Here is a 110877-nt window from a genome sequence, read left to right on the forward strand (position 1 = left end):
CGGCCACAGCCCGCGTGATGCGGGGACGTGACCTGCCGATCCTGCTGCCCATTCCCAGCCTGCGTGACGCGTTTTCCACCGAGACGGTGGACGCCAAGGCCTACATGGGCAAACTGGTGCGCGACACCATCGGCTTCGACATCAAACTTTGAGTCTACAGGGCTCTGGGCTCAGGAATCCTCAGAAAAACGACGACGTCCCACATATGTCGCCTGGGTCTTGACCTAGACTCTGAGTTCCTGAGCCCCAGAGACCTTTTTCAACCTCTCCAAAGGAGAACAAATGACGCAGAAGACACAGGGCGTCGTGCAGAGCATCGCCGGACCCGCCGTCATCGCCGACGGCATGTACGGCGCCAAAATGTACGACATCGTGCGCGTGGGCACCGAGCGGCTGGTCGGCGAGATCATCCGTCTGGACGGCAACACCGCATTCGTGCAGGTTTATGAAGACACCGCCGGTCTGACCGTGGGCGAGCCCGTGGAAACCACCGGACTGCCGCTGTCGGTCGAACTCGGGCCGGGCATGCTCAACGGCATCTACGACGGCATTCAGCGTCCGCTGGACAAGATCCGCGAGGCCTCGGGCGACTTTATCGCGCGCGGCATCGAGGTCTCCTCGCTGGACCGCACCAAGAAGTGGGCCTTTACCCCCAGCGTGAAAGTGGGCGACGAGGTCGGCGGCAGCGACATTCTGGGCACCGTGCCGGAATTCTCGTTCACCCACAAGATCCTGACGCCGCCCGACAAGATGGGCCGCATCCGCAGCATCGTGGAAGCGGGCGAGTACAACATCGACGACACCATCGCCGAACTGGAAGACGGCACCAAGCTGCGCCTGGCCCACTCCTGGCCGGTGCGTGCGCCGCGTCCGGTGGCCAAGAAGCTCGACCCCAGCCTGCCGTTCCTGACCGGGATGCGCATTCTGGACGTGCTGTTCCCGCTGGTGATGGGCGGTGCGGCGGCGATTCCCGGTCCCTTCGGCTCGGGCAAGACCGTGACCCAGCAGTCGGTGGCCAAGTACGGCAACGCCGACATCGTGGTGTACGTGGGCTGCGGCGAGCGCGGCAACGAGATGACCGACGTGCTCGTGGAATTCCCGGAACTGGAAGACCCCAAGACCGGCAATCCCCTGATGCAGCGCACCATCCTGATCGCCAACACCTCCAACATGCCGGTGGCGGCGCGTGAGGCCTCGGTGTACACCGGCATCACGCTGGCCGAGTACTTCCGTGACCAGGGCTACTCCGTGTCCCTGATGGCCGACAGCACCTCCCGCTGGGCCGAGGCGCTGCGCGAGATCTCCTCGCGTCTTGAAGAAATGCCCGCCGAAGAAGGCTACCCGCCGTACCTGGGCGCCAAGCTCGCGGCCTTCTACGAGCGTGCCGGGGCCGTCAAGACCCTGGCCGGCGAGGACGGAGCCGTCAGCGTGATCGGGGCCGTGTCCCCGGCCGGCGGCGACATGTCCGAGCCCGTTACCCAGGCCACGCTGCGTATCACCGGCGCGTTCTGGCGTCTGGACGCAGGTCTGGCCCGCCGCCGTCACTTCCCGGCCATCAACTGGAACGGCTCGTACAGCCTGTTCACGCCGATCCTGGACGGCTGGTACCGCCAGAACGTCGGTCCCGACTTCCCCGAACTGCGTCAGCGCATCAGCAACCTGCTGCAGCAGGAAGCGGCGCTGCAGGAAGTGGTGCAGCTCGTCGGCCCCGACGCCCTGCAGGACAACGAGCGCCTGATCATTGAGGCGGGCCGCATGCTGCGTCAGGACTTCTTGCAGCAAAACGGCTTTGACGCCGTGGACGCCTCGTCCTCGATGCCCAAGAACTACGGCCTGATGAAGATGTTCCTGAAGTTCTATGAGGAAGCCGACTCGGCCCTCAAGGGCGGCGCCACCATCGACGACATCATCCAGAACCCGGTGATCGAGAAGCTGGCCCGCGCCCGCTACGTCGCCGAGGATGAATTCATGAGCTACGGCGAGGGCGTCATGGACGAACTCGACCGGACCTTCAAGGGAGTAACTGCATGACCCTTCTCCAGAAGGAATACAACGACGTCTCCTACATCTCGGGCCCGCTGCTGTTCGTGAACGCAGCCTCGGACCTGGCATACGGCGCGATCGTCAACATCAAGGACGCCACCGGCAAACTGCGCGGCGGACAGGTCATCTCGGTGACCGACCAGAACGCCGTGATTCAGGTGTTCGAGGAAACGCGCGGCCTGGACCTCGCGACCGCCTCGGTCAGCCTGGTGGAAGACGTGGCCCGCCTGGGCGTGAGCAAGGAAATGATCGGCCGCCGCTTTGACGGCCTGGGCCGTCCCATCGACGGACTGCCCGCCGTGGTGGCTGAGAAGCGCCTGAGCATCAACGGTCAGGCGATGAACCCGGCCGCACGTCAGAAGCCCGAGGAGTTCATCCAGACCGGGATCTCCACCATCGACGTGAACACCTCGCTGATCCGCGGCCAGAAGCTGCCGATCTTCAGCGGCAGCGGTCTGCCCCACAACGAGCTGGCCGCCCAGATCGCGCGTCAGGCCAAGGTGCCCGGCCACGAGGGTGACTTCGCGGTGGTCTTCGCGGCGATGGGCCTGACCCAGCGCGAAGTCTCCTTCTTCACGCAGGAGTTCGAGCGCACCGGCGCACTGGCCCGGTCGGTCCTGTTCCTGAACAAGGCCGACGATCCCGCGGTCGAGCGTCTGCTCACCCCGCGCATGGCGCTCACCACCGCCGAGTATCTGGCCTTCGAGCACGGCTACCACGTTCTCGTGATTCTGACCGACCTCACGAACTACTGTGAGGCGCTGCGCGAGATCGGCGGGGCCCGTGAGGAAATCCCCGGTCGCCGTGGATTCCCCGGCTACATGTACACGGATCTTGCGTCGCTGTACGAGCGCGCCGGCGTGGTGCAGGGCAAGCCCGGCTCGGTCACGCAGATTCCGATTCTGTCGATGCCCGACGACGACATCACCCACCCCATCCCCGATCTGACCGGCTACATCACCGAGGGCCAGATCGTGGTGGACCGCACCCTGAACTCCAAGGGCGTGTTCCCGCCGATCAACCCACTGCCCTCGCTGTCGCGTCTGCAGGGCAACGGCATTGGCAAGGGCAAGACCCGCGCCGACCACAAGAACGTCTCCGACCAGCTGTTCGCGGCCTACGCCAACGGACTGGACCTGCGCAAGCTCGTGGCGATCACGGGTGAAGACGCCCTGACCGACACCGACAAGCTGTACCTGCGCTTCGCCGATGACTTTGAGAACTACTTCATCGGCCAGGGCGACCAGGACCGCAGCATCGACGAGAGCCTGACGGTGGCCTGGGGCATTCTGTCCAAGCTGCCCCAGAGCCAGCTGACTCGTCTGAGCAAGGACTCCATCGACAAGTTCTACGGCGAGAAGATGGACGAGATGTGGCGCGGCAGCCGCAGCATGGGCCTGTAAACTTGTGAGAGGGGGCCGCCGGACCCGCGTGAGTTTTCTGGTCCGCGTTCGGTGGCCCACCCACCTCACCGACAAAGGAGGTGAACACTTATGGCAGGACAGATCAGCCCCACCCGCAGCGCGATGCTCGCGAGCAAGGCCAGCCTCAAGACCGCCCAGAGCGGCGCGGACCTGCTCAAGCGCAAGCGTGACGCCTTGATCGGCGAATTCTTCGCCCTGGTCAAGGAGGCGCTCGCGGCGCGCGAGGAGTTGTCGGGCGTCAGCAAGGGTGCGTACACCAGCCTGTTCGGCGCGAAGGCCTGGGACAGCCCCGAGGCCGTCGAGAGCCTGAGCCTGGCGGGCAGCAGCGACTACGCCATCGACATGCAGATCGAGAACCTGTACGGCGTGAAGGTGCCCAAGATCGCCATTCCCGAGCGCTCGCAGGCCACCACCTTCAGTCCCATCAACGTGGGGGCACGCACCATCCAGGCCGCCACCGATTTCGGCGGCGTGATGGACGGCATCGTGAAGGTCGCGGCGACCGAGACCAAGCTGCGCCGCATCGGCGAGGAGATCAAGAAGACCTCCCGCCGCGTGAACGCACTGGAACAGGTTCTGATTCCCGGCATTCAGGACGACATCCGCTTTATCCGCTCGGTGCTCGACCAGCGGGAGCGCGAGGCCAGCTTTACCCTGAAGAAGATCAAGGCCAAGCTGGAAGCCGATGCCAAGAAGGAACGGGCCAATATGCAGGCCGGCAACCACGGCTCGGCTGCGGACTGAACCCCGTGCCTAAGAGAACCGCCTTCCACCGGAGGCGGTTTTTTTGTGACGTCTCCGTGTGCTGTGACGCCTGTGAACTACTGCAGGAGCCCGCGTTCAGGCGCAAAGAACAGGCAGCGGCAGGGCTCCAGCCCCACCACCGTGACAGGCACCCGCACACGGGCGGCCCAGTCCTCACGGGTCAGCCGCAACCGGTCCGAGACGACAGGCTGGCCGTCCAGCACATCCCGCGAGATGCCGTCGGGCCGGTAGCCGAGTTTGCGCGACACGCCCTGTGAGGCGGCGTTGTCCTGAAAGACCTCGCTCAGGGCCGCCACGGCGCCGAGTTCCTCAAAGGCCAGCTGCAGCAGTGCGGCGCGGGCCTCGGTGCCGAAGCCCTGCCCCTGAGCGCTCCGGCCAAGCCAGGAACTGGTCCTGACCTCCCGCAGGATGGGGAACTCGCGCCCCCGCAGCGCCACCATGCCGAGGGGCTGAACGCCGTGGAAGACGCCGAATTCCAGGGTCCAGGCGTCCGGGCGCCACTGGGCGCGGGTCAGCCAGTGCTGCTGAACTACGTACAGGGCGCGTTGCTGGGGAGGCAAATGGGTCCACGGTGTCAGAAAGGGCCGTTCACCGGATGGGTGCAGGTCCCCCGCCGCGACCCCGGCGAGGGCGGCGAGCTGTCCATCGTCCGGCGGCCGCAACTCCAGCCGTGGAGTCTGCAGCCGGAGACCGAGCAGCGGCCAGTGGTCGGTCAGCGCCGGTTCAGGAGGGATGCGGGGCCTCGGTGCGGCCCGGCGGATGGCCGGCCTGCTGATCGCGCTGTTGCATCAACTGCCAGACGTGTTCGGCCGTGGCGGGCAGCTGCGTCACCCGCACGCCCGCCGCGGCCCGGATTGCGTTGGCGATGGCGGCGGCCCCAGCCGTGATGGGCGGCTCGCCGACGATGCGCGCTCCGAAGGGCCCGTGCTCGGAGGGCCGCTCGACGATCACCGCGTCGATGGGCGGCAGGTCGCTGGAGGTGGGAAAGACATATTCCAGAAAGTTCGGATTGGTCAGCGTGCCGCCCTCGAAGTGCATGCCCTCATACAGCCCCATGCTCAGGCCCTGCGCCGCGCCGCCGTGCATCTGGCCCTCCACAAGCAGCGGATTCAGGGCGTAGCCGACGTCCTGAATGCACACGGCATCCAGCGGCGTGACGTGGCCGGTGTCGGGGTCCACACGGACCCGCATCAGCTGGGCGGTGAAGCCGGGAGCCCCACCCTTGATGGCGGCCCGTCCCTCGGCGACGACCGGGCCGGGACCGCCCGGCAGGCGTTGCCCCCGCTGGGCAAGCTCCCCCAGGTTGACCGACTGCCCGGCCACGCCGCGCACGCGGGCCTGGCCCTCGCTCAATTCAATATCTTCGCGGTGCGCCTCGAAATGTGAGGCCGCGAGGTCCAGCAACTGCTCGCGGACCTGCTGGCTGGCTCCCAGCACCGCCCCCGAGAGGCTGATGGTGACCTGTGAGCCGCCCGAGGCCGGGGCGTACGGACCGCTGTCGGTGGTGCCCTGAACGATCTCGACCGCTTCCGGGTCAATGCCCAGCGTCTCGGCGACGATCAGGACCATCGAGCTGTGGACCCCGCTGATGTCCACACTGCCGACGTGCAGCCGCACAGTGCCGTCGGTATCCACACGGCACACCGCGCCGGCCGGCGAGAAGCCCCCCGGCCAGCCGCCCACGGCCAGCCCCACGCCTTCATGGGGTACGGTGCCGCGCGATTGCCACAGCGGATGCTCGCGCGCACGCTCCAGGCAGGCCTTCAGACCGATGTCGGGCCACGGACGCCCGGTGCCGGTGGAGTCGCCGCCCTGGACAGCGTTTTGCAGCCGCAGTTCCAGCGGATCATGGCCCAGGGTATGGGCCAGCTCGTCCACGCTCGATTCCAGGGCGAACAGGGCCTGCGGCACGCCGGGCGCCCGGTAGGCCCCAACCGGCGGGCGGTGGGTAAGCACCTCCAGCGTCTCGATGCGTACGTGGTCGCAGCGGTACATGCCCCCGACCACGGTGGCGATGATGCCGGCGTGTCCGAAGCGAAACAGGCCGTTCTCGATCACGGCCTGCACGTCCAGACCGACGATCTGACCGTGTTCATCGGCCCCCAGGCGCACACGGATGGAGGTGCTGGGAGCGGGCATGGTGGTGAGCATGTCCTCGCTGCGCGAGAGCACCATCCGCACCGGGCGGTCCACATGCAGCGCCACCGCCGTCACCAGGGCGTCCACAATGCCGTACTTGGCGCCAAAGCCCCCACCAACGGTCATGGGTTCGATACGCACGTCCCCCGTACGCAGCCCCAGCGCACCGGCCACCTCGCTGCGGACCGCGTACTGGCCCTGCGTGCTGGTATACACCGTGACCTGACCGGGGCGCACTCCCGGCTGGGCGACCACGGCATGCGGCTCCAGATAGGACTGGTGAACCCGGGCGTTCGTGTAGGTCCGCTCGATCACGATGTGGGCGGCGGCCAGCGCAGACTCCACGTCGCCGCGCTCAAAGACCCGGCGCTCGTCAATGTTCGAGCGGGTCTCGTCCCCCTGCACACTCGCCTCTCCGCCGTGCAGGCCCGCCAGACTGCTGTCCGCCTGGGGCACCCCCTGGGGCCACACCAGCTGCGTGTCGGTCATGGCCTGCTCGGCGTCATCCACGCTATCCAGCACCTCGTAGTCGATGTCCAGCACGGCGGCGGCGTCCGCGGCCTGGGCCTCGGTGGCGGCCACCACCACCGCGACCGGCTGACCGGCAAAGCGGACCTCGTCCTGCGCGAGCAGCATGCTCGGACGCGAGTGGGCGGTGCGCCCAGCGTTCAGGTCCTGTCCGGTCAATACGGCCACCACACCGGGCAGGGCCAGGGCGGCGGCGGTGTCGATGGCCCGGATGTGGGCGTGGGGATATGGAGAGAGCACGGGCCGGGCGTGCAGCATGCCCGCCAGGGAGAGATCGGCCGTGTAGCGCGCCTTGCCCCGGACCTTTTCGAGACCGTCGATGATCCTGCGCCGTTTGCCGAGGTGTTTCGTGTCCTTCACGCGGACCTCCAGAGGGTGTGTATCCAGGATTCTACGGCGTGGCTGTTCCCGCCACCACTGCGCCCGCAGCCGCCTGGGGGGGGCGCTGGGCTAGACTCCGGCGAAATCCATTCTGTTCCCACCATTTCTCCTGGAGGTTCTCCCGCCATGCCCTGTTTTGCCCTGCACCCATGACCACGCCGCCTACCGCCTCTGCTGGCCTGCCCCTGTCGGGCGTGCGCGTGGTCGACCTGACCCGCGTGCTGACCGGCCCCTTCTGCACCATGCTGCTCGGCGATCTGGGCGCGGACGTGATCAAGGTGGAGCCGCCCGGCGGCGACGACACGCGCGGCTGGGGACCACCGTTTCAGGAGGGTCCCGGTGAGGAAGGTCGGCGGGGGCGCGAGTCCAGCTACTTTCTGAGCGTCAACCGCAACAAGCGCAGCGTCGTGCTGGACCTCAAGTCTGAAGACGGTCTGGCCGCTGCCCGCCGCCTGATCGCCGGAAGCGACATCCTGGTCGAGAATTTCCGTCCCGGCACGCTGGAGCGGCTGGGCCTGGGCTGGAACGCGCTGCACGCCGAGCACCCCCGGCTGATCTACGCGAGCATCTCGGGCTTCGGGCAGTCCGGGCCATACCGCGACCGCGCCGGATACGACGTGATCGCGCAGGGCATGGGCGGCATGATGAGCTACAACGGCGAGGTGGGCGGGCCGCCGCTGCGGGTGGGGGTGGCCGTGGCCGATGTGTTCTCCGGATCGCTGATCACGCAGGCGATTCTGGCGGCGCTGTATGCCCGCGAGCGCACCGGCCAGGGCGAGCGGGTAGACGTCAACCTGCTCGAAAGCGTGATTGCGCTGGGATCGTCGCAGGTGGGACGCTATCTCGCCACCGGAGAGATTCCCGTGCCGGTGGGGAACGACCACCGCTCCATCGTGCCGTACGGAACGGTGGCCTGCGGCGACGGCTTCGTGAACATCGCCGTGGGCAACGACACGCTGTGGCGGCGCTTCTGCGCGGCGCTGGACTTAAGCGAACTGGGGGCCGAGGCCCGCTTCGCCACCAACGAGGGCCGCGTGAACAGCCGCGCCGAGCTGGATACGCTGATGCTGCGCGGACTGGCCCGCTTTACCCGCCAGGAGGTGATGAATCGGTTGGAGGTGGCGGGCGTGCCCTGCGGCCCGGTCTACGACATGGCCGAGGTCTTTGCTGACCCGCACGTGCAGGCGCGGGGCGTGGCGGTGGAGGTGGCGCACCCGACCCTGGGGACCACCACCGTCACCGCGCCGCCGTGGACTATCGGGGGGCAGACCCCGCCGGTGCGCCGCGCCCCGCCCACGCTGGGGCAGCACACGGCGGAGGTTCTGGGCGAACTGGATTAGGGGTGGGGGCTGTTTCTCAGCCGTGCCGCGCGGCCAGGGCCGCACCGATCACGCCCGCGTCGGGGCCGAGCTGGGCGCGGCGGATGGTCACGGGCGCAAAGCCCTGCGCGTACTCGTCGGCGGCGGCCTGCACGCCGTGGAAGAAGTAATCCCCGACACTGGCGACCCCGCCGCCGATCACGAACACTTCCGGGTCGATCACCTTCTGCAGGTCGGCGAGGGCCACGCCGATATGCTTCATGGCCTGTGCGACCACCCGCCGCACTCCGGGGTGGCCCTGCTGCGCCAGACTGAAGGCCTCGGCGGTGCTGACCTCGCGGTTGAGGGCGTAGCTGGCGTCACGGGCGATGGCGGTGCCGCTCGCGATGGCTTCCAGCGCACCGTCCAGGCCCGCGCCGCTCACCGGGCCGCCGGGCATCACGGTGATGTGGCCCAGCTCGCCGGCCACTCCGTGCCGCCCGCGCCAGATGCGGCCGTTCAGCACGATGCCCGCACCGATGCCGGTGCTGACGGTCACGTAGATGCTGCTCTCGGTGCCGCGCGCCGCGCCCAGGTGGGCCTCGGCCAGCGCGGCGGCCTTGGCGTCGTTTTCCAGCACGATGCGCTGGGCGAGCCGTTCGCGCAGGCCGTCCACCATCGGCACGTCCACAAAGCCGTAGATGTTGGGCGCAAACTTGACCCGGGTGCGGTCGCTGTTCAGCGGCCCCGGAATGCCCACGCCGATCAGGCGGGCGTCGGGGTGCCGGGCCTGCAGGTCCATGATCTGCGCGGCGATGGCATCCAGAACGGCCTCCCAGCCGGTTTCGGGGGTGGGCTGAACGTGGCGGTCTTGCAGCTCGTCACCGCGCAGCACGCCGGTGGCGATCTTGGTTCCGCCCACATCGACGCCGATGCTGACCTGTTCGGGAAGGGGGAGGTTGGTCATGAAAACTCCTGCAGGATGGGAGAGAGGGGCCAGGGCAAAGTGAGGTCCGGGCCAGGTGAGAACCGGGCAAAGGGCCGCCCTGCCCCCGGGACTTGTGTTCGGAGCGTCCTGCTTAGGCCGTACTGTACCGTGCCCGGCTTCGTCCACGGGCGGCGCGTGCCCTAGGCACCCGGACCGTCCTGGGGGTCGAAGCCCAGCAGCGCGAGCGCCTCGTCCAGCTGCACCTGCGGCACGTATAGGCCCACATCCCCCATGTAGCCGCCGGTCTCGATCTCGATGACCGGAGAGCCCATCGCCCACTGAAAGGGCGTGCGGACCACGCTGACCACGCCGCCCGCCGACAGCGTGCGCCGCCAGCCCTCGGCAAGCAGGCGCGGCAGGGTGTCCACCCTGACCCAGGGATCGCCCTGGTACAGCACGCGGTCGTCGTAGGCGGCGCCGCTCATGGCTGGGGCTGGGCGGCGGGGCGGGCGAGCAGCGGCTGCACCCGCGTGAGAAAGCCTTCGGGCAGCGCCTCGGGCGTGCGGGCGGCGTTCACGCGCACCTGCACCGAACGGGCGAAGGCGCACGGCCGGCCATCGGCGACAAAGCGCGCCGCGACCGTCCAGCTGCTGCGGCCCACGCGCTCCACCAGCGACTCGACCACCACCGCCTGTCCCAGCCGGATCTCCTGCACGTAGTCGATTTCCAGCCGCGCCAGGACCGAGTGGTCCTCCTCGCCGTCGATGCCCAGGGCCACCGACATGTCCATGCGGGCGACTTCCAGAAACTCGGCGTAGCGGGCGTTGTTGATGTGGCCCATGGCGTCCACATCGGCAAAACGCAGCTGGATCGCCGTTCGGTGGGCGTCGGCCCAGTTGTGGGCGGGAATCCGTGTGGCGGGGGAGGGCAGCGGGGGGGTCGGAGAGGCCATGTCCCCAGTGTAAGGGCCGCCCCAGGCCTGCCAGCGCAGCGTGTTCCGGGCGCTATGCTGAAGGTTATGACCGACGCCCCCCCGCCCCCGCCCCCGCCGCGCCGCGCGGTGTGGTGGAGACGGCTGAGCCTGCGCCGCCTGGGACGGCTGCCCCTGAGCATGATGCTGACCAGTCTGCTGGCTGCCCTGGGCATCGTGCAGCTCAGCTTCCAGCTGGGCAACACCGTGTACCGCAGCGTGACGTGGACCCAGCAGACCCGTGAGGCCCGGGCCAGCATCCGCCAGCTGGAACGTGACGTGAAGATCCTGCAAGACGCCCGCAGCGCGACCCTGACGCCCGACTACCTGCGCGACTTGGCCCGCTGCCAGGGCTTTGTAGGCGAGCGGGAAACCGTGGTCGTCAGTCCCAACGCCCCCAACAACCCCGGGGAGAACTGCAAGGCGTTGCGGCTGCCGTAACCCCACGCCGCGCGTTCAGTTCACGCGGTCCAGAATCAGCTTCTCGGGAGCGGGGGCCGTGTCCACGATGCTCAGCCCGTCTTCCAGCAGGCGGCGGGCGGTGTCCAGGCCGCGGCCGTCCCGGTGGTACAGCCGCAGCACGGCCTCTCCGCGGTCCACCGCCTCGCCGGGTTTTTTAAGCAGTTCCACACCGACCCCGTGGTCGATGGCCTCGCCCTTGCGCTCGCGCCCGCCGCCCAGGGCGAGCACCGCGCGGCCCACCCCCAGGGCGTCAATGCGGCCCACAAATCCTGCAGCCGGCGCGGTGATGTCGGAGCGTCCGGGGGCCACGTCCAGGTGGCCCGGCTCGTCCACCAGCGCGGGGTCGCCGCCCTGGGCCGCCACGAAGGCGCGGAACTTCTCCAGCGCCGAGCCGTCGTGCAGGGTGGCGCGGGCGCGGGCGGCGGCCTCGCCCTCATCTTCTCCGGCGGCGGCGAGCACTTCCACGGCCAGGGCCACGCACAACTCGGTCAGGTCCTCAGGTCCCGTGCCGCGCAGGGTGTCCAGGGCCTCCTGCACCTCCAGACTGTTGCCCGCCATGTGTCCCAGCGGAGCGTCCATGTCGGTGAGTACCGCGCGCACCTGCCGCCCGGCCCGCGTGCCGATGTCCACCATCGCGCGGGCCAGCGCCCGCCCGTCCTCCAGTGTCTGCATGAAGGCCCCGGCCCCGACCTTCACGTCCAGCACTACCGTGTGTGCTCCCGAGGCCAGTTTCTTGCTCATGATCGAGCTGGCGATCAGCGGCAGGCAGTCCACCGTGGCCGTCACGTCGCGCAGCGCGTACAGTTTGCCGTCGGCGGGCGCGAGGTCCCGGCTTTGGCCGACCAGCGCGAGGCCGATCTCGCGGGCCTGGGCCAGAAAGCGCTCCTCGGACAGCTCCGGCGTCCAGCCGGGAAAGCTCTCGAGCTTGTCGATGGTGCCGCCGGTATGGGCCAGCCCGCGCCCGCTCATCTTGGCGACCGTGAGTCCCAGCGCCGAGAGCATGGGGGTCAGGATCAGGCTGGTCTTGTCGCCCACGCCGCCGGTGGAATGCTTGTCCACCGTGCGCGGCAGGTCTCCCAGATCCAGCTGATCGCCGCTGCCGGCCATCACCAGCGTCAGGTCTGCCGTTTCCTGGGGCGTCATGCCGCGCAGGTACACCGCCATCAGCCACGCGCTGATCTGGTAGTCCGGCACCTCGCCGCGCGTGTAGCCCAGGATCAGGCCCTCCAGTTCGGCGTGGGAATGCTCACCGCCGTCACGCTTCTTTCGGATCAGGTCGGGAACGTTGAAGGGGGAAGAGGAGGCCATGCGGCAGTGTACCCGCCGCCCGCCGGGGACCGTTACGGGAACATGCGGGCGGCGATCAGGTTGGAAAACCCGCTTCTGCGCCCGCCGGTGCCCAGCCCCAGCAGCCGGCCGTTCTTGAGCACAGCCACGGCGCTGAACTCGGCCAGGCCGTTGGTGGCGGTACACGGCGGGCACAGGGCCACATGCGACAGACCGCTCGAGCCGAAGCTGGGGTCCAGCGTACCGTTGGGGCGAAAGCGCGCCAGGTTGCCCTGCAGGGTTGGCGCAAAGCGTTCGGAGGTCAGCACGCTCGCGGTCAGCCGGTTCTGTTGATCCTGCACCAGGCCGCTGATGACAAAGTCACCGCCGTCCGCGGCCTCCAAGGTGGCGTGGCCCGCCGTGCCGAAGGTAGAGTCGGGAGCGCCGCCCGGCAGCAGGCGCCACAGGCCGCCCGTTCCGCCGACCACCACCCGGCCGGTGTTGAGCACGAGCAGGGTCTGGCCGGTCCCGGAGGGTCCAAAATCCAGTGTGGTCTGCCCCCCGGTGCCGTAGCCGGGGTCGGGCTGCCCGGTCTGGGTCAGGCGCTGGACCTGCGTGCGGGCGGCCGTTCCGTCGGCGGCGTTGGTCAGCACCAGAAAGCGCTCGGCCGGGTCCATCACGACGTCCTGAATCCAGCCGCTCACTGCCAGCGCAGCGAAACCGTTCGTACCGAAGGTGGGATCTGCCTCACCGCCCCGCCGGAACCGGGCCAGACCGCCCGAGCCAACCACCACCACCTTGCCGTCCGACTGGATCAGCACGGCCAGCACCTCGCCCACCGAGAGGCCGGGCGCCACCTGGCCCCGCACGCCGAACGAGGGGTCCGGCTGGCCCGATGGCAGCAGGCGCGACAGCGTGAGGCCGTCGTTGTCGGCGCTGGAGCGGGCGACCACGATGCGCTGGGGATCCTGACACTCGGCCCCCCAGTCGTTGTAGCGGTTGGCGCCCTGGGGACACTGCAGGGCCGCCATCGCCGTGGTGCCCAGGAAGGTGGTCGCCCCGGAGTCGTTAAACGCCATGTCCGGCTGGCCACCGGCCGTGAGGCGCCGCAGGAAGGACGTGAGCTGACCTCCCTTCGCGCCGTGGCCCACCATCACCACCTGACCGTCGCTCTGGACCAGCGCCCTGGCCAGCCAGGTTCGGTGGCCCTCCAGACTGGCCACCCCCCGTTCCCCGTAGGCCGGGTCCAGCGTGCCGGAGGACCCCACGGCCAGCGACGACAGGGCCGCCGTGCCCCCCGCTTCGGTGCTGCCGGTGACCGGAGCGGTGCCGCAGCCCACCAGCACAAGACCCAGAACGAACATCCACCGTCCACGTCCTCGCTTCATACCGTCTCCTCGTCTTGTCGGGCTTGAGACCTCCACTGTGGGCTTTCTCACCATAAGGAACTGTAAAAAACCTACTTAACCCTTGGCGGATCAAGGGGGAAACAGGACGCAGGTGGAGAAGGGCAATATGCAGGTGAAGAGAACGCGACCGTTCAGTCGGCGCTGCGCCAGCCCACCCGGGCGTGGGTGCCGTCACAGAAGGGTTTGTTCGCGCTGTGACCGCAGCGGCACAGCGTGACACGGACGTCGCGGACCTCGCCGGCTGGGGTCTGAATGCTCAGGTTACCCGTCACGGTGAGGGGGCCGTCAGGAATGGGCAACACCGTCGTGGGATCAGCGGGGGCCTCCGCGGGACCGTCGTCAAGGCGGTAATGCAGCGCCCCGGTGGGACAGGTGCGGACCACGGCGGCCACGCGCCCGGCGGGGGCCTGGCCCGGCTGAATCCACGGGCGCTGCGCGGTATCAAAGACGTCGGGCAGGCCGCGCACGCAATTGGCGACATGCACGCAGCGCCGCGCGTCGTAGTACACCGTGATGCCGGGGGCCGGGTAGGCCTTGCCCTGCGCCAGCTCCTCAGGGGTGGGGGGGAGGGTCATGGTTCAGTGTAGGGGCAGCCAGCGCCGCGCACCGTGCCGAGAACGCGGCAAACACCCGGCGCAGTTCCGGGGGTTCATCCACCCGCACCCCGCAGTCCAGCCCGAGCAGCAGCGCGGCGAAGTCTTCAAGCCGCTCGCGCTGACAGCGCACCCGGGTGCCTCCGGCCTCGGCCACCAGATCGGTGAACCACACGGACAGGCGGCCGCGCAACTCTCCGGGCGGCGCGGCCAGCCACACACTGATGTGGTGGGTCCGGGGCGGGTCCGGCAGACTGGCCTGCAGGAAGGCCAGGGCATCAAAGTCGGGCGGCGCCTCAAAGCCGCTGCTCAGCACATGCAGGTCGTCCATGCGGTCGAGTCGGAAGGACCGGAGCGCCTGACGCAGGTGGCAGCGGCCCACCACATACCACCGGCCGTCCAAGTGCAGGGCGCGGTACACGTCCATCTGCCGGCGCGTTGGGCGGCCATGCAGGTCGGTGTAGCCGAATTCCACCGTCCGGGCCGCGCGGACCGCCGCGAGCACCTCTGCGAGCAGCGCCGCGTCCGCCTGCACCACCCACGGCGAGGAGTCCAGCTGCACCGCCGCCGAGAGCGCCTGCACCGTCTCGCGCAGGGCCTGCGGCAGCGTGCGGGCCAGCTTGGCGCCCGCCGCATGGGCCGCCGGGACCAGCGCCCCCAGCCCCAGGTGCCGCAGCGACAGCAGCCCCAGCGCCAGACTCAGCGCCTCCTCGTCCGTGAACATCAGCGGGGGCAGCCGGAAGCCGGGCCTCAGGTGATACGCCCCGCCCACGCCGCGCCGCCCCTCCACCGGAATCCCCAGGTCCTGCAGGCGGGCCACGTAGCGCTGCACCGTGCGCGGGCTGACCTCCAGCAGCGCGGCGAGTTCCGCGCCGGTCACGCTTTCGCGGGACTGCAGAACTTCCAGCACCGTGAGCACCCGCATGGAGGGGTCGTACATGGGCGTATCCTGGCATACAAAAACGACAGGACCTGACGGGAATACCCGTTACGCTGTGGGCGGAGGTCAAGATGACAAATACGTCCGTTGTTGAAGTGTCTCCCGCCGTGGGTTCCGGGTCCCCCAGGGTTCTTTCGGTCGCCGATGTCCTGGCGCACTGGCAGGGCCACCGCTGCCTGACCCGCCGGGTGATCGAGGCCTTTCCCGAAGACCGGCTGTTCAGCTTTACCGCCGCTCCGCCGATGCGGACCTTCGGCGAACTGACGCTGGAACTGTGGGGGTTGACCGGCTACCACCTGAGGGGCCTGACCACCGACGACTGGAGCTGGCAGCCCCCCGAATCCTCCGATCTGAACACCCGCGCCGCCGTGCTGGACGCCTGGGATGCGCAGACCCCACAGCTGGAATCCGCCTTCGCCGGGGTGGAGCCCGGGTGGTTCACCACCGCGCAGGACATGGCCTGGGGCCGCTTCTCTCCGCAGCAGAGCGTGGCCTTCGCGGTGGACAACGAGATTCACCACCGGGGGCAGGGGTACGTGTACCTGCGGGCACTGGGTATCGAGCCGCCCGCCTTCTATGACTACATGGGGCCGTGAGCAATGTTGCCACCGGCTCCTTCACCGTGCCGCCACGCGCCGGGGCCCGCGCACAGGCCATGTCCGGGACCGGGCACCGGCTGCTGGGCAGACAGTGGAACGGTCGGCTGAGCGGTGGGCTGATGCTGGAGACCGTGGACCGGGTCCACCAGGACACCCTCGAAGACACACTGCCTGAAGCCTGAGCCGACGCGGCTTCAGCTCCTACGACACACGCTGCGGTGAATGATGTCCATGACCCTTAAATTCAGCGGTCCCGTCTGGTACTGGAAAGGCCCAGCCCCGCACTATTTTGTGACGGTCCCCGCCGAACAGGCCCAGGCCATCAGGGCGGCGGCCCGGTTCGTCACCTACGGCTGGGGCATGATTCCGGTCAGGGCCAGGGTGAGCGGCACCGAATGGAAAACGTCACTGTTTCCCAAAGATGGGTTGTACATTCTGCCGGTCAAGCTGGCGGTTCGAAAGGCCGAAAAGATCGGGGAAGGCGACCAAGTGACTGTGCACATGCAGGTGGGCGGATGACGCCGGCCAAAGGAGAATTCATGACCGATCTGAGCCTGCTCCACGAATCATTTGCCCGCAACGGGCGCGTCAATGCCTTCTTGCTGAACGCCCTGACCGACGCCGACTTTGCCCTGTCCGGTGGACGGGGTGGGTGGACCGTGGAGCAACACCTGCGGCATATGGCCCGCTTCCGGGTGGGCTGGCTGTGGAATCTGTCGCGCGCCCATGCCGGGCCACTGCTGGACCCGGCACGCAAGGATGCGGACGGAGATCCCGAGTGGCGCTGGCAGGACAGCCCGCCGCACGAGCTGGCGGCCGCCTTTGCCGCTGGGGACACGGCGGCACTGAAGGCAGTTCAGGACGCGCTGGACGGGAACCGTGCCTTCGACGATCCCTGGGGGGAAGGCGCGTACCAGACGAATCCCGCCCACTTTCTGCAACACACCATCGTCCACGACAGCCACCACCGGGGGCAGGTGCTGGCCCTGCTGCGGATGGGCGGGCGCACGGCACAGGACATGGACGCCCTGGACGCACACTGGGCCATCTGGAGGGCGTAGTGAAGATTCCTGAACTGTATGACTACCTGAGGCGCGCCCGCCGTGACCTGTGGTCCACGCTGGAAGCTGTGCCGGATGAGGTGCTGTCCCGCCCCGTGCTGGACGGAGAACGGTTCCACAGCATCAAGGATCTGGTGGCGCATACGGCCAGCGTGGAGGACGGCTGGCTTCACTACACCATCTTGCGGGACCCGCCCGTGAAGGATTGCTTTCCCGTGCTGAAGGAGACCAGGGACGGTCCTGTCTTCGGCGCCTTTCCGCTCTCAGATCTGCTGGATTACTGGCGAGCAGTGGAGGCCAGTACCGTGGTCTACCTGTCCACACTGACCGACGCCGATCTGGACCGGGTGGTGGAGGACACGCCCGAAGAACACTTCAAACTGGACGGTCTGCTGTGGCACGTCATGTTGCACGAGGTCCGGCACACCGCACAGATCGCCGCACTGTTGCGGACACAGGGCGTCCGGCCGCCGTCAATGGACCTGCTGTTTTACCTGCCGAACCTCAAGTCATAGGTCACCGGCAGGGCGCAGGAGAAACAGACACGAAAAAACCCCCGCATCTCGGCGGGGGCTTTTCATTGAAGTGAAGGTTTATGCCGTGGTCTGCGGCATGGGCATCTGCGGGTTGCCCACTTTCGCCACGGCGTCGCGCACCACGTCACCGGTGATCAGTTCCTGGCTCAGCAGGGCGTCGGCAACCTCGTGCATGGCAGCCTTGTACTCGCTGACGATCTCACGGGCACGCTCGAAGGCGCGGGTCAGGATGCGCTTGACATCCTCGTCCACCAGCTGGCTGGTGTGCTCGCTGAAGGCCTTGGGCCGGGCCATGTCCTCGCCTAGGAACACCGGGCCGGAGTCGCTGGACAGGGCCATGTTCTTGAAGTTCTCGCCCATGCCCCACTCCAGCACCATCTTGCGGGCGATGTTGGTCGCCTTGCGGAAGTCGTCGGCGGCGCCCGAGGTCACGCTGCCCATGAACACTTCCTCGGCAGCGCGTCCGCCCAGGGCCACGACCAGCTGGTTCTCCAGGCGCTCCTTGCTCATCAGCACCTGCTCTTCGGGCAGGTAGAACGCCGCGCCCAGCGCCCGTCCACGCGGAATAATGCTGACCTTCTGCAGCTTGTCGCTGCCCGGAATCACGGCGGCCGTGATGGCGTGCCCGGCCTCGTGGTACGCGATGGCCTTCTTTTCCTCGGGACTGATGGTCAGCGAGCTGTTTTCCAGGCCCAGCGTGATCTTGTCCAGCGCGCGGTAGAAATCGCTCATGTCGATCTGGGTCTTGCTCAGGCGGGCGGCTTCCAGCGCGGCCTCGTTGGTGATGTTCTTGAGGTCCGCCCCCGAGAAGTACGGCGTGCTCTTGGCAACCTCATTCACGTCCACGCCTTCGGCCAGCGGCTTGTTGCGCAGGTGGACCTTGAGGATGGCCTCGCGCTCTTTCATGTTGGGCAGGTCAATGGTGACCTGACGGTCGAAGCGGCCGGGGCGCAGCAGCGCCGGGTCCAGCACGTCGGGGCGGTTGGTCGCGCCCAGCACAATCACGTTGCTGGACTTGTCGAAGCCGTCCATCTCCGAGAGGATCTGGTTGAGGGTCTGCTCACGCTCGTCGTGTCCGCCGCCGATGCCCGCACCGCGCTTGCGGCCAATCGAGTCGATCTCGTCGATGAACATGATGGCGGGCGCACTCTTGCGGGCGTCCTCGAACAGGGCGCGCACGCGGCTGGCGCCGACGCCCACGAACATCTCCATGAACTCCGAGGCGCTCACCGAGAAGAACGGAACGTCCGCCTCGCCGGCAATCGCGCGGGCCAGCAGCGTCTTACCGGTGCCGGGAGGGCCGACGAGCAGCACGCCCTTGGGGATCTCGGCACCGATCTGGTGGTACTTGCCGGGATTTTTCAGGAAATCCACGACCTCGATCAGTTCCTTCTTGGCTTCCTCGTGTCCGGCCACGTCCGTGAACTTGGTCTGGACGCGGTTTTCCTTGCCGTACTTCTTGGCCTTGCTCTGCCCGAACTGCATGACGCCGCTCTGGCCGCCCTGGGCGCGCATGAAGAAGAAGTACATCAGACCAATCAGCAGGATGATGGGCAGGAAGTTCAGCAGGATGCCCAGCCACTGGCTGGGAGCCTCGAAGCGGTAGTCCACGCCCCGGGTTTCCAGCTGGTTGATCAGGCTGCTGTCGGGGGTGGCGAGGCTGCTGGGCAGCCGCACCGTGAAGGCGCTGAGGTCGGTGGTGCGGGCCGGCTGGTTGCCCTGGGTGGGCAGGTCAACCTGCGTGGGCCCCTTGAGGGTCACGGTGGCATTGCTTTCACGGACAATGACCTGCTGCACGCGGTCTTGCTCCAGCAGCGATTTGAATTCGTTATAGTTGACATTGACGCGTCCGGTAGACGGCATCTGCGAGAACATCAAAAACAGTGCCAGGACGAATAACACGATCAGCCAGGGATTGAGCCGCCTCAAGAACGTTCCTCCAGGGGGAAAAGTAGGGGTGGGGCGGACTTCGCCCCTTCTAGACTTGAGTGTACCAGACTCAAGGTGCATGAAATTGTCCCGATTTCACACCTGCGCTTTAACGTTCCGAAACTCAGGTGGTGGGGGGCCGGTGGTGGGGGCAGGTGAGTCAGGGCCATGCAACACAGTCCTCCGCCCTGCGCTTCTTCTGCGCCGGTTCTGCGCTGGCCCATGCGGCGTGCGGTCCACCCGGAAGGGATGGACTATCCTGACGGAGAATGATTGACGCGGACACCACCTGGCAACAGGCTTGCACGGCCCTGGCCGGAGGAGATTACGAGGCGGCCTTTGTCGTGCTGGACGCTGCCCTGTCCGAGGCGGCCCGGCCCGAACGTGCCCGCATCTGGCTGTACCTGGCGAGCGTGCATGCGCTGTACGGCGACCCGGCCACCACACAGGTGGCCGAGGCGCTGCGCCAGGCGCGCACCCTGGACGCCGGGGTGAGAACGGCCCCCCTGTATCTGGCCCTCAGCGCCGAACTCGATGCCCGCACCCGTGGGCCAGACGCCGCCCTGCCCGGCCCGGAGGTGCGGGAAGCCGCCGACCCGGTGGCGCGCTTTCATGCGGTGTGTGCCCTGGCCCTGGCCGAGCAGCCTCAGGGGGCCCTGGACCTGCATCTGGCGAGCAGCGAACTGCCCATCCACCTGCGCTGGCGTCTGCGGTCGTGGCAGGCCGATGCCCAGGAGGGACTGGGCCATACCGTGGACGCCATTCACCTGTATGGCGAGGCGGCCCATCTGGCCGGCGGCATGGACCGCGCGGTGATGTTGCAGGAACAGGCCGCCCTGCTGCTGCAAAACGGCCAGCCTGCCGAGGCCAAGGGCGCGCTGGACAGTGCCCGGTTGCTGTACGGCTCCCCGGCGGGCGCACAGCCCGACGATGAAGGGCTGAATCTGGCGACCTGGCACTACCTGCGGGCCCAGGCGCTGCTGCATCTGGAGCAGCCCGAGGCCGCCTTCGAGATGATTCGTGAGGCGGGCCGTCTGGAACAGCAGCACGGAGACCCGAGCTACGGCGTGGCGCTGGTCCGGGGGCAGGTGCTGAGCCATCTGGGCCGTCCCGAGGAGGCCATCGCTGCCTTCGAGGCCGCGCTGGCCCTGGCCGAGGAAGGCGACCGCCCGTATGCCCACCACGAGCTGGGCGTGGTCCTGCTGGACCTGGACCGCCCGCTGGAAGCCCGCGAGCGGCTGGAAGCGGCCCTGAGCATCCCCGATTATCCGTACCAGCCCGAGGTTCTGGCCGACATTGCCGAGTGCGACTACCGTCTGGGACGCATGCCCGAGGCGCAGATGGCCGCCGAGCAGGCGCTGGCGCAGGGCGCGGTGGTGCCGGCCAGCCTGGTGCTGGGCAGCGTGGCCCTGGATTACTTTCAGCTGGACGACGCCCTGGAGCATTACGAACGCGTGATCCGTGAGGCCGCCCCGGACAGCCGCGACTGGATCACTGGACACCAGATGGCCGCCGACGTGATGGCGCAGCAGGGTTTTCCCGATCCGGCGGCGGCCTATGCCCACGCCCAGCAGGCCCTGAAGCATACCCCCGAGAGCGACGACTGGTTCGTGACCCTGCGCGACCACCTGGGCAAGGCGCAGGCCCTGATGGGCCAGCAGGACGGACGCATGCTGAACTGAGCGAACCGCCGGTATACATGACGGGCCGGCGCATAAGGCCGGCCCGTTCGCGTGTTGGGCCGTCGCTCAGCGTGCGGACGGTGCCAGGGCCTCGCCCAGCACCTGCGCGACCCGGCCCGGCTCGGCCTTGCCGCGGGTCGCGCGCATCACCTGACCGGTGAAGAAGCCCAGCAGGGCGGTCTTGCCGTCCCGGTAGGCCTGCACCTCGGCCGGATGCCGCTCCAGCACCTCGCGGACGGTGCGGGTCAGCTCAGTGTCGTCCAGCCCCGCGGCCAGCCCCTCACGCTCGATGATGGCGGCGGGGGCTTCGCCAGAGGCGACGGCGCGGGCCAGGGCGTCGCGGGCCACGCGGGAGGTCACGGTGCCCGAGGCGAGCAACTGTGCCAGTGGGGCCAGGTCGGCGGCCAGCACCCGGGCCGTGCCTGCCCGCAGCGCGGCCGCCAGGTCATTGACCGTCCACGAGGCCGCCTGCGCGAAGGTCTCGCCGGGCTGGGCGCCGTCCAGAAAGGCCAGCAGCGCCGGGTCGCGCGCCACCGTCCGCGCGTCGGCCTCGGCCGCGCCCCGTGCGGTCAGCCGCGCCATGTCCGCTTCCTGTTCGGGCGTCAGGGCAGGCTGGGTGCTGGGGGCAGCTTCTGCCCCGGCCTTCGGCCTGGGGTCCGCGGCGCGGGGGCGGCGTTCCTCGGCCTTCGGGGCTTTCTGGCCGCCCCCCGCCCAGGCATCTTTCAGGGTGATGATCCGGCCGAACACCAAGGCATCCTCGCGGCTGTCCACAGGGTCGCGCCAGAAGTAGCCCTGCCGCTCGAACTGGTAGCGGGTCTCGGGCGGGTCATGGGCCACGCTCGCCTCCACATAGCCGCGCGTGACGCGCAGGCTGTCGGGGTTGAGGTGGCGCAGGAAGCCGGTGTCGGGCGGGCCGCTGTCATGGCCCGGTTGCTCGGGATCAAAGTCGGGGGTGGGGGAGTCGCCCTGTTCACCGTCTGGATTGGAAACACGGAACAGGCGGTCGTACAGCCGGAATTCGGCGGGAACGGCCTGTTCGGCACTGACCCAGTGAATCACGCCGCCCGCCCTGGCATCCTCGTCCAGCAGGGTGGCCCGGATGTGGGTGACCTGCCCCGTGCCGTCGGTTTCAAAGCTGTCCGCGCGGATGATGCCCGCGCCGCGCAGCCGGACCGTGCCGCCGGGCGTCAGGCGCCGGAACCCCTTGGGCGGATCAGCGCTGAAGTCCTCGCGCTCGATGTACAGCTCACGGCTCAGGGGCACGTCCCGAACCGCCCGCTCCGGGGATACGCGCTCGCCCGTGGGCAGCGCCACCAGCCCGTCGGGGGAGGCTGCCACCACGTCATGTGGCCAGTACGGCACGCTCAGGCGGCGCTCTGCGTCCAGTCCCTGCAAGGTCACGCGCACCGGGTCCAGCACCGCCATCACGCGCGGCGCCCGGTGGTTCAGGTCGTCGCGCACCGCGTTCTCGTAGACGGCAATGTCCACGGTGCGGTTGGTGCGGCTGACCCCGATCGCGCTGGCAAAGGCCTTGACCGCCTCCGGCGTGACCCCCAGGCGCCGCTGGGCGCGCAGGGTGGGCATGCGGGGATCATCCCAGCCGCTGACCACGCCGCTCTGGACCAGCTGGCGCAGCTTGCGTTTGGACACCACGGTGTATTCCAGGCTGCGCCGCCCGAACTCGTACTGGTGGGGGCGCGGCGAGAACGCCAGACGTTCCATCAGCCAGTCGTAGATGGCGCGGTTGTCCACGAATTCCAGGCTGCACATGCTGTGTGTAACGCCCTCGATGGCGTCCTGCAGCGGGTGCTGGAAGTCGTACATGGGATAGATGCACCACGCGTCGCCCGCGCGGTAATGCCACGCCCGCAGGATGCGGTACAGCACCGGGTCGCGCAGCTTCATGTTGGGGCTGCTCAGGTCAATCCTGGCCCGCAGCACGTGGGCGCCGTCCTCGAACTCTCCGGCCCGCATGCGGCGGAACAGATCCAGGTTCTCGGCCACGCTTCGGTCCCGGTAGGCACTCGGGGTGCCGGGCGTGCGGGGGTCGCCGCGCAAGCGCGCCATCTCGTCGCCGCTCACGCTGTCCACGTACGCGTCGCCCTGGGTGATCAGCTGCTCGGCGTAGGCGTAGTAGCGCTCGAAGTTGTCCGAGGCGTAGTACAGGTGTTCGCCCCAGTCCCAGCCCAGCCAGCGCAGATCGTCGATGATGGCGTCGGCAAACTCCTGGGACTCGCCTTCCGGATTGGTGTCGTCCAGCCGCAGGTGGTAGCGGCCTCCGTACTGCACAGCGGTCTGGAAATCCAGAAACGAGGCGAAGGTGTGGCCCAGGTGCGCGTAGCCGTTGGGCTCGGGCGGAAAGCGGGTCACGATCTGCGCGTACCGGCCTTCTTGCAGGTCACGCTCAATGATCTCGGTGATGAAGTTGGAGGCCACCCGCGTGGGCGCAGCGGTGGAGTGGGGCGAGGTGTCCGGCGCGGTCATAACCTTCAGCATACCCGCGCTGTGGCGGGCAAAGTGGAGGGCGGTCCGCAGTGGGGGGCAGTGGGCGCGGGCGCGGTCGGGCGTGGGGAGGTCAGGACCAGTTCGCCTCCCCGCGCTTTCTGTGGCCGCCGTGCCCCGGTGGGATCAGGCCGCCGGCTGTTCCGGGCCGCCGCCCTCGCCCTCTGCCGCGCGCCGGCCCCGGGAGGAACGTTCGGCGGGCGCCTCGGTCGGGGCAGCCGGAGACGTCCCGGCGGGGGCCACGGCAATGCGGGCCAGGGTGTCCGCAAAGGCCTTCAGGGCGTCGCCGCCCTCCAGGTCGGCCACCGCGCGGGCATTCAGCGCGCCGAGTTCCTCGCGGGTCACGGCGTATTCAGGGGCGTCGTGGCCCTTGAGGCCCTGCAGCACCCGGTACGCGGTGGCGGCCTCGATCCGAGCACCCTTGGTGGTCGTCAGGCCCGAATCGCTGAGCATGTCCGCGCCGATCAGGGTGATCTGATTGGGGCTGATCAGGGTCACGCGGTCGCCGCGTTCCTCCATGTGGGCGGCCAGCTGCAACAACCCCCGCAGGTCGAGCATCTGGTGGAAGAGGTCGAGGTGGGCCAGCATCGCACCTGCTTTCTTGAGGGTGTCCATGCCTGCATTATTCTGTTTTCAGCGTAAATGTCAAGGGGTGTTCTTGAAAATCGCCGGGTGGTCCCGGTTCCGGCAGCGTGGGTGCCCGGAAACGCGGCGGGAGAGGTTCGTTCCCGCCGCGTTTCCGGGGCCGTTCTCAGTTGCCGATCTCGCTGCTGCCGGTCAGGGTCACCTTGACCTGCAGGGTGCGCTCGTCGCGCCGCACGGTCAGGATGATGGTGTCGCCCGGCGCGTACGCCCGCACGGCGTACTGGAACTCGCTGAAGTTCAGGATGCGTTTGCCGTTCACGGCGGTCACGATGTCTCCCGAGACGCGCTGCGACTGGTCGTTGAGGACCAGGGGCTTGAGGCCGGCCTTCTCGGCGGGCCCTCCCGGCGACAGCGAGGTGAAGAACGCTCCGGGAGTGTCGCCCAGTTTGAGCAGTCCGCTGAGCCGTTTGAAGTTCTCGGCGTCCAGAGCGAACAGCGCGTCAAAGGGCTGACTCAGGTAGATGCCGATGACCGGGGCATCCTTCTTGACCCCCTGGCGCAGCTCGGCCAGGCGGGTGTCGCTGGCTGTGACCGGCACGGCGAACGACGCCGAGTCGCCCGCCCGGCTCAGGCTGATGTAGCTGACCACCCCGGTGACCTCGCCCCGGGTGTTGAGGACCGGGCCACCGCTGTCGCCGGGAACGAGCGGGGCGTTCATCTGCAGGGTACCGGGGGGAAAGTCGGCGCGTCCGGCGTCGGCGTTCACGCCAGTCAGGCGGCCGGATTTGTCCAGCAGAAAGGCTCCCCCGCCGTTGCCGACGGCGAGCAGCGCGTCGCCCACGCTGGGCCCCGAGGCGGCCAGCGGCAGAAAGGGCGTGCCCCGCGGGACCGCCACCCGCAGCAGCGCCAGATCGTCCTGATCGCTGTAGCCCACGACCTCCACCGGGTAGCGCTTTTTGTCCAGCGTCTGGGCGCTGAGCGTCCGGGCCCGGGCCACCACGTGGTAGGCCGTCAGGGCCAGTCCATCGGCCGAGATCAGGACCGCCGAGCCGATGCCGTCAGGCTCGACGCAGTTGGTGGGCACACACTGCTCGATGCGCAGCGTGGCGGGCCGCACCTTGGTGAACAGGGCCTTGAGCATCTGCCGTTCCATGTCCGTGAGCGGCTTGGCCGTGTTGCTCTGGCTGTCCGTGACCGCACCGTTCTGGGTGCGCCGCTGGCCCAGCTCGGTTCCCTGAACAGGCGGAACCTTTGCCTGCGGGGCTGTTTGCGCCTGAACCAGTCCGGCGGGCCCACCCAGGCCGCCCAGCAGCGTGCCGGACAGCAGCAGGAGGCGAAGGTGGAACATCCGGCCCTGGCGGTGCTGGCGCGGAAGGCGGCCTGGTGTGGCGTTCATGATTCATTGTGCGTGGTGAAGGCAGAGGGGGTCTGTGGCAGGACTTTCCATTGTTGTTTACCGCGAGTCCACAGTGTTTGCCCGCCTGCTTTTTGCCTGTAGCAGGAGATACAGACGCCCTCCGGCCCTCCCTCAGGATGGACCGCGCCCGCTGTCCTCCGGCGGCTCCGGGGCGAACAGGGAGGGGGTGGGGGTCAGGCCCAGCCGGCGCTCGATCAGCGTGCCCAGCCGCGCCAGGATGCCGGGGCCGCTCCAGCCGGTCACGCAGGCGGCGGCGAGCAGCAGCGCCGGATCCACGCCGTGGGGTATGGCGGCCGTGAGCAGCGCAACCACTGTCAGGGCAGCGATGCCGGCAGCCACCCCCAGCGCCGCCGCCATGCGCACGTGCGGCGGCGCGTTCTGGGCAAGCAGCCGCGCGAGCTGGGTGACACCACCCGCCGCGAACGCCGCTCCCAGCAGCGGCGCAAGACCCAACAGCGAGGCGAGGACGGGAGGGGAAGCGGACATAGGAACCTCCGGAAAAGAACCCGATTCGAGCAGAATCCGAGTCCGTTCTCTGCCGCATACGTAATCGGGGCTTTACAGTAATATGTCTATAGACATAAAGCAAGGAGCTGGAACTCAATCCGGTCTTCACGGTTCCGCTAGAGTCGGGGCATGGAGTATGCCGCCTCGACCGTTCCTCAGGGGTCCGCCCAGCCGGCTGCCCTTCCGCCGGCGGAAGCCACGCTGGGCCGCTGGCTGCTGGAGCGGCGGCTGGCGCTGGGACTGCAGCAGGGGCAGGTCAGTGCCCGCACGCTGCAACACGGCGGGGAGCCGGGCCGGGTCACGCAGCCGTACCTCAGCCGCCTGGAACGCGGCGCCCGGCCGCTGGGCGCGCTGACTGCCCCCCGCCAGGACGCCCTGCGGCGGGCGCTGGAGATTCCGGCGGGCGAGTGGGTGGCCCGTACCGGTCTGCCGCTGCTCGCGCCGGTGCCCGGCGAGGACGTGCTCGGAACGCTGGAACTGGTGCGCGTGCCGGTGCGGGCGCTGGCGAGCGCGGGCCTGCCGTTCGCCGAGGACGCGGCCAGCGTCATTGACCACGAACTCGTGCCGCTGCGCGACCACCGCCCCGGCATGCTCGTGCTGGAAGTCCAGGGCGAGTCCATGACCACCGACACGGGGGGCCTGCGCCCCGGCGACCGCATCTATGTGGATCCCGGCGACCTGGACCTGCGCGAGGGCCGCATCTATGTCCTGCACGTGCCGGGACTGGGGCTGACCGTCAAGCGGCTGCGCAGCTACGGCGGCCCGGTGTGGTTGACCAGCGACAACCCTGACCACCCTCCGGTCAAGCCTGAGGAAGTCACGGTGGTGGGCCGGGTGTACTACCACCAGCCGCGCGGCCACCGGCTGTAGACCGGCGCTACAGTACCCCCGTGTCCGAGCCCGCGATCCCGCCTGCCGCCTGCACCACCGTCTTTGTCTACGGCACCCTGATGCCCGGCGAGCGCAACGCCCACATCGCCGCGCTGGGGGGAAGCTTCAGCGCCCAGCGCGCGGTCCTGTCGGGCCACCGGTTGCTGCACCTGCATCCCGAGGCCTACCCCGCGGTGGTTCCCGGGGAACCGGGAGACACGGTGCAGGGGCACGCCCTGACCTACCCGCCCACCGACTGGGCGGTCGCCCTGCCGTTTCTGGATGAACTGGAGGGCGTGGAGGAGGCGCCGCCCCTGTACCTGCGGCGGCAGGTCCCCCTGACCCTGGAGGACGGTTCCCCCGGGTCCGCGTGGGTCTATCTGTACGCCCTGGAGGACCGGCTGACCCGGCCCGGCGTGTGGCCGGTGCCCGGCGGCGACTGGCGCAGCGTGCCCGACCGGACGCGCACGGCGGAGAGCGACCGCTGAGCACACAGCAACAGGCCGCCTCCCTACTGGGAGGCGGCCTGCGACCAGAAAGGGACTTTAGCGAACGATGCGCTGGCCGCGGCGGATCTTGAGCTGATCCGTCAGGGCGATGTACTCGTCGTAGCTGGTGCGCTCAAGGTACTTCAGCAGGCGGCGGCGCTGGCCGTTGAGCAGCTGCAGGCCGCGCTGGCCGTGCTTGTCCTTCTTGTTGGCGGTCAGGTGAACACTCAGGTTGCTGATGCGCTCGGTGAGCAGCGCGATCTGCACGGCGGTGCTGCCGGTGTCCTTGTCGCTCTTGGCGTGGGCCTGGATGGTCTTTTTCTTGTCGATCATAGTAGAACCTCTCTTGCTTTATGAAAGTCCCGCGCGCGTCAGCCCGGAGAAAATCCACCGTTGTCCCTGCAGGGTGCCCTGGCAAGGGTCCGGCGGCTCCAACCGTTCGCGGCGGCAAACGCGAAGATACCACACCCGTCTGTCCGCGCAAGACCCCACGTCTTGACACAGTGGGGAGAGCACCCCTACTATTGCTGTCGCCCTCGTTGGACGTGTGCTCGGGTGGCGGAATTGGTAGACGCGCACGCTTGAGGGGCGTGTAGCTTAGCTGTGTGGGTTCAAGTCCCATCCCGAGCACCAGAACATAAGATCAGCGCCGGACTCTCCTGGGGGTTCGGCGCTGACCATTTGCCGGAGCCGCGCGGCTCCGTATCTCCGGGGCTTTGCCCCAGCTGCGGGAGCGTGCTATCGTTTGCGGCGCATTGCTGGCGCAACGCAGCGCGAACGCTCGAACCTGGTCAGGGCCGGAAGGCAGCAGCCATAAGGGATGATTCGTGGGTGCCGTTGCTCACCGGCAATGCTTTTTTGTTGCCCTGATGTGTTGCCCCGCAACGAAACCCAGGCCAACTTCAGCACCCAGGCCGTCTCCCCAGGCCGCCTCAGCGCGTCTTGGGCTGCAGCACCAGCGCCTGCGTTTCGCGGACCACCGCCAGCTCGCGCAGCCGCCCGGCGTCCAGATCGCCCGCCCCGGCCAGCGCCTCGGCCTTGCGGCGGTCCACGCTCGCTACCTCCAGCGTGGCGGCGTCCCCGAACACCTCGCGAAAGCGCTCCAGCGGATACTCCACCCGGCGCGAGACCTTCAGGACCGCGCGGTACAGGTCGGTCTCGGCGTGCTCCCCGCCGGCCAGCGTCGCCTTGAGCTGCGCCGCCAGCGCCTCGCGTTCGGCTTCCAGGCCCTGAATGGTGTCGCGGAGCGTGGCATAGCGTTCCAGCAGTTCCTGCGGGCTCAGCTCCTCGCCCGCCGCCTCGTCCTGAACATTGCCGTGGATGTCGGTCATGGTCCGAGGATAGGACGGCGGCGCGCCGCAGCGGATAAGATTGATCGCGATGACCGACCACGAACCGGCCCAGCCCACCACCGTCCTGAAGGCCACCGAGCTGGAGCGCCGCATCCTGGATGCCGTGCGCCGGGGGGCGAGCATGGAGGACATTGCGGCCCTGCGGCACCACACCGATGTCCAGACCCCCGAGGGCGCCATCGAGGCCCTCAAGGACGGCAACGCCCGCTTTTTCGGTGGCCGCAGTGCGCGTCCGGAACTGGGTGTCAATGAACGCCGCGCGCAGATCATGGGCCAGTCGCCCTACGCCGCGGTGCTCGCCTGCAGCGACAGCCGCGTGCCGGTGGAACTGGTGTTCGACGTGGGCTTGGGCGACCTGTTCGTGGTGCGCGTGGCGGGCAACGTGGTGGGCGAGGCGGGACTGGGCACGCTGGAGTACGCCATCGAGCATCTGAACGTGCATCTGGTGATGGTGATGGGTCACGAGGCCTGCGGCGCGGTGGCCGCCGCCCTGCTGCCCCCCGAGAAGATCGCGCAGGAGCCCGAGAACCTCCAGAGCCTGATCCACAAGATCACGCCGAGCATCGAGCACCTGCCGCCCATCCGCGACAAGAAGGCCCGGATGCGCGAGGCGGTTCTGAACAACGTCCGCCATCAGGTGCATGTGCTGCGCCAGCAGAGCGTGATTCAGGCGGCCGAGGCGCGGGGCCAGATCCGCGTGATCGGCGGCTTCTACGAGATCGGCAGCGGCGCGGTGGACTTCCTGACCGACGAGGCCGACCTGCAGCCCTGAGGCCCGGCGGCCCCAGGGCACACAGGGCGCGGGGCGTGGACCGGGAGATCCCCGAATCACGCCCCGATGCTCCGGCCGGCGTCAGATCACAAACTCGCCCGCGCGCATCACCGGCTCGCGGGTGCCGTCTTGGGTGATGCCCGTCACGTCCATCTCGCCGCTGCCGATCATCCAGTCCACGTGGGTCAGGCTATCGTTGCCGCCCTTGGCCATGAACTGTTCGGTGGTCAGATCCACGCCCCCCTTTACATTGAAGCGGTACGCGTTGCCGATGGCGATGTGCGAGGCCGCGTTCTCGTCATACAGGGTGTTGAAAAAGAACATTCCGGAGCGGGAAATCGGGCTGCTGTGCGGCACCAGGGCCACCTCGCCCAGACGGTGGCTGCCCTCGTCGGTGTCGATCATCTTGTCCAGGGCGGCCTGACCGTTGCGGGCAGTGGCGCGGGTGATGCGCCCGTCCTTGAATTCGATGCGGATGCCGTCGAGCAGCGTGCCGTTGTACGACAGCGGCTTGGTGCTGACCACCACGCCGTCCACCCGTTCCCGGTGCGGAGCGGTCCAGACCTCCTCGGTGGGAATGTTGGCGGTGAAGGTGATGCCGCCGGGGGTATCGGCCGCGCCGCCACCCCAGACGTGGTCCTCGGCCAGCCCCACGGTCAGGTCGGTCTCGCCCCCCTGAAAGTGCAGCGCGGCGTACTGCTTTTCGGTGAGCAGTTCGCGGCGGCGCTGCAGGTTCGCGAGGTGCTCCTGCCACGCGGTCACCGGATCGGGCTGGTCGGCGCGGGTCGCGGCGAAGATGGCGTCCCACTGCTGGCTTATGGCCTCCTCGGCACTGGCGTCGGGGAACATCAACGCCGCCCAGCCGGGAATGGGCGCGCTGATCAGGTTCCAGTTCAGGCGGTTGGTCATGACCTGTTCGGTGTAGGGCCGGCGGTAGGCCGCCAGCGCGCGCTGGTGCGTCGCCACGCGCCCGGCGTCCACGCCGCCCAGGAGGTTGGGGTTGGTGGCGCGAATGGCGATCACGGCCCCGCCCGCCTGGGCGGTTTCGATCTCGGCGTCCACCCGCCACTTGCTGAGGGTCTCGAAGCTGCCGTCCGGGGCGAGCTCGAAGCGGGCGAGCTGCACGTCGTCATCGTCCCAGCGCACGTCTACAAAGGACGCGCCCGCCGCGTAGGCCTCGCGCACCACGGCGCGGGCAAGCTGGGCAGTGTCCACCGGGGCCTGCACGAGCACGCGCTGGCCCTTGCGCACCCCCAGGCCCACCCGCACGGCCAGCCGCGCATAGTTGTTCAGTTTCTCCTCAAAGGTCAGGGTCATGGCCACGAGGATAACGCGGGCAACGCGCAAGGCGGATGGCACAAAGCTCAGCGGGACCCAAAGAAAAAAGCTCCCGCATGGGGAGCTTTTCCGGGATGGAACCTGCTTAGACGGCCAGCACCTGACGGCCATCGTAATAGCCGCAGCTGGGGCAGATGTGGTGCGAGAGCTTCTTGCTGTGGCAGTGGGGGCACTCGGTCAGGTTGGGGGCGGTCAGCGCGTGGTGGCTGCGGCGCATGTCGCGCTTGCTCTTGCTGGTCTTCTTTTTGGGAACGGGATGCTTAGCCATGTTCTTTTCTCCTGGGCCGCACGGCGTCTCCCGCCGGGGCGCGGTTCTCGCTCACCCGAAAGGGGGGGAGAAGCGAGACAACAGCGGGGAGTATAGCACGCAGCCCTCCGTCTTTTGAACCGCTGTTGGGCTACAGTGCGCGCGTGCACGAATTGCTGCCGCCCATCACCCTGGAAACCGGGTTGCACTGGCTCGACCTGATCGGCGTGCTGGCCTTCGCGCTGTCCGGAGCGCTGCTGGGGGTCCGCAAGCGCTTTGACCTGTTCGGGGTGCTGGTGCTGGGGTGCGTCACGGCGGTGGGGGGCGGGGCCATCCGCGACACCCTGACCGGTCAGACGCCACCGCTGTTCCTGCGCGACGAGACCTACTTGTACGCGGCGCTGCTCGGGGCGGCGCTGGCCTTTGCCTTCGGCGAGCGGCTGGCCCGCTTCGAGCGCACCCTCAGCGTGTTCGACTCGGCGGGTCTGGCGCTGTTCGCCGCGAGCGGAGCGCTGGGGGCCATCAATTTCGGGCTGGGGCCGCTGGGCGTGGTGTTCACCGGGGCCATCAGCGGCGTGGGCGGCGGCATCATCCGTGACCTGATTGCCAATGAGGTGCCGGAGGTGATGTACCGCCGCGACCAGCTGTATGCCACGGCGGCGGCGGCCGGCGCGTTCACGGTGTGGGCGCTGCACCCGCACGTCACGCCGTTTCAATCCCAGCTGGGCGGGGTGGTGGTGGTGATCGCCCTGCGCTGGATCTCACGCCGGGGCTGGGCGAGGCTGCCGGTGCGGCGGCTGTCGGGCGAGTAGGGAAGGAGCAGGCCACCGAACGGTGTGCTTCTGCGTTCCGGCCCACCATCCCGCCCGCCGCCACACGCTAGAACCCGCCCATGATCCATGATTCGCGCGTTCAGCCGCTGCGGCCCGGAACGCCCGCACGGGGGGGCTTCGTGTTGCTGTGGGTGCAAGCGGGCGTACGCACGCGCGACAACCACGCGCTGGAATACGCCGTGCGGCAGGCCAATGAACGGAAGGTACCGCTGGTGGCCGTCTTTGGCCTGACCCCCGATTACCCGGAGGCCAACGCCCGTCACTTTCAGTACCTGCTTGAGGGCCTGCGGGATCTGCGCGTCAATCTGGCGGCGCGTGGCATCCTGCTGTCCATCCGCACCGGCAAGCCGCCCGAGGTCGCGCTCACGGCGGCGCGGGAGGGCGCGGCCCTGGTCGTCACCGATGTGGGCTACCTCAACCTTCAGCGGGCATGGCGCGACTGGTTAAAGGCCCACCTGAATGTTCCCTTCGTGCAGGTCGAGTCCGAGGCCGTGATTCCGGTGCATACGGTCAGCCGCCGGCTGGAATACGCGGCGCGGACCATCCGACCAAAAGTGCAGCGGCTGTGGCACGAGTATCTGGTGCCGCTGGAGGAACACGAGTTGCAGGTGCAGACGGACGACTGGGCGGCGGGCCTGGACGTGGGTGATCCGGCGGCCCTGGTCAAGACCCTGCCCGTTGACCACAGCGTGCCCCCCGGCACCGAGCGGGGCGGCGAGGACGCGGCGCTGGAACGGGTGGAGGAATTCATCAGTATGGATCTGGCCCGGTACGACGGGCGGCGCAATGACCCCAACGAGGAGGGCGGCAGCCGCCTGAGCGCGTTCCTGCACTACGGGCACCTGTCGCCGCTGACCGCCGCGCTGGTGGCCCGTGAACACGGCGGCCCTGGCGCGGACGCCTTTATCGAGGAGCTGATCGTGCGCCGCGAACTGAGCTTCAACCTCTGTACCTTCAACCCGCTGTACGACCAGTACGACGGACTGCCCGAATGGTCCCGCAAAACACTGGAGGAACACGCCGGCGACCGCCGCGAGCACCTGTACACCCGCGAACAGTTCGATGCGGCGCAGACCCATGATCCGTACTGGAACGCCGCCCAGCGCCAGATGGTGCAGACCGGGCGCATGCACAACTACATGCGCATGTACTGGGGCAAGAAGATTCTGGAATGGACCCCCGACCCGCGCACCGCCTACGCGGACATGTTGTGGCTGAACAACCGCCATGAGCAGGACGGCCGCGATCCCAACAGCTACGCGGGCCTGGGCTGGGTGCTGGGGCTGCATGACCGTCCGTGGGCCCGCCGCCCGGTTTTCGGCACGGTTCGCTACATGAATGCGGGCGGCCTGAAGCGCAAGTTCGATGCCGACCGCTACGCCCGCACCTGGGCCTGAGCATCCCGCCGACCGGTGCGGCAAGGACCGCGTGGACCGGCACACGCTAGGGTGCGGCCATGAGTGCGCCCACCCCTCCCGCCGCCGTTCCGGTTCGCCACGTCACGTCCGGCGGCACGCGGGTCTACACCCTGAGTGTGCCTGCCTTTCCGCATTTTGCCGCCAATATCTTTCTGGTCGTGCGGGGAGAACGCGCCGCACCCACCTACACGGCACTGGTGGACACCGGCGGCAGCCATGAGGCGAGCACGGCGGCTCTGGAAACCGGTCTGGACACCATCCGCGCCGAATACGGCGAGGCGTGGTCATGGGACACGCTGAACCGTGTAGTGATCACCCATCCGCATCCGGACCACGTGGCGGGGCTGCCGCATGTTCGCCGCCGGACGACGGCGCCGGTCGCCGCGCACGCCGGGGCGGTGCCCACCATCGAGAACCCGGCCGGTGACCCGGTGGCCCGGCAGGCCGAGATGGAAGAGCACATCCGCTGGCTGGGATTGACCGGGGACGGCACGGAAGCGGAATACGCCGAACGTCTGCGCCGCCGCGCCCGCAACACCATGCTCCCGGAAGCGATTCAGGTCCACACTTCCCTGAACGATGAGGACGTGCTGGACGGCGTGTTCGCCGTGATCCACACCCCCGGCCATGAGGGATCGCAGATCTGTCTGCGTGTGGATGACCTGCTCCTCAGTGCCGACCACCTGCTGCCGCGCAACTCGCCGCCGCTGATGCCGGAGCGGTTTCAGCGCGGAGCCGGGCTGCGGCACTACCTTGCCTCGCTGGACCGCATCGAGGCGCTGGAGGGTGTGGGCGTGGCTCTGGGTGGACACGACGGCCCCATGGTCCACTGGCAAGGGCGCATCCAGCAACTTCGCGACCGCTACGCCGACAAGCTCGCGGCGGTGTTGGAGGCGGCCACGACGCCCATCACCCTTCATGACCTGACCCACGCCCTACACTCCCGGCTGCGGCCCCTTCAGGCCATCTTGCTGCTGGACCAGACGGCGGCGCTGGCTGAATACCTGACGGCGCACGGTGGCCTGAGCGAGACCCGGCGGGAGGACGGAGCGGCGCTGTTCCAGCGGACCCTGCTGTAAAGGCCCGGTTCCGCGGCGCGAACACGGCGGCGCCCGGCCTGCGCTACTCTGCGGCGTTATGACGCCCGAGCGCTACGCCAAGATCCTGCGGGTGCTGAGCAAGCGCCAGCCCACCCTGAGTGTCCTGATGGACCAGGTGAACAAGCCCCACAACCTCTCGGCCATCATCCGTACCTGCGACGCGGTGGGCGTGCTGCGTGCCCACGCCGTGCCGCCCGGCAACGGCAAGGCGCTGGACTTTGAGGGCCATACCTTCGAGGCGACCTCCGGCAGCGCTCACAAGTGGGTGCGGGTGCAGACGCACGCGGACACCCTGGAAGCGGTGCGCGGCCTGCAGGCCCAGGGCGTGCAGGTGCTTGCCACCCACCTCTCGCAGCGCAGCGTGGACTACCGTGAGGCCGACTACACCCGCCCGACCTGCGTGCTGCTGGGCGCGGAAAAATGGGGCGTTTCGGACGCGGCGGCAGACGCAGCGGACCACAACATCGTCATTCCCATGTTCGGCATGGTCCAGAGCCTGAACGTCTCGGTGGCGGCGGCGACCATCCTGTTCGAGGCGCAGCGCCAGCGGCTCGCGGCCGGGATGTACGACACGCCGCAGCTCTCGCCCGAGGACCTCGCCCGGCACGCCTTCGAGTGGGGCTATTCGGACCTTGCGCCCGGCTACCGCGAACGCGGCGAGCCATATCCCGCGCTCGATGAACAAGGCCAGCTGGTGATGGGCTGAGGTGATCTAACTCCCCCCAGTATCCCGGACGCTTTCCAGTTAGTGTCCGGCGTACACTGAACCGCATGAGCGATCTTTTGCAGACGGTCCGGGGGCTGGCCAAGAAAACCGACAGCAAGATTCTGATGGTGGTGCTGGACGGCGTGGGCGGCCTGCCCATGACCGTGAACGGCGAAACCGAACTGGCGACGGCCAAGACGCCGAACCTGGACGCGCTGGCCCGGGAGTCGCAGCTTGGTCAGGTGGAGCTGATCGGAGCAGGAATCACGCCCGGCAGCGGGCCCGGCCACCTGAGCCTGTTCGGCTATGACCCGCTGCACTACCTGGTCGGGCGTGGAGCGCTCTCGGCGGTGGGCATCGGCGTCAAGCTGAACAAGGGCGACGTGGCCGTGCGCGGCAACTTCGCCACGCTGGGCGCCGACCGCATCGTGGAGGACCGCCGCGCCGGACGCCCCAGCGACGAGAAGAACGCCGAGGTCGTGGCCCGGCTGAAGACCGCGATTCCCGAGATTGACGGCGTGCCGGTGGAGATCTACACCGAGTCCGAGCACCGCTTCGTGGTGGTGTTCCGGGCCGGAAACGGCGGGGACCTGGGAGCCAACCTCAGCGACGTGGACCCGCAGACCACCGGCGTGCAGCCCATGACCGCCACCGCGCACGACGCGCCGAGCGAGAAGACGGCGGCGCTGGTCAACGCCTTCGTCCAGCGGGCCGAGGAGGCCCTCGGGGACGACCCGCAGGTCAACGGCGTGTTGTTCCGGGGCTACAGCGACGTACCGCACTTTCCCAGCTTCGAGGACGCCTATCAGCTGAACGCCGCGTGCATCGCCTCATACCCGATGTACAAGGGCCTCGCCAGTCTGGTCGGCATGGAAGTGCTGGACGTGGAGGGCGAGGAGGACGCACTCGACGGCAAGGTGCAGGCGCTGACCCGGCACTGGGCCGAGTACGACTTCTTCTTCCTGCACATCAAGAAGACCGACAGCACCGGTGAGGACGGCGATTTTGCCGCCAAGGTCAAGAAGATCGAACTGTTCGACGCCCTGCTGCCACGGCTGCTTGCCCTCCAGCCCGACGTGTTCTGTGTGGTGGGCGACCACAGCACCCCCAGCAAGCTCTCGGCGCACTCGTGGCACCCGGTTCCGGTGCTGATCCACAGCGAGTACGGCCGCAAGGACGCTGCGGTGCGCTACACCGAGGAGGAGGCCGCCCGGGGCAGCCTGGGCCTGCGCCGGGGCACCGACCTGATGCCCCTGCTGATGGCGAACGCCCTGAAGCTCAACAAGTACGGCGCCTGAGGAGAAAGTACGCCGGAGACTGCGGAACATGGGCCCACCCGGATCAATGTGAAGTAAAGGAGAAAGACGCCGGGCATTGGGGCGCACACGGACAACAGGAATCCCTCTCCTGTTGTCCTTTTTGCGTTTTGCTGCCCGGGAGGACCGGCTCAGGCGAGGGCCGGGCGCTTGAGAAACGTGACAATTCATCCCAGCAGAACATAAAGGGTTGAGCAGGACGACCTTTACTCGTCCGCCATTTTTGCGCCGGTGCCTCGGGGCAGCATGAGGACACGACCGAAGCGGGACCGTTGCGGGGTGCCAGAACTTCCCGGCAGCTTTCCTCGGGTCCTTAGTCCACCTCATGCTCTCCGGCCCGGCTGGAGGCACCTGAAAGGAGACCCATATGGCACGTTTGATTCCCCTGTCCGACATTACCGCCCAGCACTCCGACGTTCTCGGCAACGACTACTACGATCCCACCGGCCAGACCGCCTACGGCATGAACGGCGAGAAGATCGGCACGGTACGCGGCGCCCTCGCCGAGGCAGAAACCGGCAAGATCCGCTCCCTGATTGTGGATGTGGGCGGCTGGTTCTCCAGCAAAGACGTGGTGGTGCCCGTCGGCATGGCCCAGTTCCAGGGCGAAGAGGTGCATTTCACCAACCTGACCAAAGATCAGGTGGGGGACATGCGCGAGTACCGCATGGGCGAGGACTACGACACCGACGCCCAGTACTCCGATGAGCGCGTGCTGCGCTCGGCCCACAAGGATTACGAGGCCGACGAGAGCCAGTACGCCGCCCGCACCGGCTACCGCGACAACGACGCCCTGTACCAGACCCCCGACAAGCTCAAGCTGCTCGAGGAGCGTCTGGTGGTCAATAAGGACCGCTTCGTGGCGGGCAGCGTCGAGGTCGGCAAGCGCGTCGAGACCCATCAGGAAAACGTGAACGTGGACCTCGGGCGCGAGGAAGTCGTTATCGAGCGTCACGCTGTCACCGACGCGCAGCCCGTCGAGGGTGCGGTGCTGGGTGCCGACAGCCAGACCATGCATGTTGACTTGGAGGCCGAACGTGCCAACGTCACCAAGCAGGCCTTCGTAACCGAGGAAGTCACCGTGGGCAAGCGCGAGGTCACCGACGCGCAGACTGTGACCGAAACCGTGGGACGTGAAGTGCTGGAGGTCAACAAGTCCGGCGACGTCCGCCTGGACAGCGACGGTCAGGCCATGTCAGACCGCAACGACACCCGCAAGGGCTGAGCAGCTGGACCCGCAGCGGGGCGGCCCTGAGAGGGGTCGTCCTGCTTTTTCTCCATATATCTGGCAAAAGACCACCAGATAGAAAGACCGGCAGACAGGAGGTTCCATGACCGACCCAAGAAACGATGACGCCAAGGCAACAGAGCCGCAGCCTGCAGACGCTGTGCTGGAATCCAACGACCTGAAACTCGAGGGCACTCTGGAACTGCGTGAGGAGCGCCCAGTGGTCCAGAAGGAGCGCGAGGTGGTGGGCGCCGTGAACGTTTCGCGCGAGGTACGGCGTGAAACCGTGCAGGTGCCCGTTGAACTCGTGACCGAGGTTCTCGTCATCGAACACACGGCGGGGAACCATGCGGTGACGCTGGACGGTACGCCCCTGGCCCCCGGAGAGCGGCGCGAGATGCTGATCTACCGCGAGGAGGCCCAGGTCCACAAGCAGGTGGTGGTCAGCGAGCAGGTAAGCGTCAGCAAGCGCCAGGCGGTGGAGACCCGCACCTTCGACACCACCCTGGCCCGCGAGGAACTGGTGGTGCAGGAGGAGGGCGAGATCAAATTTTCCGGGGACCTGCGCGGCACCCGGCACGGCTCGGAACGCTGAGCCCCCGGATTCACTGTTCTACGGAGCCCCACAGATGGGCAGGCGGAGTTCAGGTCCCCCAGGACTGGATAGGCCCGAACGCTCCATCTCTTGCTCAGCCGGATGGGGGAGTGAGGGCGTCAGTCCGGGACCGTCACCGCCCGCCGGGGCAGCCCCATGCCTGGAACGGGTGGGGGCAGGCAGACCCGGTTGCGGCCTTCGCGCTTGGCGAGGTACAGCGCGCGGTCGGCGGCGAGCAGAACCTGCTCGGTCCCGGGGCCATGCTGAGCTGAGGTGGCCACCCCGAAGGACGCTGTGATCCGCAGGCGGTGTTCCCCGTGCAGGATGTCGAGCCGCTCGATCTCGTGCCGGAGGGACTCGGCCACCGCCTGGGCCTCGGCCGCCGGGGGGCCGGTCAGCACTAGGACGAACTCCTCGCCTCCGTAGCGGCACAGCGTGTGCTCTTCCTGAAAGTGACCCTGCAGCAGGGCGGACACCGCCTGAAGCGCCCGGTCCCCGCCGCCATGCCCGTGGGTGTCATTGGTGAGCTTGAAGTGGTCAATGTCGAAGATCAGGACGCTGTATGCCGTCCCGACGCTGGCTTCCAGCAGGGCCAGTTGTTTCTGGAGATACCGGCGGTTGTGCAGCCCGGTCAGCGGATCGCGCAGACTCTGCTCCCGCAACTGAACCTGCAGGCGCTCGATTTCCAGAAAGCGCTGCTGCAGTTCCTCGTGGGCAGCCTGCACCTGCGCCTCGGCCCGCTGCTGCTCGGTGATGTCGCGCCACACCACCATGTGGCCCTGCACCACCCGCTGGCTGTCCCTCAGGCTCGAGACCCGCACCTCCAGGTGGCGGCCATCGGGCAGAGCCAGGCGGACGTTCTGATCCCCCAGGTCACGCAGGTCGTGCAGCGCCGCGTCCCAGTGGGCGAATACCTCGGTGGCCGGCAGGCCCAGCGGAGACTGGATGCCCGCCCCGACCATCTGGCGGGCCGCGTGGTTGAGGTCCAGCACGCGCCGCCGCCGGTCCAACACAACCACGCCGTCGGGCAGCTGCTCGATCAGCAGGTGCCGCGCCACCGGTACCAGATCGAACAGGCGCAGCCCCAGCACGGCGTACATGAAGACCGCACCGGTCATCAGAAACGACATGGGCGTGATGTCCAGCCCAGGAAACACCGGTCCCCAGACCACCCCGACGAAGCTTCCGGCCCACGGCACCGCCAGTCCCAGCAACAGCCAGCTCACCTGCCGGCGGTACAGTCCCACCGACTCCTGCCGGGCCCGGATCAGGCGAAGGACGCTGAGGAGAATCAGCACATACCCGTGTACCACTGCCACCGTGAACCACGGGCCACCGTGCAGCAGGGTATGGGCCGAGAGGTCAGCCAGCGGCCCGAACAGCAGTTTCCACGGATCATTCGTGAGCATCAGGAGAACCGTGATCACGCTGACCGCCAGCACAGCCGTCCATTCCGGCCACCTCACCGTGCGGCCCGGTTCCGTGAGCAGGCGGGTCAGCAGCCACACGCATACCGGGCTGGAGATCGCCCCCGCAAAGCTGGCCAGCAGCCACACCTGCGGCCACAACGGTCCTGAACTGGCCCAGTGCGCGGCATAGGTCAGCGTCCAGACCGCCACCATCACGAGGTACGCGAACAGGCCCAGGGCTCCCGGAACCTCACGGCGCCGCCACGCCACGGCAGCGGTCATGACGGCCAGCGCGCCGGCGCAGCTCAGCCACAGGGTGTATGTCTGTGCCAGCATGGACATTGTCCCTGACAGCCTAACCCGGAAGCCATGAACGGCTTCTGTCATGTGTGGTAACCCCAGTGGGGGCAGGGCAGGCCACGGCGCAGCAGACGAAGGATGGGGAGGCCCGCTGCCCGGTCACGCCCGAATGGAGTATGGGTCTTGACAGAGAGCGTTGCGGGTGATAGATTCAAGCTTCTGATCCAAGCGATCATGCAGTGCAGTTCACGATGTACATACGCACTTGAGGGCGGCGTCCACCTCCCGGAACTAAAAAACGGACGCGCGAGCAGAGGCGCGGGAAAAGCCCGCAGACTTTGATTCCCACAGAGGGCCCGAGCGGCTCTCTTTTTTGTTGTCGGCCTTGCTGGCTGACCGGCCAGAAACGGTGGCCGGTCATATGAAGGGGCCCCCGAATCAACAGAATCGGGGGCCCCTTCATATGGCGCTGTGAATGGAGGCGGCTCCGTGCCGGATCACTGCACGGCCAGCAACGTTACCGGACTTTCTGCAGGAAAGCCTGGGCGTTCAGCAGACCGTTGCCCAGGACGTCGCCGTCGCTCTTGCCCTGGGTCAGCGCGCTGTTGGCCGCGTTGATGTTGGTGGCGGTCGCACCCAGCTGAAGGGCAAGTTGACCCACGTAGCTCTGCTTGTACGGCTCGCCGAGCGCCAGGGCCAGGGCGCCGCTCAGGACCGGGGTGGCAAACGAGGTGCCGCTTACCAGGGCGTAGTCGCCGCCAGGAATGGCCGAGGCGAGGGCGACTCCCGGCGCCGTGAGCTCCAGGGCATTGCCGTAGTTGGACCAGCTGGCCAGGGTCGCGTCGCTGTTCACGGCCCCGGCATTGATGGCGTACTGGCCGAGCGTGTTTTTCTTGGTGCTGTTGCGGGCCGGGAAGGCGACCTTGTCGTCTCCTGCATTGCCCGCTGCGAGCGTCACATACACCCCGCGGTCGGCGGCGCGCGCAATCGCCTTGGTCAGATCGTTGTCCTTGTCGGAGGTGGCCGAGACGTTGATGATCTGGGCACCGTGCTCGACGGCCCAGTCAATGCCGGCGGCCAGGCTGGCCACGGTTCCTTCTCCGTCGGCATTCAGCGCGCGCACCGGCATGATCCTGGCTTCCGGAGCCACCTGCACGATCAGGCCGGCCACGGCCGTACCGTGTCCGTACAGGCCGCTGGTGGCGGTGGGTTCATCGCTGGGGTTGGTGTCCTGGGACAGAGCGTCGTACCACGTGGCCGGATCGGTCAGGTGACCGGTCAGTGCGGGATGGTTCAGGTCTACGCCCGTATCCACCACGGCCACGACAACGTTCCGGCCCAGGTTGGGGGCCAGGGCCTGGGCTTCGGTCAGGCGGATGAGGTTCCACGCGGCCGCGTTCTCGCTGAACGTATTCGGGGTGCCGCCGGGCGCGGTGCTGGTATTCAGACCAGTGGCCCACGCGCCGATCCGGCCAGTGGCCCACGCGCCGATGCGGCCGTCTGCCCACGCCCCAATCCGGCCGCTGGCCTCCGCCAGTTTCATGCTGCTGTCATTGCCCAGCGCCTGCAGGCTGGCACCGCTTCCCTGCGCTTCCGGAGCGCTGAGCGGCGCAGTGCCGCAGGAGGCGAGAAGAGCTGCGGTCATCAGGGGAAGAAGAAGGGCTGGGTGCTTCATGGTGGGCTCCTGGCAATGGTTTCGGCGAAAGGCGGGGGCGTTTGCGGCACCGCGGCACGGACCCGGAGCACAGAAACGTTCCCGGGGAGGCACGGCTTTGTTGAGATACATTAAATATAACTGAAAACTTACAGGACGTGTCCATACCTGTTCCTGAGACAGAAACAGCCCTGCCGTCCAGAGGATTTGAGAAGGCAAGGGAAGGGGTCAGCCGGGCGCTCCTAGCCCTGAGGACAGGGAAACCGTGCTGTGCAGCACGGCTTCGACCTCCACAGGGGTTCGACGGCCTCAGCACAGGAGATTTGGTTTCTCTGCCTACTCAGTGGCCTGTCTGGGGTCCGGTCAGGGCCAGCGGGGGTAAAGAAAATGCAGGAAGAACGTGAGTCCTTACATTAAGACCGAATGAAATAATTAGGGCCTTCCCCGGGGCTGGCCGGGTCAGTGGAGGCGCAGCCCGCGGCACGGGAGAGCCAGTCAGATGTATCAGGTTCCGGAAAGGTCACCGGAACACCGGGAAGCGTGCGGGTCCGGTCTGAACAATCCGGCGGGTTCGGGTCCAGGAGCAGAGGACCGTTTCAGAACGCGACGCAGTTGCGGGTGCGCTTGGCTTCGTACAGTTTTGCGTCTGCCAGCGAGACCAGCCGTTCAAAATCAGGCAGGCCCTCGTTGGTCGCGACCCCCAGCGAGAGGGTCACCGAGAGGCCGGGCGCGACCGCCGCCCAGTCCGCGTGCGCGACGGCCGCGCACAGTCGCTGGGCCACCACGATCGCCTGGATCAGGGTGGTGTTCGGCAATACCACGATGAATTCCTCGCCGCCGTAGCGGCCCGGCACGTCCGAGGAGCGGCAGAGGCTCCGCAGCAGGGCGCCCAGACGACGCAGCACCTCATCCCCGACCGGGTGGGAGAACAGGTCATTGACCCGTTTGAAGTGGTCCACGTCCAGCATGATCAGGGACATGACGCGCTCCTCGGCGCGGTGCTGCTTGAACTCGCGTGCCAGGGTCTCCTCGATGTGGTGCCGGTTGAAGATTCCACACAGGCTGTCCTCGCGCAGCTGGCGCTCCATCAGCACCGACTGTTCCTGCAGGGCTGCCACCAGCGCGCTCTTTTCCCGGTTGGCCTGTTCCAGCGCCACGTTGGCGCTTGCCAGTTCGACCGAGCGCAGCTTGTACAGCTTCGTCTCGGATTCGGCCCAGTCCACCTCATGCTGCAGCAGCGCGTGGCTTTTCAGAGCCAGCTCCTCTTCCAGCAGCCGACGCTGCGCCGCCTGTCCCCTTTCCAGATGATCCATGGCACGTTCCATGTCGCCGCGGCGCTTGTACAGCAGCGTCAGCTTGTGGTGGGCCAGCACGGCCAGCTCTGTCCAGTCGGAACGCTCGCTGTCGGCCAACACCTGGAGGTACACGTTGCAGGCATCCGGAACGCCGCCGCGGGTTTCCAGATTGGACGCAGAATACAGCCGGGTCCAGGCCAGAGGCTCGGGCAGGTTCACAAGTGGGGACTGAAGCAGGGTCAGCGCCTGCCTGTGCAGCGCGGCAGCCTGTTCGGGGTGGTCCTGTGCATCGAGCGCCCGGGCGACCACCGAGAGGGCCAGCGCGTGATGCACTGTGTCGCCGGCCGCGCTGCTGGTCTGGGCCGCCCGCTCTCCGTGGGTCCGGGCCTGTGCAAATTGACCCAGTTCCTGATGGGCGTCGGCCATGCGGTACAGGCAGGCGCCCTGGCCGGAGGTGTTGCCGGTCTTCTCGAGGACGGCGAGGGCCTGTCCGTAGTATGCGAGGGCCGCGGTCCGGTCCTTCATGCATGAGGCCGCCACCGCGCCCAGATCCATCAGGGCGCCGGCCTCGCCGGGCAGGTCGCTCAGTTGCCTGGAGAGTTCCGCGGCTTCCAGCAGGCATTCGGTGGCCCGTTCCGTGTGGTAAAGGCGGCTGTAGACGTTGCCCAGCAGGTGCCTGCAGTCGCGTTCCAGCGTCAGGTCCCCGCTGTCCTGCGCGGTGGCCACGGCCTGGGTCAGCCGGGTCAGGCCAGACTTGAACTCGGAGGCGGAGATGTCGTGGAAGCCCAGGGTGTACAGGGCGTGGGCCAGGCCCTGCGGGTGGTCGTGCTGTTCCGAGATCAGCTGGGCCTCGCGCGCCTTCTGCAGGCTTTCAGCCGGGGTGGTATGCCGCAGCTGCCAGGCGGCCGCATTCAGGGCGTTCACGTGCTGAATCACATGCACCGGAAGGGTGGGGGGTGCGAGTGAAAGGTCCGAAGGGGTAGGGCGCCCCGAAAGCGCCGGATCGTGTGGGTCTCCACCCGCCGGGGCCTCGGCGTGAAAGGAGCCGGCGATCATGCCGAGGAACACCTCGATCAGGTAGGGGTCGAAGTGTCTGCCCGATTGCGCGGCCATTTCCCGCCACGCCTCCTCCCGCGACCACGCCGCCTTGTAGGAGCGTTCGGTCGTCAGGGCGTCCCACACGTCCACAATGGCCACGATTCTGCCGGTCAGGGGAATGCGGTCTCCCTGCAGACCCTGGGGATAGCCGCTGCCGTCCCAGCGTTCATGATGTGTCAGCGCGATTTCCTCGGCCATGCGCGTCAGGTCCGACTGACCGCCTTCGAGCACGCGCGCTCCGATGGTCGTGTGGTGCTTCATGATCGTGAATTCCTCGGCCGTCAGCTTGCCCGTCTTGAGCAAAATGACGTCGGGAACGCCGATCTTGCCGATGTCGTGCAGCCGTGCGGCGAGCCGGATCAGTTCCACCTCGGCCGGGGGCAGCCCGATGGCCTGGGCCAGGGCAGCCGCCAGCTGAGAGACGCGCTGGGTGTGGCTGCCGGTCTTGTCGTCGCGGTACTCGCCCACCAGGCCCAGACGCGTGATGATCTCGCGCTGGGCCTGTTCGAGGTCGGCCGTCCGCTTCTGCACCTGCTGTTCGGCCTCGCTGCGGGCCTGCTGCGAGGTCTGGTTCATCAGGCGGTAGGTTTCGGCCTGGTGCTTGGCGCGTTCCACTTCCAGCTGGGCCGTCAGGTTCTGGAAGGCATCGTGCCGGTCCTGATCGTGCAGGGACCGTTCCAGGTTCAGGGCCTCCCTGAACTGCCGGGCCGCCTGTTCGAAGTGTCCCAGGCGCTGCAGCACCTCGCCCAGGTGTTCATGAATCTCCAGCGCGGCGCGGTCGCTGCCGCTTTGCCGCGCACAGGTCAGGGCCCGCTCAAAGTGGGCCGCCGCCTGCTCGAGCTGGCCGTCCTCGGCCTGCAGGCGGGCCAAGTGGACCAGTGTGTTCTGTTCGCTGGGCAGCGCACCCAGTTCCCTGGAGAGGCTCAGTGCCTGCCCGAATGTCTCCAGGGCCAGGGTCCGCTGGCCCAGCCCAACATACACCTGCCCCAAGTTGTCCAGGATCTCTGCCTCGTTGTACCGGCGCCCACTCGTCTGGGCCAGCCGCAGGGCCTGCAGCAGCAGCTGCAGCGCCTCGCGGTGCTCCCCACGGTCGCGGGCGACTAGGCCCATGCCCGTCAGCCCGGCGATCTCGTTGGCGGTGTGGCCGGCCCGCTGCGCGGCGGCCATGCCCTGCTCGAAGGCCCCGGCCGCCTGGGCGTATTCGTGCCGGATCTGGTGGATGTTGCCGATGTTGATCAGACACGCGCTTTCCAGGCTGTGCAGCGGCTCCGGACAGTGGGTGATGTACTCAAAGCAACGGGCCAGATGCTCCAGGGCCTGATGCAGGTCTCCCAACTCAATGTGAATCAGCCCCAGGTTGTTCAGGCACTTGGCATAGCCGGCGTGGTCCCGGAGCTCCTCACGGACCCCGGCCTCTTCCAGAATGACGGCGCTGGCCTCGCGGTACTGGCCCTGCAGGAACAGGGCCATGCCCTGCAGGTTGAAGGCACGGGCAAGGTCTGCCGTTCGCTGATCGGGGAGCAGTTGCCTGATCTTGTGGGCCAGCTCCGACACCCGGTCGTAGTGCTCGCACACGACCTCGGCCTCGGTCTGTTGCAGCAGGGCGGTGACCTGCCCTGGTCCGTCGCCGGCCTCGGCCATCAAGGCGGCGGCGCGCTGGGCGTGCAGGGCCGCCGGCTCTCCCTCTTCCAGTTCCAACAGGCCCTGGCTCCACAGGAGTTCTGCCTCGCCCTGCAACGGGAGAGGCCAGGCAGCCAGCTCTGCGGACACCGTTTCCAGCACCTGCACGGCGGCCCTGGGATCGGTTTCCAGAAGTGCCCGTGCCCTGTCCAGCACGGCCCGACCGGTGCCCACATTCAGATTCAGCGCGGCATGGTTCAAGAAACGCCCTTGGGTGGAAAAAGGAGGGTGAAGAGGAGAGGGGAAACACAGCGAAGGGGCCGAACAGTCCGGGGACCGCTGCCTCCATTATTGAGAATGGGTCTTACAGAAACCCCACCTGGGGTCGTGCCTGGACCGGGGTCGTGCCTGGACCGGGGGGGGGCGGCCGTAGCTTAGCCTGTGGCCCCGTACAGGAACCATAAAAAAGCCGGAGCATGGTGCTCCGGCCTCTTTTTCCTGCTCCTGATGGTCCCGGCGTCGGGGATGGCCCTTTCGCCGGGGTGTTCCATCTGTCGCCGGATGAACTGCTGGGGTTTAGAAGTCCATTCCGCCCATGTCGCCGCCGCCCATGCCGCCTGCGGGTGCAGGAGCGGCCTTCTCGGGCTTGTCGGAGACAATCGCTTCGGTGGTCAGGATCAGCGCGCCGATGCTCGCCGCGTTCTGCAGCGCGGTGCGGGTCACCTTGGCGGGATCCACGATGCCGGCGGCGATCATGTCGTCCACGTACTCGCCCGTCGCGGCGTTGAAGCCGAAGCGGGGCTTGTCGCTGTTGATGACGGCGTTGACGATAACGCTGCCTTCCTCGCCGGCGTTCGCGGCGATCTGGCGGGCGGGCTCCTCCAGGGCGCGGATCAGGATGCGCGCGCCGGTGGCCTCGTCGCCGCTGAGGGCTTCGGCGGCCTTGCGGACCGAGGGAATGATGCGCAGCAGCGTGGTGCCGCCGCCCGCAACGATGCCTTCTTCAACCGCCGAGCGGGCGGTGGACAGGGCGTCCTCGTAGCGGTGCTTCTTTTCCTTGAGTTCGGTCTCGGTGGCGGCGCCGACGCGGATCACGGCCACGCCGCCGGCCAGCTTGGCCAGACGCTCCTGGAGCTTTTCCTTGGCGTAGTCGCTGTCGGTGGTGTCCAGTTCGCCCTTGATGGCGTTGACGCGGGCGTCGATCTCGCTCTGCTGGCCCTTGCCGTCCACGATGGTGGTCTCATCCTTGGTGATGCGGATGCGCGCGGCGCTGCCCAGCATGTCCATGCCAGTGTTTTCCAGCTTGTGGCCCAGGTCCTCGCTGACCACCTGTCCGCCGGTGACGGCGGCGATGTCGCGCAGCATTTCCTTGCGGCGGTCGCCGAAGCCAGGGGCCTTGACGGCGGCGATGTTCAGCGTGCCGCGCAGCTTGTTGACCACCAGGGTGGCCAGCGCCTCGCCTTCCACGTCCTCGGCGATGATCAGCAGCGGACGGCCGGTCTGCGCCACCTTCTCCAGCACGGGCAGCAGGTCCTTGAGGTTGCTGATCTTCTTCTCGTTGATCAGGATGTAGGCGTCTTCGAGGACGGCTTCCATCTTCTCGGGGTTGGTCACGAAGTAGGGGTTGATGAAGCCCTTGTCGAACTGCATGCCCTCGACGACGTCCACTTCGGTGTCAAAGCCCTTGGACTCCTCGATGGTGATGACGCCTTCCTTACCCACCTTGTCCATCGCGGAGGCGATTTCCTCGCCGACCTGCTCGTCGTTGGCGGAGATGCCGGCGACTTTCTTGATGGCGTCGGAGTCTTCCACCGGCACGGCCAGCTTCTGGATTTCCTCGATGGCGGCGGTCACGGCCTTCTCAATGCCGCGCTTGAGGGCCAGCGGGTTGGCGCCGGCGGCCACGTTGCGCAGGCCTTCTTTCACGATGGCCTGACCCAGCACGGTGGCGGTGGTGGTGCCGTCCCCGGTGATGTCGTTGGTCTTGCTCGCGACTTCCTTGAGCAGCTGCGCGCCGATGTTCTCGAGCTTGTCTTCCAGCTCGATTTCCTTGGCGACGGTCACGCCGTCCTTGGTGATGGTGGGGCTGCCGAACTTCTTCTCGATGACCACGTTGCGGCCACGGGGCCCAAGGGTCACTTTAACGGCGTTGGCGACGGCGTTTACACCGCGTTCCAGGCTGCGGCGGGCGACTTCATCAAATACAAGTTGTTTGGCCATGGGAAGTACTCCTTCGGAGTGGGTCTAAAAGTTTGAGAGGTGGAAGGTCAGAGCTGAACGGACGTGCCTGTCCTTACTCGACGATGGCGAGAATGTCGCGCTCGGCGAGGATGGAGTAGTTCTTGCCGTCCAGGGTGACTTCGGTGCCGCCGTACTTGGCAAAGTACACGGTGTCGCCTTCCTTGACGTCCAGCGCCACGCGGGTGCCGTTGTCCAGCATCTTGCCGCTGCCCACGGCGATGACCTTGCCGCGCTGGCTCTTTTCCTTGGCCGAATCGGGGACGTACAGGCCGCCCGCGGTCTTCTGCTCGGCTTCCTCGACGATTTCTACCAGGACACGATCACCTAAAGGTTTAAGCATGGATATTCCTCCTGTGGAGTGAGATGTGGGGCCACAACCGCGCCGACAATGGCGGCGGGTTTTTGCCGTTCCGCACGCAAGCCTAGTCGCCTCTGGGCAATAATGTCAAGCGCCGGAGTCTGACAATTTGAGCGTGGTGCGCTCAAGGTGCGCCAGCACGCTCAAATAACATGTAGCGGTCTTGGGCTATAGGCTTGACGTATATACGCCGTGCGGGTATACCTGAGTGGAATCCAGCTCAAAACAGGAGGAAGCCTCATGGCCCGTCCCGATATTCTGTCGCGCAATCCGTTTGAGGACGCCTTTGCCCGGCTGGGTCCCACTCCGCTCACGCTGGCGGTGCTGGACCTTGACCACTTCAAGACCCTGAACGACACCCTGGGCCACACCGAGGGCGACCGGGCGCTGCGGGCGGTCGAACGCCTGCTCTCGGGCAGCCTGCCGTCGGGCAGCATCATCGGGCGGATCGGGGGCGACGAGTACGCCGTGATTCTGCCGGAAAGTGCCGCCGAGACCGCGCTGATCCTGTTCGACGAGGTGATCCGCCACTTTCATATCCACCGCGATCCCCACTGGCCGCGCACCCTGGGCCTCAGCGTGGGACTGGCCTCGCGTCCGGCGCACGCCAGCGCCTATGACGAGCTGTACCGCGCCGCCGACGAGGCCCTGCTGCGGGCCAAACGCGAGGGCCGGGGCCGGGCGTGCATCTACGTGGAATCCAAGATGGTCCTGAAGTCCAACTACTACCCCAAGAGCCAGCTTGAACGCCTGAGCAAACTCTCGGGAGCGCTGGGCCGCACCGAGGCGAGCCTGCTGCGCGAGGCGCTCGACGACCTGATCGAGCGCCACCGGGATGAGCTGTGAGCGGAATCACGGCCACCCTGTCGCCCGGCTGGCACGCGGCCCTTTCGGAGGCGTGGGAGGCGTACCTGCGCGGCTCGTACCCGATCGGGGCGTGTGTGGTGGACGCAGACGGGACCGTGATCGCGCGGGGGCGCAACCGGCTGGGCGAGCCCCGCCGTGTGGAGGGCGGCTTTATCGCCGGGCACGATCTGGCGCATGCGGAGATCAATGCGCTGCTGAATCTGGCGTCCACACCGCGCCCGGAGAGTTACGGCTGGACGGTGCTGACCACCGTGGAACCCTGCCCGCAGTGCGCCGGGGCCATCGCCATGAGCGGCGTGCGCGCCGTGGCCTACGCCGCCCCCGATCCCTGGGGTGGCTGCACGCGCCTGCTGACCGACGATCCGTACGTATCCGGCAAGCGGATTCAGGTGGGCCGTGCGCCGCAGGACGTTCAGCGGCTGGCGCTGCGGCTCAAGGCCCATGCGCTGTGGGAAGAGGAACGTCCGGCCGGAGAACGCCATGTCCTGAACCGTTTTGCGGCCCATCATCCCGAGGACGTGGCTTATGCGGAGCAGCTGTACCGCTCCGGCGTTCTTCTTGCCTTGCGTGAGCGTGGGGCCAGCCTGGAAGAAGCGCTGGCGGTGCTGGCATGACCGCCCAGTCCTTCCTCAATCTCTCGCCGGGTGAAGAACGAACAGGCCGCGCCTGCGCGTGGATTGAACACGAGGGCCGGGTGTTGATGTCCGCGCGGGATGCATGGGGATGGACGCTGCCGGGCGGAGGCGTCCACCCCGGCGAAACACCCCAACAGGCGGCGATACGCGAAGCCTGGGAGGAATGCGGCGCACACGGTGAGGTGGTGGGCGAGGCCGTCCGGCTCTCCGAGGGCGCGGATTGTTACCCGGTGCGTCTGCTGGGCCTGGACGCCAGCCCGGAAGGGCGGCCGGTGCGGTGGGTCAGGCCAGAGTCGCTGTGGTGGGCGTGTGATCCCCAGCTGTGTCAGGTGCTGGAGGCGAGGGGCCGGAGTGTTCCACCGCCTGCCCTCCGAACCGTGGTTCAGCTGCTCAGGCGGATCATTTTTCGGATTCAGGCCGTGGTCAGGCGTGTCTCAGGGGTGACCGCGTGAACACCCTCCACCTGACCCTGCTGCGCCACGGACGCAGCCGTGCCGACGACGAGGACGTTCACGAGGGCCGCTACGACTCGCCGCTGAGCGGGGTGGGCCGCGCTCAGGCCGGGGCGCTGGCCGAATACTGGGGCGCCCATCCGCCCGACTTCGACCGGGCGTACTGCTCCACGCTGGCCCGCGCGCACGAAACGGCCCGCATCGTCACGGATGCGCTGGGCCTCTCGCTGACCCCCACCGACCTGCTGCGCGAATGGGACAACGGCCCACTGGCGGGCATGAACCGTGCCGAGGCGCTGAAGAACTATCCCATCCCCACCTTCCGCCACGACCTCGACGCCTTTACCCCCGAGGGAGGAGAGAGCCAGGCCGCGATCCGCGCCCGCGCCCTGCTGGCCCTGGAACTTATCTGGCAGGGTGGAGGAGAGCGCGTGCTGGCCGTGACGCACGGCGGCTTCGGCAATTCCCTGCTGCGGGAAGTGCTGGGCAGCAGCCGGGCCTGGGTTCCTTTTGGCGATACTGCGTTTGCCACCGTTCGCCTGAGCCGCGACAGCCACACGGCGTATCTGACCGGCGTGAACCTCGCGCCCCACCTGTGACCCTGCCTTTACAGTGACCGCATGTTGCACGCCCTGATCCTCTCGGACGGCCCATACACGCTGCGCCCCATGACGGAGGCCGACGTGGCGCCGCTGCGGGCACTGGCCGCCGCGCACGCGGGCGAGTATGCCCACATGGGCAGCTTTCCCACCGCCGGGCCGTACTACACCGGGGCGCTCACAGCCCCGGACCAGATGCCCTTCGTGACGCTGGTGGGCGGCGAGCACGCCGGAGCGACCCGCTACATGGACATGAGGCCCGAGCACCGCCGCCTGGAAATCGGAAGCACCTGGCTGGCCCCCGCCCACATGCGCACGCCTGCCAACCGGACCTTCAAGCGGCTGCTGCTGGAACACGCCTTCGAGCAGATGGGAATCCTGCGCGTGGAACTCAAGACCGACATTCTGAACATCCGTTCGCAGCGCGCCATCGAGGGCCTCGGCGCGGTGAGAGAGGGCGTGCTGCGCCGGCACATGCTTCGTCCGGACGGCACGCAGCGCGACACGGTGATGTATTCCATCACGGCGGAGGAATGGCCGGAGGTCAGGGCGCGGCTTCCGGCTTCTTCAGCAGCGGATACGGATTGATCGCCCCGCCGCCCGTATAGATGCCGTAGTGCAGGTGCGGGGGGGTGCCCTTTGCGTTGCCGCTGTCTCCCACGTAGCCCACCACGGTGCCCGCCTCGATCCATTCACCGCGCCGGAGGTCCGGATACCGTTCCAGGTGCGCGTAGTAGTGGCGCTGCCCGCCGGGGCCGAGCAGCATCACCGTGCGCCCGCCCAGCCCGTTGGGGCCGACATTCAGGACCATGCCGCGCGTGGTGGCACGGATGGGGGTGTGGCGCGCAGCGAAAATGTCAATGCCCTCGTGCCGGCGTCCCTGGCTGCGGGCCGCCCCCCAGGTGTCGGTAAGGCCCTGGCCCGGCAACGGATTGGGCAGACTGCCCTCCGCCGGAGCGGGGGCCGAGAGCAGCGCCGCGTAGCGCCGGGCATTCTCGATCTGCGGCCACAGCAGGTACAGCGCCCCGCCCAGCAGCGCCACAAAGATCAGCAGACCCAGCAGGCGCCTCATGGGGTTCAGCATGCCGTCTCAGGGCACGCAAGACCGGGGCGAAAGTTGCAGAGGCGCGGGCGCCCGGGCAGGGCCGGCGGCGGACCCTGAGCGTCCGAAACATTGATGATCTTCAATGTATGCTGGTCCCGTGTCCTCTGTACTCCCCACTCCAGACCCCGCCCAGCCGGCCCGCGTCCGGCGCGTCCTGATCCTGTGTACCCACAACTCGGCACGCAGCCAGATGGCCGAGGCGTGGACGCGGCATCTGGCGCAGCAGGCGGGGGTGGCGCTGGAGGTCCACAGCGCGGGCAGCGAGGCCACGCTGGTCAAGCCCGGCGCACTCACCGTGATGGCCGAGGTGGGCCTGAGTCTGGAGGCGCACCGCAGCAAGACCCTGGAGGATCTGCCGGACCCCTGGAACTTCGACCACGTGATCACGGTGTGTGACAGCGCCGACGCCCGCTGTCCGGTGTATCCGGCCCGGACGGTGCGGCGCCACTACCCCTTCCGTGATCCCAGCGGCGGCCCGCTGGAGGACTGGCGGGCCGTGCGCGACGCGATGCAGCCGCAGTTTGCGGCCTTTGTGCAGGCGGTGGCAGGCGGGCAAGAGGCGCCGCCCAGCTTTACCGAATCCCGGCCCGCCCCTGCGGCCACGCCAGCATGACCGAGGACGGCCCCGCCCTGCCGACCCTGTCCCGTGCGCTGGGAGCCGAGGCCCTGGGCACCTTCGCGCTGGTGTTCTTCGGGCCGGGGGCGGCGGTAGTGCAGGCCCAGACCGGGGCGCTGGGGCAACTCGGGGTGGCGCTGGTCTTCGGGCTGGTGGTCACGGTGGTGATCGCCGCCTTCGCGCCCATCAGCGGAGCGCACATCAATCCGGCGGCCACGCTGGCCTTGTGGCTGGCCGGGCGCTTTCCGGCGGCGCGGGCGCTGCCCTACCTGGGCGCGCAGCTGCTGGGAGCCGCGCTGGCGGGGGGACTGCTGCTGGTCCTGTTCGGCATCCGGGGAAACCTGGGCGTGACGGTGCCGTCGGGCAGCGTGGCGCAGGCGTTCGTGCTGGAAACAGTGATGACCTTTTTTCTGCTGCTCGTCGCGCTGCGCTCCGGGCTGCCGTGGGTGGTGGGCGGCGTGGTCGCGCTGGAGGCCGCCATGGGAGGGCCGATCACCGGAGCGAGCATGAATCCCGCCCGCAGTTTTGGCCCCGCCCTGGCGAGCGGCATCTGGACCGCCCACTGGCTGTACTGGCTGGCTCCGCTGCTGGGCGCGGCGCTCGCGGCGGCGGCCAACCGCTGGTTGTCCCCGGCAGAGCCGCTGGCCACCCATCCCACGGCGGCCCAGCGCTTCCGGCCTGACTCCGGCCCGGAAGCGCCATGACCGCGGCCCCTAAGGCGGGGGGCCGCGCGGAGGTACACGGGTCTGGGGTGCACGGGGTTGGAGTTCGGGGGTCTGGGCTCCACGGACTGCAGGCCGCCGTATTCCGTGCGCTGGGGGACCCCCACCGCCTGCGGGCGCTGCACTTTCTGGCGACCGCCGAACCGTCGCGCTGTGCGAGTGGGGAGGGCGTGTGCGCCTGTGATCTGGTGGCGCACCTGGGCCTCTCGCAGCCCACCGTCAGCCACCACATGCGCGTGCTGGTGACGTGCGGACTGGTAGACGCCCGGAAGCGGGGCCGCTGGACCCATTACACCGTGTGTCCGGCGGGCCTGGAGGCGGGGCGGGCGGCGCTGAACGGGCTGCTGGGGGCGTCTGATTCTTCCGGTCCACCGGCCGCCGGGAGGATGGGCCGGGCCGGGCCGGACACCGACCGGTCCAGGTCCTGCTGAGGTCGGGGAGGCGCGGCTCAACTCGCGGCTCAACTGAAATTTGCCGCAGTGTCCCTTGCGGCCTGGGCAGTACAATCCCCGGATGCCGGTTGGCCTTCCTCCTTCCCAAGTCTCCTCTTCCTGCTTCCTGTGGACCCTGCCCGGGGGGCTGCGGGTGGCCTTTGAACGCCGGGCGGGGCCGGGCTTCGCCTTCGACCTGCGCCTGCCCCACGGCAGCGCCCACGATCCCCGCGGGCAGGAGGGCGCGGCGGGCATGCTGGAGGAATGGCTGTTCAAGGGTGCGGCCGGACGGAGTGCCCGGGCGTTGCAGGACGCCTTTGATGACCTGGGGGTGCGCCGGAGCGGCGGTGTAGGCCCCGAGGCGACCCGGCTGGGAGCCAGCGGCCTGAAGGATGACCTGGGCGCGGCGCTGGCCCTGGTGGCGGACGTGCTGCTGCGGCCTACCCTGCCCGAGGCCGAACTGCCGGTGCTGAAGGACCTGGCCCGCCAGGACCTGGAAGCGCTGGAAGACAGCCCCGCCGACCGGCTGGCGCTGGGAGCCCGCGAGGCGGCCTTTGCGCGTCCCGCCGGGTCGGTTCTCGCCGGATTCGCTCACCCGGCGAGCGGCACGCTGCAGGGGCTCGCGGCCCTGACGGCGGCGGGCCTGCGCGCCCATCTGGAGGGCTACGGCCAGGCCGGCAGCGTGCTGGGGCTGGTGGCCGATCTGGAACCGGAGGCGGCGCTGGACCTCGCCGTGGGCGCTCTGGGTGGGCTGCGCTCCGGGAGTTGTCCCCAGGTAGAGGCGGTGTTCCAGCCCCGCGTGCGGGTCCACCTGGCCGATGCGGACGCCGAACAGACGCACCTGAGCCTGACCGCTCCGGGCGTTGCGCCCACCGACCCGCGCTGGCTGCCGTGGCAGGTGGCCCTGAGCGCCCTCTCGGGCGGCAGCGCCAGCCGGCTGTTTCACGCCGTGCGCGAGGAGCGTGGACTGGCCTACGCGGTCAGCGCCTCGCCGGTGATGCTGGGTGGGCGCGGCTTTCTGACGGCCTATGCCGGCAGCACGCCCGCCCGCGCCCCCGAGACGCTGCAGGTCATGCTCGCCGAACTGGCCCGCCTGCCGCGTGGCCTGAGCGCCGAGGAGTTCCGGCGTGCCCGCGCGGGCCTGAGTGCGAGCGTGGTCTTCGGGGCCGAGTCGGCCCGCGCCCGCGCCCACGCCCTGACCCGCGACGTGGCCGTGTTCGGGCATGTGCGTCCGCTCACCGAGTTGAGGTGCCGTCTGGCGGCCTTAACGCTGGAGGGCATCAACGGATTTCTGGAAGACTACGATCCGGCGTCGGCCCTCACCACCGTGACCCTGGGGCCTGAGGATGTCTGAGATGGTGTCCGGGCCGCTGCGCCACCACCTTGTCAACGGCCTCACGCTGCTGCTGGCCCCCGATCCACACGCGCAGACCGTGGCCGCCGGGTACTTCGTGAACACCGGGGCGCGCGACGAGCGGGCACACGAGATGGGCGTCAGTCATTTTCTCGAACACCTGATGTTCAAGGGGTCCGAGCGGCTGCCGGCCGGAGTGCTGAACGGGCGCCTGGACGATCTGGGCGGGCAGTCCAACGCCTTTACCGGCGAGGAGGCCACCGTTTACCACGCCGCGTGCCTGCCCGAGCAGACGGCCGAACTGCTCGACACCCTGACCGAGCTGATGCGCCCGGCGCTGCGCCCCGAGGACCTGGAAGCCGAGCGCGGCGTGATTCTGGAAGAGATTGCCATGTATGCCGACCAGCCCGGTGTGCGCGTCATCGACGAGGTGCGGGCAGATTACTGGGGAGGCCACCCGCTGGGACACCTGATTCTGGGGACGGTCCAGACAGTGGGGGCCCTGACCCGCGACGCCCTGGTCCGCAACCACCGCGAACGCTACGGTGCCGACCGCGTCACGCTGGCATTGACCGGGGCCTTTGACGCACAGGCGGTGCTGGACTGGGCGCAGCTTCACCTGACAGGGTGGCCGGCTGCGGCTTCGCCCGCTCTGGAAGCCCCACCCGTTCCCGTGCATCCGGGGCACACGCGCGTCGTCCATGATCCCGAGCTGGCACGCGTGCAGGTGGCGGCGGCGGCTCCCGGCCTGCCGGTGACCCATCCGCTGCGCGAGGCGGCGGGCGTGCTGGCCGACCTGATCGGCGGCGAGAACGGCGCGCTGTACTGGGCGTTGCTGGATACCGGGCTGGCCGACAGCGCCGATCTGGCGCACCTGGAATACCGCGACGCCGGAAGCTTCGAGGGAGGATTCTCGTGCGATCCGGCCCGGACCCAGGACGTGCTGAACACGTTCCGGACGGTCCTGCGAAACGCCGAAAGCCTGATCACGGACGTGGCCGTGCGCCGCGCCGCCCGCAAGCTCGCTGTCTCCACGCTGCTGCGGGCCGAGACCCCGGAGGGTCAGCTGTTTGCGCTGGGGATGGAACATCTGGCGACCGGGCGGGCCGTGACCACCGAGGAACTGGTGGACCGCTGTGCCCGGGTCAGTGCCGAGGACGTGCGCGAGGTGCTGCGTCTGTGTCCGCTGGACCGCCTGACCGTGGTGGCCCTGGGACCGCTGGAGAAGCTGGTTTAGGAAGCGGGGCGCGGTGACGGCCCGCCTGTGGGCGGCGTCAGAGCAGACCGCCGAACTGGTCCTAGCGGGCGGGCCGCTCTCCAAAACGCAGCGGGGCGTGGCCGGGCACTGCCTTGGCGGCAAATTCTTCGAGGCCCAGGCGGTCGGGAGCTTCTAAGTGATAGCGGAAGTTCCACAGATAGTGCTGCACCACCCGTTCGGGCAGGCCCAGGCGGGCGGCGTGCCGCTGTGCCACTTCTGCCAGGTGGCCGATTCCGTCGCGGCGGGCAACCCGCATGGCCTGGATCAGGGCGGCGGGCGGGGGCCGGTCCTTGCGGTAGGCCCACACGGCGAAGGTAAAGGGATGGCCGGTCAGCCGAAACCACTCCTCGGCCAGGTCGGTCACGGTGATGCCGCGCCCGCTGTCCGGCAGCATGGTCATGGTGCGCTCGGGGGTCAGCGGCCCCACCACCCGGTACCACTCGCGCAGGGCGCTGTCCCCGATTCTCAGGACCCCGTCGTATCCGCTGTTCAGCAGGTCCTCGGCCTCGCCCTCGGCGCGTTCCAGGGCGGGAGACAGGCCGCGCCCGCGCAGCAGCACCTCCAGCAGGGCCACGCTCATGGCCGACTGCGCGGTCAGGGCAATGCGGCGCAGTTCCTGCAGGGGGCGCGTATGAAACAGATTGACCGAGTACACCGGCCCCAGCACGGCCACGCTGAAATCCGGCAGGGCCTCCAGCGTATCGGCGTTGCGGATAAATTCCACCGCGCTGATGTTGGCGATGTCCACCTGCCCCGACAGCAGCGCGGCGTTCATCTGGGTCGGCACTCCCGTGATGGCGCTGACTTGCGGGGGCAACACCAGCGAATCGAGAATCGGCGCAACATTGGTGAAATGAATCCAGCCGGCGCGGTAGGTCATTCACGCCCCGGATGGAGGGCGGGGGAAGCGGTGCCCCACCCGGCCGGCCGCCTCACGGCACCACCTGCACGCTGACCGCTGCCCAGACATCGCTGCGCCGCGCATAGACCCGCAGAAAGCTCTGCACCCGTTCGCCGTCGGCATACAGCGTGCCGCGCGTCACCGCCGTGTCTCCGAACACGCGTGAGGCGTGGCGTTCGAACACCAGGGTGGCGGGAGGATTGTGGGCCATGCCCTCCAGCAGGTCGCGCTTGAACACCACCTGTCCGTCCGGGAAAAAGGCCATCCAGTCGTCCGCGAGCACCTCCGCCATTCTGGCAGGGTCGCGCCAGTGGTACGCGGCGTTCCAGCGGTCGTCAAGCAGCAGCACGGCATTCAGGTCACTCGGCGACGTCACGGCCTCGCCTCCAGGATGCCAGGAGCACGATCAGACCCGCCAGCAGCCAGCCCCCGGCAACGATCCACAGCGCGGAGTGCCAGGCGGCAGGCACCCCCACGAAGAATGTGCGGCCCACCACCCACAGCAGCGCGGGTGCGAGCAGCATGATTCCTCCCACGTAGGCCAGCGCCCGTCGCCGTGCTCCTGGCGTCAATCGGCGGCCTCCGTCTCGCGGGGGGCGAAGGTCTGCAGCTCGTTGTAGTACGCATCACGCAGGACCGGGGTGCGGCCCGCGTGCTGGATCATGCGGATCATGCCCGCCTCGGACAGCGCCATGGGGCTGGTCGCGCCCGCCGCGTGGGCAATGTGCTCCTCCTGAATGGTGCCGTCGATGTCGGACACGCCCCAGTCCAGGCTGACCTGCGTGAGTTCCGAGCCGATCATTACCCAGTAGCCCTTGATATGAGGAAAATTGTCCAGGTAGATGCGCGCCACCGCGAGGTTGCGCAGGTCGTCCAGGCCGGTGGTGAAGTCGGTCTTGCCCAGGTTCTGGGCGAGGGTGTTGCCCAGCGGCTGAAAGGCCAGCGGAATGAAGGCGTGGAAGCCGCCCCCAAAGCGGGCCACACTGTCGTCCTGAAGCTGTCTCAGGCGGTCCATGTGGTCCAGCCGCTCCTCCAGCGTCTCGATGTGGCCGTAGAGCATGGTCGCGTTGGTCCGCATGCCCAGGCTGTGGGCCTCGTGGTGAATCTGCAGCCACTTGTCGGCCCTGACCTTGTTCTTCGCCACCTGCCGGCGCACGCGGTCGGCAAAGATCTCCGCGCCGCCGCCGGGCATGGCGCTCAGGCCCGCGTCCTGCAGCTCGCGCAGAACCTCCAGGGTGGGTTTCTTGCTGATCTTGCTGAGATGCTCGATCTCGGCGGCGGTAAAGGCCTTGACCTGAAGGTCCGGGAACGCCTCTCGCAGCTTCCGGACCATGGCGGGGTAGTACTCCCACCGGTGGTTGGGGTGGTGGCCGCTGCTCATGTGCAGCTCGGTGATGCCGGGCAGGTAGCGGCGGTGAACCTGCTCCACCACCTCCTCGGGGCTGTAGTCCCAGGCGCGGTCCTCGTTCTTGTGGGCCGCGAAGGCGCAGAAGGTGCAGCCCACGTAACAGATGTTGGTAAATTCCAGCCGCATCGAGTGAACGAAATAGACCTTGTCGCCGTGCAGCCGCTCCTTGCGCAGATTTGCCAGCCGCATCAGCGCATTCAGGTCACGGGTGTGGAACAGGCGCAGGCCGTCTTCAAAGGTCAGCCGCTCGCCCGCCTCCACCTTCTCCACAATGGGAGCGAGGGTCTGGTCACGGAGCCATTTCATGTTCTGGAGGATACGCCCGCCGCAGGGGGCGAAGTGTCTGCGGTGCGGCAGATGGGCGGTGCGGCCCGACCGGCAGTGTCTGGAACACCCCGGGCCCCGTGGGGGTACGCTGTGGGAGTGAAGAACGCGTCACATCAGCACGACCCGCCCGCCGAGCGCTGGACGGTGGACGGCATTGAGGACAGTCCGGACGGCCCGCTGGCCCGTCTGGAACGTGAGGACGGCACCACCTTCGATCTGCCGCTGCGGAACTTGCCCGCAGGGGTGCGGGAGGGCGACCTGCTGGACCTTCAGGACGGCCCGGACGGCGTGAGCGCCCGCATTCTGGACCGGGAAACCCGGGAGCGCCGGGCAGCCATGCAGGCCCGCCTGGACGCCCTGAACAGCGCCGATGACGGTGCGGCGGACGATGGGGAGATCACGGTATGAGCTCCCAGCCTCCCGGCAAGCGGCCCCCCCGCAAGACACCGGCCTCCGGCAAAAAGGCGGCCCCCAGCAAGAAGGCCGGGTCCAGCAAGAAGGCGAACGCGGCGGCTCCAGGCCCGAAGGCCGCCCGGAAAACGGCGTCGGCCAGGGCGGGGACGGCCCGCCGAAAGACGCCCCGCCCGGGCAAGAAGCGTGGCCCGAGCAGTGCGGACCTCGCGGCCCTGGTCGTGCTGGGCCTGACCGCCGCGCTCGCGGCCTGCAACGGCATGACCGGCAAGGGTCAAGACAGGGAGCAGGCGAGCACGCTGCCCGAGGGTCAGGTCACGGTGCGCTTTCTGGACGTGGGCCAGGGTGACGCCGTGCTGGTGCGCAGCCCCGAGGGCAAGACCCTGCTCATTGACGGCGGACGCAGCACGGTGCGTATGGAAGAACACATGAAGACCTATGGCATCGACAAGATCGACGTGATGGTCGCCACCCACGCAGATGCCGACCACATCGCGGGTCTGGTGAGCGCCGCCGACGCGAAGCCCACGCTGTTCATCAACAACGGGCTGGCCGGCACCACTAAGACCTGGGAACGGCTGGTTGCGGCCCTGCAGGACCAGAAGACCACCTTCAGGAAGGCGAGCAATCAGGTCATCAACCTGGGCAGCGTCAAGGTCCGGGTGCTCGCGCCGCCGACAGGCATGGGCAAGGACCAGAACGACAACAGCGTCGGCATCGCCCTGCAGTTCGGGGACTTCCGCGCCCTGATGACCGGCGACAGCGAGCTCAAGGAGACGGCGGCGTGGCTGGAACAGGACCGCGACGAGTTGCAGGGACCGTTCCAGGTTTCCAAAAGCATCCACCACGGAGCGGCCAATGGCGACACCCCGGCGTGGCTGGCCGTCGTGAGGCCGGAAAACATGGTGATCAGTGTGGGGGACAACAACTACGGCCATCCCACCAGGACGGCGCTGGACCTGTACAAGCAAAATGGCATTCGCGTCTACCGTACCGACGAGAACGGCACGGTGACCTTTACGGGCAATGCGGACGGCACATACACCGTGAACACCCAGCGGTAGGACAGCGCATTGCCCGCTGGACTCACCGTTCTGGAGGGCCGCGCTCTGTCCGGCGCAGTTCTCCGGGGGGCGTTGCTTCCACGAGCATCTCCCGCTGGGTGCCCGGATGAACGAAGGTCAGCCGGTGCGCGTGCAGCAGATACCCGCCGTCTCCCGGCAGGCCCGGCAGATCGGTCAGGGGCAGGCCGCCCACGCCGTACAGCGGATCGCCCACCAGGGGATGCCCAATGGACGCGAGGTGAATGCGGATCTGGTGGGGACGGCCCGTCTCGATCTCGACCTCGAACAGGGTGCGGTCTTCCCGGCGCTCCAGCACCCGGGCGTGCGAGCGCGAGGGCTTGCCCTGGGGACTGGCAGCATGCACGGTGCCCAGCCGGGGATGGGCCACGGGGCCAATGGGTGTGGTGATGTCGTGGGTATCGGGATCGGCCACGCCGCAGGCCAGCGCGCGGTAGACCTTGTGCACGCGGCCCCCGCGCCAGTCGCGCGCAAGGGCCGCTCCAGCCCCCGCCGTGAGCGAGAACAGCACCACCCCTGAGGTGGCGCGGCCCAGCCGGTGCAGCGGCGAGGCGCCGGACCAGCGCCGGCGCACCACGGTCAGCAGGGTGTGGTTCAGAAAACCGCCCGCGGGCACAGTGGGCAGGCCCGAGGGTTTGGCAACGGCGAGCAGGTGGGGGTCCTCGTACAGCACCGTGAACTCCAGCGGCACGGCCTCCTCGGGCCACGGCGGGCGGTGCCAGATCAGGCGTTGTCCGGCACGCAGCCGCTCCGTGCCGGTGGCGGTCTGGCCGTCCAGGGTAACCTCGCCCGCGACCAGCCGCTGTGCCCACTGGTCGGGCGTGGAATGTGCATAGCGCTGAGTCAGATAGGTCAGGAGGCGCTGGCCTGCACCGCCCGCGCCGATCTGCTCCTGGTAGGCGTAGCCGTCGTTGAGGGTCATGAAAAGCTTAAGCGACCGTCTGCTCGGCCCACAGCGCGCGCATCTCCTCGCTGCGGCCCAGCAGTTCTTCCAGGGTGCCCTCATCCACGATCTGGCCGCCCTGCATCAGCAGGATGCGGTCGGCGCGGGTCAGGGCGGCGCGGCGGTGGCTCACGACCAGACAGGTGGCGTCGGTCTCGGTGAACAGGCCGTCCCACAGCTGGGCCTCGGTGCGGGCGTCCAGGGCGCTGGATACGTCGTCGAAGACCAGCAGGTCAGCGTCGCGCGCGAGCATGCGGGCCACCGCCGTGCGCTGCATCTGCCCGCCCGAGAGCTTGACGCCGCGCGCCCCGACCGGCGTGTCCAGACCCTGCGGCAGCTGCGCGAGGTCCGGCTCCAGCACCGCCAGCCGCACCGCGCGGCCCAGGCGGTGTTCATCGCTGCCGCTGAGGACGTTCTCGCGCAGAGGGTCGCTGAACAGACTGGGAATCTGCGCGGTGTAGGCGCTGCGCGGCGGCACCAGGAAGGTGGCCCGGTCCTCGACCGGCTCGCCGTTCCACTCCACCGTTCCCGACTGCGCCGGAATCAGGCCCAGCAGCGCCCGCAGCAGCGTGCTCTTGCCGCTGCCGATGCGGCCCGTGACCACCACGAACTCGCCCCGGCGCACCGTGAAGGAGGCGTCGCGCACGCCCAGGCCACTGTCATGGATGGCGCTCAGGCCCGACACGCGCAGCTCCTCTAAGGGGCATGCGGGCGGAGCGGGCGGGGGAGGGGACGGCTCGGCGTGCAGGTAGGCGGGGTGGTGTTCCACGATGGTAGCGTCCGGGGCGTCCTGCAGCAGCCGGGTCATGCGGTCGTAGCTGACCCCAGTGCGGCGGTGGCGTGCGATCGCGTCGCCAAAAAAGCCCATGCTGCCGGTCAGGCGCGGCAGCAGCCCGATGAACAGCACAAAGTCGGCCACGTTCAGGGTGCCCCCGCGCACCTTGTTGGCCCCGAGCAGCAGCACCAGCCCCACGGCGATGTTCACCATGTTGGTGTTCACGCCCCGGATCAGCTCGGTGAGCAGCACGTCGCGCAGGGCGGCGTGGCGGCGGGTCTCGCCCAGCTTCTTCAGGTGGGCGACCATGCCGTCCTCGCGGGCGGCCAGCTTCACGGCGCTCACGGCCCCGAAGGTCTCGCCCACAAAATCGGTCACGCGGGCGGTGGCCTCGCGCATGCGGCGGCGGTACGAGCGGATGGTGGGCGACAGTTTCTGGACAAACGCCACCATCAGCAGCAGCGGGGCACACACCAGCACGGTGATCAGGGGGTCCACGCGGGCCATCAGCGCGATGGCGACCACCGAGTACACCACGAAGCCCGCGCCGTCCACCCAGACCTCGGTGTAGCCGGCCACGTCCTCCACGTCATCCCGGAAGCGGCTGACTGCCTCGGCGGGCGTGTCGGGCAGGCGGCGGGAGCGGCGTGCGGTGAGCAGATACGCGAGCAGGTTGCGCCGCACCAGCGCGTCGAGGGTGTACCACAGCTCGATCCAGGCCCGGAAGGCCCCGTAGAAGATCCCAAACCGGCTTGCCCGCACAAACGCAAACCACGCCACCGACACCCACGCGGCGGCGATCGCGGGGGTCACGGTCTGCCCGCCCGTGCGCAGGTTCTCGGCCTCGTCCAGCCGCGCAAACACGCCGCTGACCGCCAGCACCAGCAGCGCGGGGGAGGCGTGAACCATTCCCCACATCAGCAGGTTAAACGCGAACAGACCGGGGTTGTAGGCAAACAGCCGTTTGGACAGGGCGAAGGTGCGTTCCGTGGGGGCAGCGGATTTGGGTGGGGCTGTGGTCATGGGCAACTCCGGAGGAAGGTAAAGGGTGGACTGTGGCGTCGGAGGCCGCTACAGGAAGGAACGCTGGACCAACGGTGGACCGGTCCTGCAGCGCATGTGGGCCTCATGCCAGCACCCCCTGGCCTTCTTCCAGCTGTTCCAGAGCGCCGGCCCGCAGCAGGCCCGCATAGTGGCTGCGCGGGTCGCGGGCCAGCGCGGCGCGCGTTCCATCTTCCAGCACCTCGCCGCCGCCCAGCACCAGAATCCGGTCGGCGCGGGCCACGGTGTCCAGGCGGTGGGCGATGATGATGGCGGTGCGCCCCGCGAGCAGCCGGGTCATGGCGGCGGTGAGCAGGGCCTCGGTGGCGGGGTCCAGGCGGCTGCTCGGCTCGTCCAGAATGATCACGGCGGGGTCCCGCAGCATCACGCGGGCGAAGGCGAGCAGCTGCGCCTCGCCTGCCGACAGACTGCCGGTGGGCAGCGGCGTATGGACCCCCTGCGGCAGCCGCGCGAGCCAGGTGCCCAGGCCGACCTCGTGCAGCGCAGCCTCCACCTCTTCATCCAGAATCTGTGGATCAAAGAACGACAGGTTGTCGCGCACGCTGGCCTGGAACAGCTGCACGTCCTGCGTGACCACCGCGACCCGGCGCCGCAGACCCTGCAGATCCACGTCCTGCACGTTGACACCGCCCAGACGGACCTGTCCGCTGGTGGCGTCGTACAGCCGCGATACCAGCCGGGTGAGGGTGGTCTTGCCGCTGCCGGTGCGTCCGAGCAGACCCAGGGTCTGTCCGGCGGGCAGGTGAAACGAGACGCCGCGCAACACGCCGCGCACCTCGGAGTCCTCGGGAGCGTAGCTGAAGGACACGTCGTCAAAGTCCAGCGCCAGGGTGCCCTCGGGCAGCTCACCCTGACCGCCGTGGATGGCGCTGCGCAGCGCGAGCATCTCGCTGATGCGGCCCAGACTCGCTCCGGCCTTCTGCAACTCCTGCAACTGCTGGGTCAGCTGGTCAATCGGCTCTTCCACCAAGCTCATGTACTGGTAGAGCAAGAAGGCGGTGCCCAGCGTGATGGCGCCCGCGGCGTACAGTCCGACGGCCACCGACAGCACCCCCACGTAACCGAGGGCAAACAGCGCCATGCTGAGCTGCCACACCACGCTGCGCCGCCGCCAGGAGGTGATGCTGCGCGTGAAGAACTCGCGCTGGGTACGCAGAAAACTGTTGAGGTGGTGGCCGCCCGCGCCCAGGCTGCGGATGTCCTCTAGGCCCGAGAGCCGTTCCTCGACAAAGCCGAACAGCCGGGCGCTGGATTCACGCTCCAGTCGGGTCGGTTCGATGCCCAGCTTGCGCACGCGGTTCATGGCCACCAGGGTGACCAACGTGAAGGCCGTGACGCCTGCGCCCACCCGCCAGTCCTCGCGGAAGAACATGAACAGTGCCCCCAGCAGCAGCAGGGCGGCTCCGAACACCCGCACCGCAAACTGCGAGAAGAAATTGCTCAGGGCCGTCACGTCGCCGTCCACCCGCTCGATCATCTCGCCGGGCGTGCGCTCCTTGTGTTCGCGCATGTCCAGCGACAGCAGGTGTGCCATCAGATCGGCGCGCAGGCGGTTGGTGGCGGTCCAGCCCACCCGCGCCCCCACGTAGGTGGCCCCCGCCGTCATCAGCTGCACCCCGATGGCGAGCGCGATGTAAAAGACCGCCAGCCGGGCGAGCAGGCCCACATCGGCCCCCGCGCCCAGCTTGGCATTGTCCACAAAGCGCCGCAGCAGTTGCGGCAGCAGCAGGTTGAGCCCGGTGCCGCTTAGCAGCAGCGCCGCGAGCCCCAGCACCTGCCACTTCAGCGGCCCCAGGTACTCGCGCAACACGCCCGCCGTGGAGGGAGGTGGAGCCGGATCAGAGGGCAGGGCGGGCGCAGTCATCCCTACAGGCTAGAGTGCTCCCGCACGGATTGCATACGCCGTGTGGCGCATTTGCCGGTCGGCGCGGAACCGGGCGAGCAGGCCTGAAGGCCGCCTAACTGATCGGAAGCTCAGTTCTTGTTCTTGGTCACGATCCGGACCGAGAGGATCTCGTCGGCCTTGGCGTCAGGGATGTCGGTGTTGTTCTGGTCCATGGTGCGCGTCAGCTTGGGCAGCACGTCCTCGCCCTGCACCACCTTGCCGAAGATGGTGTGCTTGCCGTTCAGGAAGTCGGTGGGCGCGAAGGTGATGAAAAATTGCGAGCCGTTGGTGGCCGGGCCGCTGTTTGCCATGGCCAGGATGCCCTCGCTGTTGAAGCTCAGCTTGGTGCGGAATTCGTCGGCAAAGCTGTAGCCGGGGCCACCGGTGCCCCACTGCGCTTTTTTGGCCTCGTCCACGCTGGTGGGATCGCCGGTCTGGGCCATGAAGCCGTCAATGACCCGGTGAAAGCGGATGCCGTCGAAGTAGTGGTTGCGGGCGAGCGTCACGAAGTTGTTTACCGTGACCGGCGTTTCCTGCTCGTACAGGTCGGCCAGAATCTGGCCGCGGTTGGTGTCGATCAGGGCGTAGTAGTCCTGGCCGTCTTGCAGCGCCATGGCGGGCTCGGCCTTGAACTCGCGCACCGGCTCCTTGCTCAGCGCGGGCACCAGGGTGTACCCGGTGGGAACCGCGCCCGGCTCGGTGACGGCGGGCGCCGGAGTCGCCGGTTCGGACGCGGGCGTTTCCGTGGTGGTGGCGGTGTCGGGCGTGGTCGCCGCCGTGTCGTCCACCTTTTTCTGGCAGGCGGACAGCACGAGCAGGGCGCTCAGGATCAGGGCGGCATTCTTCATCTCGGCCCAGTCTAGAGCAGCGGGAGTGGGCGGGCGTCCCACCTTTGGGGGAGGGCCGGTGTGCGCGGGGCCGCCGCTGTTTCCCTGGCCTCCTGTACACTGCCCAGTTGATGATTGTGACCATTGATGGCGTGGCGGCCAGCGGAAAATCCAGCGTGGCCAGCGGCGTGGCGCGGGCGTTGCAGGTGCCCTATATCAGCAGCGGTCTGCTGTACCGCGGCGCGACCCTGCTGGGACTGCAGGCCGGACTGGACCTGCACGACGCCCGTGCGCTGCTCGTTACCCTGCAGGCCCAGCCCCTGCGGCTGGAACCGCTGGCCGAGGGCAACCGGGTGTGGCACGCAGAGCAGGACGTGACCGAGCAACTGCACTCCACCCGTATGGACCGGGGCGTGAGCGTGGTGGCCGCGCTGCCCGAAGTGCGTGCGTGGGTTGATGCCCAGCTGCGTGCCCTGGAAGCCCCCTTCGTGGCCGAGGGCCGAGACATGGGAACCAACGTGTTTCCGCAGGCCCCGGCCAAGTTTTACCTGACCGCCAGCCCCCGCATCCGTGCCGAGCGCCGGGCCCGCGAGCGCCCCGAGGACGTGCCGGCCATCGAGGCGGCGCTGATTCTCCGCGATCAGCTGGACGCGGCCCAGAGTGCCCCGGCCACCGACGCCGTGGTGATTGATACCGGACCGTTGACCCTGGAGGGCGTGATCGAGGCCATCCTGGCGCACCTGCCCGCCCGGGTTCCCTCGGCCTGAGCCGTGCCGGGCCTGTCCGCAGCGTCGCCGGCCGCGGTCCCCACGCCCCATCCCCGGCTGTACCCGCTCATCCATGCCCTGGTGGGCCGGGTGGTGGCCTACGGCGGAGGGGTTCGGGTTGAGGGTCTGGAACACCTGCCGCGCGGCGCGGTGGTTGTCGCCGGCACCCATGCCCTGGCCCTGGATCCCTTCGTGATCGGATATGCCATTCCCCCCCGGCGGCACCGGCTGCAGTTCATGGCCAAGCGCGAGGCCTTCACGTGGCGCTGGGTCGGTCCATACTTGATTGGGCCGGTGCTGCGCGCCACCGGGGCCTTTCCGGTGGACCGCAGTGGCCGCGACCCCCGGGCGCTGCGCCAGGCCCTGCGGGTGTTGGAACGCGGCGGCATGATCGGCATCTTTCCGCAGGGCACGCGCCGCGGACCGGGGTTGCATGGCGGTGCGGCGCTGCTCGCTGTTAAATCCGGAGCGTCGCTGGTGCCGGTGCGGGTGTGGCACATGCGGCCGTCGTGGCTGCCGGGGGGGCGCTGGCATGTACGCTTTGGCCCCCCGCTGTTTCCCCAGGGGAAGGCGTGGGGGAGCTGACGGTGAAGTGGGAGGCGGCAGTGCGGGGGCTGTAAACGCAGACGGATCAGTACAGCAGAGAATCAATACAGCAGAAAGCGGAGGCCCCCATGGGGGCCTCCGCTGCTCGCCTGAACGCTGGATTAGCGCAGGACGGCGAATCTCTGGCTGGTGTAGACCTCGGTATGGGCGGGGTTGTTCAGCTCGCCCAGGGGCTTGAGGGCCTTGAGGCGCAGCTGGTACACCCCGGTCGGCGCGTCCTGACCGTTGCTGAATTTGCCGTCCCAGTCGAGGATGCTGTAGGCACGGCAGGTCGAGGAGGCCTTGCTGAGGTCGTTGGTGCAGTTGCGGCCCAGGTACTCATCCCTAAAGAGGGTCTCGATGACTGCGCCGTTGCCGTCCAGCAGCTCGAAGGTCAGCGTGCGGATCTGGTGAGCGAAGTTCACGACCAGGTAAGGAGCATCGCCGTTCTGGAAGGTGTAGTCGGGGAGGCTGTTGAGGACTTCGCCTTCCGGGTACAGCGCGTCGGCGGCGTCGTCGGCCAGCAGCGGCGCGTTGTATTTCGTGCCACTGATGATCAGGTCGCCGAGGGACTGCAGGCTCTGGTAGTCGCCCTTGAAGCCGGCGTAGGGCACCACGATGCTGGAGCTGGTGGTGCTCTTCAGCTGTACGTAGCCGCCGTACTGGGACTTGTCGGGGGCGCCGGCGGGTGGGGTAATCATCACGTTCAGCTCGACCTCGCTGAAGGGCGGAACCACAACCTGGACGCCGGTCTGGGTGTCGGCACTCTGACCATTGATGGTCATGGTGGCAAACTGCGTGTTGGGTGTGGGGACCAGGGTGGTGCCGCCCACGGTCAGGGCTGGGAAGTTGATGGCGGCATACACCTCGCGGCGTGCCCCGGAGTTCTTCAGCACGATGACCTTGCTGCGGGTGGCAAAGGTATCGCTCTCGCCCAGGCTGAGCTTGCTGGGAGTGGCATGTACCGTGTTGGTGTAGGCCGCCACAATGTCCACCATGCCGGCGCCCTGTCGCTGCACGTAGTCGGGCAGACCGGTCAGAAGCTTGCCCGCATTGAAGTACCAGCGCAGCGAAGCCGTATTCATGAGCATGCTGCGCATGTCCTTGGCCTGGGTGCTGGGGTAGGCCTGCAGCAGCAGAGCCACGGCCCCCGCCACGTGCGGCGAGGCCATGCTGGTGCCGCTCAGAACGGCGTACCCGCTGCCGTCTGCCTTCTCCAGCGGATAGGTGCTGTAGATGTTGCCACCGGGCGCGGCGATATCAGGCTTGAGTTCCAGTTCGGCCGACATGCCGAAGGAGCTGAAGCTGCTGCTGGCATTGGCGGTGGGGTTGGCAATCGAGACCTTGCCGCCGTCCACGGTCAGGCTGATGCCCCCGGCGATCAGGCCGTCAATTTTTGCGCCATCGGCGTCGCTGACCGAGAGCACCGGAATGGTGATGGGGGGACTGCCCGCCACGGTGGGGCTGATGTAGCCGGGGACGTTGTTGTACAGGATGACGGCGCTGGCACCGGCATTCTGAGCATTGGTGGCCTTGATGTAAAAGCTGCATGCCCCCCGGCGGATCAGCACGGCCTTACCCGTCAGGCTATTGGGCGCATAGGGAGAAGGATCGCAGCCGTCGTTCGCGATGGTGGTGGTGCTGTTCGGACCCTTGGTGATGGACAGATTCAGGTTCAGGTCAGGCAGCGGTGCGCCGGTGGCCGTGTAGTACCCGATCTTGGTACCGTTGGACAGGGTGAAGCTGTCCAGGTCGACCTTGACGTTGTCCACGGATGCCACCGAGATCACGTTGTCGCCCATGGTGGGGCCGCCCATGCTGTATGCACCGTTCGCGCCGCTGTTGCCAGCAGAAGCGACGAGCACCACGCCCCTCTTGACCATGCGGTTGCCCGCCTTGGCCAGCGGCGTCTCGGCCCAGTTGTCGAAGGCCGATCCCAGGCTCATGTTCACGACCTGCATGCCGTCCTGCACCGAGCGCTCCATGGCCGCCAGGATGACGTCATCATAGGAGCTGCCCCCGCACCCGAAGATGCGGTATGCGCCGAAGCTGACCTCGGGCGCCACACCCTTGAAGCTGTTGGCGGCGACGTTGCCCCCAATGATGCCGGCCACGTGCGTTCCGTGTCCGCCACAGTCGTCGGGGTTGTCATCGGGCACGGGCACGTACTTGCCGTCCTTGCCGTAATCGTCACCCACGAAGTCGTAGCCGGCGACGATGCGGCCCTGGAAGGCCGGGTGATCCACGTCAATCCCGGAGTCGATCACGCCTACCTTGATGCCCTTCCCGGACAGCCCCAGCTCGTTCTGGGCAATGTCTGCGCCGGTCATGCCCTTGGCGTAGTACATCTCGGGTTCCAGTAGGGTCTGCAGGTTGACCTCGGTCTTGGGCATGTCGACCTGACGTACCGGATACACGCCCAGCACTCCGGGCATCTGCGAGATACGGTTGATTTCTGCTCCAGTCGCCAGCACGCTGAAGCCGTTGAACAGCGTGCTGTAGCTCTGGAGTTCCTTGAAGCGGATGCCCAGGCCCTGGGCCTGGGCGCGGAAGCTGGCCTGCTGGCCGCCCACGCTCTGCGACGACAGGACCGTGGGGTCGCCCTTGAGTTCAACAAACCATTTGCCGGGAACGGTACTGACGCCGCGCAGGCTGTCCGGCATGCGGATGCCCTGGCTGGCGGTCCCTGCAGGCGCGGTGGCAGAGGGGGTGGCGGCATTCTGTCCACAGGCCCCGAGGACCAGAGACAGGCTGAGGAGAGCGAGGGTTTTGGCAGTGTTCTTCACAGGGAGTACTCCTTAACGTCCGCCCGCACTCAGCGGCGGGTCAGGGCGATCTGATAGGTGTTGGTGGCCTTGTCGTCCGTGGCCTGGGCATCGTCGTGGATGTTGAAGCTGGTCACGACCACGATGTAAGTGCCCGTCTGCGGCACGTTGAAGCGGATTTCCGATTCAAGTCCCGTGCCACTGTCGTCGTCTGCTTCCAGCACGGTCTTGCCGTCGGGCATCAGGATCTGCACATAGGGATCGAGCGTGCTTTTTGGATCAACGCTGACGCTCTTGACGGTCAGCTTGAGCATGTCGCCCGACACGGCCTCAAATTTAAAGTAATCGAAATCGCGTCCCTGCGCAGCGATCGCGCCGTTCAGCGGAGTGCCAATCAGCAGAGGAGTGGCGGCAGTCAGGCTGTCGTTCGGCTCATTCGCGTCGGCAATCGCCACGGTTACGGTCGTGCTGGTCTCGGCAACATTGCCCTGAGCATCGGACGCCACAGCCTTGATGGTGTGCGTGCCGTTGTCGGCATAGGTGTAGGTGCGGGACATACTGAAAGGTGCGTTCATGTCCGTTCCGATCAGGACATTGTTGTCGTAGAAGTCCACCTTGGTGACCCCCACATTGTCGCTGGCGTTCGCCGTCAGGGTGACGTTGCCAGCGGTCGTGACGGTGGTGGGGGCCGCCATCAGGCTGACGGTGGGCTTGATGACGTCGATGTCGACGATGACGCTGGCAGAGGACTCGGCACTGTTGCCGGCGGCGTCGGTGGCGACGGCGCGGTAGCCCACGGTGCCGTTGTCGGCGGCGGTCACGGCGGCGCTGAGGGTGTACGGCGCGGTGGTGTCGCTGCCGATCTCCGTATTGCCACGGTAGAAGGTCACTTTGGTAACTGCCACGTTGTCACTCGCAGCAGCAACGAGGGTGACGTTGCCAGCGGTCGTGACGGTGGTGGGAGTCGCCGTCAGGCTGACGGTGGGCTTGATGACGTCGATATTGACGATGACGCTGGCGGAGGACTCGGCGCTGTTGCCTGCCGTGTCGATGGCGACGGCGCGGTAGCCCACGGTGCCATTGTCGGCGGCGGTCACAGCGGCGCTGAGGGTGTACGGCGCGGTGGTGTCGCTGCCGATCTCCGTGTTGCCGCGGTAGAAAGTGACCTTCGTAATGCCCACGTCATCTTTGGCGTCTGCAGTTAGGGTGACACTGCCAGCAGCCGTGATGGTGGTGGGAGTCGCCGTCAGGCTGACGGTGGGCATGGTGGCGTCGATATTGACGGTAACGCTGGCGGAGGACTCGGCGCTGTTTCCAGCGGCGTCGGTGGCGACGGCGCGGTAGCCCACGGTGCCGTTGTCGGCGGCGGTCACGGCGGCGCTGAGGGTGTACGGCGCGGTGGTGTCGCTGCCGATCTCCGTATTGCCACGGTAGAAGGTCACTTTGGTAACTGCCACGTTGTCACTCGCAGCAGCAACGAGGGTGACGTTGCCAGCGGTCGTGACGGTGGTGGGAGCTGCTGCCAGGCTGATGGTGGGCTTGGTGACGTCGATGTCGACGATGACGCTGGCGGAGGACTCGGCGCTGTTTCCAGCGGCGTCGGTGGCGACGGCGCGGTAGCCCACGGTGCCATTGTCGGCGGCGGTCACGGCGGCGCTGAGGGTGTACGGCGCGGTGGTGTCGCTGCCGATCTCCGTGTTGCCGCGGTAAAAGGTCACTTTGGCAATGCCCACGTCATCTTTGGCGTCTGCAGTCAGGGTGACACTGCCAGCAGCCGTGATGGTGGTGGGGGCGGCTGTCAGGCTGACGGTAGGCTTGGTGGCGTCTGTAGGAGCAGGAGTAATGCCGGAGCAGGCGCTGAGCAGCAGCCCGGTGAGGGTCAGCAGAACGAGGGACGGGGATCGCTTCATGTGAACTCCTTTAATGTTCAGCTGCAGCTCCCACGACAGGTGCCGGATCGCTAAAATTGCGACCACAGAAAATGCCTTGGGTTCCGAACTGACCTACCTGACGAATCAGGCTGTTTGTGCGATGGCGGCAAGAATAGCGCGCCCTTTGCCAAGTCGCAAGTCAATCTTAGGCGGAGGTCATCTCAATCTCATGTTATCGCTTGACCCATAAACCGGCGGAAGTGCTTGTCGGGCTCCTGGGCGTCCGCCGTCTCTCAAGACAGAAGGCTGGAACTGTTGCTGGGCATAGGCTTTCAAAACCTCATTCCAGTGAAGGTGCAGGGTTGTGGAGGGGGAGCCCCCTGACCTGACGGTGTGTGTGCTGAGCCGCACAGCCCGACGTGGCCTGATCACCTCCCGGATCGTCGCCCCCTCGTCATAGAACAATCTCCCGCTCCTACTGCGGGCCGTTGGTTTTGGAGGTCCTGGCTGATCCGGACGGTGCCCTCCTCCTGTCTTGGAGAGTCACCACCTAGGCTGACCGGGAATCCCGGCGGTGACTGTGGAAGGCGGCAGCCCCTTGACCCTGCACGGTTCCTGGGGCAACCGGCAACCGCATCACTGTCCGGCAGATTGCCTGAACCCCATTAAGCTGGGGCATGCCACGTTCCTTCTGGCTGGTTCCGCTGCTGGGCAGCGTTCTGTGTGGTCTGGGCGGCGCCGTCGGCGGGAGTGCCGGCACCGCCGCTGCGCCCGCCGGATTGTTGCTGGTGCTCGTTCAGGCCCCGGGCAGTGATCTGGCGCAGGTGCTCGGAGGAGCGGAGCAGGGCCGCTGGCGGAACGTTGGGGACATCCTGCCTGCGCTGCAAGGACCGGGCCGCCCAGGCACCTATGTTCGCCGCGCACCGGGAGAGGGGCCCACGCCGGTACGCGCCGGCCTGCCTCAGTCTTTCGGCGTGCCGTGTGAGGACGCCTACCATCTGCCGGTGACTCCGGTAAATGTACCGGACCGCTTTCAGCTGTTCACGGCCAGCGACCTGAATGCCTGGCCCCGACCGGTCACTGCACTTCCCGCCTCCAGTCCGATTTACCGGGAAATTGTGCGCGCAGAACTCGTGCGGCGCGGCCTGCCGAATCCCACTGTGCGGCTCGTTGGCCTGACCCGCGCCGATCTGGATGGAAATGGCACCCAGGAAGTCATTATCGAGGCGACCCACCACGCCGGCCAGCCCGGAGACCTGTTTCCGCCGCGCTCCGGCCAGCCCGGCGACTACAGCATTGTGTTGCTGCGCCATGTGGTGGGTGAACAGGTACGGACGGTGACGTTGGCGGCCGACGTCGCCCCACGCACCCCCGCAACGGAGAACGGCGCTTCCGCGGTCCGGCCGCTGGCGGTCCTCTCCCGGCTGGCGGGTGTGGCCGACCTGAACGGCGACGGGCGCATGGAACTGCTGCTGTACGAGGCGTACTACGAGGGCAGTGCCTTCAGGGTCTGGGAATGGTCCCCCGCCCGGGGCCTGACCCCCACGCCGCTGCAGGCAGGCTGCGGCGTATAACCACGGCCCTCCGGAGGCCGCGCCCACGGGCACGGTGCACTACAATGCATCCCCGATGAGCCCTACGGAAAATCTTCAGCGTGTCCGGGTCGGTCCTGCGGCCGACTTTCCCGAGGGGCACCAGGCCGCAGTTGAGGTGGACGGCGTGGGCGTGCTCGTCGTGTGTTACGAGGGACAGTTCTATGCGCTGCGCAACAACTGCAGCCACCAGGACTATCCGCTGCTGGGCGGCGAGGTCAACATGGGCCGCATCACCTGCCAGAAACACGGCGCGAAGTTCGAGCTGGCGACCGGCAAGGCCAAGACATTGCCCGCCGTCAAACCGGTGAAGCTGTACCGCACCGAGGTGGAGGACGGCGTGGTGTACGTGGCACCGCTGTAATCCCTGGAAGACGGCAAGATGGCCCCTGGAAAACGGTTTCCAGGGGCCACCTTCATGCGGGATGCTGGTCGCTCAGCGCCGCTTGTTGGAGGTGCCGTCGCGGATCTGATGTTCCAGCTCGGCGGGTTCGCCGGCAGGCAGGTCGCCGGGGCGTTCGCCAACGTGCGGCGGTACCTCCTCGCTGGGGGGGGTGTAGCCGGGGTTGGGGTCGATGTCGCGCATGCGCGGTTCCACGCTGGTCGCCAGGCCGGGACTGACGCCCAGGCCTGGGGCGGGCACCACCTCATCGAGGTTCTCGCCGCCCAGGCCAGCCACCGTCTGGGCACCGGCAAACTCCGCGTCCTCGGGAGTGTGTTCCATGGCCGAGACGTCGCGGGTGGCCAGCTTGTCGAACTGGCTGGTCACGTCATGAGATGACGGTGCCTCAGGCGGCGCCCCCAGGCCGTGATCCGAGCTGCCCACGCGGTCCTCGGGCGGCGTGGTGGTGTACACCACCTGATGGTCGTCCTTGGGGTCGGGCGTGTCGAATCCGGTTTTCGCTCCCGTTTCCCCGGTGGTCTCGGAGCCGATGACGTTCGGGTTGGCGTTGCGTTCATCACTCATGGTTCCAGTGTCGCCCGTACCGGCCCCGATTGCCTTCCCGTTTTCTTGAGGTTGGCGTGGACTGAGCAGGGCTGCCACCGCCGTATGGCCCTCCTCCTCGGCCAGGTCGGCGGCGCGGCGGCCGTCATCGTTGGTGGCCTCTACCGTGGCTCCGTGGGCCAGCAGCGTCTCCACCAACGCGGCGTTGCCGTTGCGGGCCGCCTCCATCAGCGGCGTGAAGCCTCCGCTCTGCGCCGCGTTCACCTGTGCTCCGGCCTCCAGCAGGCGCGCGGCGAGGCGCAGGTGATTGCCCGCCACCGCCGAATGCAGCGGCTGAACCTGCATGGCGTTGCGGCTGAGTGCGTTCACGTCGGCCCCACGGGACAGCAGCAGGGCCGCGACTTCCTCCTGCCCGAAGAAGGCCGCGAGCCCCAGTGGGGTAAAGCCGTCGGGACTGAGCGCATTCACCAGCGCCGGGTCGGCGTCGAGCTGTTCGTTCAAGCGCCCGGTCTCGCCGGTGGCGGCGGCCTCGAACACGTTCAGCGGCGCACCCTCCTGCACGAGCAGCCGGGCCAGCTCGGGGTGTCCGTAGTAGACGGCAAACAGCACCGGCGAGACGCCCAGCGGGCTGACGGCCTCCAGCAGGGTGTGGTCGTGCCGGACCAGCGTCCGCAGCCGTTCCGGGTCGTTGGCCCGGATGGCCAGAAACAGCTCTTTTTTGGTCGGGGTGGTCATGCCCTCAATTCCGCGCCCGCACCACCACGGCGATGCCCATGCCGCCGCCGATGCACAGGCTGGCGACGCCCGTTTCCTTGCCGGTGCGCCGCAGTGCGTGAATCAGCGTGACGAGCACCCGCGCTCCCGAAGCGCCGATGGGATGGCCCAGCGCAATGGCCCCGCCCGTGACGTTCACCCGCGCGGGGTCGGCCCCCAGGTCGCGCACCACCGCGAGCGACTGGGCGGCAAAGGCCTCGTTCAGTTCCAGCAGGTCCACGTCGGCCAGGGTCATTCCGGCCCGCGCAAGCGCGATGGGCACCGCCCGGGCCGGCCCGATGCCCATGATCTTGGGGTCCACGCCGATGGCCGCGTAGCTCGCGACCTCGGCGAGGACCGGCAGGCCGTGGGCCTGGGCGTAACCCTGCGTGGTCACGGCGAGCATGGCCGCGCCGTCGTTCAGGCCGCTGGCGTTGCCGGCCGTCACCGTGCCGTCCTTCTTGAAGGCCGGGCGCAGTTTGGCCAGCGCCTCGGCGGAGGTGGCGCGCGGGTACTCATCGCGGTCGAAGGTGGTCGACCCCTTGCGGCCCGGCACCTCGACCGGCACCAGCTCATCGGCGAAGTGGCCGCCCTCCAGCGCGGCGGCGGCGCGGTTCTGGCTTTCCAGGGCAAAGGCGTCCTGCTCCTCGCGGGAGATGCCCCACTGCGCGGCGATGTTCTCGGCCGTGATGCCCATGTGGTAGTCGTTGAATACGTCAGTCAGACCTTCCGAGAGGATGCTGTCCAGCGCCTGGGCGTGCCCCAGCCGGTAGCCCTCACGGGCGCGGGGCAACAGGTACGGAGCGCGGCTCATGGACTCGCTGCCGCCCGCGAGGTACAGCTGTCCGTCGCCCGCCCGCAGGCCCTGCGCCGCGCTGATGACCGCCTGCAACCCGCTGCCGCACACCCGGTTGACCGTCAGGCCCGGTACGTGGTCGGCCAGGCCTGCCCCCAGCGCCACCTGCCGCGCCACGTTCATGCCACCGCCCGCCTGCAGCACGTTGCCCACGATCACGTCCGCGATGTCGTCGCCGGGCAGCCCCTCGGCCACCGCACGCGCCGCCGCCACGCCCAGTTCGGCGGCCGAGACGTCCTTGAGCCCTCCCAGAAAGCTGCCGATCGGCGTGCGCCGGGCTGCCACGATCACGATACTGTCGTCATTGCGCGTCATGGCCTGAGTGTAGCGGGCGGCCATTACACTCGGGCAAAGCGCGCGGGTTACCGCAGGGGGAACGGGGGACCCTGGGCCTCCACTCCGGCTACCCTACCGTCATGACCCGTCCCCTCCCGCACCTGCGCGCCGCGTACCCGTACCACCACCCCCTTCAGACCCGCTGGGCCGACAACGACGTGTACGGCCACATCAACAACGTCACGTACTACGCCTACTTCGACACGGCGGTCAACGCCTACCTCGCGGCCCGGGGCGCGCTGGACCTCCAGAGCGGCGCGGTGATTGGTCTGGTCGTGGAGACCGGCTGCGCTTTCTTTGCCCCCGCCGCCTTTCCTGAGCCCCTGAGCGTGGGCGTGCGCGTGGCGCACCTGGGGCGCAGCAGCGTGCGCTACGAACTGGCGGTCTTTCAGGAAGCAGCGGACACCGCCTGCGCCCAGGGCCACTTCGTTCACGTGTACGTGGACCGGGGGACGCGGCGGCCCGTGGACTTCCCGGACCCCTTGCGCGGGGCACTGGCAGCGCTGCAGCCGGTCTGAAGGCCGAAGTCCAGGAAGGGGATGCGCCGCGCTGACCGGAACAGCCGGTATACTGCAGCATCTTCAATTCAACAGAACGTACCGTGCGCCGCGAGGGCCTCGGGCGTTCCGGGAGGCCATTCATGGGAATCGACCGTCGTAAGTTTCTGAAGGGAGCCGCGGCCACCGCGGCAGCCAGCACCGTCTTCTCACCGCACAGCTTTGCCCAGACCGGCAATGTGCGCTGGCGCTGCGCCACGAGCTGGCCCAAGAGCCTGGACGTGCTGTTCGGCGGCGCGCAGATGGTGGCCGACCGGGTCAGCGCCATGACCGACGGCAAGTTCACCATCCGTCCTTACGAGGCGGGCGAACTGGTGCCCGGCCTGCAGGTTCTGGACGCCGTGCAGCAGGGCACCGTGGAGTGCGGACACAGCGCCGGCTACTACTACGTGGGCAAGAACCCCACGCTGGGTTTTGCCACCGGCGTGCCGTTTGGCCTGACCGCCTCCGAGCAGAACGCCTGGCTGTACAGCGCGGGCGGCCTGGAGCTGATCCGCGAGGTCTACGACGACTTCGGGATCATCAACTTCCCGGCCGGGAACACGACCGCGCAGATGGGCGGCTGGTTCAAGAAGGAAATCAAGTCGGCGGCCGACCTCAAGGGCCTCAAGATGCGGATCCCCGGCATCGGCGGGCAGGTGATGGCCAAGCTGGGCGTGAACGTGCAGGTGCTGCCCGGCGGCGAGATCTATCTGGCGCTGGACCGCGGAGCCATTGACGCGGCCGAGTGGGTGGGGCCGTACGACGACGAGAAACTGGGACTGCAGAAGGCCGCCAAGTTCTACTACTACCCCGGCTGGTGGGAACCCGGCGCCACCTTCGACATGATGGTGGGCAAGAAGGCCTACGCCGCGCTGCCCAAGGCCTACAAGGAAATCCTGGCGAGCGCGTGCGCCGAGGCCAACCTCGCGGTGGCGGCCGATTACGACGCCAAGAACCAGGCGGCGCTGCAGCGCCTCAAGAAGGGCGGCACCCAGCTGCGCCGTTATTCCAACGACATCCTCAAGGCGGGCAACAAGGCCACCCAGGAACTGCACGCCGAGAACTCGGCCAAGAACGCTGGATACAAGAAGGTCTATACCCCCTGGGAATCCTTCCGCCGCAACATTCACGCTTGGCACCAGATCAACGAGAAGCCGCTGATGGATTTCAACGGCTGAACGAAGCCCAGGCACGGTACAAGGGAGAAGGCCTGCACGATTTCTGTGCGGGCCTCCTTCTTGACTGCCGGGTCTGATGGGACGGAGGCGCATCGCCTCCGCCCCCCCCCCCGGGGTTACGGTCCCGCTGCCCTCAGGCCGGTCAGGCCGGGGAAGATGATGCACAGGGTCAGCACGAACAGCTGAATCATGATGAACGGAATCACGCCCCGGTAGATGTCGGTGGTCGCCAAGTACTTGCCGGCAATGCCGCGCAGATAGAACAGAGAGAACCCAAAGGGCGGTGTCAGGAAGCTGGTCTGCAGGTTGATTCCCAGCAGGATGCCGTACCAGATCATGTCCACACCCAGCTCTCGGGCGACGGGCGCGAAGATGGGCAGCAGGATAAAGGCGATCTCGAAGAAATCCAGGAAGAAACCCAGGACGAAGATCGCCAGGTTGGTCAGGATCAGGAAGCCCAGCACCCCGCCCGGCAGGTTGGCCAGGATGTTCTGCATGTACAGGTCGCCGTCCAGCGCCCGGAATACCAGAGAGAACGACGTGGAGCCGATCAGGATGAAGATCACGAAGGTGGTCAGCCGGGCGGTGGACAGGGTGACTTCCCACAGCCCGGCGCGCGTCAGCTTGCGGTTGGCGAGGGCCAGCAGCACCGCGCCCAGCGCCCCCACCGCGCCCGCCTCGGTGGCGGTGGCGAGGCCGAAGAAGATCGAGCCCAGCACCGCGAAGATCAGCAGCAGCGGCGGAATCATGGCGCGCAGTACCTGCAGGGCCATGGCACTGGGCTTGATGTTCAGTTCGTGGGCGGGCATCGCCGGAGCCAGCTTGGGGTTCAGGGCCGAACGCACGACCACGTACACGATGTACAGCGCCGCGAGCAGCAGGCCCGGCACCATCGAACCCAGGAACAGGTCTCCCACCGATACGCCCAGCTCGCTGCCCAGCACCACCAGGACCACGCTGGGCGGAATGACCTGCCCCAGCGTCCCCGAGGCTGCAATCACGCCGCCGGCCAGGCCCTTGTCGTAGCCGTAGCGCAGCATGATCGGCAGGCTGATCAGGCCCATGGTGACCACCGTGGCGGCCACCACGCCGGTCGTGGCCGCCAGCAGCAGCCCCACCAGAACCACGGCGACCGCGATGCCGCCGCGCAACCGTCCGAACAGCAGCCCAGCCGTTCGCAGCAGGTCCTCGGCCAGCCCGCTCTTGCCCAGGATGCCGCCCATGAACACGAAATACGGAATGGCCAGCAGCGTGAAGTTGCTCATGGTGCCGAAGATGCGGTCAGGAATGGCCCGCAGCAGCAGCGCGTCGAAGTGGCCCGTACTCAGGCCGATCAGGCCGAAAATGATGGCGGTTCCGGCCAGCGAGAACGCCACCGGGAAACCGCTGAAGATCAGAATGAAGGCCCCAAAGAACATCCACAGACCGATGGCATCCATTATTTCTTCCTCTGTTCGTCTGGAGTTTTCGCTGCGGCGTCCGTGCCGGCCTCTGCCTCATCCGGCAGGCCCACCAGCAGGCCGTCGAGGCCGGCGCGGTCCAGCTGCACCTCCGCGCGCAGGGCTTCAAGTTCATCCTGGGTGCGGTACTCGTAGTGGCCGCTCAGCGCCCCTGCCGCCTTGATCGCTTCGCTGATGCCCTGAATGAACAGCAACACAAAACCGATGGGCACCAGCAGTTTGACGGGCCAGCGCAGCAGCCCGCCCGGATCCGAGCTGCTTTCCTGCATGCCGTAGCTGAGCTGAAACCACGGAATGGCCACCCACAGGGCGATCACACAGAACGGCAGCAAAAAGAGCAGCGTGCCCAGCAGGTTGATCAGCGCCCGCTGCCTGGGCCGCAGACGGCCGTACAGAACGTCCACCCGCACGTGCTCGTCCAGGCTCATCACGTATGCGCCGCCCAGCAGAAAGATCACGCTGAACAGGTACCACTGAAGTTCCAGCAAAGAGTTGCTGCTGAACTGTGTGCCCAGGTAACGGTCGGCGAAGCGCCCAAACACGTTGAACAGGCCCACGGCGATCATCAACAGGGTGATGCCGCCAATCACCACACCCAGCCAGGATGAAAAGCGGTCTATGGCACGTGCAAGTCCCAGCAATGCCGGCATTCCTACCTCACTTTGAACGACCCTGCTGGCGGCCCCTGGCCGCGCGACGAAGTCGCTCCTTAAGAATTTGTTTACGCCCGGAGTATACGTGTGCTGGCGACAAGGACGCGGGCCTAGGCTGGCCTGCGCCCGGCGCGCCAGACCGCCCACATCAGCAGCGGCTGAAGGGGCAGTCTGGCCCACGTGGCCCAGGCGGGGACCCCGAACCGCTGCGGCTCCTGCGCCATGTACAGGTTTGCCGGAAAAACGGCGACCAGCAGCGCGAGCAGGCCCCAGCGGGCGGCGGGGCGGGTGACGGGATGCAGCAGGCCCAGGCCTCCGGCGAGCTCGGCCGCTCCGCTGAGCAGGGTCGCGGCACGTGCATCCAGCGGCAGCCCCGGCGGCACGATGCGGTCAAAACTCTGCGGAATGAGAAAATGCAGCGTTCCCGCGATAGTGAACACGGCGGCCAGGGCGAGCAGGCCGGGGGTCGGTCGGTCGGGTGGGGTCATGGCCCAGTCCAGCACATCCGCACCGCGCCGCCCCTGCGCGCACAGCAGAAGGCCGGACTTCGGCAGTCCGGCCTTCGGTGGAGGAATGTGGGGTGCGGGTGGGTCAGCCCTGGTTGGTGGCAGGCACCGAGCGGGCCTCCTTGAGGTCCTCCTGCTCCTTGAGGCCGTCGTGCTCGTTGTTGCGGGCGGCGTTGGCCTCGCGGTCGTTGTTGCCCTTGAAGGAGGGTTTGTTGTCGTGCTCGATCTCGTGGACCTCTTTCTTGTTGCGGTCGTACTGATCGGGCAGGCTGGTATGGCCGCTGTTCTTGTCGTCTTTGTCTGGCATACCGGCCAGCCTGACAGTTAGCCCCGCGTGCGGGAACAGGAAAAGCTCAAGCGGCGTTCACAGATGAAGGGGCGCTCAAGCGGCCAGCGTCACGCGGGCGAGACGTACACGTGAACCTGGGGCACCCGGCCGTCGGCCTCGGTCCAGGGGGCGGCCAGCGTGGCCACCTGCCGCCAGGCCTCGGATTCGTACAGGGCGATGGGGACAGCGCTGGCGGTATGCACGTCCAGAATGGCGCGCCGCCCCAGGCTCCGGGCTTCAGCCCAGGCGGTCCGGAACAGCGACCGGGCCAGTCCCCGGCCCTGGAACCCGGGGGCCACGAACAGACGCGAGACGACGGCGACCTCAGCGCGCGGCACCCCGCTGGCCGCAATCCACGCGGGCAGGGGTTCGCCCTCCGGCGGGGCCGGGCGCAGGACCACCTGTCCCACCGCCACGCCGCCCACCTGCGCCACCCACGCACCCAGCGGCGCGGGCGGGGCAAGAAAGCCGGCGGGGTCGTCCGGCCAGCCCGAGGGATAGGCGTTGGCGAGGTGGGTCCGGCGCAGCGCCTCCACCAGCGCGGGCAGGTCGGCGTCCGTGCGAGGGCGCACGGCGGAGGCGGGCGCGCTCACAGCTTGGGCAGGGTCACGCCCCTCTGGCCCTGGTACTTGCCCTGGCGGTCGCCGTAGGTAACCTCGGGCCGCTCACCCTCGAAGAACAACAGCTGCACGCAGCCCTCGAAGGCGTACATCTTGGCGGGCAACGGCGTGGTGTTCGAGAACTCCAGCGTGACGTGGCCTTCCCAGCCGGGTTCCAGCGGCGTCACGTTGGCGACGATGCCGCAGCGGGCATATGTAGATTTCCCCAGCGCCACCACCATCACATTGTGGGGAATACGCAGGTATTCCAGGCTGCGGGCCAGCGCGAAGGAGTTGGGAGGAATGATGATCTCACTGGCCTGGATGTCCACAAAGCTGCGCTCATCGAAGTGCTTGGGGTCAACGATGGCGCTGTTGACGTTGGTGAAGATCTTCCACTCGTCGGCGCAGCGCAGGTCGTAGCCGAAGCTGCTCAGACCGTAGCTGATGACCTGCCCCTGTTCGGCCGTGCGAACCAGACGGTCCTCGAAGGGGTCGATCATGCCCGCGTGGGCGAGTTCCCGGATGCGCCAGTCGGGCAGGATGCTCATGGCGTGAATGCTAGCGTCCCGGACCGGAAACATCGAATACGGCCCCTGAGATGAGCTAGCCTGGGCGCGTGCGGGTGGCCGTTATCAGCGATGTTCATGGCAACGCCTTTGCCCTGGAAGCCGTGCTGCGTGAGCTGCGCCGGGCGGCCCCCGACCTGATCCTCAACCTGGGAGACCAGATCGAGGGCAGCGCCGACCCGGCCCGCGCGGCGGCGCTGCAGGCCGGTCTGGGCGCGCTGGAGGTGCGGGGCAACAACGAGGAGAAGCTGTGGCCGGGCGGGCGGCGGGCCCCGATCTCTGTGGCACTGGGGACGTGGCTGGACACCCAGCTGGACGCCGCAGCCCTGAGCCGCCTCGCTGACCTGCCCCTGACGGCCCGCGCACTGGAAGGGCGGCTTCTGGCCTGTCACGGCACACCCGACAGCGCCTGGGACATGCTGCTGTGGCACTGGCAGGACGCCCCGGAGGGTCCGCCGGGCCACGGCTTCTACCGTGCCCGCGACCCGCGGGAACTGCGCGCGGTGATTGAACCCCTGGCCGCCGCGGTGGTGGTGTGCGGCCACACCCACCGGCCCGGCGCGACCCGCGTGGGCGACACGCTGGTGGTGAACGCCGGCTCGGTCAGCGATCAGGTGGACAGCGACCCGCGTGCCCGCTGGACTGTGCTGGAGGAGAAGGCGGGGCACTGGTCGGTGGACTTCCGCACGGTGCCCTACGACATCGAGGCCGCGGTGCGCTGGTCGGCGCTGCATTCTCCGTTCGGGGACGGCGAGGCGGCCCTGCTGCGTACCGGCACCATGAGCGGGCGCGGCGGCTGACGCCCCTTTTTCCGCCGCAGGCTTTACGCTGTGTTCATGTACAGATGGCTGGGAGTGGTCGGTTGCCTGCTGGGTGCCACGGCGGGGGCGCAGAACGTGCAGGCGTGCGGCGGCACGCCGGGGCTGCCCGCCTGGGTGCAGGCGGGCGTCTACTCGGGCACGCTGGGTAGCTCCACCGTCACGCTGGGGCTGAGTCCCCGGAACATCGATGCCAACCGCTACTTCTATGCGGGCCGCGCCGCCGATCTGTTTCTCACTCCGTTCCGGTCCGGCAACACCCTGATCCTGCAGGAGGAGGTCCGGCTGGACTATGGGGCAGAGACCACGGTGTCCGGCTGCCTGACGCTGGAACGCGACGGAACGGCGCTGCGCGGCACCTGGAAGGTGCCCGGCACCGCCCGGACCCTCAAGGTGACTCTGGAGGCCATGAACGTGGCGAAGGTGGCGCTGAAGCTGCCGGCCTCGCCGGGGCTGACCCGACTGCGGCGCAGCGATCCGCTGACCTTCTTGAAACTCAACCGCCCGTGGACGAACACGGCGGATGGCCGCCGCACCCGGGAACCGCTGTCGGGCCTGAGCTATCCGCGGGTGCCGGGTGCGAGCCCCGCGCTGGAGCTTGTCCTGCAAGACCGGCTGCTGGAGCACGCCGCCGCGGGTTTGAACTGCAAGTCATGGCTGCCGCAAAGAGCGCAGGGCGACGACGGCTACACCCTGAATGTCGGCGTCACGCTGCTCACCTCCCGGCTGCTGAGCCTGCGCGAGGACGTGGGCTACTCGTGCGGGGGCGCCCATCCCGACAGCTCCACCACCGGCCTGATCCTCGACCGCGCCACGGGACGCCACATACCGCTGCAGACGCTGTGGCCCAGCCTCACGCCGGCCCGGCTCAAGACGCTGTACCTCGCCTTGCCCGGCACCGAGCCTGATTCCGAGTGCGACGACATCCTGCACGGAATGGAGCCCAGCTTCGCCGTCTATCTGACCCCCGCCGGGCTGAACCTGACCCCCGACTCCCTGCCCCACGTCATCGCCGCCTGCGCCGAGACGGTGATGGTGCCCTACGGACAGCTCCGGACCGGCGCGAACCGGGCCTCGCCGTATTACCCCGAGCTGTACGGCCGGTGACCGTCACAGGAAACCGCCCCGGGCGGGGGCCGGGGCGGTTTCAGGGATCAGGGTGCGCTCAGTCGCGGCTGCCCCCGAACAGGCGCAGGATGAACAGGAACATGTTGATGAAGTCCAGGTACAGGCGCAGCGCTCCGTTGATGGCGGCGCGTTCGGCCATCTCGCCGCTCACCCCGCTCAGGGCCATGTTGCGCAGCATCTGCGTGTCGTAGGCGGTCAGGCCCGCGAACAGCAGAACCCCGATCACCGAGATGCCCAGCGTGAGAATGCTGCTCGCCACGAAGAGGTTGACGATCATGGCGACGATCAGGCCGATCAGGGCGAACAGGAAAAACCGGCCCATGGCGCTGAGGTCTTTCTTGATCACGAAGCCGAGCACGCTCATCGCGCCGAAGGTGCCCGCCGTGGTGGCAAAGGCGCTGATGACCGCCGAGGGACTGTAGGCAAACAGCAGCGCGCTGAAGGTCAGGCCGGTCAGGGCGGCGTAGCCGATAAACAGCATGCCGGCCACCGCGCTGCTCAGGCGGTCGGCGAACAGGCTCAGGGCAAAGACCAGTCCCAGCTGCGCCAGGATCAGCGGCAGCCGCCACTGCATCACCTGAAAGGCGAAGGCCTCGTTCTGGGCCGTGAGGTAGGCGATGCCGGCGGTCAGGGCCAGACCGGCCGCCATCCACGAATAGGTGCGGGCCATAAAGGTGCGGACAAGGTCCTGCGTGCCTGTTTTCGACATGAGGTAGGTCTGCATACACCCCAGCATACGGGGGGATGCTGAGGAAAGTTCCCGCGCAGGGGCACCCCCGTCTTGCCCGGCCCTTGACCTACGTCATGGCGGCTCCGTGCGCCACGCGGCACACTGCTGGCATGACCCACATCATCACCAGTCCGTGTATCGGAACCAAGGATCAGGCGTGCACCGAGGTCTGCCCGGTGGAGTGCATCTACGACGCCGGAGAGCTGTTCCTGATTCATCCCGACGAGTGCATCGACTGTGGAGCGTGCGTGCCCGCGTGCCCGGTCAGCGCGATCTTCCCCGAGGAGGACGTACCGGCCGGCGAGGAGCCGTTCATCGCCCGCAACCACGAATTCTTCGGAGCGTAGGGGAGAGGTACGAAGGACGGCGTTTTCCTGGCTTCCTGGCCTCAACGTTCTGCTGGTGGGCGTGAGGGAAGAGGTGCTGGACCGGTACCCGGACCCGGCGTGGGCGCACGCCCTGCTCATGCTGGCGCGGCGCGTGCGGGTCAGCATGCAACGCTTCGCCGTCTCTCCTGAAGGAGAACGAGAACCCTGATGACCACAGACTCACGACCGCAGATGGCCCCCGGTGGCCACCACGCCGCGCCCCAGGTGCTGGCCGCCACGCCGGGAGGCCGCGCGTTGCTGTTCACCCTGGAAGCCGGCGAGGGCCTCCCGCCGCACCGCCATCCGGGAGCACAGGTGGTGTTGGCCGTGCTGTCGGGTGAGGTTGAGGTGCGGGCCGGGGAGGCTGGGCCGCAGACCGTGGGAGCCGCTGGGGTGGTGACCCACGACGGCGACCACGTCATCAGTGTGCTGGCCCTTCGATCCGCACAGCTGCTGGTCACGCTGTTGAAACTGGTGTGACGGGCCGCACCCGTATTGGCCGTACACATGTCGGCCGTGCCAGCATGGCCTGGTGACCTCCGAGCCCGCACGCGCACTTTCGCTGCTGAAAAATGCCCCGGTGTTTCAGGGAGCGCAGGAAGGTGACCTGCGTCCCCTGGCGGCGCTGGGCCGGTTCTCGTGCCTGTCGCGCGGCGAACACCTGTTCCGTGAGGGAGAGTCCATTGAGGCGCTGCACCTGGTCAGCGGCGGCAGCGTGCGGGTCTACCGCCTGTCGCGCGGAGGGCGGCGCGAGCTGACCCTGCACGTGGAGGGACCGCGCCAGCTGATCGCCGGCATCGCCGCCTTTCAGAGCCGCGCGACCTACCCGGCCCACGCCCAAGCCCTGCAGACCCCCACCGAGGTGCTGGCCCTGCCGCTGGCCACGGTTCGGGAGGCCGTGTTCCACACGCCCGCACTGTCGGCGGCGGTGATCGCGTACTTCGCGCGGCGGCAGGCCGAGCTGCTGGGCTGGGTCGACCGCTTGGTCTTCAGCGAACTGGGCGAGCGGCTGGCCGCCTACCTGCTCGAACATGCCGCCGCGCCGCACCAGCTGCCCACCAACAGCGAACTCGCCGCGCTGCTGGGCACCGTGCCGGAGCTGGTCAGCCGCAAGCTGGGCGAGTTCTACCGCCTGGGCCTGATCGTGCTGGAGCGGCGCACCGTGCGGGTCAGCGACCCCGCCGAACTCGCGCGGCTGGCCAGTGGGGAGGGCGTCTAGCGCCTCACCAGCAGCGCGAGCGGAAAGTCCTCCAGCACCTTGGCCACCGGGATCCGGCCGCCGCGCACCGTGAAGCGCTCGCCGGTCAGGACATTCTCGTAGGACCCGCTGGGCAGGGGCAGCTGACGGTTGACCCAGACCTCGCCCAGTGCCCACGGCACGGCCTGACGGGTCAGCGTCAGGGTCAGTCGCGGCGCCACCGTGATGGCCGCTTCCCCGTCGTGCTCACGGGCGAACGCCAGCAGATGTCGTCCGGCGTCGATGGAACGGTAGCCGCCGTCGCGGAACAGTTCGGGGTGCGCGGCGCGGGTCTGCAGCGCGGCCCAGGTCACCAGCGTCTTGACGGCGCCGTCCTCGTAGCTGTCCAGCAGCGTGCGGGCGAGGTCCAGACCAGGGCGCTTTTCCAAGCGGCTCAGCGTGCGCTGGCGGACCGCGTAGTCCACCGGACGGCGGTTGTCGGGGTCCACCAGACTCTGGTTCCAGCCCTCGGACCCCTGGTAGGTATCGGGCACGCCGGGGGCAGTCAGCCGGGCCAGGGTGGCGCTCAGTCCGTTCTGTGCGCCGTAGGGGCTGATCAGGACGTGCAGGTCGCGCAGGGCGGCTGCAAACCCGCTGTCGCCCAGCAGACCGTCCACAAAGGTCTTCAGCGCCGCCTCGTATTCCTCGTCGGGGGCGGCCCAGCTTGTGCGCAGCTTGGCCTCACGGCTGGCCTTGAGCAGGTACGCGCTCAGGCGGTCCGGGTAGTCCGTCAGGTTGCCCGACAGCGGGTACGCGCCCAGCGCCGTTTGCAGCAGCGTGTAGGCGTCCAGCGGGCTGGGGGCCAGCCCCAGTTCCAGTTCCTGGCTGTGCTGCAGAATCAGAGGAGCCCAGCGCCGCACAAAAGCCCCCCAGGCCTGGGGCAGTTCACTCAGGACGCTGATGCGGGCGCGGGTGTCCTCGCCGCGTTTGGTGTCGTGGGTGCTGCCCGAGAGCATGGCCTGGGGCCAGCGCCGCGCCCGCTCACGCGCCGCCGCATGAAAGTCCTTTAAGCGGGTGCCGAAATGTGCCGGGTCGCCGCCCACCTCGTTCAGCGAGAGCAGCCGGGCGTAGCGGTAGAAGGCGGTGTCCTCGGCTCCCTTGGCGGTCACCGGACCGGTGAGCTGCTGGAACTTCAGGGCAAAGTCCGCGTAGGCCGCCCGGGTGGCCTCGGCCTGTTCGCCCTCGCCGGAGGCGTCCAGCGTGAGCACGGTCTGCAGGTAGTCGAACACGCTGGGGTCCAGCGGACCGCCCTCGCGCCGGTTCTGGGCCTTGGCGTCGCGCACGGCCTGGGCAATCTTGGCGTTGTCGCCCGGCTCGCGCCTGCCGTCGGTGCGGATGTAGGTGCGGTACACCGGGAAGGTGGCGATCACCTCGCGCACGGCGTTGCGCAGCGTGCTCAGGGTAAAGTCGCGTGACCTCAGATCGGCCTCGCCCAGCCGCTCAAGCGACTCGGTCAGGACATTCACCTCGCCGGGCAGGCTGACCCGCTGGATCAGGTGCTTGCCCCGGTACAGGTGGTCGCCGTAGCTCAGGCGGTCACCAGTGAAACGCCGGTAAACCGCCGTGAGTTCCTCCTCGTGGCTGGCGTCCACAAAGACGCCGTTGAGCTCAGCCAGAAAGTCATAACCGGTCGTGCCATACACCGCCCACGCCTCGGGCAGTTTCTCTCCCGGTTCCAGGATCTTCTCGGCCACCACGTACAGTGGCAGCGGGCCGTCGCCCTCGGGGTCCCACTCCACACCCAGCGCCTGGGCGGCTCCGGCCTGCAGCGCCTGAAAGTAGCCGGCCGGGTCGTACAGGCCGTCGGTGTGGTCCAGCCGCACGCCGTGGATGACTCCCTCGCGCAGCAGCTCGAACAACGTGGCGTGGGCCCACGCAAACACCCGCGGGTCTTCCATCCGCAGCGCCGCGAGGTCGTTGATGTCAAAAAAGCGGCGGTAATTGATTTCCTCGGCCGCCACCTTCCAGAAGGCCAAGCGGTAGTTTTGCTCGGTGATCAGTGCGTCGAGCTGCGCGGAGTCGGCATTCACGGCTGCCAGCGCCGCGTCCAGCGCCCCGTGCACCTCGGGCGAGGCGTCGAGCAGCTCGCGCAGGCGGCGGGTCATGACCTCCAGCTCCTGCGCGCGGCCCACGCGGTCCTCGTCGGTGAGGGTGTCCGAGGTGCTGCGCGGCAGGGTCTCCATGCTGCGGGCGATGCTCGCGAGCTCGGCGCGGGTCATGGCGTCGGTGGAGGCCGGCAACTGCCCGCGCACCATGTTCAGCAGCACGCCGATGCTGCGCGGGGACATGGGCAGCTTGCGCTCCCAGTAGCGCACGAAGAAGCGTCCATCCGCATGTTCCACGGACAGCTCACCCTTCTCCAGCACCCGGCCGTACTGATCGCCCAGCACCGGCAGCAGCACCCGGCCCTCCAGCGCCCGCTTGAGGGGGTGCCACGAGATGTCAAAGAAATGGGAGAAACGGCTGGCCTGCCCGTGCATCAGCACATCTTCCCAGTACGGGTTGTGCCCGCCCTGAATGCCCATGTGGTTGGGCACGAAGTCCACCACCACACCCAGCCCCAGCTCACGCGCGCGCGCCGAGAAGCGGCGCAGCCCGGCGATCCCGCCCAGTTCGGGGTTCACCACCGCGTGATCGGTGACGTCATAGCCGTGTGGGCTGCCCGGCGTGCTCGCCCAGATGGGCGACAGGTACACGTCTGAGACCCCCAGCCGTGCGAGGTACGGCAGAATCCTGCGCGCGGCGGTGAAGTCAAAGCCCTGGTGAATCTGCAGGCGGTAGGTGGAGGAGGGCAGGTGGGGTACCGGGGCCTGCGCCTCCTGGCCGGGGGCCACGGCTTCGGGGACCGGGGCGGTCATGCGTTCCCCAGCAGCGCGGCCTCACCCGGCGGCAGGCTGAACAGGTGTGGCGGCGGCGCGCCGTCCTGCTCGGAGTGGAGCAGCACGCGCGTGGGCAGGGAGTGCGGCAGCTGAAGGGCTCCCAGGGCCACGGGCTCCTGCCCGAGATTCCACAGCAGCACCCGCTCACCGTCCGGCGTGTCCTGACGTACCCACAGCACCTCGCCCGCACTGCCCGCGCTGAGGTACCGGCGCGAGCGGTGCTGCAGCGCGGGGTCCTCACGCCGCAGCTGCAGCAGGGCGCGGTACAGGGCCAGCGTGCGGCCGTGTTCGCCGTGCTCCCGCTCGGACCAGTTCAGCTTGGCACTCTCAAAGGTGCGGCGGTCCTGCGGATCGGGCACTTCCATGTGCATGAAGTCGCTGAAGTAGGCAAACTCCTTCTTGCGGCCCTCGGTGACCAGCTCGCCCAGTTCCCCGGAATGGTCGCTGAAGAAGGGAAACGGGGTCTCGGCGGCCCATTCCTGACCCTGAAAGAGCAGTGGGGTCATGGGCAAGGTCAGCAGCAGCATGCTCGCCCCCCGGAACTGTTGCAGGCTGACCCGGTCATGCTGTTGCAGCCGGTCCCCCAGGGCGCGGTTGCCCACCTGATCGTGGTTCTGGATGCAGTACACGAAACTGGGCGCTTCCAGACCGTCGGCCGGCTTGCCGCGGTGGTGTTCCTCGCCCGTCACCTGCCAGAGTTGCCCCTCGTACTTCCAGCCCCGGTTGATCACCTGCGCCAGCTCGGAAGCGCCGCCCTGGAAGCCGCCGTAATACCCTTCCTGCTCGTGGGTCAGGGTCACGCGGACCTCATGGTGGAAGTCGTCCACCCAGATGCCGTCCAGGCCGGATTCGGTGACCAGCGAGGGTTCGTTGCGGTGGTCCTCGGCGAGCAGGATATGGGTGCCGCCTAGGCGGTGGACCTCCTGCGCCAGCTCATCCAGGATGTGCAGCGGGCTGTCGTCCTGCATGGCGGCGGTGGCGTCCAGCCGCAGCCCGTCGAAGCGGTAGGTGCTCAGCCACATGCGCGCGTTGTCCGTGACGTAGCGGCGCATGTGGACCTCGGCGTAATCCAGGCCCTGTCCCCACGCGGTATGAAAGCGCTCGGTGAAGTAGCTTGGGCTGTAGGCGGCGAGGTAGTTCCCCGCCGGCCCGAAATGGTTGTACACCACATCCAGAAAGACGGCCAGCCCCAGACCGTGCGCGGCATCGATGAAGGCCATCAGTTCCTCGGGCCGGCCATAGGGGGCGTGCGGCGCGTACATCGCCACGCCGTCGTAACCCCAGCCGCGCTCTCCGTCATAGGCCGCCAGCGGCATCAGCTGCACGGCCGTGATGCCCAGCTCCTTCAGGTAGGGCAGTTTTTCCTGTGCGGCGCGGTAGGTGCCTTCGGGTGTAAAGGTGCCCACATGCAGCTCGTAGAACACGCACTCGGCCAGCGCGAGACCCTGCCAGTCGGGGTGCTGCCACTCGTAACACTGGTCCGGCGCCAGCACTTCCGCCTCGCCGTGTACACCGCCCGGCAGAAAACGGGCATAGGGGTCGGGCCGCGCCTCGCCGTCCAGCACAAACAGGTAGTGGGCCCCGGCCCCCACGGGCAGCACGGTTTCAAAAAAGCCCTCTCCCTGGGCGGTCATGGGATACGTCTGGCCGTCCACCCGCACCTCCACCGTCTGGGCCTGGGTGGTCCACACCCGGAAACGGGTAGCGCTGCCGTCGGGCAGCAGGTGGGCGCCCAGGCGTGAGGACAGGTCGTGGGCGGCAGTGGCAGCGGCGGACGGCGCGGCGGATTCGGGATGTGACGGGATCATGGGTCTCCTTGCGGCGTCGCTGAGAGAGAGGGGCGGACAATATTTCAAGTTAAGGGGTGAGCTCGGGCGGTCCGTGAGAACTGTGCGAAGAGACGCCAACGCACCCTGCAGCGCACCGACGTCTCCTCATCTGGAACTTGGGCCCTGCCTAAAGCGCCTACTTCGCGTCGCGCACGCAGCGGTACAACTTGACGCTGCGGGCTTTCAGCGTGGTTTCTTCACCGGAGGAAATCTGCTCGCTGGCATTGTCATCGCTGGTGTCGAGCAGCAGTTCCCAGTTGTTGCAGGAATCCAGGGTGGGAAGGCGGAAGGGCAGGTCCACATAGGAACTGCTCAGCAGCAGCAGCAGGTCGTCGTCGTGCAGGGGCTGGCCCTCGGCGTCCACATCGTCCAGACCGTCGCCGTCCAGGAACAGACCCAGGCTCTGGGTCTGGGCGTTGCTCCAGTCCTCGTCGGTCATGGTCTGGCCGTCGTAGCGCAGCCACACGATGTCGCGCACGTCCTCGCCCCGGATGGTCCGTCCGGAGAAGAACTTGCGGCGGTGCAGCGAGGGGTGGGCCTTGCGCAGCGCGATAACCTTCTGGGTAAAGGCGAGCAGGTCCTCGTCCACGTTCTGCCAGTCGTACCAGCTGATCTCGTTGTCCTGGCAGTAGGCGTTGTTGTTGCCGCCCTGGGTGCGCCCGATCTCATCGCCGCCCAGAATCATCGGGGTGCCCTGGCCGAGCAGCAGGGTTGCCAGGAAGTTGCGCTGCTGCTGGCCGCGCAACTGGTTGATGGCGGGATCGTCGGTCTCGCCCTCCACGCCGCAGTTCCACGTGATGTTGTGGTTGTGGCCGTCGTTGCCGCCCTCGCCGTTGGCCTCGTTGTGTTTTTCCTCGTAGGTGACGCTGTCGCGCAGCGTGAACCCGTCGTGGGCAGTCACAAAATTGATCGAGGCGTAGGGCTTGCGGCCGTCACTCTGGTACAGGTCCGAGGAGCCGGTCAGGCGGTAGCCGATCTCGGAAGCCAGTCCGCCCTCGCCCTTCCAGAAGGCACGCATGTCGTCGCGGTAGATGCCGTTCCACTCGGCCCAGTTGACCGGGAAGTTGCCCACCTGATAGCCGCCCTCGCCCACGTCCCACGGCTCGGCGATCAGCTTGACCTGTGAGATGATCGGGTCCTGGTGAATGATGGTAAAGAAGCCCGAGAGCTGGTCAACCTCGTGTAGCCCGCGGGCCAGCGTAGAGGCCAGATCAAAGCGGAAGCCGTCCACGTGCATCTCGGTGACCCAGTAGCGCAGCGAATCCATGATCAGCTGCAGGGTCTGGGGATGACGCACGTTCAGGCTGTTGCCGGTGCCGGTGTAATCGAAGTAGAAGCGCGGGTCCTCGGCCACCAGCCGGTAATACGTGGGGTTGTCGATGCCCTTGAAGCTCATGGTGGGCCCCATGTGGTTGCCCTCGGCAGTGTGGTTGTACACCACGTCCAGAATGACCTCAATGCCAGCGTCATGCAGCGCACGCACCATGTTCTTGAACTCCGACACCGCGCCCGCCGGATTGCCCTTGCGCGCCTCGGCCGAGTAGCGCACGTCCGGCGCAAAGAAATTCAGCGTGCTGTAGCCCCAGTAGTTGGTCAACCCCTTGTCGAGCAGGAAGGGATCGTCCACATGCTGGTGTACCGGCAGAAACTCGATGGCCGTAATGCCCAGTTCGCGCAGGTAGCGCAACACCGGCTCGGTAGCGACGCCCGCATAGGTGCCGCGCAGGGCCTCGGGCACGTCGGGGTGGGTCATGGTCAGGCCCTTGACGTGCGCCTCGTAGATCACCGACTGGTGAAAGGGAATATCGGGTTTCTGGTCGCCCACCCAGTTGAACATGGGATCCACCACGATGCCCAGGGGGGCGCCGCGCTGCTCTTCGGTCTGCATGACGGTGTCGTCGCCGCCGGGCACGTAGGCGAAGACCCCCTTGTCAAACTGCTCGGTGCCGTCCAGCGCCTTGGCGTAGGGGTCGAGAAGCACCACATTGGGGTTGAAGCGCAGGCCACGCTCGGGCGCGTATTCGCCGTGGACACGGTAGCCGTAGCGTTGCCCCGGCCCCACGCCGGGCAGGTGGCCGTGCCACACAAAGGCCGTCTGCTCGGGCAGCTCGTAGCGGGTCTCGTTGCCCTGGTCATCGAACAGACACAGTTCCACGCGGGTGGCGTTCTCACTGTAGAGAGCGAAATTGGTGCCCTTGCCGTCCCAGGTGGCCCCCAGAGGATAGGGCTGGCCGGGACGCACGCGGGGAGCAGCGGTGGTTTTTTCTGTGGTTGTCATGTGGAGGGAACTCCTTGGCGGGCGCAGTACAGCCCCGAGGTGGTCAAAGAATAGCGGGGAGGGGGCGGATGTCATCCACCCCCAATCCTTAATGGAAACGCTACCAAAGACCCTCTCCAGCTTCTGTATGCCCGGTTCCCTGGGTGGGTTTTAAGTCCGTGCCAGCGGCGTTTTCACTGCGCCTGCTTCAAAAGTCCAGGTGGCCGCGCGGCCCGCTGAGCTTGGCAAGTTTCTCGGGGGTCCACAGCTCGTAGGTGTACATCGGGTACTGCCGCTTGAAGCGCCCCACCCGGTCCCAGACCTCACGCGACTCGAAGGGAATGACCAGCAGCAGCCGGATCACACTGTCCTCGGCATCGTAGATGTAGAAATCAAAATGGAAGGCCTGCTCGTTGCCGCTGTCGGTGAACAGTGGAAACGAGAAGGGCCGGTAGCGCCACGCCTTGCGCTTCTCGCTGAGGATGGCGGCGGCCACCCGTTTGAGGTTGCTGTCGGGAAAGCTCAGGCGTTCGCCGTCGCGGTCGCGGAACACCGCGTCGGGCGGCGGCGCGTCTAACTGCACGCGCTTGAGTTCGGGCATCGGCTTGCCCCGGCCCACCCGCGGCGGGGGCTTGCGTCCGGCGGCGGGTTTGAAGGAGCGCTCTCCCGCCGCCTTCTCATCGCGCTGGCCCCGTTCGCCTTCCCCTGGGCCGCGCCGCGCCGGATTGGTCGCTGCCTTGCCAGTGGCGCTGCGGCCTGTGCCAGCACTGCTCCGGCTTCCCGCTGGGCGCCGTTCGGTGTCTCCTGCAGTCCGTGCGCCGCGGGCGCCGGGTTTGCGGGTGTCCTGCCCTCCGGCACGCTCCACCTCGCTGCCGCGTGACGTGGTGCGCTCACGGGCGGGTTGTTCGGTGTCCCGCGTGCTGCCGCCGCGTCCCTGCGCCGTGTTGCGTTTGGGCGCGCGGCCTCTAGATCCCTTCTTTGGTCCGGTCATGCGGGTAGTGTACCGGCCCGGTGGGAACCCTAAGGTTGCCCGTCTCTCACAGCGGCGGTGCAGGGCGGTGGTCCGCCGGTCTGCCCTGTGAGGGAATGGGCGGCGGGCTTACTTTGCTAGGCCCCGAACCACGCTCAGGTTCACGAATCTGTTCAGGTCCGGAACGTCGCGGGCAAAGCCAGCCTCTTTGTTGAGCTGGGCGTATTCGGCCAGGGTTCCCAGGTTGATGTCCCAGGTGACCCGGGTACGCGCGAGCGCCTTGAACAGCTCATTGGTGCTCGGGCGTTTGCCGGTAAAGGCGGCAATCTGGTCGGCCACAGCCTTCTGCGCTCCCGCATTGCTGCCCGAGATGTACCGGATGGCCGCGAGATGGCCGCGCAGCAGGCCCTTCACCACCTCCGGGTTCTGGGCGGCGAACCGGGTGTTTAGCACGAGCACGGTGGTGGTGTAGTTGCCGCCCGCCCAGATCGCCTTTTCGTTCGCGATCAGCCGGGCCCCCTGGCCCTCCATGACGGCGCCCCAGGGTTCCTGCACCAGCGCGGCGTCCACCTGCTTGCCCGCAAAGGCGGCCGGCATGTTGGCCGGATCAATGGGCACGATGGTGACGTTGCCTCCCTCGTCGCTGGCCTTCAAGCCGTTCTCGTGCAGCAGATGACGCAGGCTGATGTCCTGGGTAGAGCCGCGCGTGGGCACGGCGACCTTCTTGCCGGCCAGTCCCTTGACGGTGCGGACGCCGCTGTCCCCGCGCCCGACGAGCACCGCGCCCGCGTTCGCCGCGCCCGCGTACACCTGAATGGGCACCCCACGCATAAAGGCGTTCATGGCCGGGCCGGGGCCGACATACGCGGCGTCAATGGCGCCGGCGGCAAAGGCCTCGTTGATCTGACTGCCGTTGGCGAACTCGCGCACCGTCAGCTTCACGCCGCCCAGTTCTTTCTGGAACAGGCCGCGCTGAATGCCCACCAGTCCGGCGGCGTGGGTCACGTTGGGAAAGACCCCCAGCCGGAGCTCTTTGGCCTCCTGGGCGTGGGCAGTTCCCAGGGTCAGGGCCAGGGTGGCGAGGGCCAGTAGGGGAGAGACGCTCTTCATGCGGACGACTCTAGCAGACAAGTTGAGTAAGTTTGTCATCTAGTTAGACAGGCCGTTGGACCGTAACTGTCGTGGGGTCTGGGGCGGTCTGCTCCTGTTCCGACCCCGGCAACCGGCAGAGGGGGGAGGAGCCGGGCCGTTCCAGACATGCCGGAGGGGACGGCCTGCACAGACCGTCCCCTTCCGTTACAACGCGCCCAAACCGCTCTGGCTCAGCGTGTTCCAGCCGGTCCGGCCGGCGGTACGGTGGGTTTTGCCTCCACTGGGGCGGGCATGTCGGGGCGGTTGCGGATGCGGATCAGCATCCAGATGCTCACGATGATCAGGGGAATGCTGATCAGCTGCGTCTCGGTAAGCAGACCGATGCCCGACTTGTCCAGGCCCTGGCTGAGGTAGACGTTGGGCAGCAGCGGGTTGAGGCGGAAGGTTTCTTCCCAGCCCGCACGCAGAACCGAGTACCACAGCCAGAACTGCCAGAAGGTCCAGCCGGGCTTCAGGGAGCGCAGCCAGAAGAAGGCCGCGACGCTCAGGATGATGCCGATGATCACGCCGTACAGCTGCGCAAAGTGAACCGGAGCAGTCATGACCAGCTGTCCGCCGATGGTCTGGCAGTACTGCGAAAGGTCCATGTTGGGGTTGGGATTGGGCACGCACATGCCGTTGTGAAAGGACCGCGCGCTGTCGGGCCAGCGGTAGCCGACTGCCCAGCCGGTGACGCGCCCGACCGTATCGGTGCCGTTCATGATGTTGCCGATGCGCCCGCCGATGATGCCGAAGGCCACGCCCGGCACGCACAGGTCGGCGTACTGGTAGAAATTGAGCTTGTAGCGCCGGGTGTAGTAGATCAGCACCAGAATGCCGCCGATCAGGCCGCCGTGAATGCTGATGCCGCCCGCACGCAGGTTGATGATGTCGAACAGGATACGCGGAAAGGGGGTTCCCGAGAACTGGCCCCAGGAGGTCAGCACGAAGACCAGCCGCGCGCCGATCAGGCCCCAGATGATCATCCACAGGATCATGTCGCTGAAGAGGTTGACGTTCAGGCCGCGCTCCCGCGCCATGCGGGTGCCGATCCACGCGCCTGCCACGATGCCCAGCGTGATCAACACGCCGTACCAGGCAATCGTGAAACTGCCGATTTGAAGGAAAACAGGATTCATAAGTCGTCCGCCAGTCTAGGGTTTTTCAGGCATGAGAAACGGCCCGCCCCGAACAGGGGGGCCGTTGCGGCGGGCGGGAGCGTGGTTCGCTCGCTCACAGGCCCAGAGCGGGGGATTCGCTTTCCTCGGGGGGCGGCAGGCGGAAGGCCCGCGAGAGCAGCACGCTGAGTTCGAACAGCACGTACAGCGGCACGGCCACCAGCATCATGTTGCCGGGATCGGGCGTGGGCGTGATGACGGCGGCCGCCACCATGATCGCCACGATGGCGATGCGCCAGCCCTTGCGCAACATCACGTGGTTCACGATGCCGATGCGGGTCAGAATCACCGACAGGATCGGCAGTTCAAAAGCGAGGCCGAAGGCGACCAGGAAGGTGGTCACGGTGCCGATGTAGCTGCCCAGCCCCAGGATGGGCGTCACGGTTCCGGCCAGGAACTGGACCAGGAACGGCACCATGCTCGGCAGCACCAGCTGATAGCCGAAGACGGCCCCGCCCACAAACGACAGCCCCGCTCCCACGATGAACGGCCACGCCCAGCGCCGCTCGCTCGGGTACAGCCCCGGGGCGATGAAACCCCACACCTGTCCCAGGATAAAGGGCAGCGCCAGCCCGATGCCTGCCCAGAACGACAGGTTCAGGCTCAGCATCAGCGGCTCGGTCAGGTTGTAGGTCACGACCTGGACCTTGCCCTCACGGTACAGCTCCGAGTACTGCAGGGGCCCCTTGACCCAGTCGATGAGTTGCAGGCGGTACACGAAGGCGATGGACATCCCGGCAGCCAGAAAGATCACGCTGAAGATCAGCCGCCGGCGCAGCTCATCGAGGTGGTCGAACAGCGGGGCGCTTTTTAGATCGGTGGTGATCTTCTGCGACATGGCGACTCCGCCCTTCAGACGCGGCGGTTGCCCGCGTTCTCGCGTTCGGGGTGAATGGGCGCGCCGGTCACCGGGTCAAGCTGACGCGACGGCACATCGGTGACCGGCGGCATAACCTCGGTCGGGTCGGTCTCGCCCGTCTTGCCGGTCTCCTTCTTGAATTCCTTGATGCCCTGCCCCAGTCCCTTGCCGAGTTCGGGCAGCTTCCGGGCCCCGAAGATCAGGGCGATGACGACGACGATCAGAATGATTTCCAGTGGACCCATATGAGTTGCTCCCTTGTGTGCCGGCGCGCTGGCCGGGACGGCTGGACGGTGAAGAGATGAAGGACGGTGGTGTTGTTTCCAGAGTTGTTTCTGGGGACTTCTTGGCGGGCTCTCTGCTGTGTACATATGCGGCGCGGCGCGGGTCGGATTGCCTATTAAACCTTAATGGCCCTCAAGAGGCGGGGGTCAAGGAGACATTCTGCGGGGGCTGGCATGAAGCGCACGGCCTGGGAGAGCCCCCCGTTCAGATGCTCCAGCCGCCGTCCACGAGCAGTTCCTGGCCGGTCATGTAGCCCGCCTCCCTGGTCGCCAGAAAGGCCACCGCCGCCGCGACCTCGTTGGGCTGTCCGAAACGGCGGGCCGGAATACGCGCCGTCAATTGTTCGGCCTGTGCGGGGTCGTCATGCAGGGCTTTGAGGCGGTCGGTGGCCGTGTAGCCTGGGGCCACCGTGTTGCAGGTCACGCCGTCAGCGGCAACCTCCAGGGCCAGGGTCCGCAGGTAGTTGGTCACGGCGGCGCGCATGGCGTTGCTCACCGGCAGTGTGGGAGAGGGCCGCCCCACCGTCAGGCTGGTGATGGCGATGATGCGTCCCCAGCCCCGTTCACGCATGCCCGGCAGCGTGGCGTTCGCCAGCCGCACGGTGCTGAGAAAGGTGGTGTCGTAGCCGGCCTGCCACGCGGCCTCGCTGACCTCGCTGGGCTTGCCCGGAGGGGGTCCGCCCGCATTGCTGACCAGGATGTCCACCTCGCCCGCCGCCTGCACCGCCGCCGCCACACCCTCCGGCGTGCTGACATCGGCCACCACCCAGCGTGCGCCCAGGGCGTCTGCCGCCGTTCGCAGCGCCGCTTCATGGCGCGCGGCGATGGTCACCCGGGCGCCCAGACGGATCAGGTCGTGCGCCGCCGCCAGCCCGATGCCCTTGCTGCCGCCCGTGACCAGAGCGCGTTTGCCGTCCAACCGGAACAGGGTCGTGGTGGGAGTCATGGCTTCAGGGTAGCGCGGAGGCCGGGCGGCACTCCTCTCCAGGGGCCGCCCGGCCTCCGCGCGCTGCACTAGCATGGGTTCATGACGGTGCTGATTGTGGTGGCCACCCCTGCCGAGGCCGGGCGGCTACGGGACCTACCCGCCCGCGTGGTCGTCTCCGGGGTGGGGCCGGTGGCGGCGGCCCTGGCCACAGTACGGGCGCTGGCGCAGGAACCGGCTGGATTGGTCCTCAATGCGGGCATCGGCGGGGCGTACCCCGGATCCGGCCTGATTCCAGGCGATCTCGCCGTGTCCAGCACGATCATTCAGGCGGATCTGGGCGCGTGGGATGCGGGGCAGCTGCTGGGCCTGGATACCCTGGGCCTGTCCGTGCTGCCGGATATCCCGAACGCCGGACAATTTCCCGCGTGGACACGCGCGGCCGAGGTTGCCCGCCGGGCGGGTGCCTCGTTGGGGCCGACCCTGACCCTCGCGGCGGTCACCGGCGACCACGACACGGCCCGCCGCCTGGAGGCCCGCTTTCCCGGCGCGCTCAGCGAAGGCATGGAGGGAGCCGGAGTGGCCCACGCCGCCCTGCTCGCCGGAGTGCCGGCGCTGGAGGTGCGCGGCGTCAGCAATGCCGTCGGTCCCCGTGACCGCGCCGCGTGGCAGCTTGCCCCGGCCCTGGCCGCCACCCGCCGGGGCGTGCAGGCGGCGCTGGACCTCTGGAGTGAGGGCCAGGGCTAAGCCGAAACTGCGCTCAGCTGTTCAGCGCGGGCGTGTTCGGGGCGTCGGTGGAGTCAGGAAAACGCACCTTCACGTTGACCGTGGTCCCTGCCGGGGTGCCGGGGTCAATGTTGATCCAGTGGCTGGCCAGCACGGGGGGGGTGGGCTGCGGATCAATGGCGCGCACCAGCACGCGTCCCTGCGCGGGCACGAAGACGCACCAGCCATCGGGCGTGGTGGTAAAGGCGCGCATCGGCAGGATGCTCTGCAGGGTCAGGTCCGCGTTGGTGGCCCAGTATTCGACCAGCAGGCAGGCGTGTTCCCGGCCCCAGTCGCCCTGTTCCAGATCAATCTGGACCTCGATGGTGTCGGGTTTGTCGGCAATCAGCCCGGTCCAGCCGGGAACGACGAAGCGGCCACTGCCATTGCTCTTGAACTGCTGGGGGGAAGGTTGGGACATGCCCGCAGACTAGCGTGCCGTGGACCGACCGTGACCGTCATTCCCCGGTGCTGCCCACCGTACGGATCAGGGCCCGGACAGCCAGATAGCCGACCACGAAGAACAGCAGCGGCGTGACATTCAGGCTGATCTCGGTGTCCTTTTCGGGTTCCAGGGGATTTTGCCGGCGGTACTTGATCATGGGTCAGGGTACGACACGCGGGCGGGCGGGTGTCAGGCGGCGGGCTTGTGGGAATGTTGAGCCCCGCACGGCTGTTGGGAAACGTATGGCCCGAAGACCCCCAGACCGCGGCACTGTCCGGCCCAGGTGAACGCCGTCACAACCCACAGGCCCCGGCAGGGAGTAGAACGGCTGCCGTGACTGCTGCCCCCCTGACCCCTGACCTGCCCACCACCATGCGCGCCCTGAGCAAGCGGGAGGCCGCCGTCGGCCTGTGGATGACCGAGACCGATGTGCCGGTGCCCGGCCCGAACGACCTGCTGATCCGGGTCAAGAAAAGCAGCATCTGCGGCACCGACGTGCACATCTACAACTGGGACGACTGGGCCCGGCGCACCATCCCGGTGCCGATGGTGGTGGGCCACGAGTACGTGGGCGTGGTGGCCGGGATGGGCTCAGAGGTGCGCGGCTTCGAACTCGGGGACCGGGTCAGCGGCGAGGGGCACGTGACGTGCGGCCATTGCCGCAACTGCCGCGCGGGCCGCCGCCATCTGTGCCGCAACACCCAGGGGGTGGGAGTCAACCGGCCCGGCTCGTTTGCCGAGTATCTGGTGCTGCCTGCCTTCAACGCCTTCAAGCTTCCGGCCGACATTCCGGATGACCTCGCCGCCATCTTCGACCCGTTTGGCAACGCGGTCCACACCGCCCTGAGCTTTGATCTGGTGGGGGAGGACGTGCTCGTAACGGGCGCGGGGCCCATTGGCGTGATGGCCGCTGCCGTCGCCCGGCACGTGGGCGCCCGCAACGTGGTGATCACCGATGTGAACGACTACCGCCTGGACCTCGCGCGCAGCATGGGCGTGACCCGCGCCGTCAACGTGGCCCGCGAGGACCTGTGGGCCGTGGCCCAGAACGAGCTGGGCATGACCGAGGGCTTCGACGTGGGCCTGGAGATGAGCGGCTCGGGCGCGGCCTTCGCGCAGATGGTGGACCTGATGAACCACGGCGGCAAGATCGCCCTGCTGGGCATTCCCTCGGGGCGGGTGGACATCGACTGGAACAGCGTGATCTTCAAGATGCTGACCATCAAGGGCATCTATGGCCGCGAGATGTTCGAGACCTGGTACAAGATGGTCGCCCTGATCCAGTCGGGGCTGGACCTCACCCCCGTCATCACCCACCACTACGCCATCGACGACTTCCAGCGGGGCTTTGACGACATGCTCGGCGGGCACAGCGGCAAGGTCATTCTGGACTGGGAGAAGTAAAGCTGCTGCTCTGTTCCTCCTGCACTCCGGGGTGAAGCCCTGACGGAGCGGCGGGGGACATGCGCTCCGCCGGAATTGAGTTCTCGGCAAACGGCCCACGAAGCCGCGTCTGGGCCGTGCTGCGGACACGGTGTGGGCCAGGGCAGGCCACCCAGCCGAGAGAAAATTTCTGCGGAGCATCGGCCCCGTTGCCGCGAAGGGTGCGCTGCCGTGGGTGTGTGGGGCAGGTGGGCCTCCTGTTGCCGCACCTACTTTTCCTGAGTGTGGTCATGTTAACCTGCTCGGTGGAGGCCCGGCACCGGCCAGAGCACTGGGGCGTGCCCGGCGAAATACGACACATGGATTACTACGAACTGCTGGGCGTGACCCGAACCTCGAACGGCGACGAAATCAAATCGGCCTACCGCAAGCTGGCGCTTAAATACCACCCCGACCGCAACAAGGAGGAGGGAGCGCAGCAGAAGTTCGCGCAGATCAGCGAGGCCTACGCGGTCCTGTCTGATCCCGAGAAGCGCGCGCACTACGACCGCTTCGGCTCGGCTCCCGGTGCGGGTATGCCCGGTGACCCCTTTGGGGGCATGGGCGGCATGGGCGGAGCAGGCTTTGACCCGATGGACATCTTCGAGCAGCTGTTCGGCGGCATGGCCGGCGGGCGTGGCCGGCGTGGACCGGCCCGCGGCGACGACCTGGAAACCGAGGTCAAGGTCACGCTGCTGCAGGCGCGCGCCGGCGAGGAAGTGGAGGTGGTCATTGACCGCCTGACCGAGTGCGAGCACTGCCACGGCAGCAAGACCGAACCCGGAGGCCAGCCGCCCAAGACCTGCCCGACGTGTTCGGGGGCGGGAGCGGTGCGCGCCCAGGCCCGGACCATCTTCGGCGTGGTGGAAACCCAGCAGGCCTGCCCCACCTGCCGGGGCGAGGGCCAGATCATCCAGGACCCCTGCACGGTCTGTAAGGGTCGGGGCCGCACCCTGAAGGCCGAGCGGGTGGGCGTGAAGCTGCCGCGCGGCATCGACGAGGGCTACCGCATCCGGGTGTCGGGCATGGGCAACGAGGGGCCCGGCGGCAACGGTGACCTGTACGTGCACATCGAGATGGAAGCCCACCCGGAGCTGCGCCGCGAGCAGGAGCACCTGATTCACACGGCGCGCATCGGGTTTGCCAAGGCGGCGCTGGGCGGCAAGGTCACGGTTCCCACGCTGGACGGCGAGCAGGTGGTGGAGGTCCGGCCCGGTACCCAGCACGGCGAACTGCACCGCCTGACGGGCCAGGGCATGCCCCGGCTGCAGGGACGGGGCAGCGGTGACCTGATCGTCGAATACGACGTGACTGTTCCCAAGCCCGCCCAGCTGTCTCCCGAGGCCCGCGAGGCCCTGCTTGCCTATGCCCGCGCGGTGGGCGATGAGGTCAACGAGAAGCACGAGGGTTTTCTGGGCAAGGTGGGCAAGATCTTCCGGGGGGACTGAAGTTCCGGCACGTTGAAGAAAGACCCTGGACCGCCGTCCAGGGTCTTTAACTTGGTTCTGCCTGCCTCAGGCCGGGAGTGTACGGGCGGGCAGTCCGGATTCGGCTTGTTGTGGGGCGGCGGCGGGCGAGGGCCGGTGGCTTACCACCGCACCGGCAGGCCGGTCCGCGCACTTTCGTAGCTGCCCAGCACCAGACGCACGCTCTCGCGGCCATCCTCCCCGGTACAGACCACCGGAGCACCCCGGGTGACGCTCTCGACGAAGCGCGTGACGCTGCGGACATGGGCGTTGGCGGATTCGGCGAAGTCGTACCAGAGTTCATCGGTCCGGTCCCACTGGCTGAAGCCGGAGGCGCGGTTGACGAAGCGCAGCCGGGGTTTGCCCAGCCGGTTGCTGCATTCCAGCGCGCCCTCGCTGCCGTAGACGGCGAAGCTCTCCTCCCAGCCGGTGGCGGTCCAGGCCGTCTCCACGCTGGCGAAGGCGCCGCTGCGGAATTCCAGGGTGGCAATGCTGGTGTCCTCGACCTCGATGTCGAACTTGAGGGTGCCCATGCGGGCATAGATGCTGCCCACGTCGCCGCCGAAGTGCCGAGCGAGGTCCAGCATGTGGCAGCCGTTGTCCAGCAGCGTGCCCCCGCCGCTGGCCGCGAGGCTGCCGAACGCTCCGCGCACCTCCGGTGCTCCGCCCCAGTCGTGGGCCTGACGCAGCCGCATGAAGGTCACGCGGCCCAGGCGGCCCCCGTCAATCAGGTGTTTGGCAGTCTCGACCAGGGGGCTGGACCGCAGGTGGTGGCCGGTCTGAAGAACGGCCCCGCTGTCCCGGGCCGCCGCGATCATCTCGTCGCAGGCGGCCAGGTCCAGCGACAGCGGTTTCTCGCACAGCACGTGAATGCCGCGTCGCAGGGCGGCCAGGGCCGTGGGGGCGTGAAAGGCGTTGGGCGTGCAGACGCTCACGGCGTCCACGTCCCCGCTGTCGAGCAGCGCCACGAAGTCACGGTAGCCGCGCGCATTCCACTCGATTTCGCGCCGCTTGAGGATGCTGTCGTGCAGTTCAGCAAAGGCCACCACGTTGGCCCCGGCGTGGCGGTAACCCTCGAAGTGGCGCTGCGAGATGGTCCCCGCCCCGATGATGCCGACCCGGAGGGGAGCCTCGGTCACCGGGACTCCAGAACAGCTTCCAGAGGCGCCGGACGGTGCCCGAACGAGCGCGGCGCACTGGCGGTGGGGACGGCCCAGTGCGCCGCGTTGGCGATCACCCGCCGAATCTCGGGGTTGTGGTAGGTGGGGTACGTTTCGTGGCCGGGGCGAAAGTAAAAGATTTTGCCGCTGCCACGTGTAAAGGTGCAGCCGCTGCGGAACACCTCGCCGCCCGCGAACCAGCTCACGAACACCAGCTCGTCGGGGGCGGGGATGTCAAAGTGTTCGCCGTACATCTCCTCGTGCTCGAGCGTGATGTGCTCGCCCACGCCCTGCGCGATGGGGTGGGCCGGATTGATCACCCACAGCCGCTCCTTCTCGCCTGCCTCACGCCACTTCAGGTCGCAGCCGGTGCCCATCAGGGTTCTGAACGGTTTGCTGAAGTGCCCCGAGTGCAGCACGATCAGGCCCATCCCCCCCAGAACGCGCGCCACCACGCGGGCTGCCACCTCATCGGACACCTCTGCGTGTGCCTTGTGGCCCCACCACAGCAGCACGTCGGTCCCGTCCAGCACGGCGTTGCTCAGACCGTGTTCGGGTTCGTCCAGCGTGGCGGTGCGGACCTCTGCAAAGCCGTGGCCCCGCAACCCGTCGGCAATCACGGTGTGGATGCCCTGTGGGTAGTGGGCGCTGACCCTGGGATTGTCCAGCTCGTGGCGGTATTCGTTCCAGACGGTCAGGCGGGGCTGGGTCTTGGAGGTTTGGGTCATGGCGTCCCTGACTGTAGCGCGGTGGGGCCCAGGACATGTCCCCACCCGGCTTCATCCGTTCCTGGCGCGCCCTGCTCTCTGGGCACGTGGATTCAACACAGCTTGATGCGGATTCAGGGGCGTACTTCGGCAGAGCCCCGTATCGGGTCGGCTGCTTGGCCCTCTGAGTCCTGAATGCCGAACTCGTCTTTCAGGGCGGCCAGCGCCGCATGAAACCCTGGCATGCCGTGAATGCCGCCGCCCGGAGGGGTGCTGCTCGAACACAGGTAAAAGCCCCGGACCGGCGTGCGGTACGGCGTGGGGGTGGGCACCGGCCGGGCAAGCAGGCCCCACAGGTCGAGCAGGCCGCCGTTGAAGTCGCCGCCCTGAAACACCGGGCTGTACGCCTGCAGGTCCGGGGCGGTGGTGACGTGGCGGGCAAGCACCCGGTCGCGGAACCCGGGCGCGTACCGCTCGATCTGCGCCTCGATCCGGTCCCCGATGGGCTCGGCGCTGCCGTTGGGCACATGCGCGTAGGCCCAGAAGGTGTGCTGTCCGGCAGGGGCGCGGGTGGCGTCGAACAGCGTGTGCTGCGCGGCCAGGACGTAGGGGTGCCGGGAAACCTGGGTGGTCAGCTGGGCCTCGGAGCGGAGAACCTCCTGCGCGGTGCCTCCGAGGTGGACGGTGGCGGCGCGGGCGACCCGGGGGTCACACCACGGCACCGGCCCGCCCAGGGCGTAGTCGATTTTCTGGATGCCGGGACCGTAACGGTAGCCCTGGAGCGCCGCGCGGTAGGACGCGGGGGCGCGGTCGCCCAGCAGCTGCAGCAGCGCTGCGGGGCTGCTGTCCACCAGCGTGACGCGGGCGGGGGGCAGGTCGGCCGCGCTGCCCACCCGCACCCCGGTCACCACCGAGCCTCCCAGAAACTCCAGGTGGGCACGCATGGCATCGGCAATGGCCTGGGCCCCACCGCGCGGAAACGGCCAGCCGACCGCGTGCCCCAACAGACCCAGGGCCAGGGTCATGGCCGAGGTGCCCGGAGCCGTCAATGGCTGCGCGGTGTGCGCGGCGAGACCGGCCCACAGGGCGCGGGCCTGTGGAGTGCGGAACAGCAGCTGTCCCAGCGCGGCGGCGGGCGGCAGGGCGCGCAGGCCAAAGCGGGCCAGCGTGAGGGGACGTCGCGGCACGCGCGGGAGGGGACGCAGCACGTCGTGCAGCAGGCCTTCCCAGTCGTTCAGCAGGGGGCGCATCAGCCGGATCCAGGTGGGACCGTCCGCGCCCAGACCGTCGGCGGTGGCCTCCAGATCACGCTCCAGGGTCACGCTGCCGTCCCCCAGCGGATGAACCACCGGCGCGTCGGGCTGCACCCACTCCAGCCCGAAGGCGTGCAGCGGCCACCGGCGAAAGGCCGGGCTGGCAATGGCCAGCGGGTGAATGGCGCTGCCGTAGTCATGCACGAAGCCCGGCAGGGTCAGGGGCAGGCTGCGCAGGCCACCGCCCACCGTCTGGTGCGCCTCGATCACCTGCACTCGCAGTCCCGCGCGGGCCAGCGTCAGCGCCGCTGCCAGTCCGTTGGGCCCGGCTCCCACCACCACAGCGTCCAGGGTCATGGCCACAGCGTAGCCTCCGCCGTCGGGCCCGGCACCGTACCTTGCGGTCGGTTAAAGTTCCGGGCCTGTTCCCTCATCGGGAACGCCACACGTCCCTGACATTCCCTGCCCCGGACGGGTATGCTTCGGGCGTTTCGTGCCGGCCTGCGTTGTGTGCAGGCCCTCCCGTATCCCCACCCTCAGTCCCCGGAGGAATTTCCCTTGTCCGTGTCGAACCGTACGTCATCCGCCGCGCTCGAAAGCCGCCGCTCGCCCCTGCTGGTCTTCGCCGGGCAGAGCAACCGTCCGCTGGCGCAGGCCATCTGCGACAACCTGGGCGTGCCGCTGGGCCACAGCACCACCGAGAAGTTCACCAACGACAACATCATCGTGCATTACGAGGAGTCGCTGCGCGAGGGGGACGTGTTCATCGTGCAGACCTTCAGCACCCCGGTCAGCGACTCGATCATGGAACTGATGCTGATGATCGACGCGGCCAAGAGTGCCTCGGCCGGGCGCGTGACGGCCGTGATTCCGTATTACAGCTACGCCCGCAGCGACAAGAAGGACAGCCCGCGCATCTCCATCGCCGGACGTCTGGTCGCCGACCTGCTGCAGGAGGCGGGCGCCGACCGCATCCTGACCATGACGCTGCACAGCCCGCAGGTTCACGGCTTTTTCAAGGTGCCGGTCGATCACCTCTCTGCCGATCTGGTGCTCTCCGAGCATTTCAAGGGTTGCGTGCCGAATGCGAACGAGGGTGTGGTGCTCGCCCCCGATGCGGGCAGCATCAAGCGCGCCAGCCGCATCGCCCGCCTGCTCGACAGCGGTCTGGCCATGATCGACAAGGAGCGCGTCTCGGACACCGAGGTCGTGCCGCGCGCCCTGATCGGTGACGTGGAGGGCAAGACCGTGTTCATCGTGGACGATGAGATCAGCACCGCCGGCAGCCTGGTCGAGACCGTCAACATCGCCCGCAGCATGGGCGCCCGGGACGTGTATGTGGCCGTGACCCACGGCGTGTACACCGGGCCGGCCATCGCGCGTATTGCCGGCCTGGACGTGACCCAGGTGGCAAGCTGCAACACCGTACACGTGCCCGACTCGAAGATCCGGGAAGCGGGCGGCAAACTGGCCGTTCTGGACGTGGCCCCGCTGTTCGCCAGCGCAATCAGCAACATCCACACCGGCGCGAGCGTCAGCACGCTGTTCAGCTAGATCCCCGCGCCTCACAATCCAGTCCCGCGCTTCACACCCCGCCGGCACAGGATGGGGGCAGCAGGGAGGCAGAAGAGAGGTGGTCCGCAGGGGCCACCTTCATCCTTCTGTGCCCGGCACCCCGTACGCTGGGGGCATGCGCCCTGTCCTGTCTGCCGCTGTGCTCCTGCCGCTCGCCCTGGCCGCGTGCGGCCGTGCGGAGGTCAAACCTCCTGCCGAGTACTCCCTGAGCGGCCAGATTGCGGGCAACTGGGGTGCGGACCCGAAATTGCGCCTGGCCCTGGTCGGCACGGGCGTTCCGGTGGCGGTGACCAACGACAGCGCGGTCGCGCAGAACGTGGTGGCGACGGGCGTGAATTCCTGGCAGTACGGTTTTGACCTGCCGGGCATTCCGAACGTGGCGGGGGTGTATCAGGTTGTGGTCTTCGACGACGCCAACAACGACGCCCGCCTGAACCTGGGCGAGCCTGTGGCGCGCAACCGCCTGTGGCTGGTCTTCAGCCTGCTGGGCGGCACCTTCGGTCCCCTGAACGTGCCCGACAGCTGGCCGGGCGGCGGGGCCGAACTGCTGCCCGAGATGACTGTCTCGCGCGGCTGGAACCTGTATGACCGGAGCCGGGCGCTGGGCGAGAGCAATCCCCGCGTCGTGACCCGCATCACCGGCTACGACCTGAGCCGCTGAGGCGTGGGGGAAAGGGGGCGGCCCGACCCGAATCCCCAAGCCCAGCTCAAGGTCCGAACGTTGTTCACGACGCTTTCCGCGCTGCGGGCGGCCCTTAGCCTGGGCGGATGAAGGTGTTTGTCTTGATGTTTGCCGTGCGGACGGACCCGGCCGGAACCCCGGCTGCGGCGCGGTCCGCCGCGACGCTCTCGGCGCAGGACCGCAGCGTGGTCTTCTTTCAGGAGCACCTGTAGGCCGTGGTCCGGCGCGTGGTCCATTTTGCCGCCGTGTTGCTGCTGCTCGGCGCGGGGTATTTCGTCTGGACCCAGCCGGAGAACCTGCCCTTCCAGGTGCCGTGGACTACGCAGGCGGCCCCGCCGGAGCCGGAAACGGCCCCGTCCTCACCGGCCGCCACCGTTCCCTCCGGCCCCCTGGGTGAACTGACCGACGCGGCCCTCAGGACGTTCGTGGCCCGTCAGCCCATCAGCATTCAGGCGTTGCGGGCGCGCGAGTATCCCGGCAGCGCCCTGCAGGTGGTCCGGACCCTCAACCCCGGCAGCAACTACTCGCGTCAGGTGGTGTCCTACCGGTCCGACGGTCTGAAGATCTTTGCTCTGCTGACGGTGCCCAGCGGAACGCCGCCGCAGGGAGGCTGGCCCGCCATCGTGTTCAACCACGGCTACATTCCGCCGGACGTCTACCGCACCACCGAACGGTATGTGGCGTACCAGGACGCTTTTGCGCGGGCAGGGTTCGTGACGCTGAAGAGCGACTACCGGGGCCACGGCGACAGCGAGGGACAGGCCCGCGGCGGCTACAACGATCCCGGTTACACGGTGGATGTGCTGAACGCCGCCGCCAGCCTCAAGAAGGATCCGCGGGTCAACCGCGGGCGCCTGGGGCTGTGGGGGCACAGCATGGGCGGGCAGCTGTCCCTGCGGGCGATGCTCGTGGACCCTGAGCTCAAGGCCGCCTCGCTGTGGGCGGGGGTGGTCGCCAGCTACGACATCCTGGCCACCGACTGGAACCCGCCGCCCGGCGACCAGCGGCCGGAGCTGGATCCCCTGAACCGCCGCTACCTGCGCGCCCTGAGCCCCAACGCCTACCTGCAGGATCTGGATGGACGCCCCATCCAGCTGCACCAGGGCACCGACGACGAGGACGTGCCGTACCGCTTCCAGAAGGATTTTGCTGCGGACCTGCGTGCGGCCCGTCAGCGCTTCACCGCCTACCGGTACCCGGGCGACAACCACAACCTCAGCGGCAACCTGCGCCTGGCCCTGGACCGCAGCGTGGCGTTTTTCAGGGAGCAGCTGTAGCGCATACTTCTGCCATGACCCAAGACACGGCCGGCAAGGGCAAGGTTCTGTTCATCACGGGGGCGAGCAGCGGCATCGGCGCGGCGGTGGCCCGGCACGCCGTCACCGGGGGGTGGCGCGTGGTGCTGACGGCCCGCAGTCTGGACCGGCTTCAGGCGCTGGCCGCCGAACTGGGAGACGCGGCGCTGCCCGTGGCCTGTGACGTGACCGAGTGGTCCGAGCTGGAGGCGGCAGTGGCCACGACCCTGGAGCGTTTCGGGCAGCTCGACGCCGCTCTGGCCAACGCGGGATTCACGGCTGGAACTCCACGCTACGCCGAGGGTGATCCCACCCCGGACGAGTGGCGCAGCATGATCCTGACCAACGTGCTCGGCGCGGCCCTGACCGCGCGGGCCACGCTGCCCCATCTGCTGCGGAGCAAAGGACACCTTCTGCTGGTGGGGTCGGTGGCCGGGCGGGTCGCCACGCCCGGACCCTACAGCGCCACCAAATGGGCGGTCAGCGGCATGGCCGAGAGCATCCGCCGCGAGGTCGGCGGGCGCGGCGTGCGCGTGACCAACATCGAGCCGGGCCGGGTAGAGACGCCGTTCTGGGCCGAGGGCCGCAAACCCGAGGGCGTGGATTTCCTGCAGGACGACGACGTGGCCCGCGCGGTGCTGTATGCCCTGAACCAGCCGCCCCATGTGGCCGTCAACGAACTGCTGATCCGGCCCACCACGCAGGAGGTGTAGCCGGATTCAGGCGGCCTTCCACAGGGCTTTGGGGAGAAGCGCAAAGGCGGCGCGGGGGCGTCCGAGCCAGAGGACGAAACAGCTTCCCAAAATTGCCATCCAGTCCGGAGTCATCCAGTTCGGAGCAGCGTCGGGCATGAAGGGCTGATACAGGGTCAGGACGAGTGGAACCGACAGCATGCTCAACACCCGCCACAGGATCGCGGCGGCCACTCTGGAATAGTTTCTGATCATGAGCTGTCCGGCACAGGCCGTCGCCGCATAGAAAGCCCACCACAGAACAGACGGCAGCGCACTGAATACGCCGTTCACCCACCAGTGGAGCAGGGGCAGCAGCACGACGAACGCATACGCCAGCAGGTTAAAAACACGTCTCCAGCCGTGAGAAGAAGATCCTTCCTCCAGAGCGCGGCGTGTTGGCCCGTCCTGCCTCAGCCATTCCAGCTCGGCCAGCGTGAAGTGCGTCTGCTCCAGCTGCCTGCGGACCTCGTGCGCTGGTCCCAGTGCCTGCAGGGTTGCCACGTCAGGGGCGGGGTGGCCGCCATCAAGTAGGCTGCGAGCGGTGTCCTCGGCGTGCGCTTCCAGCTCGCGGCGCAGGCGCTGGGCCGTGGCATAGGCAAAGGGGGCGGTCACCTC

112 protein-coding genes, 1 tRNA gene and 1 other RNA gene (2 of these 114 only partly in view) are annotated in these 110877 nt (G+C 67.9%); 56 read left to right on the forward strand and 58 right to left on the reverse strand.

Annotated elements, in window-relative coordinates:
- The 4 genes from IEY21_RS00830 to IEY21_RS00845 all read left to right on the forward strand — a co-directional run.
- On the forward strand, positions 1-152 hold the 3' portion of the coding sequence (locus IEY21_RS00830) for a V-type ATP synthase subunit F (protein ID WP_308424805.1). 214 nt of this gene lie to the left of the window's left edge; the window shows 152 of its 366 coding nt (coding positions 215-366); its start codon lies beyond the left edge, outside the window; the stop codon is at positions 150-152.
- Between the two features lie 130 nt (positions 153-282).
- Complete coding sequence (locus IEY21_RS00835; RefSeq protein ID WP_188900341.1) at positions 283-2031, forward strand: V-type ATP synthase subunit A; 1749 nt, start codon at positions 283-285, stop codon at positions 2029-2031.
- Positions 2028-3446, forward strand: a complete 1419-nt coding sequence (locus IEY21_RS00840; protein WP_188900343.1) for a V-type ATP synthase subunit B — start codon at positions 2028-2030, stop codon at positions 3444-3446. Before IEY21_RS00835 ends, IEY21_RS00840 begins: the two co-directional genes overlap by 4 nt.
- A 90-nt stretch (positions 3447-3536) precedes the next feature.
- Positions 3537-4211, forward strand: coding sequence for a V-type ATP synthase subunit D (locus tag IEY21_RS00845; RefSeq protein ID WP_188900345.1), 675 nt, complete (start codon positions 3537-3539; stop codon positions 4209-4211).
- 77 nt (positions 4212-4288) lie between these two features.
- On the opposite strand, the gene IEY21_RS00850 is transcribed toward IEY21_RS00845, so the two are convergent.
- Positions 4289-4894: a GNAT family N-acetyltransferase gene (locus IEY21_RS00850; protein ID WP_229752734.1), complete on the reverse strand. Its 606-nt coding sequence runs from the start codon at positions 4892-4894 to the stop codon at positions 4289-4291.
- A gap of 61 nt (positions 4895-4955) precedes the next feature.
- Positions 4956-7259 (reverse strand): xanthine dehydrogenase family protein molybdopterin-binding subunit, encoded by a 2304-nt coding sequence (locus tag IEY21_RS00855; protein ID WP_188900348.1) that lies wholly within the window; start codon positions 7257-7259, stop codon positions 4956-4958.
- Between the two features lie 170 nt (positions 7260-7429).
- Between IEY21_RS00855 and IEY21_RS00860 the strand changes: the two genes are divergently transcribed.
- On the forward strand, positions 7430-8620 hold the full coding sequence (locus tag IEY21_RS00860; protein ID WP_188900350.1) for a CaiB/BaiF CoA transferase family protein: 1191 nt from the start codon (positions 7430-7432) through the stop codon (positions 8618-8620).
- A 16-nt stretch (positions 8621-8636) separates the two neighbouring features.
- On the opposite strand, the gene IEY21_RS00865 is transcribed toward IEY21_RS00860, so the two are convergent.
- From IEY21_RS00865 to IEY21_RS00875, 3 genes are all read right to left on the reverse strand, one after another.
- On the reverse strand, positions 8637-9545 hold the full coding sequence (locus IEY21_RS00865) for an ROK family protein (protein ID WP_188900352.1): 909 nt from the start codon (positions 9543-9545) through the stop codon (positions 8637-8639).
- Between the two features lie 161 nt (positions 9546-9706).
- Positions 9707-9991: a hypothetical protein gene (locus tag IEY21_RS00870; protein WP_188900354.1), complete on the reverse strand. Its 285-nt coding sequence runs from the start codon at positions 9989-9991 to the stop codon at positions 9707-9709.
- A complete protein-coding gene (locus IEY21_RS00875; RefSeq protein ID WP_188900356.1) occupies positions 9988-10458 on the reverse strand; it encodes an acyl-CoA thioesterase in 471 nt (156 codons plus the stop codon). The genes IEY21_RS00870 and IEY21_RS00875 overlap by 4 nt, the downstream gene beginning before the upstream one ends.
- A 66-nt stretch (positions 10459-10524) precedes the next feature.
- Between IEY21_RS00875 and IEY21_RS00880 the strand changes: the two genes are divergently transcribed.
- Positions 10525-10917 carry a cell division protein FtsB gene (locus IEY21_RS00880; RefSeq protein ID WP_229752736.1) on the forward strand — a complete coding sequence of 131 codons (393 nt, stop codon included), beginning with the start codon at positions 10525-10527 and terminating at the stop codon, positions 10915-10917.
- A gap of 15 nt (positions 10918-10932) precedes the next feature.
- Here IEY21_RS00880 and IEY21_RS00885 read toward each other — a convergent pair whose 3' ends face one another.
- From IEY21_RS00885 to IEY21_RS00900, 4 genes are all read right to left on the reverse strand, one after another.
- Entirely contained in the window at positions 10933-12246 is a 1314-nt protein-coding gene (locus tag IEY21_RS00885) for a thymidine phosphorylase (protein ID WP_188900360.1), read from the reverse strand.
- 32 nt (positions 12247-12278) lie between these two features.
- Positions 12279-13592: an NHL repeat-containing protein gene (locus IEY21_RS00890; protein ID WP_188900362.1), complete on the reverse strand. Its 1314-nt coding sequence runs from the start codon at positions 13590-13592 to the stop codon at positions 12279-12281.
- A gap of 152 nt (positions 13593-13744) precedes the next feature.
- Positions 13745-14188 carry a (4Fe-4S)-binding protein gene (locus IEY21_RS00895; RefSeq protein ID WP_188900364.1) on the reverse strand — a complete coding sequence of 148 codons (444 nt, stop codon included), beginning with the start codon at positions 14186-14188 and terminating at the stop codon, positions 13745-13747.
- Positions 14166-15146, reverse strand: coding sequence for a helix-turn-helix transcriptional regulator (locus IEY21_RS00900; RefSeq protein WP_188900366.1), 981 nt, complete (start codon positions 15144-15146; stop codon positions 14166-14168). The genes IEY21_RS00895 and IEY21_RS00900 overlap by 23 nt, the downstream gene beginning before the upstream one ends.
- A 71-nt stretch (positions 15147-15217) precedes the next feature.
- Here IEY21_RS00900 and IEY21_RS00905 point away from each other — a divergent pair, with 71 nt between their 5' ends.
- Genes IEY21_RS00905 through IEY21_RS00925 form a run of 5 tightly spaced genes read left to right on the forward strand, consistent with a single transcriptional unit; the run spans position 15218 to position 17321 of the window.
- The gene (locus IEY21_RS00905; protein WP_188900368.1) at positions 15218-15742 is read left to right on the forward strand and encodes a DinB family protein; all 525 of its coding nucleotides are present in this window, start codon (positions 15218-15220) and stop codon (positions 15740-15742) included.
- On the forward strand, positions 15739-15927 hold the full coding sequence (locus IEY21_RS00910; RefSeq protein WP_188900370.1) for a hypothetical protein: 189 nt from the start codon (positions 15739-15741) through the stop codon (positions 15925-15927). Before IEY21_RS00905 ends, IEY21_RS00910 begins: the two co-directional genes overlap by 4 nt.
- A 40-nt stretch (positions 15928-15967) precedes the next feature.
- The gene (locus IEY21_RS00915; protein ID WP_229752738.1) at positions 15968-16264 is read left to right on the forward strand and encodes a DUF1905 domain-containing protein; all 297 of its coding nucleotides are present in this window, start codon (positions 15968-15970) and stop codon (positions 16262-16264) included.
- A 20-nt stretch (positions 16265-16284) separates the two neighbouring features.
- Complete coding sequence (locus IEY21_RS00920; RefSeq protein ID WP_188900372.1) at positions 16285-16806, forward strand: DinB family protein; 522 nt, start codon at positions 16285-16287, stop codon at positions 16804-16806.
- Positions 16806-17321 (forward strand): DinB family protein, encoded by a 516-nt coding sequence (locus IEY21_RS00925; RefSeq protein ID WP_188900374.1) that lies wholly within the window; start codon positions 16806-16808, stop codon positions 17319-17321. The genes IEY21_RS00920 and IEY21_RS00925 overlap by 1 nt, the downstream gene beginning before the upstream one ends.
- 78 nt (positions 17322-17399) lie before the next feature.
- Here the strand turns inward: IEY21_RS00925 and ftsH are convergent, their stop codons facing one another.
- Positions 17400-19271, reverse strand: a complete 1872-nt coding sequence (gene ftsH, locus IEY21_RS00930) for an ATP-dependent zinc metalloprotease FtsH (protein WP_188900376.1) — start codon at positions 19269-19271, stop codon at positions 17400-17402.
- 269 nt (positions 19272-19540) lie between these two features.
- Here ftsH and IEY21_RS00935 point away from each other — a divergent pair, with 269 nt between their 5' ends.
- Positions 19541-20953 carry a tetratricopeptide repeat protein gene (locus IEY21_RS00935; RefSeq protein WP_188900378.1) on the forward strand — a complete coding sequence of 471 codons (1413 nt, stop codon included), beginning with the start codon at positions 19541-19543 and terminating at the stop codon, positions 20951-20953.
- A gap of 66 nt (positions 20954-21019) precedes the next feature.
- On the opposite strand, the gene IEY21_RS00940 is transcribed toward IEY21_RS00935, so the two are convergent.
- The 4 genes from IEY21_RS00940 to IEY21_RS00955 all read right to left on the reverse strand — a co-directional run bounded on the left by IEY21_RS00940 (position 21020) and on the right by IEY21_RS00955 (position 25943).
- Positions 21020-23437, reverse strand: a complete 2418-nt coding sequence (locus IEY21_RS00940) for a glutamine--tRNA ligase/YqeY domain fusion protein (protein WP_188900380.1) — start codon at positions 23435-23437, stop codon at positions 21020-21022.
- Between the two features lie 144 nt (positions 23438-23581).
- Positions 23582-24070, reverse strand: a complete 489-nt coding sequence (locus tag IEY21_RS00945) for a multidrug DMT transporter (protein WP_229752740.1) — start codon at positions 24068-24070, stop codon at positions 23582-23584.
- A gap of 136 nt (positions 24071-24206) precedes the next feature.
- Positions 24207-25436: a S1C family serine protease gene (locus IEY21_RS00950; RefSeq protein WP_229752742.1), complete on the reverse strand. Its 1230-nt coding sequence runs from the start codon at positions 25434-25436 to the stop codon at positions 24207-24209.
- 132 nt (positions 25437-25568) lie between these two features.
- A complete protein-coding gene (locus IEY21_RS00955) occupies positions 25569-25943 on the reverse strand; it encodes a hypothetical protein (RefSeq protein WP_188900382.1) in 375 nt (124 codons plus the stop codon).
- A 150-nt stretch (positions 25944-26093) separates the two neighbouring features.
- Here IEY21_RS00955 and IEY21_RS00960 point away from each other — a divergent pair, with 150 nt between their 5' ends.
- Positions 26094-26834, forward strand: a complete 741-nt coding sequence (locus IEY21_RS00960; protein ID WP_188900384.1) for a LexA family transcriptional regulator — start codon at positions 26094-26096, stop codon at positions 26832-26834.
- 20 nt (positions 26835-26854) lie between these two features.
- Complete coding sequence (locus IEY21_RS00965; protein WP_268237759.1) at positions 26855-27322, forward strand: gamma-glutamylcyclotransferase family protein; 468 nt, start codon at positions 26855-26857, stop codon at positions 27320-27322.
- Between the two features lie 57 nt (positions 27323-27379).
- Here IEY21_RS00965 and rpsO read toward each other — a convergent pair whose 3' ends face one another.
- Positions 27380-27655, reverse strand: coding sequence for a 30S ribosomal protein S15 (gene rpsO, locus IEY21_RS00970; RefSeq protein ID WP_188900386.1), 276 nt, complete (start codon positions 27653-27655; stop codon positions 27380-27382).
- Between the two features lie 216 nt (positions 27656-27871).
- Here rpsO and IEY21_RS00975 point away from each other — a divergent pair.
- Together IEY21_RS00975 and ffs are read left to right on the forward strand one after the other, a co-directional pair.
- Positions 27872-27955 (forward strand) — tRNA-Leu (locus tag IEY21_RS00975).
- Between the two features lie 122 nt (positions 27956-28077).
- Positions 28078-28176, forward strand: an RNA gene (ffs, locus tag IEY21_RS00980) — signal recognition particle sRNA small type.
- Between the two features lie 78 nt (positions 28177-28254).
- Here ffs and IEY21_RS00985 read toward each other — a convergent pair.
- The gene (locus IEY21_RS00985) at positions 28255-28653 is read right to left on the reverse strand and encodes a hypothetical protein (protein WP_188900388.1); all 399 of its coding nucleotides are present in this window, start codon (positions 28651-28653) and stop codon (positions 28255-28257) included.
- A 49-nt stretch (positions 28654-28702) separates the two neighbouring features.
- Here IEY21_RS00985 and IEY21_RS00990 point away from each other — a divergent pair, with 49 nt between their 5' ends.
- Positions 28703-29446 (forward strand): carbonic anhydrase, encoded by a 744-nt coding sequence (locus IEY21_RS00990; protein ID WP_188900390.1) that lies wholly within the window; start codon positions 28703-28705, stop codon positions 29444-29446.
- A gap of 81 nt (positions 29447-29527) precedes the next feature.
- Here IEY21_RS00990 and IEY21_RS00995 read toward each other — a convergent pair whose 3' ends face one another.
- Both IEY21_RS00995 and rpmF read right to left on the reverse strand, forming a co-directional pair.
- Positions 29528-30763, reverse strand: coding sequence for an aminopeptidase (locus tag IEY21_RS00995; protein ID WP_188900392.1), 1236 nt, complete (start codon positions 30761-30763; stop codon positions 29528-29530).
- 106 nt (positions 30764-30869) lie between these two features.
- Complete coding sequence (gene rpmF, locus IEY21_RS01000) at positions 30870-31052, reverse strand: 50S ribosomal protein L32 (RefSeq protein ID WP_188900394.1); 183 nt, start codon at positions 31050-31052, stop codon at positions 30870-30872.
- Positions 31053-31195: 143 nt separating this feature from the next.
- Here rpmF and IEY21_RS01005 point away from each other — a divergent pair, with 143 nt between their 5' ends.
- The 7 genes from IEY21_RS01005 (at position 31196) to IEY21_RS01035 (ending at position 38227) form a co-directional block, all read left to right on the forward strand.
- Positions 31196-31843, forward strand: coding sequence for a trimeric intracellular cation channel family protein (locus tag IEY21_RS01005; RefSeq protein ID WP_188900396.1), 648 nt, complete (start codon positions 31196-31198; stop codon positions 31841-31843).
- Positions 31844-31923: 80 nt separating this feature from the next.
- Positions 31924-33261 carry a deoxyribodipyrimidine photo-lyase gene (locus IEY21_RS01010; RefSeq protein WP_188900398.1) on the forward strand — a complete coding sequence of 446 codons (1338 nt, stop codon included), beginning with the start codon at positions 31924-31926 and terminating at the stop codon, positions 33259-33261.
- 59 nt (positions 33262-33320) lie between these two features.
- Positions 33321-34361 (forward strand): MBL fold metallo-hydrolase, encoded by a 1041-nt coding sequence (locus IEY21_RS01015; RefSeq protein WP_188900400.1) that lies wholly within the window; start codon positions 33321-33323, stop codon positions 34359-34361.
- Between the two features lie 58 nt (positions 34362-34419).
- The gene (gene trmH, locus IEY21_RS01020) at positions 34420-35088 is read left to right on the forward strand and encodes a tRNA (guanosine(18)-2'-O)-methyltransferase TrmH (protein WP_188900402.1); all 669 of its coding nucleotides are present in this window, start codon (positions 34420-34422) and stop codon (positions 35086-35088) included.
- Positions 35089-35153: 65 nt separating this feature from the next.
- The gene (locus IEY21_RS01025) at positions 35154-36386 is read left to right on the forward strand and encodes a 2,3-bisphosphoglycerate-independent phosphoglycerate mutase (RefSeq protein WP_188900404.1); all 1233 of its coding nucleotides are present in this window, start codon (positions 35154-35156) and stop codon (positions 36384-36386) included.
- Positions 36387-36771: 385 nt separating this feature from the next.
- Positions 36772-37629 (forward strand): PRC and DUF2382 domain-containing protein, encoded by an 858-nt coding sequence (locus tag IEY21_RS01030; protein WP_188900406.1) that lies wholly within the window; start codon positions 36772-36774, stop codon positions 37627-37629.
- Between the two features lie 106 nt (positions 37630-37735).
- Complete coding sequence (locus IEY21_RS01035; protein WP_188900408.1) at positions 37736-38227, forward strand: YsnF/AvaK domain-containing protein; 492 nt, start codon at positions 37736-37738, stop codon at positions 38225-38227.
- 119 nt (positions 38228-38346) lie between these two features.
- Here IEY21_RS01035 and IEY21_RS01040 read toward each other — a convergent pair whose 3' ends face one another.
- The 5 genes from IEY21_RS01040 to groES all read right to left on the reverse strand — a co-directional run bounded on the left by IEY21_RS01040 (position 38347) and on the right by groES (position 48184).
- Positions 38347-39972: a histidine kinase N-terminal 7TM domain-containing diguanylate cyclase gene (locus tag IEY21_RS01040; protein WP_188900410.1), complete on the reverse strand. Its 1626-nt coding sequence runs from the start codon at positions 39970-39972 to the stop codon at positions 38347-38349.
- A 481-nt stretch (positions 39973-40453) separates the two neighbouring features.
- Positions 40454-41581 carry a S8 family serine peptidase gene (locus IEY21_RS01045; protein ID WP_188900412.1) on the reverse strand — a complete coding sequence of 376 codons (1128 nt, stop codon included), beginning with the start codon at positions 41579-41581 and terminating at the stop codon, positions 40454-40456.
- A gap of 605 nt (positions 41582-42186) precedes the next feature.
- Positions 42187-45864, reverse strand: coding sequence for a tetratricopeptide repeat protein (locus IEY21_RS01050; RefSeq protein ID WP_188900414.1), 3678 nt, complete (start codon positions 45862-45864; stop codon positions 42187-42189).
- A 315-nt stretch (positions 45865-46179) separates the two neighbouring features.
- Positions 46180-47823 carry a chaperonin GroEL gene (gene groL / locus IEY21_RS01055; RefSeq protein WP_188900416.1) on the reverse strand — a complete coding sequence of 548 codons (1644 nt, stop codon included), beginning with the start codon at positions 47821-47823 and terminating at the stop codon, positions 46180-46182.
- A 73-nt stretch (positions 47824-47896) separates the two neighbouring features.
- Positions 47897-48184, reverse strand: coding sequence for a co-chaperone GroES (gene groES, locus IEY21_RS01060; protein WP_188900418.1), 288 nt, complete (start codon positions 48182-48184; stop codon positions 47897-47899).
- A 258-nt stretch (positions 48185-48442) separates the two neighbouring features.
- Here groES and IEY21_RS01065 point away from each other — a divergent pair, with 258 nt between their 5' ends.
- From IEY21_RS01065 to IEY21_RS01080, 5 genes are read left to right on the forward strand one after another with little or no spacing between them, the layout of a single operon-like run.
- The gene (locus tag IEY21_RS01065; RefSeq protein ID WP_188900420.1) at positions 48443-49048 is read left to right on the forward strand and encodes a GGDEF domain-containing protein; all 606 of its coding nucleotides are present in this window, start codon (positions 48443-48445) and stop codon (positions 49046-49048) included.
- Positions 49045-49683: a nucleoside deaminase gene (locus IEY21_RS16755; RefSeq protein ID WP_229752744.1), complete on the forward strand. Its 639-nt coding sequence runs from the start codon at positions 49045-49047 to the stop codon at positions 49681-49683. The genes IEY21_RS01065 and IEY21_RS16755 overlap by 4 nt, the downstream gene beginning before the upstream one ends.
- Positions 49680-50156: an NUDIX hydrolase gene (locus IEY21_RS16760; RefSeq protein ID WP_229752746.1), complete on the forward strand. Its 477-nt coding sequence runs from the start codon at positions 49680-49682 to the stop codon at positions 50154-50156. The genes IEY21_RS16755 and IEY21_RS16760 overlap by 4 nt, the downstream gene beginning before the upstream one ends.
- Positions 50153-50755 carry a histidine phosphatase family protein gene (locus IEY21_RS01075; RefSeq protein WP_188900422.1) on the forward strand — a complete coding sequence of 201 codons (603 nt, stop codon included), beginning with the start codon at positions 50153-50155 and terminating at the stop codon, positions 50753-50755. The genes IEY21_RS16760 and IEY21_RS01075 overlap by 4 nt, the downstream gene beginning before the upstream one ends.
- Positions 50756-50776: 21 nt before the next feature.
- Positions 50777-51343, forward strand: a complete 567-nt coding sequence (locus IEY21_RS01080; RefSeq protein WP_188900424.1) for a GNAT family N-acetyltransferase — start codon at positions 50777-50779, stop codon at positions 51341-51343.
- Here the strand turns inward: IEY21_RS01080 and IEY21_RS01085 are convergent.
- Positions 51300-51827, reverse strand: a complete 528-nt coding sequence (locus IEY21_RS01085; RefSeq protein ID WP_188900426.1) for a M23 family metallopeptidase — start codon at positions 51825-51827, stop codon at positions 51300-51302. The two genes, IEY21_RS01080 and IEY21_RS01085, sit on opposite strands and share 44 nt — an antisense overlap.
- A 130-nt stretch (positions 51828-51957) precedes the next feature.
- On the opposite strand from IEY21_RS01085, the gene IEY21_RS01090 reads away from it, so the two are divergent.
- The 5 genes from IEY21_RS01090 (at position 51958) to IEY21_RS01110 (ending at position 56220) form a co-directional block, all read left to right on the forward strand.
- Positions 51958-52473: an arsenate reductase ArsC gene (locus IEY21_RS01090; protein ID WP_268237761.1), complete on the forward strand. Its 516-nt coding sequence runs from the start codon at positions 51958-51960 to the stop codon at positions 52471-52473.
- Positions 52470-53180 (forward strand): MIP/aquaporin family protein, encoded by a 711-nt coding sequence (locus IEY21_RS01095; protein ID WP_188900430.1) that lies wholly within the window; start codon positions 52470-52472, stop codon positions 53178-53180. The genes IEY21_RS01090 and IEY21_RS01095 overlap by 4 nt, the downstream gene beginning before the upstream one ends.
- Positions 53177-53629, forward strand: coding sequence for an ArsR/SmtB family transcription factor (locus tag IEY21_RS01100; RefSeq protein WP_188900432.1), 453 nt, complete (start codon positions 53177-53179; stop codon positions 53627-53629). The genes IEY21_RS01095 and IEY21_RS01100 overlap by 4 nt, the downstream gene beginning before the upstream one ends.
- 82 nt (positions 53630-53711) lie before the next feature.
- Complete coding sequence (locus IEY21_RS01105; RefSeq protein ID WP_188900434.1) at positions 53712-54983, forward strand: M16 family metallopeptidase; 1272 nt, start codon at positions 53712-53714, stop codon at positions 54981-54983.
- Between the two features lies 1 nt (position 54984).
- Positions 54985-56220: a M16 family metallopeptidase gene (locus IEY21_RS01110; RefSeq protein ID WP_188900630.1), complete on the forward strand. Its 1236-nt coding sequence runs from the start codon at positions 54985-54987 to the stop codon at positions 56218-56220.
- Positions 56221-56281: 61 nt separating this feature from the next.
- Here the strand turns inward: IEY21_RS01110 and IEY21_RS01115 are convergent, their stop codons facing one another.
- From IEY21_RS01115 to mqnE, 4 genes are read right to left on the reverse strand one after another with little or no spacing between them, the layout of a single operon-like run.
- Positions 56282-57121, reverse strand: coding sequence for a menaquinone biosynthetic enzyme MqnA/MqnD family protein (locus tag IEY21_RS01115; protein ID WP_188900436.1), 840 nt, complete (start codon positions 57119-57121; stop codon positions 56282-56284).
- 52 nt (positions 57122-57173) lie between these two features.
- Positions 57174-57518 carry a nuclear transport factor 2 family protein gene (locus tag IEY21_RS01120; protein WP_229752748.1) on the reverse strand — a complete coding sequence of 115 codons (345 nt, stop codon included), beginning with the start codon at positions 57516-57518 and terminating at the stop codon, positions 57174-57176.
- Positions 57502-57714 (reverse strand): hypothetical protein, encoded by a 213-nt coding sequence (locus IEY21_RS01125; protein WP_188900438.1) that lies wholly within the window; start codon positions 57712-57714, stop codon positions 57502-57504. Before IEY21_RS01125 ends, IEY21_RS01120 begins: the two co-directional genes overlap by 17 nt.
- A complete protein-coding gene (gene mqnE, locus IEY21_RS01130; RefSeq protein ID WP_188900440.1) occupies positions 57711-58856 on the reverse strand; it encodes an aminofutalosine synthase MqnE in 1146 nt (381 codons plus the stop codon). The genes IEY21_RS01125 and mqnE overlap by 4 nt, the downstream gene beginning before the upstream one ends.
- Before the next feature lie 117 nt (positions 58857-58973).
- Between mqnE and IEY21_RS01135 the strand changes: the two genes are divergently transcribed.
- Both IEY21_RS01135 and IEY21_RS01140 read left to right on the forward strand, forming a co-directional pair.
- Complete coding sequence (locus tag IEY21_RS01135) at positions 58974-59285, forward strand: DUF3006 domain-containing protein (protein WP_229752749.1); 312 nt, start codon at positions 58974-58976, stop codon at positions 59283-59285.
- Complete coding sequence (locus IEY21_RS01140; RefSeq protein ID WP_188900442.1) at positions 59282-60352, forward strand: ComEC/Rec2 family competence protein; 1071 nt, start codon at positions 59282-59284, stop codon at positions 60350-60352. The genes IEY21_RS01135 and IEY21_RS01140 overlap by 4 nt, the downstream gene beginning before the upstream one ends.
- Before the next feature lie 22 nt (positions 60353-60374).
- Here IEY21_RS01140 and IEY21_RS01145 read toward each other — a convergent pair whose 3' ends face one another.
- The 4 genes from IEY21_RS01145 to IEY21_RS01160 form a co-directional block, all read right to left on the reverse strand.
- Positions 60375-61292: an RluA family pseudouridine synthase gene (locus IEY21_RS01145; RefSeq protein WP_188900443.1), complete on the reverse strand. Its 918-nt coding sequence runs from the start codon at positions 61290-61292 to the stop codon at positions 60375-60377.
- Positions 61293-61299: 7 nt separating this feature from the next.
- Positions 61300-63111, reverse strand: a complete 1812-nt coding sequence (locus IEY21_RS01150; protein WP_188900445.1) for an ABC transporter ATP-binding protein — start codon at positions 63109-63111, stop codon at positions 61300-61302.
- 103 nt (positions 63112-63214) lie between these two features.
- The gene (locus IEY21_RS01155; protein ID WP_188900447.1) at positions 63215-65014 is read right to left on the reverse strand and encodes an ABC transporter ATP-binding protein; all 1800 of its coding nucleotides are present in this window, start codon (positions 65012-65014) and stop codon (positions 63215-63217) included.
- Between the two features lie 110 nt (positions 65015-65124).
- Entirely contained in the window at positions 65125-65883 is a 759-nt protein-coding gene (locus tag IEY21_RS01160; RefSeq protein WP_188900449.1) for a peptidylprolyl isomerase, read from the reverse strand.
- Between the two features lie 110 nt (positions 65884-65993).
- Between IEY21_RS01160 and cmk the strand changes: the two genes are divergently transcribed.
- Together cmk and IEY21_RS01170 are read left to right on the forward strand one after the other, a co-directional pair.
- Positions 65994-66629: a (d)CMP kinase gene (cmk, locus tag IEY21_RS01165; RefSeq protein ID WP_188900451.1), complete on the forward strand. Its 636-nt coding sequence runs from the start codon at positions 65994-65996 to the stop codon at positions 66627-66629.
- Between the two features lie 3 nt (positions 66630-66632).
- Complete coding sequence (locus IEY21_RS01170; protein WP_229752751.1) at positions 66633-67214, forward strand: lysophospholipid acyltransferase family protein; 582 nt, start codon at positions 66633-66635, stop codon at positions 67212-67214.
- 122 nt (positions 67215-67336) lie between these two features.
- On the opposite strand, the gene IEY21_RS17080 is transcribed toward IEY21_RS01170, so the two are convergent.
- Positions 67337-70000: a S8 family serine peptidase gene (locus tag IEY21_RS17080; protein ID WP_308424806.1), complete on the reverse strand. Its 2664-nt coding sequence runs from the start codon at positions 69998-70000 to the stop codon at positions 67337-67339.
- 29 nt (positions 70001-70029) lie between these two features.
- Entirely contained in the window at positions 70030-71889 is a 1860-nt protein-coding gene (locus IEY21_RS01180) for an Ig-like domain-containing protein (RefSeq protein WP_188900453.1), read from the reverse strand.
- A 638-nt stretch (positions 71890-72527) separates the two neighbouring features.
- Between IEY21_RS01180 and IEY21_RS01185 the strand changes: the two genes are divergently transcribed.
- Positions 72528-73424, forward strand: coding sequence for a hypothetical protein (locus IEY21_RS01185; protein WP_188900455.1), 897 nt, complete (start codon positions 72528-72530; stop codon positions 73422-73424).
- Positions 73425-73479: 55 nt separating this feature from the next.
- Complete coding sequence (locus IEY21_RS01190; protein WP_188900457.1) at positions 73480-73806, forward strand: non-heme iron oxygenase ferredoxin subunit; 327 nt, start codon at positions 73480-73482, stop codon at positions 73804-73806.
- Between the two features lie 72 nt (positions 73807-73878).
- On the opposite strand, the gene IEY21_RS16780 is transcribed toward IEY21_RS01190, so the two are convergent.
- Together IEY21_RS16780 and IEY21_RS01205 are read right to left on the reverse strand one after the other, a co-directional pair.
- Entirely contained in the window at positions 73879-75123 is a 1245-nt protein-coding gene (locus IEY21_RS16780) for an ankyrin repeat domain-containing protein (protein ID WP_229752753.1), read from the reverse strand.
- Positions 75124-75127: 4 nt separating this feature from the next.
- On the reverse strand, positions 75128-76312 hold the full coding sequence (locus tag IEY21_RS01205; RefSeq protein WP_188900459.1) for an acetyl-CoA C-acetyltransferase: 1185 nt from the start codon (positions 76310-76312) through the stop codon (positions 75128-75130).
- Between the two features lie 101 nt (positions 76313-76413).
- On the opposite strand from IEY21_RS01205, the gene IEY21_RS01210 reads away from it, so the two are divergent.
- Together IEY21_RS01210 and IEY21_RS01215 are read left to right on the forward strand one after the other, a co-directional pair.
- On the forward strand, positions 76414-76851 hold the full coding sequence (locus IEY21_RS01210; RefSeq protein WP_188900461.1) for an acyl-CoA thioesterase: 438 nt from the start codon (positions 76414-76416) through the stop codon (positions 76849-76851).
- Positions 76852-76973: 122 nt separating this feature from the next.
- A complete protein-coding gene (locus IEY21_RS01215; RefSeq protein WP_229752755.1) occupies positions 76974-78050 on the forward strand; it encodes a TRAP transporter substrate-binding protein in 1077 nt (358 codons plus the stop codon).
- Positions 78051-78166: 116 nt separating this feature from the next.
- On the opposite strand, the gene IEY21_RS01220 is transcribed toward IEY21_RS01215, so the two are convergent.
- The 6 genes from IEY21_RS01220 to dcd form a co-directional block, all read right to left on the reverse strand.
- Positions 78167-79489: a TRAP transporter large permease gene (locus IEY21_RS01220; RefSeq protein ID WP_188900463.1), complete on the reverse strand. Its 1323-nt coding sequence runs from the start codon at positions 79487-79489 to the stop codon at positions 78167-78169.
- Complete coding sequence (locus IEY21_RS01225) at positions 79489-80151, reverse strand: TRAP transporter small permease subunit (protein WP_229752756.1); 663 nt, start codon at positions 80149-80151, stop codon at positions 79489-79491. The genes IEY21_RS01220 and IEY21_RS01225 overlap by 1 nt, the downstream gene beginning before the upstream one ends.
- Positions 80152-80273: 122 nt before the next feature.
- Positions 80274-80651 carry a DoxX family protein gene (locus tag IEY21_RS01230; RefSeq protein WP_188900467.1) on the reverse strand — a complete coding sequence of 126 codons (378 nt, stop codon included), beginning with the start codon at positions 80649-80651 and terminating at the stop codon, positions 80274-80276.
- A 103-nt stretch (positions 80652-80754) separates the two neighbouring features.
- Positions 80755-80976: a hypothetical protein gene (locus IEY21_RS01235; RefSeq protein WP_188900469.1), complete on the reverse strand. Its 222-nt coding sequence runs from the start codon at positions 80974-80976 to the stop codon at positions 80755-80757.
- A gap of 89 nt (positions 80977-81065) precedes the next feature.
- Positions 81066-81590: a GNAT family N-acetyltransferase gene (locus tag IEY21_RS01240; protein ID WP_229752757.1), complete on the reverse strand. Its 525-nt coding sequence runs from the start codon at positions 81588-81590 to the stop codon at positions 81066-81068.
- Complete coding sequence (dcd, locus tag IEY21_RS01245) at positions 81587-82147, reverse strand: dCTP deaminase (RefSeq protein ID WP_188900471.1); 561 nt, start codon at positions 82145-82147, stop codon at positions 81587-81589. Before dcd ends, IEY21_RS01240 begins: the two co-directional genes overlap by 4 nt.
- Before the next feature lie 68 nt (positions 82148-82215).
- On the opposite strand from dcd, the gene IEY21_RS01250 reads away from it, so the two are divergent.
- Together IEY21_RS01250 and IEY21_RS01255 are read left to right on the forward strand one after the other, a co-directional pair.
- A complete protein-coding gene (locus tag IEY21_RS01250) occupies positions 82216-82965 on the forward strand; it encodes a metallophosphoesterase family protein (RefSeq protein WP_188900473.1) in 750 nt (249 codons plus the stop codon).
- 36 nt (positions 82966-83001) lie between these two features.
- The gene (locus IEY21_RS01255; RefSeq protein ID WP_229752758.1) at positions 83002-84090 is read left to right on the forward strand and encodes a hypothetical protein; all 1089 of its coding nucleotides are present in this window, start codon (positions 83002-83004) and stop codon (positions 84088-84090) included.
- A gap of 58 nt (positions 84091-84148) precedes the next feature.
- Here IEY21_RS01255 and IEY21_RS01260 read toward each other — a convergent pair whose 3' ends face one another.
- The gene (locus IEY21_RS01260; protein WP_188900475.1) at positions 84149-84835 is read right to left on the reverse strand and encodes a Bax inhibitor-1/YccA family protein; all 687 of its coding nucleotides are present in this window, start codon (positions 84833-84835) and stop codon (positions 84149-84151) included.
- A gap of 116 nt (positions 84836-84951) precedes the next feature.
- On the opposite strand from IEY21_RS01260, the gene IEY21_RS01265 reads away from it, so the two are divergent.
- The 4 genes from IEY21_RS01265 (at position 84952) to IEY21_RS01275 (ending at position 86428) form a co-directional block, all read left to right on the forward strand.
- Complete coding sequence (locus IEY21_RS01265) at positions 84952-85188, forward strand: ferredoxin family protein (protein ID WP_188900477.1); 237 nt, start codon at positions 84952-84954, stop codon at positions 85186-85188.
- Positions 85189-85249: 61 nt separating this feature from the next.
- Positions 85250-85378, forward strand: a complete 129-nt coding sequence (locus IEY21_RS16990) for a hypothetical protein (RefSeq protein ID WP_268237762.1) — start codon at positions 85250-85252, stop codon at positions 85376-85378.
- Positions 85378-85689: a cupin domain-containing protein gene (locus IEY21_RS01270; RefSeq protein ID WP_188900479.1), complete on the forward strand. Its 312-nt coding sequence runs from the start codon at positions 85378-85380 to the stop codon at positions 85687-85689. The genes IEY21_RS16990 and IEY21_RS01270 overlap by 1 nt, the downstream gene beginning before the upstream one ends.
- A 52-nt stretch (positions 85690-85741) precedes the next feature.
- The gene (locus IEY21_RS01275) at positions 85742-86428 is read left to right on the forward strand and encodes a Crp/Fnr family transcriptional regulator (RefSeq protein WP_188900481.1); all 687 of its coding nucleotides are present in this window, start codon (positions 85742-85744) and stop codon (positions 86426-86428) included.
- Here the strand turns inward: IEY21_RS01275 and treY are convergent.
- The 9 genes from treY to IEY21_RS01320 all read right to left on the reverse strand — a co-directional run bounded on the left by treY (position 86425) and on the right by IEY21_RS01320 (position 98779).
- Complete coding sequence (gene treY, locus IEY21_RS01280) at positions 86425-89304, reverse strand: malto-oligosyltrehalose synthase (protein WP_188900482.1); 2880 nt, start codon at positions 89302-89304, stop codon at positions 86425-86427. The two genes, IEY21_RS01275 and treY, sit on opposite strands and share 4 nt — an antisense overlap.
- Complete coding sequence (gene treZ, locus IEY21_RS01285; protein ID WP_188900484.1) at positions 89301-91133, reverse strand: malto-oligosyltrehalose trehalohydrolase; 1833 nt, start codon at positions 91131-91133, stop codon at positions 89301-89303. The genes treY and treZ overlap by 4 nt, the downstream gene beginning before the upstream one ends.
- A 157-nt stretch (positions 91134-91290) precedes the next feature.
- Positions 91291-93432 (reverse strand): glycogen debranching protein GlgX, encoded by a 2142-nt coding sequence (gene glgX / locus IEY21_RS01290; RefSeq protein ID WP_188900486.1) that lies wholly within the window; start codon positions 93430-93432, stop codon positions 91291-91293.
- Between the two features lie 187 nt (positions 93433-93619).
- Positions 93620-94402 (reverse strand): hypothetical protein, encoded by a 783-nt coding sequence (locus IEY21_RS01295; protein WP_188900488.1) that lies wholly within the window; start codon positions 94400-94402, stop codon positions 93620-93622.
- A 108-nt stretch (positions 94403-94510) separates the two neighbouring features.
- Positions 94511-95491: an ABC transporter substrate-binding protein gene (locus IEY21_RS01300; protein WP_188900490.1), complete on the reverse strand. Its 981-nt coding sequence runs from the start codon at positions 95489-95491 to the stop codon at positions 94511-94513.
- A gap of 212 nt (positions 95492-95703) precedes the next feature.
- The gene (gene lgt, locus IEY21_RS01305) at positions 95704-96651 is read right to left on the reverse strand and encodes a prolipoprotein diacylglyceryl transferase (protein WP_188900492.1); all 948 of its coding nucleotides are present in this window, start codon (positions 96649-96651) and stop codon (positions 95704-95706) included.
- 94 nt (positions 96652-96745) lie between these two features.
- The gene (gene tatC / locus IEY21_RS01310; RefSeq protein ID WP_188900494.1) at positions 96746-97528 is read right to left on the reverse strand and encodes a twin-arginine translocase subunit TatC; all 783 of its coding nucleotides are present in this window, start codon (positions 97526-97528) and stop codon (positions 96746-96748) included.
- 14 nt (positions 97529-97542) lie between these two features.
- The gene (locus IEY21_RS01315; RefSeq protein ID WP_188900496.1) at positions 97543-97794 is read right to left on the reverse strand and encodes a twin-arginine translocase TatA/TatE family subunit; all 252 of its coding nucleotides are present in this window, start codon (positions 97792-97794) and stop codon (positions 97543-97545) included.
- Between the two features lie 244 nt (positions 97795-98038).
- A complete protein-coding gene (locus IEY21_RS01320) occupies positions 98039-98779 on the reverse strand; it encodes an SDR family oxidoreductase (RefSeq protein ID WP_188900498.1) in 741 nt (246 codons plus the stop codon).
- Between the two features lie 81 nt (positions 98780-98860).
- Between IEY21_RS01320 and mqnB the strand changes: the two genes are divergently transcribed.
- Positions 98861-99505: a futalosine hydrolase gene (mqnB, locus tag IEY21_RS01325; RefSeq protein ID WP_188900500.1), complete on the forward strand. Its 645-nt coding sequence runs from the start codon at positions 98861-98863 to the stop codon at positions 99503-99505.
- A 13-nt stretch (positions 99506-99518) separates the two neighbouring features.
- On the opposite strand, the gene IEY21_RS01330 is transcribed toward mqnB, so the two are convergent.
- Together IEY21_RS01330 and IEY21_RS01335 are read right to left on the reverse strand one after the other, a co-directional pair.
- Complete coding sequence (locus IEY21_RS01330) at positions 99519-99944, reverse strand: uracil-DNA glycosylase (RefSeq protein ID WP_188900502.1); 426 nt, start codon at positions 99942-99944, stop codon at positions 99519-99521.
- A gap of 37 nt (positions 99945-99981) precedes the next feature.
- Positions 99982-100125 (reverse strand): hypothetical protein, encoded by a 144-nt coding sequence (locus tag IEY21_RS01335; RefSeq protein ID WP_188900504.1) that lies wholly within the window; start codon positions 100123-100125, stop codon positions 99982-99984.
- 215 nt (positions 100126-100340) lie between these two features.
- Here IEY21_RS01335 and tdh point away from each other — a divergent pair, with 215 nt between their 5' ends.
- Together tdh and dnaJ are read left to right on the forward strand one after the other, a co-directional pair.
- Complete coding sequence (gene tdh / locus IEY21_RS01340; RefSeq protein WP_188900644.1) at positions 100341-101372, forward strand: L-threonine 3-dehydrogenase; 1032 nt, start codon at positions 100341-100343, stop codon at positions 101370-101372.
- Positions 101373-101710: 338 nt separating this feature from the next.
- Positions 101711-102838, forward strand: a complete 1128-nt coding sequence (gene dnaJ / locus IEY21_RS01345; RefSeq protein ID WP_188900645.1) for a molecular chaperone DnaJ — start codon at positions 101711-101713, stop codon at positions 102836-102838.
- Positions 102839-102978: 140 nt separating this feature from the next.
- Here dnaJ and IEY21_RS01350 read toward each other — a convergent pair whose 3' ends face one another.
- From IEY21_RS01350 to IEY21_RS01360, 3 genes are all read right to left on the reverse strand, one after another.
- On the reverse strand, positions 102979-103995 hold the full coding sequence (locus tag IEY21_RS01350; protein WP_188900506.1) for a Gfo/Idh/MocA family protein: 1017 nt from the start codon (positions 103993-103995) through the stop codon (positions 102979-102981).
- A complete protein-coding gene (locus IEY21_RS01355) occupies positions 103992-104744 on the reverse strand; it encodes a ThuA domain-containing protein (RefSeq protein ID WP_188900508.1) in 753 nt (250 codons plus the stop codon). The genes IEY21_RS01350 and IEY21_RS01355 overlap by 4 nt, the downstream gene beginning before the upstream one ends.
- A 113-nt stretch (positions 104745-104857) precedes the next feature.
- Positions 104858-106333: a phytoene desaturase family protein gene (locus tag IEY21_RS01360; protein WP_188900511.1), complete on the reverse strand. Its 1476-nt coding sequence runs from the start codon at positions 106331-106333 to the stop codon at positions 104858-104860.
- Positions 106334-106540: 207 nt separating this feature from the next.
- Between IEY21_RS01360 and IEY21_RS01365 the strand changes: the two genes are divergently transcribed.
- From IEY21_RS01365 to IEY21_RS01380, 5 genes are all read left to right on the forward strand, one after another.
- Positions 106541-107530 carry a ribose-phosphate diphosphokinase gene (locus IEY21_RS01365; RefSeq protein WP_373290465.1) on the forward strand — a complete coding sequence of 330 codons (990 nt, stop codon included), beginning with the start codon at positions 106541-106543 and terminating at the stop codon, positions 107528-107530.
- 136 nt (positions 107531-107666) lie between these two features.
- Positions 107667-108212, forward strand: coding sequence for a hypothetical protein (locus IEY21_RS01370; RefSeq protein ID WP_188900515.1), 546 nt, complete (start codon positions 107667-107669; stop codon positions 108210-108212).
- A 107-nt stretch (positions 108213-108319) separates the two neighbouring features.
- Positions 108320-108445: a hypothetical protein gene (locus tag IEY21_RS16995; protein ID WP_268237763.1), complete on the forward strand. Its 126-nt coding sequence runs from the start codon at positions 108320-108322 to the stop codon at positions 108443-108445.
- 177 nt (positions 108446-108622) lie between these two features.
- Positions 108623-109510: an alpha/beta hydrolase family protein gene (locus tag IEY21_RS01375; protein ID WP_373290467.1), complete on the forward strand. Its 888-nt coding sequence runs from the start codon at positions 108623-108625 to the stop codon at positions 109508-109510.
- Positions 109511-109524: 14 nt separating this feature from the next.
- On the forward strand, positions 109525-110241 hold the full coding sequence (locus IEY21_RS01380) for an SDR family oxidoreductase (protein WP_188900519.1): 717 nt from the start codon (positions 109525-109527) through the stop codon (positions 110239-110241).
- A 6-nt stretch (positions 110242-110247) separates the two neighbouring features.
- On the opposite strand, the gene IEY21_RS01385 is transcribed toward IEY21_RS01380, so the two are convergent.
- Positions 110248-110877, reverse strand: partial view of a hypothetical protein gene (locus IEY21_RS01385; protein WP_188900521.1) — the 3' portion only. 30 nt of this gene lie beyond the right edge of the window; 630 of the gene's 660 nt are visible here — the last part of the coding sequence; the start codon falls outside the window, past its right edge; the stop codon is at positions 110248-110250.

Origin of the sequence: Deinococcus aerophilus (genome assembly GCF_014647075.1) — a bacterium.
Lineage (GTDB): Bacteria > Deinococcota > Deinococci > Deinococcales > Deinococcaceae > Deinococcus > Deinococcus aerophilus.

Bases quoted from the DNA above. Each gene is read 5' to 3' on its own strand.
- IEY21_RS00895 (WP_188900364.1), bottom strand. From the start codon at position 14,188: ATGACCCTCCCCCCCACCCCTGAGGAGCTGGCGCAGGGCAAGGCCTAC.
- IEY21_RS01095 (WP_188900430.1), top strand. From the start codon at position 52,470: ATGACCGAGGACGGCCCCGCCCTGCCGACCCTGTCCCGTGCGCTGGGA.
- IEY21_RS01080 (WP_188900424.1), top strand. From the start codon at position 50,777: ATGTTGCACGCCCTGATCCTCTCGGACGGCCCATACACGCTGCGCCCC.
- IEY21_RS00900 (WP_188900366.1), bottom strand. From the start codon at position 15,146: ATGTACGACCCCTCCATGCGGGTGCTCACGGTGCTGGAAGTTCTGCAG.
- IEY21_RS01160 (WP_188900449.1), bottom strand. From the start codon at position 65,883: ATGAAGAATGCCGCCCTGATCCTGAGCGCCCTGCTCGTGCTGTCCGCC.
- groL (WP_188900416.1), bottom strand. From the start codon at position 47,823: ATGGCCAAACAACTTGTATTTGATGAAGTCGCCCGCCGCAGCCTGGAA.
- IEY21_RS01150 (WP_188900445.1), bottom strand. From the start codon at position 63,111: ATGACCACAGCCCCACCCAAATCCGCTGCCCCCACGGAACGCACCTTC.
- tatC (WP_188900494.1), bottom strand. From the start codon at position 97,528: ATGTCGCAGAAGATCACCACCGATCTAAAAAGCGCCCCGCTGTTCGAC.
- IEY21_RS01380 (WP_188900519.1), top strand. From the start codon at position 109,525: ATGACCCAAGACACGGCCGGCAAGGGCAAGGTTCTGTTCATCACGGGG.
- IEY21_RS01270 (WP_188900479.1), top strand. From the start codon at position 85,378: ATGACCACAGACTCACGACCGCAGATGGCCCCCGGTGGCCACCACGCC.
- IEY21_RS01015 (WP_188900400.1), top strand. From the start codon at position 33,321: ATGAGTGCGCCCACCCCTCCCGCCGCCGTTCCGGTTCGCCACGTCACG.
- IEY21_RS01110 (WP_188900630.1), top strand. From the start codon at position 54,985: ATGGTGTCCGGGCCGCTGCGCCACCACCTTGTCAACGGCCTCACGCTG.
- dcd (WP_188900471.1), bottom strand. From the start codon at position 82,147: ATGAGCATCCTGCCCGACTGGCGCATCCGGGAACTCGCCCACGCGGGC.
- groES (WP_188900418.1), bottom strand. From the start codon at position 48,184: ATGCTTAAACCTTTAGGTGATCGTGTCCTGGTAGAAATCGTCGAGGAA.
- IEY21_RS01040 (WP_188900410.1), bottom strand. From the start codon at position 39,972: ATGCTGGCACAGACATACACCCTGTGGCTGAGCTGCGCCGGCGCGCTG.
- IEY21_RS01025 (WP_188900404.1), top strand. From the start codon at position 35,154: ATGAGCGATCTTTTGCAGACGGTCCGGGGGCTGGCCAAGAAAACCGAC.
- IEY21_RS01215 (WP_229752755.1), top strand. From the start codon at position 76,974: ATGGGAATCGACCGTCGTAAGTTTCTGAAGGGAGCCGCGGCCACCGCG.
- IEY21_RS01190 (WP_188900457.1), top strand. From the start codon at position 73,480: ATGAGCCCTACGGAAAATCTTCAGCGTGTCCGGGTCGGTCCTGCGGCC.
- rpsO (WP_188900386.1), bottom strand. From the start codon at position 27,655: ATGATCGACAAGAAAAAGACCATCCAGGCCCACGCCAAGAGCGACAAG.
- IEY21_RS01105 (WP_188900434.1), top strand. From the start codon at position 53,712: ATGCCGGTTGGCCTTCCTCCTTCCCAAGTCTCCTCTTCCTGCTTCCTG.
- IEY21_RS01330 (WP_188900502.1), bottom strand. From the start codon at position 99,944: ATGTCCCAACCTTCCCCCCAGCAGTTCAAGAGCAATGGCAGTGGCCGC.
- dnaJ (WP_188900645.1), top strand. From the start codon at position 101,711: ATGGATTACTACGAACTGCTGGGCGTGACCCGAACCTCGAACGGCGAC.
- IEY21_RS01360 (WP_188900511.1), bottom strand. From the start codon at position 106,333: ATGACCCTGGACGCTGTGGTGGTGGGAGCCGGGCCCAACGGACTGGCA.
- IEY21_RS00995 (WP_188900392.1), bottom strand. From the start codon at position 30,763: ATGACCCTGACCTTTGAGGAGAAACTGAACAACTATGCGCGGCTGGCC.
- IEY21_RS00990 (WP_188900390.1), top strand. From the start codon at position 28,703: ATGACCGACCACGAACCGGCCCAGCCCACCACCGTCCTGAAGGCCACC.
- IEY21_RS00885 (WP_188900360.1), bottom strand. From the start codon at position 12,246: ATGGCCTCCTCTTCCCCCTTCAACGTTCCCGACCTGATCCGAAAGAAG.
- IEY21_RS00945 (WP_229752740.1), bottom strand. From the start codon at position 24,070: ATGGACACCCTCAAGAAAGCAGGTGCGATGCTGGCCCACCTCGACCTC.
- IEY21_RS16780 (WP_229752753.1), bottom strand. From the start codon at position 75,123: ATGACCACCCCGACCAAAAAAGAGCTGTTTCTGGCCATCCGGGCCAAC.
- IEY21_RS01230 (WP_188900467.1), bottom strand. From the start codon at position 80,651: ATGACCCCACCCGACCGACCGACCCCCGGCCTGCTCGCCCTGGCCGCC.
- IEY21_RS01260 (WP_188900475.1), bottom strand. From the start codon at position 84,835: ATGCAGACCTACCTCATGTCGAAAACAGGCACGCAGGACCTTGTCCGC.
- IEY21_RS01030 (WP_188900406.1), top strand. From the start codon at position 36,772: ATGGCACGTTTGATTCCCCTGTCCGACATTACCGCCCAGCACTCCGAC.
- IEY21_RS00905 (WP_188900368.1), top strand. From the start codon at position 15,218: ATGACAAATACGTCCGTTGTTGAAGTGTCTCCCGCCGTGGGTTCCGGG.
- IEY21_RS00915 (WP_229752738.1), top strand. From the start codon at position 15,968: ATGATGTCCATGACCCTTAAATTCAGCGGTCCCGTCTGGTACTGGAAA.
- IEY21_RS01140 (WP_188900442.1), top strand. From the start codon at position 59,282: ATGAGCTCCCAGCCTCCCGGCAAGCGGCCCCCCCGCAAGACACCGGCC.
- IEY21_RS01210 (WP_188900461.1), top strand. From the start codon at position 76,414: ATGACCCGTCCCCTCCCGCACCTGCGCGCCGCGTACCCGTACCACCAC.
- IEY21_RS01335 (WP_188900504.1), bottom strand. From the start codon at position 100,125: ATGATCAAGTACCGCCGGCAAAATCCCCTGGAACCCGAAAAGGACACC.
- trmH (WP_188900402.1), top strand. From the start codon at position 34,420: ATGACGCCCGAGCGCTACGCCAAGATCCTGCGGGTGCTGAGCAAGCGC.
- IEY21_RS01320 (WP_188900498.1), bottom strand. From the start codon at position 98,779: ATGACTCCCACCACGACCCTGTTCCGGTTGGACGGCAAACGCGCTCTG.
- IEY21_RS01065 (WP_188900420.1), top strand. From the start codon at position 48,443: ATGGCCCGTCCCGATATTCTGTCGCGCAATCCGTTTGAGGACGCCTTT.
- IEY21_RS00890 (WP_188900362.1), bottom strand. From the start codon at position 13,592: ATGAAGCGAGGACGTGGACGGTGGATGTTCGTTCTGGGTCTTGTGCTG.
- tdh (WP_188900644.1), top strand. From the start codon at position 100,341: ATGCGCGCCCTGAGCAAGCGGGAGGCCGCCGTCGGCCTGTGGATGACC.
- IEY21_RS01045 (WP_188900412.1), bottom strand. From the start codon at position 41,581: ATGACCGCAGCTCTTCTCGCCTCCTGCGGCACTGCGCCGCTCAGCGCT.
- IEY21_RS01145 (WP_188900443.1), bottom strand. From the start codon at position 61,292: ATGACCCTCAACGACGGCTACGCCTACCAGGAGCAGATCGGCGCGGGC.
- IEY21_RS16760 (WP_229752746.1), top strand. From the start codon at position 49,680: ATGACCGCCCAGTCCTTCCTCAATCTCTCGCCGGGTGAAGAACGAACA.
- IEY21_RS00845 (WP_188900345.1), top strand. From the start codon at position 3,537: ATGGCAGGACAGATCAGCCCCACCCGCAGCGCGATGCTCGCGAGCAAG.
- IEY21_RS01185 (WP_188900455.1), top strand. From the start codon at position 72,528: ATGCCACGTTCCTTCTGGCTGGTTCCGCTGCTGGGCAGCGTTCTGTGT.
- IEY21_RS00920 (WP_188900372.1), top strand. From the start codon at position 16,285: ATGACCGATCTGAGCCTGCTCCACGAATCATTTGCCCGCAACGGGCGC.
- IEY21_RS00955 (WP_188900382.1), bottom strand. From the start codon at position 25,943: ATGTCCGCTTCCCCTCCCGTCCTCGCCTCGCTGTTGGGTCTTGCGCCG.
- IEY21_RS00865 (WP_188900352.1), bottom strand. From the start codon at position 9,545: ATGACCAACCTCCCCCTTCCCGAACAGGTCAGCATCGGCGTCGATGTG.
- mqnE (WP_188900440.1), bottom strand. From the start codon at position 58,856: ATGAAATGGCTCCGTGACCAGACCCTCGCTCCCATTGTGGAGAAGGTG.
- IEY21_RS00840 (WP_188900343.1), top strand. From the start codon at position 2,028: ATGACCCTTCTCCAGAAGGAATACAACGACGTCTCCTACATCTCGGGC.
- IEY21_RS01355 (WP_188900508.1), bottom strand. From the start codon at position 104,744: ATGACCCAAACCTCCAAGACCCAGCCCCGCCTGACCGTCTGGAACGAA.
- IEY21_RS00985 (WP_188900388.1), bottom strand. From the start codon at position 28,653: ATGACCGACATCCACGGCAATGTTCAGGACGAGGCGGCGGGCGAGGAG.
- IEY21_RS01100 (WP_188900432.1), top strand. From the start codon at position 53,177: ATGACCGCGGCCCCTAAGGCGGGGGGCCGCGCGGAGGTACACGGGTCT.
- mqnB (WP_188900500.1), top strand. From the start codon at position 98,861: ATGACGGTGCTGATTGTGGTGGCCACCCCTGCCGAGGCCGGGCGGCTA.
- IEY21_RS01155 (WP_188900447.1), bottom strand. From the start codon at position 65,014: ATGACTGCGCCCGCCCTGCCCTCTGATCCGGCTCCACCTCCCTCCACG.
- IEY21_RS01235 (WP_188900469.1), bottom strand. From the start codon at position 80,976: ATGCCAGACAAAGACGACAAGAACAGCGGCCATACCAGCCTGCCCGAT.
- IEY21_RS00875 (WP_188900356.1), bottom strand. From the start codon at position 10,458: ATGGCCTCTCCGACCCCCCCGCTGCCCTCCCCCGCCACACGGATTCCC.
- IEY21_RS00860 (WP_188900350.1), top strand. From the start codon at position 7,430: ATGACCACGCCGCCTACCGCCTCTGCTGGCCTGCCCCTGTCGGGCGTG.
- rpmF (WP_188900394.1), bottom strand. From the start codon at position 31,052: ATGGCTAAGCATCCCGTTCCCAAAAAGAAGACCAGCAAGAGCAAGCGC.
- IEY21_RS01010 (WP_188900398.1), top strand. From the start codon at position 31,924: ATGATCCATGATTCGCGCGTTCAGCCGCTGCGGCCCGGAACGCCCGCA.
- IEY21_RS01315 (WP_188900496.1), bottom strand. From the start codon at position 97,794: ATGGGTCCACTGGAAATCATTCTGATCGTCGTCGTCATCGCCCTGATC.
- IEY21_RS01265 (WP_188900477.1), top strand. From the start codon at position 84,952: ATGACCCACATCATCACCAGTCCGTGTATCGGAACCAAGGATCAGGCG.
- treY (WP_188900482.1), bottom strand. From the start codon at position 89,304: ATGACCGCCCCGGTCCCCGAAGCCGTGGCCCCCGGCCAGGAGGCGCAG.
- IEY21_RS01180 (WP_188900453.1), bottom strand. From the start codon at position 71,889: ATGAAGCGATCCCCGTCCCTCGTTCTGCTGACCCTCACCGGGCTGCTG.
- IEY21_RS01255 (WP_229752758.1), top strand. From the start codon at position 83,002: ATGTACAGATGGCTGGGAGTGGTCGGTTGCCTGCTGGGTGCCACGGCG.
- IEY21_RS16995 (WP_268237763.1), top strand. From the start codon at position 108,320: ATGAAGGTGTTTGTCTTGATGTTTGCCGTGCGGACGGACCCGGCCGGA.
- IEY21_RS00835 (WP_188900341.1), top strand. From the start codon at position 283: ATGACGCAGAAGACACAGGGCGTCGTGCAGAGCATCGCCGGACCCGCC.
- cmk (WP_188900451.1), top strand. From the start codon at position 65,994: ATGATTGTGACCATTGATGGCGTGGCGGCCAGCGGAAAATCCAGCGTG.
- IEY21_RS01205 (WP_188900459.1), bottom strand. From the start codon at position 76,312: ATGACGCGCAATGACGACAGTATCGTGATCGTGGCAGCCCGGCGCACG.
- IEY21_RS00950 (WP_229752742.1), bottom strand. From the start codon at position 25,436: ATGAACGCCACACCAGGCCGCCTTCCGCGCCAGCACCGCCAGGGCCGG.
- IEY21_RS01115 (WP_188900436.1), bottom strand. From the start codon at position 57,121: ATGACCTACCGCGCCGGCTGGATTCATTTCACCAATGTTGCGCCGATT.
- IEY21_RS01085 (WP_188900426.1), bottom strand. From the start codon at position 51,827: ATGAGGCGCCTGCTGGGTCTGCTGATCTTTGTGGCGCTGCTGGGCGGG.
- IEY21_RS00870 (WP_188900354.1), bottom strand. From the start codon at position 9,991: ATGAGCGGCGCCGCCTACGACGACCGCGTGCTGTACCAGGGCGATCCC.
- IEY21_RS00960 (WP_188900384.1), top strand. From the start codon at position 26,094: ATGGAGTATGCCGCCTCGACCGTTCCTCAGGGGTCCGCCCAGCCGGCT.
- IEY21_RS01220 (WP_188900463.1), bottom strand. From the start codon at position 79,489: ATGGATGCCATCGGTCTGTGGATGTTCTTTGGGGCCTTCATTCTGATC.
- IEY21_RS01295 (WP_188900488.1), bottom strand. From the start codon at position 94,402: ATGACCGGACCAAAGAAGGGATCTAGAGGCCGCGCGCCCAAACGCAAC.
- IEY21_RS01370 (WP_188900515.1), top strand. From the start codon at position 107,667: ATGCGCCCTGTCCTGTCTGCCGCTGTGCTCCTGCCGCTCGCCCTGGCC.
- IEY21_RS00940 (WP_188900380.1), bottom strand. From the start codon at position 23,437: ATGACCGCGCCGGACACCTCGCCCCACTCCACCGCTGCGCCCACGCGG.
- treZ (WP_188900484.1), bottom strand. From the start codon at position 91,133: ATGATCCCGTCACATCCCGAATCCGCCGCGCCGTCCGCCGCTGCCACT.
- IEY21_RS00880 (WP_229752736.1), top strand. From the start codon at position 10,525: ATGACCGACGCCCCCCCGCCCCCGCCCCCGCCGCGCCGCGCGGTGTGG.
- glgX (WP_188900486.1), bottom strand. From the start codon at position 93,432: ATGACAACCACAGAAAAAACCACCGCTGCTCCCCGCGTGCGTCCCGGC.
- IEY21_RS00935 (WP_188900378.1), top strand. From the start codon at position 19,541: ATGATTGACGCGGACACCACCTGGCAACAGGCTTGCACGGCCCTGGCC.
- IEY21_RS01300 (WP_188900490.1), bottom strand. From the start codon at position 95,491: ATGAAGAGCGTCTCTCCCCTACTGGCCCTCGCCACCCTGGCCCTGACC.
- IEY21_RS01035 (WP_188900408.1), top strand. From the start codon at position 37,736: ATGACCGACCCAAGAAACGATGACGCCAAGGCAACAGAGCCGCAGCCT.
- lgt (WP_188900492.1), bottom strand. From the start codon at position 96,651: ATGAATCCTGTTTTCCTTCAAATCGGCAGTTTCACGATTGCCTGGTAC.